General features: G+C 44.5%; 103 protein-coding genes, 1 tRNA gene and 2 pseudogenes (1 of these 106 only partly in view). 49 read left to right on the plus strand and 57 right to left on the minus strand.

What is annotated here, in order from left to right:
- Positions 1 to 16: 16 nt before the first annotated feature.
- The 4 genes from PLE7327_RS21815 to PLE7327_RS25540 all read right to left on the minus strand — a co-directional run bounded on the left by PLE7327_RS21815 (position 17) and on the right by PLE7327_RS25540 (position 8,925).
- Positions 17 to 502, minus strand: a complete 486-nt coding sequence (locus PLE7327_RS21815; protein WP_015145930.1) for an allophycocyanin subunit alpha apoprotein — start codon at positions 500 to 502, stop codon at positions 17 to 19.
- 577 nt (positions 503 to 1,079) lie between these two features.
- Positions 1,080 to 1,763 carry a Uma2 family endonuclease gene (locus PLE7327_RS21820; RefSeq protein WP_041392487.1) on the minus strand — a complete coding sequence of 228 codons (684 nt, stop codon included), beginning with the start codon at positions 1,761 to 1,763 and terminating at the stop codon, positions 1,080 to 1,082.
- Positions 1,764 to 1,899: 136 nt separating this feature from the next.
- Positions 1,900 to 4,587, minus strand: a complete 2,688-nt coding sequence (locus PLE7327_RS21825) for a phycobilisome rod-core linker polypeptide (protein ID WP_015145932.1) — start codon at positions 4,585 to 4,587, stop codon at positions 1,900 to 1,902.
- Between the two features lie 273 nt (positions 4,588 to 4,860).
- The gene (locus PLE7327_RS25540; RefSeq protein ID WP_015145933.1) at positions 4,861 to 8,925 is read right to left on the minus strand and encodes a S8 family serine peptidase; all 4,065 of its coding nucleotides are present in this window, start codon (positions 8,923 to 8,925) and stop codon (positions 4,861 to 4,863) included.
- A gap of 723 nt (positions 8,926 to 9,648) precedes the next feature.
- On the opposite strand from PLE7327_RS25540, the gene PLE7327_RS21840 reads away from it, so the two are divergent.
- From PLE7327_RS21840 to PLE7327_RS21860, 5 genes are all read left to right on the plus strand, one after another.
- Positions 9,649 to 9,945, plus strand: a complete 297-nt coding sequence (locus PLE7327_RS21840; RefSeq protein ID WP_217523487.1) for a response regulator — start codon at positions 9,649 to 9,651, stop codon at positions 9,943 to 9,945.
- A gap of 70 nt (positions 9,946 to 10,015) precedes the next feature.
- On the plus strand, positions 10,016 to 10,729 hold the full coding sequence (locus tag PLE7327_RS21845) for a M15 family metallopeptidase (RefSeq protein ID WP_041393761.1): 714 nt from the start codon (positions 10,016 to 10,018) through the stop codon (positions 10,727 to 10,729).
- A 215-nt stretch (positions 10,730 to 10,944) separates the two neighbouring features.
- Entirely contained in the window at positions 10,945 to 11,484 is a 540-nt protein-coding gene (gene petC / locus PLE7327_RS21850) for a cytochrome b6-f complex iron-sulfur subunit (protein ID WP_015145935.1), read from the plus strand.
- A 60-nt stretch (positions 11,485 to 11,544) separates the two neighbouring features.
- Positions 11,545 to 12,534: a cytochrome f gene (gene petA / locus PLE7327_RS21855; RefSeq protein WP_015145936.1), complete on the plus strand. Its 990-nt coding sequence runs from the start codon at positions 11,545 to 11,547 to the stop codon at positions 12,532 to 12,534.
- A 278-nt stretch (positions 12,535 to 12,812) separates the two neighbouring features.
- Positions 12,813 to 13,355, plus strand: coding sequence for a transcriptional repressor (locus PLE7327_RS21860; protein ID WP_015145937.1), 543 nt, complete (start codon positions 12,813 to 12,815; stop codon positions 13,353 to 13,355).
- Between the two features lie 109 nt (positions 13,356 to 13,464).
- On the opposite strand, the gene PLE7327_RS21865 is transcribed toward PLE7327_RS21860, so the two are convergent.
- Entirely contained in the window at positions 13,465 to 13,905 is a 441-nt protein-coding gene (locus PLE7327_RS21865; protein ID WP_015145938.1) for a SufE family protein, read from the minus strand.
- A 152-nt stretch (positions 13,906 to 14,057) separates the two neighbouring features.
- Positions 14,058 to 14,130, minus strand: a tRNA-His gene (locus tag PLE7327_RS21870).
- Positions 14,131 to 14,224: 94 nt separating this feature from the next.
- On the opposite strand from PLE7327_RS21870, the gene PLE7327_RS21875 reads away from it, so the two are divergent.
- The 7 genes from PLE7327_RS21875 (at position 14,225) to PLE7327_RS21905 (ending at position 19,929) form a co-directional block, all read left to right on the plus strand.
- A complete protein-coding gene (locus tag PLE7327_RS21875) occupies positions 14,225 to 14,611 on the plus strand; it encodes a DUF4359 domain-containing protein (protein ID WP_254658044.1) in 387 nt (128 codons plus the stop codon).
- A 72-nt stretch (positions 14,612 to 14,683) separates the two neighbouring features.
- On the plus strand, positions 14,684 to 15,085 hold the full coding sequence (locus PLE7327_RS21880) for a cupin domain-containing protein (RefSeq protein ID WP_015145940.1): 402 nt from the start codon (positions 14,684 to 14,686) through the stop codon (positions 15,083 to 15,085).
- Between the two features lie 212 nt (positions 15,086 to 15,297).
- Positions 15,298 to 15,495 carry a hypothetical protein gene (locus tag PLE7327_RS21885; RefSeq protein WP_015145941.1) on the plus strand — a complete coding sequence of 66 codons (198 nt, stop codon included), beginning with the start codon at positions 15,298 to 15,300 and terminating at the stop codon, positions 15,493 to 15,495.
- Between the two features lie 111 nt (positions 15,496 to 15,606).
- Positions 15,607 to 16,794 carry a TRC40/GET3/ArsA family transport-energizing ATPase gene (locus PLE7327_RS21890; RefSeq protein WP_015145942.1) on the plus strand — a complete coding sequence of 396 codons (1,188 nt, stop codon included), beginning with the start codon at positions 15,607 to 15,609 and terminating at the stop codon, positions 16,792 to 16,794.
- 378 nt (positions 16,795 to 17,172) lie between these two features.
- Positions 17,173 to 17,547 carry a hypothetical protein gene (locus tag PLE7327_RS21895; RefSeq protein ID WP_015145943.1) on the plus strand — a complete coding sequence of 125 codons (375 nt, stop codon included), beginning with the start codon at positions 17,173 to 17,175 and terminating at the stop codon, positions 17,545 to 17,547.
- A gap of 141 nt (positions 17,548 to 17,688) precedes the next feature.
- Positions 17,689 to 18,801, plus strand: a complete 1,113-nt coding sequence (gene wecB, locus PLE7327_RS21900; protein WP_015145944.1) for a non-hydrolyzing UDP-N-acetylglucosamine 2-epimerase — start codon at positions 17,689 to 17,691, stop codon at positions 18,799 to 18,801.
- Between the two features lie 45 nt (positions 18,802 to 18,846).
- Positions 18,847 to 19,929 (plus strand): ABC transporter ATP-binding protein, encoded by a 1,083-nt coding sequence (locus PLE7327_RS21905; RefSeq protein WP_015145945.1) that lies wholly within the window; start codon positions 18,847 to 18,849, stop codon positions 19,927 to 19,929.
- A gap of 39 nt (positions 19,930 to 19,968) precedes the next feature.
- Here PLE7327_RS21905 and PLE7327_RS21910 read toward each other — a convergent pair whose 3' ends face one another.
- From PLE7327_RS21910 to sufR, 3 genes are read right to left on the minus strand one after another with little or no spacing between them, the layout of a single operon-like run.
- Complete coding sequence (locus tag PLE7327_RS21910) at positions 19,969 to 20,163, minus strand: heavy-metal-associated domain-containing protein (protein WP_015145946.1); 195 nt, start codon at positions 20,161 to 20,163, stop codon at positions 19,969 to 19,971.
- 29 nt (positions 20,164 to 20,192) lie between these two features.
- Positions 20,193 to 20,456 (minus strand): hypothetical protein, encoded by a 264-nt coding sequence (locus PLE7327_RS21915; RefSeq protein WP_015145947.1) that lies wholly within the window; start codon positions 20,454 to 20,456, stop codon positions 20,193 to 20,195.
- The gene (gene sufR / locus PLE7327_RS21920) at positions 20,453 to 21,121 is read right to left on the minus strand and encodes an iron-sulfur cluster biosynthesis transcriptional regulator SufR (RefSeq protein ID WP_041392491.1); all 669 of its coding nucleotides are present in this window, start codon (positions 21,119 to 21,121) and stop codon (positions 20,453 to 20,455) included. The genes PLE7327_RS21915 and sufR overlap by 4 nt, the downstream gene beginning before the upstream one ends.
- Before the next feature lie 257 nt (positions 21,122 to 21,378).
- On the opposite strand from sufR, the gene sufB reads away from it, so the two are divergent.
- From sufB to PLE7327_RS21940, 4 genes are all read left to right on the plus strand, one after another.
- Positions 21,379 to 22,821 (plus strand): Fe-S cluster assembly protein SufB, encoded by a 1,443-nt coding sequence (gene sufB, locus PLE7327_RS21925; protein WP_015145949.1) that lies wholly within the window; start codon positions 21,379 to 21,381, stop codon positions 22,819 to 22,821.
- Between the two features lie 100 nt (positions 22,822 to 22,921).
- Positions 22,922 to 23,710, plus strand: coding sequence for a Fe-S cluster assembly ATPase SufC (gene sufC / locus PLE7327_RS21930; protein ID WP_015145950.1), 789 nt, complete (start codon positions 22,922 to 22,924; stop codon positions 23,708 to 23,710).
- Positions 23,711 to 23,737: 27 nt separating this feature from the next.
- Complete coding sequence (gene sufD / locus PLE7327_RS21935) at positions 23,738 to 25,087, plus strand: Fe-S cluster assembly protein SufD (protein ID WP_015145951.1); 1,350 nt, start codon at positions 23,738 to 23,740, stop codon at positions 25,085 to 25,087.
- A 76-nt stretch (positions 25,088 to 25,163) separates the two neighbouring features.
- Entirely contained in the window at positions 25,164 to 26,426 is a 1,263-nt protein-coding gene (locus PLE7327_RS21940) for a SufS family cysteine desulfurase (RefSeq protein WP_015145952.1), read from the plus strand.
- Positions 26,427 to 26,796: 370 nt separating this feature from the next.
- Here PLE7327_RS21940 and PLE7327_RS21945 read toward each other — a convergent pair whose 3' ends face one another.
- Positions 26,797 to 27,558 carry a DUF1997 domain-containing protein gene (locus PLE7327_RS21945; protein ID WP_015145953.1) on the minus strand — a complete coding sequence of 254 codons (762 nt, stop codon included), beginning with the start codon at positions 27,556 to 27,558 and terminating at the stop codon, positions 26,797 to 26,799.
- A gap of 158 nt (positions 27,559 to 27,716) precedes the next feature.
- On the opposite strand from PLE7327_RS21945, the gene PLE7327_RS21950 reads away from it, so the two are divergent.
- The 3 genes from PLE7327_RS21950 (at position 27,717) to lspA (ending at position 29,910) form a co-directional block, all read left to right on the plus strand.
- Positions 27,717 to 28,376, plus strand: a complete 660-nt coding sequence (locus PLE7327_RS21950) for an SDR family oxidoreductase (protein WP_015145954.1) — start codon at positions 27,717 to 27,719, stop codon at positions 28,374 to 28,376.
- A gap of 343 nt (positions 28,377 to 28,719) precedes the next feature.
- Positions 28,720 to 29,379: a biotin transporter BioY gene (locus PLE7327_RS21955; RefSeq protein WP_015145955.1), complete on the plus strand. Its 660-nt coding sequence runs from the start codon at positions 28,720 to 28,722 to the stop codon at positions 29,377 to 29,379.
- Between the two features lie 75 nt (positions 29,380 to 29,454).
- Positions 29,455 to 29,910 carry a signal peptidase II gene (gene lspA / locus PLE7327_RS21960; RefSeq protein WP_015145956.1) on the plus strand — a complete coding sequence of 152 codons (456 nt, stop codon included), beginning with the start codon at positions 29,455 to 29,457 and terminating at the stop codon, positions 29,908 to 29,910.
- 114 nt (positions 29,911 to 30,024) lie between these two features.
- Here lspA and PLE7327_RS21965 read toward each other — a convergent pair whose 3' ends face one another.
- Together PLE7327_RS21965 and PLE7327_RS21970 are read right to left on the minus strand one after the other, a co-directional pair.
- On the minus strand, positions 30,025 to 31,305 hold the full coding sequence (locus tag PLE7327_RS21965; RefSeq protein ID WP_015145957.1) for a glycosyltransferase: 1,281 nt from the start codon (positions 31,303 to 31,305) through the stop codon (positions 30,025 to 30,027).
- Positions 31,306 to 31,345: 40 nt separating this feature from the next.
- On the minus strand, positions 31,346 to 32,665 hold the full coding sequence (locus PLE7327_RS21970; protein WP_015145958.1) for an MFS transporter: 1,320 nt from the start codon (positions 32,663 to 32,665) through the stop codon (positions 31,346 to 31,348).
- A gap of 348 nt (positions 32,666 to 33,013) precedes the next feature.
- Between PLE7327_RS21970 and PLE7327_RS21975 the strand changes: the two genes are divergently transcribed.
- From PLE7327_RS21975 to PLE7327_RS21985, 4 genes are all read left to right on the plus strand, one after another.
- On the plus strand, positions 33,014 to 33,337 hold the full coding sequence (locus PLE7327_RS21975) for a hypothetical protein (protein ID WP_015145959.1): 324 nt from the start codon (positions 33,014 to 33,016) through the stop codon (positions 33,335 to 33,337).
- A 161-nt stretch (positions 33,338 to 33,498) separates the two neighbouring features.
- Entirely contained in the window at positions 33,499 to 35,712 is a 2,214-nt protein-coding gene (locus PLE7327_RS21980) for a pentapeptide repeat-containing protein (RefSeq protein ID WP_015145960.1), read from the plus strand.
- Between the two features lie 223 nt (positions 35,713 to 35,935).
- On the plus strand, positions 35,936 to 36,178 hold the full coding sequence (locus PLE7327_RS23805) for a DUF4327 family protein (protein ID WP_071880629.1): 243 nt from the start codon (positions 35,936 to 35,938) through the stop codon (positions 36,176 to 36,178).
- Between the two features lie 294 nt (positions 36,179 to 36,472).
- Positions 36,473 to 36,715, plus strand: coding sequence for a DUF4327 family protein (locus tag PLE7327_RS21985; protein WP_015145962.1), 243 nt, complete (start codon positions 36,473 to 36,475; stop codon positions 36,713 to 36,715).
- 137 nt (positions 36,716 to 36,852) lie between these two features.
- Here the strand turns inward: PLE7327_RS21985 and PLE7327_RS21990 are convergent, their stop codons facing one another.
- Positions 36,853 to 37,197 (minus strand): hypothetical protein, encoded by a 345-nt coding sequence (locus PLE7327_RS21990; RefSeq protein WP_015145963.1) that lies wholly within the window; start codon positions 37,195 to 37,197, stop codon positions 36,853 to 36,855.
- Positions 37,198 to 37,432: 235 nt separating this feature from the next.
- Between PLE7327_RS21990 and typA the strand changes: the two genes are divergently transcribed.
- The 5 genes from typA to PLE7327_RS22020 all read left to right on the plus strand — a co-directional run bounded on the left by typA (position 37,433) and on the right by PLE7327_RS22020 (position 42,625).
- On the plus strand, positions 37,433 to 39,226 hold the full coding sequence (typA, locus tag PLE7327_RS21995) for a translational GTPase TypA (protein ID WP_015145964.1): 1,794 nt from the start codon (positions 37,433 to 37,435) through the stop codon (positions 39,224 to 39,226).
- Positions 39,227 to 39,539: 313 nt separating this feature from the next.
- Positions 39,540 to 39,803, plus strand: a complete 264-nt coding sequence (locus tag PLE7327_RS22000; RefSeq protein WP_015145965.1) for a hypothetical protein — start codon at positions 39,540 to 39,542, stop codon at positions 39,801 to 39,803.
- Positions 39,804 to 40,384: 581 nt separating this feature from the next.
- The gene (hisC, locus tag PLE7327_RS22005) at positions 40,385 to 41,431 is read left to right on the plus strand and encodes a histidinol-phosphate transaminase (RefSeq protein ID WP_015145966.1); all 1,047 of its coding nucleotides are present in this window, start codon (positions 40,385 to 40,387) and stop codon (positions 41,429 to 41,431) included.
- Positions 41,432 to 41,434: 3 nt separating this feature from the next.
- Entirely contained in the window at positions 41,435 to 42,253 is an 819-nt protein-coding gene (locus tag PLE7327_RS22010) for an inositol monophosphatase family protein (RefSeq protein WP_015145967.1), read from the plus strand.
- 186 nt (positions 42,254 to 42,439) lie between these two features.
- Positions 42,440 to 42,625, plus strand: coding sequence for a PCP reductase family protein (locus PLE7327_RS22020; RefSeq protein ID WP_015145968.1), 186 nt, complete (start codon positions 42,440 to 42,442; stop codon positions 42,623 to 42,625).
- A 68-nt stretch (positions 42,626 to 42,693) separates the two neighbouring features.
- Here the strand turns inward: PLE7327_RS22020 and PLE7327_RS22965 are convergent, their stop codons facing one another.
- The 12 genes from PLE7327_RS22965 to PLE7327_RS26215 form a co-directional block, all read right to left on the minus strand.
- On the minus strand, positions 42,694 to 43,464 hold the full coding sequence (locus PLE7327_RS22965) for a LapA family protein (RefSeq protein WP_015145969.1): 771 nt from the start codon (positions 43,462 to 43,464) through the stop codon (positions 42,694 to 42,696).
- A gap of 120 nt (positions 43,465 to 43,584) precedes the next feature.
- Positions 43,585 to 44,226: a flavin prenyltransferase UbiX gene (locus tag PLE7327_RS22030; RefSeq protein ID WP_015145970.1), complete on the minus strand. Its 642-nt coding sequence runs from the start codon at positions 44,224 to 44,226 to the stop codon at positions 43,585 to 43,587.
- 3 nt (positions 44,227 to 44,229) lie between these two features.
- Positions 44,230 to 44,988: a HEAT repeat domain-containing protein gene (locus PLE7327_RS22035; RefSeq protein WP_015145971.1), complete on the minus strand. Its 759-nt coding sequence runs from the start codon at positions 44,986 to 44,988 to the stop codon at positions 44,230 to 44,232.
- 84 nt (positions 44,989 to 45,072) lie between these two features.
- Positions 45,073 to 45,546: an N-acetyltransferase gene (locus tag PLE7327_RS22040; protein WP_015145972.1), complete on the minus strand. Its 474-nt coding sequence runs from the start codon at positions 45,544 to 45,546 to the stop codon at positions 45,073 to 45,075.
- 239 nt (positions 45,547 to 45,785) lie between these two features.
- A complete protein-coding gene (locus PLE7327_RS25045; protein ID WP_015145973.1) occupies positions 45,786 to 45,929 on the minus strand; it encodes a hypothetical protein in 144 nt (47 codons plus the stop codon).
- A gap of 108 nt (positions 45,930 to 46,037) precedes the next feature.
- On the minus strand, positions 46,038 to 46,868 hold the full coding sequence (locus PLE7327_RS22050) for an LPS biosynthesis glycosyltransferase (RefSeq protein WP_015145974.1): 831 nt from the start codon (positions 46,866 to 46,868) through the stop codon (positions 46,038 to 46,040).
- A gap of 88 nt (positions 46,869 to 46,956) precedes the next feature.
- Complete coding sequence (locus PLE7327_RS22055; protein ID WP_015145975.1) at positions 46,957 to 47,901, minus strand: lysylphosphatidylglycerol synthase transmembrane domain-containing protein; 945 nt, start codon at positions 47,899 to 47,901, stop codon at positions 46,957 to 46,959.
- A gap of 85 nt (positions 47,902 to 47,986) precedes the next feature.
- Positions 47,987 to 48,418 (minus strand): GNAT family N-acetyltransferase, encoded by a 432-nt coding sequence (locus PLE7327_RS22060; protein WP_217523272.1) that lies wholly within the window; start codon positions 48,416 to 48,418, stop codon positions 47,987 to 47,989.
- Between the two features lie 12 nt (positions 48,419 to 48,430).
- Positions 48,431 to 48,580: a GNAT family N-acetyltransferase gene (locus PLE7327_RS25545; RefSeq protein ID WP_217523274.1), complete on the minus strand. Its 150-nt coding sequence runs from the start codon at positions 48,578 to 48,580 to the stop codon at positions 48,431 to 48,433.
- A gap of 36 nt (positions 48,581 to 48,616) precedes the next feature.
- Positions 48,617 to 50,212: a hypothetical protein gene (locus PLE7327_RS22065; protein WP_015145976.1), complete on the minus strand. Its 1,596-nt coding sequence runs from the start codon at positions 50,210 to 50,212 to the stop codon at positions 48,617 to 48,619.
- Positions 50,213 to 50,386: 174 nt separating this feature from the next.
- Positions 50,387 to 50,920: a transposase gene (locus PLE7327_RS22070; protein ID WP_015145977.1), complete on the minus strand. Its 534-nt coding sequence runs from the start codon at positions 50,918 to 50,920 to the stop codon at positions 50,387 to 50,389.
- Positions 50,921 to 51,008: 88 nt separating this feature from the next.
- Positions 51,009 to 51,137 (minus strand): hypothetical protein, encoded by a 129-nt coding sequence (locus PLE7327_RS26215; RefSeq protein ID WP_256377707.1) that lies wholly within the window; start codon positions 51,135 to 51,137, stop codon positions 51,009 to 51,011.
- A gap of 291 nt (positions 51,138 to 51,428) precedes the next feature.
- Between PLE7327_RS26215 and PLE7327_RS22075 the strand changes: the two genes are divergently transcribed.
- Positions 51,429 to 53,090, plus strand: a complete 1,662-nt coding sequence (locus PLE7327_RS22075) for an aminotransferase class I/II-fold pyridoxal phosphate-dependent enzyme (protein WP_015145978.1) — start codon at positions 51,429 to 51,431, stop codon at positions 53,088 to 53,090.
- Between the two features lie 90 nt (positions 53,091 to 53,180).
- Here the strand turns inward: PLE7327_RS22075 and rimM are convergent, their stop codons facing one another.
- Complete coding sequence (rimM, locus tag PLE7327_RS22080) at positions 53,181 to 53,804, minus strand: ribosome maturation factor RimM (protein ID WP_015145979.1); 624 nt, start codon at positions 53,802 to 53,804, stop codon at positions 53,181 to 53,183.
- 322 nt (positions 53,805 to 54,126) lie between these two features.
- Between rimM and PLE7327_RS22085 the strand changes: the two genes are divergently transcribed.
- The 3 genes from PLE7327_RS22085 to PLE7327_RS22095 all read left to right on the plus strand — a co-directional run bounded on the left by PLE7327_RS22085 (position 54,127) and on the right by PLE7327_RS22095 (position 56,543).
- On the plus strand, positions 54,127 to 54,942 hold the full coding sequence (locus PLE7327_RS22085) for a Tab2/Atab2 family RNA-binding protein (RefSeq protein WP_015145980.1): 816 nt from the start codon (positions 54,127 to 54,129) through the stop codon (positions 54,940 to 54,942).
- A gap of 218 nt (positions 54,943 to 55,160) precedes the next feature.
- A complete protein-coding gene (locus tag PLE7327_RS22090) occupies positions 55,161 to 55,598 on the plus strand; it encodes a hypothetical protein (RefSeq protein ID WP_144266158.1) in 438 nt (145 codons plus the stop codon).
- Between the two features lie 18 nt (positions 55,599 to 55,616).
- Positions 55,617 to 56,543: a DUF4922 domain-containing protein gene (locus tag PLE7327_RS22095; RefSeq protein WP_015145982.1), complete on the plus strand. Its 927-nt coding sequence runs from the start codon at positions 55,617 to 55,619 to the stop codon at positions 56,541 to 56,543.
- Between the two features lie 102 nt (positions 56,544 to 56,645).
- Here the strand turns inward: PLE7327_RS22095 and PLE7327_RS22100 are convergent, their stop codons facing one another.
- Positions 56,646 to 56,939, minus strand: coding sequence for a ferredoxin (locus PLE7327_RS22100; protein ID WP_015145983.1), 294 nt, complete (start codon positions 56,937 to 56,939; stop codon positions 56,646 to 56,648).
- Between the two features lie 412 nt (positions 56,940 to 57,351).
- On the opposite strand from PLE7327_RS22100, the gene PLE7327_RS22105 reads away from it, so the two are divergent.
- From PLE7327_RS22105 to PLE7327_RS22115, 3 genes are all read left to right on the plus strand, one after another.
- Complete coding sequence (locus PLE7327_RS22105; protein WP_015145984.1) at positions 57,352 to 58,353, plus strand: Gfo/Idh/MocA family protein; 1,002 nt, start codon at positions 57,352 to 57,354, stop codon at positions 58,351 to 58,353.
- 593 nt (positions 58,354 to 58,946) lie between these two features.
- A complete protein-coding gene (locus PLE7327_RS22110; RefSeq protein ID WP_015145985.1) occupies positions 58,947 to 60,854 on the plus strand; it encodes an Rne/Rng family ribonuclease in 1,908 nt (635 codons plus the stop codon).
- A 98-nt stretch (positions 60,855 to 60,952) separates the two neighbouring features.
- Positions 60,953 to 61,570 carry a ribonuclease HII gene (locus PLE7327_RS22115; RefSeq protein WP_015145986.1) on the plus strand — a complete coding sequence of 206 codons (618 nt, stop codon included), beginning with the start codon at positions 60,953 to 60,955 and terminating at the stop codon, positions 61,568 to 61,570.
- A 23-nt stretch (positions 61,571 to 61,593) separates the two neighbouring features.
- Here PLE7327_RS22115 and PLE7327_RS22120 read toward each other — a convergent pair whose 3' ends face one another.
- Positions 61,594 to 62,190 (minus strand): DUF1997 domain-containing protein, encoded by a 597-nt coding sequence (locus tag PLE7327_RS22120; protein WP_015145987.1) that lies wholly within the window; start codon positions 62,188 to 62,190, stop codon positions 61,594 to 61,596.
- A gap of 239 nt (positions 62,191 to 62,429) precedes the next feature.
- Between PLE7327_RS22120 and pheA the strand changes: the two genes are divergently transcribed.
- Entirely contained in the window at positions 62,430 to 63,278 is an 849-nt protein-coding gene (gene pheA, locus PLE7327_RS22125) for a prephenate dehydratase (protein ID WP_015145988.1), read from the plus strand.
- A 4-nt stretch (positions 63,279 to 63,282) separates the two neighbouring features.
- Here the strand turns inward: pheA and PLE7327_RS22130 are convergent, their stop codons facing one another.
- A complete protein-coding gene (locus PLE7327_RS22130; RefSeq protein ID WP_015145989.1) occupies positions 63,283 to 63,927 on the minus strand; it encodes an LON peptidase substrate-binding domain-containing protein in 645 nt (214 codons plus the stop codon).
- A 132-nt stretch (positions 63,928 to 64,059) separates the two neighbouring features.
- Here PLE7327_RS22130 and PLE7327_RS22135 point away from each other — a divergent pair, with 132 nt between their 5' ends.
- The 3 genes from PLE7327_RS22135 (at position 64,060) to PLE7327_RS23810 (ending at position 68,105) form a co-directional block, all read left to right on the plus strand.
- Positions 64,060 to 64,980, plus strand: coding sequence for a ribonuclease D (locus tag PLE7327_RS22135; protein ID WP_015145990.1), 921 nt, complete (start codon positions 64,060 to 64,062; stop codon positions 64,978 to 64,980).
- Between the two features lie 553 nt (positions 64,981 to 65,533).
- Entirely contained in the window at positions 65,534 to 67,249 is a 1,716-nt protein-coding gene (gene pckA, locus PLE7327_RS22140; protein ID WP_015145991.1) for a phosphoenolpyruvate carboxykinase (ATP), read from the plus strand.
- A 193-nt stretch (positions 67,250 to 67,442) separates the two neighbouring features.
- Positions 67,443 to 68,105 (plus strand): globin family protein, encoded by a 663-nt coding sequence (locus PLE7327_RS23810; RefSeq protein WP_015145992.1) that lies wholly within the window; start codon positions 67,443 to 67,445, stop codon positions 68,103 to 68,105.
- On the opposite strand, the gene PLE7327_RS22150 is transcribed toward PLE7327_RS23810, so the two are convergent.
- Entirely contained in the window at positions 68,089 to 69,186 is a 1,098-nt protein-coding gene (locus PLE7327_RS22150) for a SpoIID/LytB domain-containing protein (RefSeq protein WP_015145993.1), read from the minus strand. The genes PLE7327_RS23810 and PLE7327_RS22150 overlap by 17 nt on opposite strands.
- 161 nt (positions 69,187 to 69,347) lie before the next feature.
- Between PLE7327_RS22150 and PLE7327_RS22155 the strand changes: the two genes are divergently transcribed.
- Positions 69,348 to 70,124, plus strand: a complete 777-nt coding sequence (locus PLE7327_RS22155) for a DUF1350 family protein (protein WP_015145994.1) — start codon at positions 69,348 to 69,350, stop codon at positions 70,122 to 70,124.
- Between the two features lie 132 nt (positions 70,125 to 70,256).
- Here the strand turns inward: PLE7327_RS22155 and PLE7327_RS22160 are convergent, their stop codons facing one another.
- From PLE7327_RS22160 to PLE7327_RS22230, 15 genes and pseudogenes are all read right to left on the minus strand, one after another.
- Positions 70,257 to 70,943: a helix-turn-helix domain-containing protein gene (locus PLE7327_RS22160; protein ID WP_015145995.1), complete on the minus strand. Its 687-nt coding sequence runs from the start codon at positions 70,941 to 70,943 to the stop codon at positions 70,257 to 70,259.
- 39 nt (positions 70,944 to 70,982) lie between these two features.
- A complete protein-coding gene (locus PLE7327_RS22165) occupies positions 70,983 to 71,246 on the minus strand; it encodes a ParB N-terminal domain-containing protein (RefSeq protein WP_015145996.1) in 264 nt (87 codons plus the stop codon).
- Between the two features lie 458 nt (positions 71,247 to 71,704).
- A complete protein-coding gene (locus tag PLE7327_RS22170) occupies positions 71,705 to 72,661 on the minus strand; it encodes an RNA polymerase sigma factor, RpoD/SigA family (RefSeq protein WP_015145998.1) in 957 nt (318 codons plus the stop codon).
- A 695-nt stretch (positions 72,662 to 73,356) separates the two neighbouring features.
- Entirely contained in the window at positions 73,357 to 75,177 is a 1,821-nt protein-coding gene (locus PLE7327_RS22175; RefSeq protein ID WP_015145999.1) for an ABC transporter ATP-binding protein, read from the minus strand.
- Positions 75,178 to 75,462: 285 nt separating this feature from the next.
- A complete protein-coding gene (hisG, locus tag PLE7327_RS22180; protein ID WP_015146000.1) occupies positions 75,463 to 76,107 on the minus strand; it encodes an ATP phosphoribosyltransferase in 645 nt (214 codons plus the stop codon).
- 252 nt (positions 76,108 to 76,359) lie between these two features.
- Positions 76,360 to 78,943 (minus strand): annotated as a pseudogene (locus PLE7327_RS26800) (pentapeptide repeat-containing protein).
- A complete protein-coding gene (locus PLE7327_RS22190; RefSeq protein ID WP_015146002.1) occupies positions 78,944 to 79,549 on the minus strand; it encodes a DedA family protein in 606 nt (201 codons plus the stop codon).
- 130 nt (positions 79,550 to 79,679) lie between these two features.
- Positions 79,680 to 82,724: an FAD-binding and (Fe-S)-binding domain-containing protein gene (locus PLE7327_RS22195; RefSeq protein WP_015146003.1), complete on the minus strand. Its 3,045-nt coding sequence runs from the start codon at positions 82,722 to 82,724 to the stop codon at positions 79,680 to 79,682.
- A 121-nt stretch (positions 82,725 to 82,845) separates the two neighbouring features.
- Positions 82,846 to 86,526: a hydantoinase B/oxoprolinase family protein gene (locus PLE7327_RS26040; protein WP_015146005.1), complete on the minus strand. Its 3,681-nt coding sequence runs from the start codon at positions 86,524 to 86,526 to the stop codon at positions 82,846 to 82,848.
- A 423-nt stretch (positions 86,527 to 86,949) separates the two neighbouring features.
- Entirely contained in the window at positions 86,950 to 88,194 is a 1,245-nt protein-coding gene (locus PLE7327_RS22205; RefSeq protein ID WP_015146006.1) for an ABC transporter substrate-binding protein, read from the minus strand.
- Positions 88,181 to 88,780 (minus strand): hypothetical protein, encoded by a 600-nt coding sequence (locus PLE7327_RS22210; protein ID WP_144266159.1) that lies wholly within the window; start codon positions 88,778 to 88,780, stop codon positions 88,181 to 88,183. The genes PLE7327_RS22205 and PLE7327_RS22210 overlap by 14 nt, the downstream gene beginning before the upstream one ends.
- A 96-nt stretch (positions 88,781 to 88,876) precedes the next feature.
- Positions 88,877 to 89,467, minus strand: a complete 591-nt coding sequence (locus PLE7327_RS22215; protein WP_015146008.1) for an alpha-ketoglutarate-dependent dioxygenase AlkB — start codon at positions 89,465 to 89,467, stop codon at positions 88,877 to 88,879.
- Between the two features lie 88 nt (positions 89,468 to 89,555).
- Entirely contained in the window at positions 89,556 to 90,440 is an 885-nt protein-coding gene (locus tag PLE7327_RS22220) for a ParA family protein (protein ID WP_015146009.1), read from the minus strand.
- Positions 90,441 to 91,105: 665 nt separating this feature from the next.
- Positions 91,106 to 92,626: a hypothetical protein gene (locus PLE7327_RS22225; protein WP_015146010.1), complete on the minus strand. Its 1,521-nt coding sequence runs from the start codon at positions 92,624 to 92,626 to the stop codon at positions 91,106 to 91,108.
- 308 nt (positions 92,627 to 92,934) lie between these two features.
- Positions 92,935 to 93,690, minus strand: coding sequence for a 3-hydroxybutyrate dehydrogenase (locus PLE7327_RS22230; RefSeq protein ID WP_015146011.1), 756 nt, complete (start codon positions 93,688 to 93,690; stop codon positions 92,935 to 92,937).
- 220 nt (positions 93,691 to 93,910) lie between these two features.
- On the opposite strand from PLE7327_RS22230, the gene trmFO reads away from it, so the two are divergent.
- From trmFO to PLE7327_RS22245, 3 genes are read left to right on the plus strand one after another with little or no spacing between them, the layout of a single operon-like run.
- Positions 93,911 to 95,281 (plus strand): FADH(2)-oxidizing methylenetetrahydrofolate--tRNA-(uracil(54)-C(5))-methyltransferase TrmFO, encoded by a 1,371-nt coding sequence (trmFO, locus tag PLE7327_RS22235; RefSeq protein ID WP_015146012.1) that lies wholly within the window; start codon positions 93,911 to 93,913, stop codon positions 95,279 to 95,281.
- A gap of 11 nt (positions 95,282 to 95,292) precedes the next feature.
- Positions 95,293 to 96,003 (plus strand): DUF4336 domain-containing protein, encoded by a 711-nt coding sequence (locus PLE7327_RS22240; protein WP_015146013.1) that lies wholly within the window; start codon positions 95,293 to 95,295, stop codon positions 96,001 to 96,003.
- 24 nt (positions 96,004 to 96,027) lie between these two features.
- Positions 96,028 to 96,270: a hypothetical protein gene (locus PLE7327_RS22245; RefSeq protein ID WP_015146014.1), complete on the plus strand. Its 243-nt coding sequence runs from the start codon at positions 96,028 to 96,030 to the stop codon at positions 96,268 to 96,270.
- A gap of 21 nt (positions 96,271 to 96,291) precedes the next feature.
- Here the strand turns inward: PLE7327_RS22245 and PLE7327_RS22250 are convergent, their stop codons facing one another.
- Positions 96,292 to 96,528 (minus strand): hypothetical protein, encoded by a 237-nt coding sequence (locus PLE7327_RS22250; protein WP_015146015.1) that lies wholly within the window; start codon positions 96,526 to 96,528, stop codon positions 96,292 to 96,294.
- A 439-nt stretch (positions 96,529 to 96,967) separates the two neighbouring features.
- Between PLE7327_RS22250 and PLE7327_RS22255 the strand changes: the two genes are divergently transcribed.
- The gene (locus PLE7327_RS22255; RefSeq protein ID WP_015146017.1) at positions 96,968 to 97,186 is read left to right on the plus strand and encodes a DUF4327 family protein; all 219 of its coding nucleotides are present in this window, start codon (positions 96,968 to 96,970) and stop codon (positions 97,184 to 97,186) included.
- Positions 97,187 to 97,205: 19 nt separating this feature from the next.
- On the opposite strand, the gene sbcD is transcribed toward PLE7327_RS22255, so the two are convergent.
- Together sbcD and PLE7327_RS22265 are read right to left on the minus strand one after the other, a co-directional pair.
- Complete coding sequence (gene sbcD, locus PLE7327_RS22260; RefSeq protein WP_015146018.1) at positions 97,206 to 98,504, minus strand: exonuclease subunit SbcD; 1,299 nt, start codon at positions 98,502 to 98,504, stop codon at positions 97,206 to 97,208.
- Positions 98,505 to 98,574: 70 nt separating this feature from the next.
- Positions 98,575 to 101,163 carry a protein kinase gene (locus PLE7327_RS22265; protein WP_015146019.1) on the minus strand — a complete coding sequence of 863 codons (2,589 nt, stop codon included), beginning with the start codon at positions 101,161 to 101,163 and terminating at the stop codon, positions 98,575 to 98,577.
- Positions 101,164 to 101,266: 103 nt separating this feature from the next.
- On the opposite strand from PLE7327_RS22265, the gene PLE7327_RS22270 reads away from it, so the two are divergent.
- Positions 101,267 to 102,718 carry an ATP-dependent DNA helicase RecQ gene (locus PLE7327_RS22270; RefSeq protein WP_015146020.1) on the plus strand — a complete coding sequence of 484 codons (1,452 nt, stop codon included), beginning with the start codon at positions 101,267 to 101,269 and terminating at the stop codon, positions 102,716 to 102,718.
- 40 nt (positions 102,719 to 102,758) lie between these two features.
- Here PLE7327_RS22270 and PLE7327_RS25050 read toward each other — a convergent pair whose 3' ends face one another.
- Together PLE7327_RS25050 and petN are read right to left on the minus strand one after the other, a co-directional pair.
- Complete coding sequence (locus PLE7327_RS25050; RefSeq protein WP_186005404.1) at positions 102,759 to 102,932, minus strand: hypothetical protein; 174 nt, start codon at positions 102,930 to 102,932, stop codon at positions 102,759 to 102,761.
- Positions 102,907 to 102,996: a cytochrome b6-f complex subunit PetN gene (gene petN / locus PLE7327_RS23835; protein WP_015146021.1), complete on the minus strand. Its 90-nt coding sequence runs from the start codon at positions 102,994 to 102,996 to the stop codon at positions 102,907 to 102,909. Before petN ends, PLE7327_RS25050 begins: the two co-directional genes overlap by 26 nt.
- A gap of 86 nt (positions 102,997 to 103,082) precedes the next feature.
- Here petN and PLE7327_RS22275 point away from each other — a divergent pair, with 86 nt between their 5' ends.
- The 3 genes from PLE7327_RS22275 to fba all read left to right on the plus strand — a co-directional run bounded on the left by PLE7327_RS22275 (position 103,083) and on the right by fba (position 105,583).
- The gene (locus PLE7327_RS22275) at positions 103,083 to 103,523 is read left to right on the plus strand and encodes a hypothetical protein (protein WP_015146022.1); all 441 of its coding nucleotides are present in this window, start codon (positions 103,083 to 103,085) and stop codon (positions 103,521 to 103,523) included.
- A 71-nt stretch (positions 103,524 to 103,594) separates the two neighbouring features.
- The gene (locus tag PLE7327_RS22280; RefSeq protein ID WP_015146023.1) at positions 103,595 to 104,266 is read left to right on the plus strand and encodes a response regulator transcription factor; all 672 of its coding nucleotides are present in this window, start codon (positions 103,595 to 103,597) and stop codon (positions 104,264 to 104,266) included.
- 237 nt (positions 104,267 to 104,503) lie between these two features.
- Positions 104,504 to 105,583, plus strand: a complete 1,080-nt coding sequence (gene fba / locus PLE7327_RS22285; protein WP_015146024.1) for a class II fructose-bisphosphate aldolase — start codon at positions 104,504 to 104,506, stop codon at positions 105,581 to 105,583.
- A gap of 59 nt (positions 105,584 to 105,642) precedes the next feature.
- On the opposite strand, the gene cobA is transcribed toward fba, so the two are convergent.
- On the minus strand, positions 105,643 to 106,422 hold the full coding sequence (gene cobA, locus PLE7327_RS22290) for a uroporphyrinogen-III C-methyltransferase (protein WP_015146025.1): 780 nt from the start codon (positions 106,420 to 106,422) through the stop codon (positions 105,643 to 105,645).
- A gap of 172 nt (positions 106,423 to 106,594) precedes the next feature.
- Entirely contained in the window at positions 106,595 to 107,380 is a 786-nt protein-coding gene (locus PLE7327_RS22295; RefSeq protein WP_015146026.1) for an HAD family hydrolase, read from the minus strand.
- 81 nt (positions 107,381 to 107,461) lie between these two features.
- On the opposite strand from PLE7327_RS22295, the gene PLE7327_RS22300 reads away from it, so the two are divergent.
- On the plus strand, positions 107,462 to 108,118 hold the full coding sequence (locus PLE7327_RS22300) for a hypothetical protein (protein WP_015146027.1): 657 nt from the start codon (positions 107,462 to 107,464) through the stop codon (positions 108,116 to 108,118).
- 19 nt (positions 108,119 to 108,137) lie between these two features.
- Here PLE7327_RS22300 and gltD read toward each other — a convergent pair whose 3' ends face one another.
- The 5 genes and pseudogenes from gltD to gltB form a co-directional block, all read right to left on the minus strand.
- Positions 108,138 to 109,622: a glutamate synthase small subunit gene (gene gltD, locus PLE7327_RS22305; protein ID WP_015146028.1), complete on the minus strand. Its 1,485-nt coding sequence runs from the start codon at positions 109,620 to 109,622 to the stop codon at positions 108,138 to 108,140.
- Positions 109,623 to 109,720: 98 nt separating this feature from the next.
- A complete protein-coding gene (locus PLE7327_RS22310; protein WP_015146029.1) occupies positions 109,721 to 110,071 on the minus strand; it encodes a DUF5615 family PIN-like protein in 351 nt (116 codons plus the stop codon).
- Positions 110,068 to 110,391: a DUF433 domain-containing protein gene (locus PLE7327_RS22315; RefSeq protein ID WP_015146030.1), complete on the minus strand. Its 324-nt coding sequence runs from the start codon at positions 110,389 to 110,391 to the stop codon at positions 110,068 to 110,070. Before PLE7327_RS22315 ends, PLE7327_RS22310 begins: the two co-directional genes overlap by 4 nt.
- A gap of 169 nt (positions 110,392 to 110,560) precedes the next feature.
- A pseudogene (locus PLE7327_RS22320) lies at positions 110,561 to 111,012 on the minus strand (DUF1963 domain-containing protein).
- Positions 111,013 to 111,115: 103 nt separating this feature from the next.
- A protein-coding gene (gltB, locus tag PLE7327_RS22325) for a glutamate synthase large subunit (protein WP_015146031.1) crosses the window boundary here: on the minus strand, positions 111,116 to 115,343 show its 3' portion. Its footprint extends 362 nt past the window's final position; only the last 4,228 of its 4,590 coding nucleotides appear in the window; its start codon lies off the right edge, out of view; it ends in the stop codon at positions 111,116 to 111,118.

The following is a 115,343-nucleotide window of genomic DNA, read 5'->3' on the forward strand; positions in this document are numbered from 1 at the left end:
TAGGGAGGAATAGTCCCTATGACATGGCTCCGATCACGTAGTCGAAGTAAGAAGCTGCTTCGGAGGCATCGTCAGCAGACATCAGTCCTAGAGAGACTTCCTTCATTTCGCGGACGCTTTGAGCCACAGCGCCGATGTCGGTTCCCAAAGACTTATACATTTCACGAACGCCAACTAAACCGATTTCTTCAATCGGGGTAACATCGCCAGCAACTACGCCATAGGTGATCAAGCGCAGGTAGTAATCCATGTCGCGCAAGCAAGTTGCGGTCATTTCTTCGCCATAAGCGTTGCCGCCAGGAGAGACGATATCGGGACGCTTTTGGAATAAGCGATCGCCTGCTTGCTTAACGATGGTTTCGCGAGCGCCAGTCAGGGTTTCGGCAATGCGCAGACGAGCGGCACCGCCAGTAACAAACGCTTTGATTCTATCTAGTTCGCCGGGGCTGAGATAGCGGGCTTCTGCATCTGCATTCACGATTGATTTCGTGACAATACTCATCGATGGATTCCTCCCAAAAAAAATGAGACTAAAAAAAGAGCGGACTCTCTTTAAACTATTAGCTCCGTTAAAACGGTTTACCAATCTCGTGTTTTAACACATTATTGACCCACTCGAATGCTCGAAGTTGAATAAAAATCCGGCTTTAGCGGGTAGCTTTTGCTTTTTGAGACTGTGGTTTGACCGAACTCGGAATTGTGTCCCGATAGGTCTTACCGCAATTATTCTGAGGCATGGCGTTCACATTCGCTGTTACTCCTTAACAGTTTTTAACATTTTCCCTCAGAAATAAGGTCTGACATCCGAAAAGCGATCGCTAATTTTTTTGCTTAGCACAATTGGAGCTGTTTGACAACTAGGGTTGAAGAGAAAAAATCGGGGATTTGCGATCGCACTCAGAACGAATTATTAGTTGCTTAAATATTATTTCAATTTGATATAAATACGAAAGCTTCGGATGTTTTTTGTTTTTTCCAAAGCCCTAAACAATCAATCCAGCTTCTCGAATGCGAGAGGCTAATCGGGTAAAGTCAAAAAAATAGAAACGCAATCGCAAACTCAGCCTACATTTCCCAACCTAAGAATGCTGTGACAAATACTGCACAAATTCTATGTGTTCTTGGCTATTCAATCCTCGTTGTAGCAGTGCTAAAACTGTTGTCATCTCTCCTGAAAGTAATGCCGTCACATTTAACCACAAACCAGGAAAAACACAACTTTTAATAATCCCATCGGTATCAGGTTCGAGTCGCACGTATTCGTCATTTTGCAAGCTGAACCAATCGAGTTTATTTTCTAAAATCTGCCAAACAATATATTCTCTAACACCATTACGACGATATGCCCGTTTCTTGTCGTATAAGTCAATGGATACGCTGCTGGCGGCGACTTCTGCGACTAACTCTGGTGCGCCCTCGATGTAATCGTCTTGGCTAATACGCGCTTGTCCGCCGAGACGTTCGTCAATCAACAACACCGCATCTGGTTGCGGTTCGTTATCTAAGTCCAAGCGGACTGTGGCATTATCAGCTAGTTTAACGCCTGGGGTAGCAACTTTGTAAACTCCCAACCAGATAATTAGGTCTCCATGAGGTTGTCCATGACTATTAAAACGCAATGGGGAGGGCACGTACACGACTCCTTCAATTAATTCTGCTTTCTTGAGATGGGGCATCGCGGTATAACGGCGTTCAAATTCGTGGCGAGTGAGCCTATCCCCACTTTCTAAAGGCGGTGTATCTGGTCGTGCAAAAGTCGTCATAAGCCGATTCCAATTGAAGGAGTTTTGCTGCATCCAGTATATCGAGCTTGATAAAATTCTTTAATAAAAAAAAGACAATAAAAAAAGACGCGATCGCTCGCGCCTCTATTCTAGCTATGCGACTTATTTTATCGTCTTAGACGTTCAGTTTTGCGGGTGTAAAACTAGGCACGACAATTTCCGTATCTTGCTTCGTCAGCTTGTTATAGAGCTTCTCCGTATTGGGGAAGTTTGCCGCCGGAAGGGTTGGGAAGCGACGGTAGGGCACTACATCCTCGCCGAACACTTGGGCATACTCCATGCTATTAACCATTGCGCCAATAAAAGCACGTATACCCTGCGTAGCCAGAATCTGGTTGTACTTCTGGATTTCACGCTGATTGAGGGGCGCACGTCCCAAGAAATGCTTCGTCCCTAACTCGATTACTTTCGTATTGGGGAAGGGCGTGTAGAACTCTTTGATATAAAGATCCGAACACCCTAATCCTTCGATAAACTCCTTAACCGTAATTTCTCCATTGCTCAGCTTGCTTTCCAGAGCAGAGAACTCAGTCTGAACGATAAAGGGATTGAGGTCGCGCTCGAAAATCTGACGATAGGCAGCTCGAATGAGGTTTCCAACTGCCACTTTGTCAGCCAAAGATGTGAGCTTGAAGATCTTGGTTTGTTGGCGCTGAGCGCTCACGCCCTGATTAATGCGGAATTGAATTTCGGGTTCCGTCCGCATTGCCGCCGCCTGACCCAACTCGACAAAGCGAGGCGTAACTTCTTTGTCAACGCGCTTCCCGATATCTTCGCGCAGCATTCCCACTCGTGCCATGCGCATTTGCAGACCGCCAGGGGTTAAATAGCGCTCGTAGGGAACGGTATCTTCCCCAAATGCCTGGGTATATTCGGGGCTGTCGATAATTGCATCTACGAGAGCATAGAAGCCTTTCTTGGAGCAAAGATCGAAGTACTTGTTCATTTCCTGACGACCGTAGGTGGGACGACCTAACAGGCGGCGATGGATATACTCGATCGCTTTGACGACATAGTACGGAGTCCAGTACGTCTTGCGGAAAGTTTCCGACTTCGCCAGCATTTTGATAAATTCGCGCAGCGTAATTTCGCCGTTTTCTAGCTTGATTTCTGCAACGCTCAGGCGCTGACCTTCATAGACATCCCGTCCGAAGACTTGGCGATAAGCAGCCCGAATCACAGCTTGGGTCGAGCTTTCGCCATACTTGACGCTGGCACCGTTGCTCGCTCCCGGTAGCTCGTTATTGAGGCGGAATACCTTCGGTCCGAGAGAACCGGGCATCTCGCCTCGCGCCGAGGGATTGCTATTTTGATTGTTGATAGCAGGACCCCGGTGAATGAGGATGCGCTTGGTATCTTTGTTAAATGGAGCGGGTCTGGCGTTGGGATTGCGAGTTTCTTTGGGGAAGATCGCGCCAAATTGAATTTCCAGCGGGTCGTTACCGGAACCGTAAACGTGTTGGTCGGGTAGCGGGCGATCGTACTTGGCGAAAGTTGTGATAAACTGGGGGACTTTGCGGAAGGGAGCGCTGTAGTTAAACAGATCTTGCTGCATTCCCCAATTGCGGCATTCCTGCGCTTCTTGACCCAATCCTCGGAGGTAGGGGACGGTTTCTTCGCCGAAGTAGTCAGAGTATTCTTGCGAATCTACTAAAGCATCCACTAGCGCGGCAAGTCCGCCGCGGGAAACAATGTCGAAGTATTTCTGAACTTCTTCGCGCGAGGAAGGACCGCGACCTAGAATATGGCGGAACGCCAGTTCGAGAGCGCGGCTGTTGATAAATGGCTCGAAGAACTGTTTCCGGTACAGGGGAGATTTACATAGGCGGCGAACAAACTCTTTCATGGAAATGTCGCCGTTTTTAACCTGAGATTCTAGGTAAGAGATAGACAGGCTGTAGGCGCGAGTAATATCTCGCTCGAAAATTTGTCGGTAGGCGGCTTTGATAACAGCTTGCTTTTCTGATTCCGACAAACCGGGCTTCATAACGAATTTTTGCCGCCGCTCTGCTGCATTAAAATAACTCTGAGGCAGCGCTAATCCTTGTACGTCTGCAGAAGGACCCTGGCGCAGCTTATTAGCAGGCGTTGGCGCTTTAAATTCGCTGATGAGAACGTCGAAATATTGCTTAACAATTTCTTTCGCTTCCAGATCGCGCTGGAAGTAATCGATAGAAGCTGCTCGCATTTCTTGGAGGGCAACGATAGTCGCATCGGTCGAGCAAGCATTTTCAATCACTTCTCGCAGTCCGCGCGTATTGACTACCAAGATATTGGGGTCGCCAGCGACGATCGCATAGGTAGTATAGCGCAAGAACCAAGATAAATCCCGCAGAGACTTTTGCATGTTGCTCGGACCGTAGCGGGAAATAGGAATGGGGCGAAATCCTGGCGGAATGGGACCTGTAGAACTAAAAATGGAGCGCAGACCGCCAAATATGCTGCCGCCGCCACCGCCTTCGACATAGGTGACATCCATGCCTGTTGCTTGCCGAGCACCCCCAGCTGCTACGCCAGCTATTGCCATTTCTTCGACCGGAGGTTTTTCCAAGTAAGCCATCGGCGACCCTCCGGTGAAAATCCGGTTAGCAGCACGGGACACGATTAGGTCGGAGTTTTTCGTCAGCGTCTGAGCAATTTCTATACGCTTGCTGCCAGAGCGAAAATATTCTGTTAACTGATTGAGTTCTGCCTTTTCTAAAAAACGATCCTGTTGTTCTGCTTGAGAGATCGCAGAAACTGGGACGGTTTGATAGAGTTGAGGACGGGCTAATGAGCTTCCACCACTTGCCTTGACAGTCATTGGATTTCAACTATCTCCCATTAAAAAAATTTGTTTAGTGGACTCCTGGTCGGAGTAAAGATGCTTACTACATCTCGATTTAAAATCAGATGTTTAAATTTTTGCGTCAGCATCTAGATTAGAATGTTTCGCGCTCTGTGAGTTACATTATTAAGAATTGTGTCACGAAGTCTGAGAAAAAGTTCGAGAAGACTACAGCGATTAGCCTTGGGAGCGATCGCTCCCAAGGCTAGTCTGAATCGACTGTTCGTCAAGCAAAAATCAAACGATTGTTTAAACAAACGAGAACGCTGGAGAGCCAAGGTTCAAATCGGTCGGAACATTTTGCAAAATGCTAATAAGTTCTCCTCTGGCTGCATCTCCAGGATCGTAGATCAAGGCTGCATTGATACTGCCGCTGCTAGTCGTGAAAAAGTCCAGATCGTACTGCGCGATCGCGCCATGCAGTTGAATAATATCTTGACTGGAATCGAAATCGCTAATTAATGCATAGTCAGACTCGCCAGTGGTCAGCGGATCGCCATCGCTGTAGAAAACGCGACTCGCATCTCCCAATACAAAAGTATCGCTATCTGAAAAGCCAGTTAAGACATCCAACTCGCCAGCGCCATAACTAGCAGACGGATCGACTCCAACTAAGCGATCGCTGCCAGCGCCACCATCGAGGGAATCATTGCTCGCTCCGCCTGTAAGACTATCTGCGCCAGCTTCGCCCACCAGGCTATCCTCGCCTTTACCACCAAAGATAAGATCGTTGTCGGTACCGCCGTTGAGGGAGTCTTTTCCTTCTCCTCCATCGAGAGTATCCTGACCTGCATTGCCAAGAATGGTATCGTCGCCAGATTCGCCTAAGAGGCGATCGTTGCCAGCCCCGCCCTCGATCGAGTCGTTGCCGTCGCCACCGAGAATATTATCCCGTCCTCCGTTGCCTTTGAGGAGATCGTCGCCGTCGTTGCCAAAGATTCTGTCTCTGCCAGCGCCTCCTTCGACTGTATCGTTTCCTTCGTCAGCAGTAATTAGATCGTCGCCGTCGCCGCCGAAGATCTCATCCCTGCCAGCCAGCGCTTGTATGATATCATTACCGCCCAAACCGGAAATGCGATCGCGACGGTTAGTGCCAGTTATGACATCATCGCCTTCAGTGCCGATAATTTCATTGGGAGGACCGAGTTCGCTGAGAGCGTTGAAGGCATTGAGCCGACCGCCGGAGACAGTTTTTCCTTCTAGAACAGTGAGGGGATCGACAGTCGTCAGAAGCAGTTCTTTAACTTCTTGTGCGCTGAGGTTTGGGTCTTCCGACCAAAGCAAGCTGGCAACCCCCGATACGTGAGGCGTAGCCATTGATGTCCCATCATAGGATGCATATCCCCCTCCAGGAACAGTGCTAAGGACGCTCACTCCCGGAGCGCCTAGATCGACGGAAGTAGCTCCGTAATTGGAAAACCAAGCCAATCGGTCGCTAGCATCAGTAGCTGCGACCGAAATGATGTTATCGAGGTCGTAACTGGCAGGATAAGCCGGGTTTGGACCATCATTGTCATTAGTTCCGTTTCCTGCTGCCGCAATAAACAACTGCCCTGCTTTACCTGCGGCAGCGATCGCGTCGTACAAACCTTGGGAGAAGAAATAACCTCCCCAGCTATTGCTGGTCAGTTTCACTCCCATGAGGGTAGAATATTCTACTGCCTCAATTGCATCGAAGTCAGTTCCGCTTCCTCCAGAATCTAAAAACTTGATCGCCATAATCTTGGCGTTCCAATTGACACCAGTCACGCCAGTATTATTATTCCCTTCAGCAGCAATTGTCCCTGCGACGTGAGTGCCGTGGAAAAAGTCATCAAAGGGATCGCCATCTTCGTTCACAAAGTCATAGCCGTAGTAATCATCTACATAGCCATTGCCATCGTCGTCAACGCCATTGTTGGGAGTTTCTCCCGGATTAGTCCACATGTTGTCGTTGAGATCCGGATGATTATAATCCACTCCCGTATCGATTACTCCCACCACTACATCGCTTCCGGTTTGCCGATCCCAGGCTTCTGGCGCATCGATATCGGCATCGGGGGTACCACCCGTTTGTCCGGTATTGTTTAAACCCCAGAGTTCGCTAAAACGCGGATCGTTAGGAATAGTAGCCGTAGTAGAGCGGATATAGTTAGGTTCGATATATTCGATCGCGGGATCTGCACTAAAACTTGCGATCGCGTCTCTGACGCTCGTTCCCTCTTCTAACTTCCAACGCTGAATTCCCAGCGTCTTGGTGGTTTCTAGAACTGTAGCTCCTAGCCTTTCTTGGAGAAGGCTAATTTTGTTTGCTTCTGTGCCAGCTTTGAGTTTAACGATCAGCTCGCCGGAGGCATAGTCTTTTCCTTCTGCCAAACCAGCTAGTCTTGCTAATGGGCTAGTGTTCTCTGGAATAGGACTTTCATCGGTGTTATCCGTTGTTTGTTGGGCGGATAGCGATGCGGTAGACGCAGATGAAGCACCAGATCCTTGCAGGATCGCGATCGTTTCTCCTCTCGCTTCTACCCCTGGGTCGTAAATCATGGCTACATCTACCCGTCCCGAAGGAGTGGTAAAGTAGTCTAATTTATACAGGTCGTCTGAGCCTTTGCGTTGCAGGGAATCTTGGCTGGGGTCGTAGTCTGTAATTAAAGTATAGTCAGACTCGCCCGTCGTCAGCGGATCGCCATCATCGTAGTAAACGCGATCGTTATCGCCAAGGGCAAAGGTGTCGTATCCCGTACCGCCAGAGAGAGTATCGATCTCGCCCGCACCAAAACCAACTTTCGCGCCGGAGACTACCGCGAGGTTAATTCCCACTAAATTATCATTTCCGGCTCCTCCATCGAGGCTGTCGTTATCGAATCCTCCCACCAAGGTATCAGCCTCAGTGCCGCCGCTGAGACTGTCACTGCCGCTGCCTCCTAAGATGCGATCGCTTCCCGCATTGCCAGAGAGCGAGTCAGTGCCATCTCCCCCGTCGATGGTGTCGTCGCCGCCTTGACCGACGATGGTATCATTGCCTGCTTGTCCGAGCAAACGATCTCGACCAGCGCCGCCATCAATGGAATCGTTGTCCTCGCCGCCGAGAATGTCATCGCGACCCTCATTACCGATTAAAATGTCATTGCCGCCATTACCGGAGATGGTATCATTACCGCTCCCTCCTTCCGCTTTGTCTTTGCCATCTCCAGCAGTAATCAGGTCATTGCCCGAACCGCCTAAAATTTGGTCGTTGCCAGCTAGACCTTGGAGAACGTCATTGCCGCCCAAACCAGAAATGGTATCGGGTCCTCTGCTGCCAGTTAATACGTCATCGCCCTCAGTGCCGATGAGTTCGATACCAGGCGGAATTTCATAGAGATAAATTTCTCGATCGGTGCCGTCATAGCTGCTCCAGACTACTTTATTACCAGAAATTTGCGGGTCGTAGTCGTAGGTATTGTTATTGGTCAGTTGGATGACATCGCCGTCGTAGAAATAGATTTCGCTGTCAGCATTGTCGGGATAACCATACCAAACTACCTTATCGCCCGAAATTTGCGGGCTGTAATCGTAGAAATTATTGTCAGTTAGTTGAATGGTCTGGTTGCCATCGTAGAGGTAGATTTCACTGTCATTGAAGTCTGGATAACCGCTCCAAACCACTTTATTGCCCGAAATCTGTGGGCTGTAGTCGGAGAAATTGTTGTCGGTTAATTGGACGATTTTGCTGCCGTCATAGAGGTAGATTTCGTCGTCGTTACCGTCATAGCCACTCCAAACTACCTTATCGCCATCTATCTGTGGACTGTAATCGTAGGTATTGTTATTGGTTAGTTGGATGGTCTTGCTACCGTCATAGAGGTAGATTTCGTCGTCGTTGCCGTCATAACCGCTCCAAACCACTTTATTGCCCGAAATCTGTGGACTGTAGTCAGAGAAGTTATTATCGGTTAATTGGACGATTTTGCTGCCGTCGTAGAAGTAGATTTCGCTGTCAGAGTAGTCGGGAGGATAGGCGTACCAAACTACTTTATTGCCATCTATCTGCGGACTGTAATCGTAGAGATTGTTGTCGGTCAGCCGAGTAGTCTTATTACCATCATAAAGGTATATTTCATCGTCGTTGCCGTCAGAGCCGCTCCAGACTACATTGTTGCCTGAAATCTGCGGACCGTAGTCGTAGAAGTTATTATTGGTCAGTTGGGTAATCTTGCTGCCATCGTAGAAGTAAATTTCACTGTCATTAAAGTCGGGATAACCAGTCCAAACTACTTTGTTGCCATCTATTCGCGGACCGTAGTCATCAAAGTTGTTGTTGGTTAATTGGATGATGTCATTATTGTTAGCCATGTTTCACGTCTCCTGATTCAATTCGGCAACTTTCAATGGGTTGCTCGGTTGAGAGTTCGCACGGTAGCGATTCTTCTTCAAAAACTGCCCCTGAGCGCGACGCGCAAATTACCAAAATTATTAATTTAATTTGCATATTGCGATTGTTGTCACTGCAAGACAATATAACTCCTTCGCTACCCTCTTAATTTGGGAAGCGAACGATGTTGGCAAGATAAATATGCAGCGTTTTCAATCCGCCAAAATCAAAAAACTTCTTGGGTTCTTAGAATCCTGTGTCCTCCGATCGCACTCCTAATAAACCACTTAGCTTGAGCGAAGACAAATGGTTCCTTTGAAAGTTCTTTTGAATGTTTGTTAGGGAAAACAGAAGCGAACGATCTTTGAGAAGAACAAAAGATGTTTTTATTGAGTATGTATTGTATATTCCTATTTTAGGATATATGCAAATTAAATCAACAAAATTCGTCTTAAACTTCTGGAAATCGATTGATAAATTATCAAAGCTTCATCTTTCTTAACTATAGCGATCGCTAGATTTCTTCAAGAGTTCTTCATTTTTCTTCGGTTTAATTATAAGTAACCCGACTCAGTTTTGGTTTATGGTCTCGATTGCTAAGCAATATAAGAGTTACAGGAAAGCTGTAGTGCCGGCCAGGCAAATTTTGATTATTGATGATGAAGCTGACAACCGAATGGTTATCGGTTGTTGCCTAGAAGGATCTGGGGGGTTGGCAAGTACTCGAAGCAGCTTCGGGTGAGGAGGGGCTGCTCGAAGTACAAACCCGAAAACCCGATGCCATTATTTTAGATATAGAGATGGACGGGATGAATGGAATCGAGTTTCTGCAACGACTGCGCGCGAACCCCGAACATCAGAAAATTCCAGTCGTGTTGTTGACGGTAATTGCCGATTGGCTCGCTCCCCAGGAACTGTCAAAGCTAGGGGTTGTAAAAATACTTGCCAAACCCTTTAAGCTATCTGCCTTAATAACCCAGATAGCAGAGGTGCTTGAGTGAAATTCGCGATCGCAAGCATCGCAGACTCGGTAAAATCTTTCCCGATTCGCCAAGCGCCAGTTCCCATTGTATGAAACCTTATCAAAGAATTCCCATTCAAGAGTGCGACGAACCATTAGTTGCTATTCCGCTCGAAAAATTCGCGATCGAGTCTCCCCATCCCTACGAAAAACTGGGGGCAAATTACGGAGGGCGATCGCCCTATTCTCTTCGCCAAGGCGTTCTTGAAGCGTTAATTAACGCCCAAACTTACTTACATCAGCACTATCCGGGATGGAAAATTAAAATTTTTGATGCTTATCGACCCGTCGAAGTGCAACAATTTATGGTCGATTATACCTTGACTGGGCTGCTACGAGAGAGGGGATTAAAAGCAGAAAGTTTATCGAGCAAACAGCGTCAGAAGCTTTTGGAGGAAGTCTACCAAATTTGGGCAGTTCCAAGCGACAATCCCGCTACGCCTCCCCCGCACAGTACGGGAGCGGCAGTTGACATTACTTTAGTCGATGGGACGGGAAATCCGCTAGATATGGGCGGGGAAATCGACGAACTCTCGCCGCGATCCCATCCCGATTACTATGCCAACAGCACTAGCGAAAAAGAACGCCTTTATTGCACCAGACGGCAGCTGTTATATGAAGTCATGCGCGAGGCTAGATTTTGTCGCCATCCGGGAGAATGGTGGCATTTTTCCCTCGGCGACCAAATGTGGGCATGGCAGCATAATCGAGAAAAACTCGATAACTTTCTGACTGCTCGGTATGGAAGGGTATTAAATCTGTAATAATTTAATACAGAAGTTGTAAACCTTTTTGAAGAAAATGTCATCTACCTCTGTTTAAAGGTTGCATATAAATGCTCTCTCCCAGTCAGCAAAGACAATAATCCTGAGAGGAATTTCAAAAAGGTTTACAAAAATTGCAGGGAAAGCCTAAAAGCCTTATCCCTCAGTTGAGATGAGTCCAGAGACTGAAAAGATAAACATAAAGAAGGTTAGTTATGACTCAGATGTCAGGAGCATCCGATGTCCCAGATATGGGTCGTCGTCAATTCATGAACCTATTGACTTTTGGGACGATTACGGGCGTAGCGGCAGGCGCACTCTACCCAGTCGTCAAGTACTTTATCCCGCCTTCTAGCGGCGGAGTTGGCGGCGGCGTTACTGCTAAAGACGCTCTCGGTAACGATATCATCGTCAGCGAATTTTTAGCGACTCATAACCCAGGCGATCGCACCTTGGCACAAGGACTCAAAGGCGATCCTACTTACATCGTCGTGCAAGAAGACAAAACTATCGCCAACTACGGCATTAATGCCGTTTGTACTCACCTGGGTTGCGTCGTTCCCTGGAACGCCGCTGAAGAAAAATTCATCTGTCCCTGTCACGGTTCCCAGTACAATGCTGAAGGAAAAGTCGTGCGCGGTCCTGCACCGCTATCCCTTGCCTTGGCACATGCTACGGTGGACAACGATAAAGTTGTCTTTACCCCTTGGACGGAAACCGATTTCCGTACTGGCGAAGACCCCTGGTGGGCTTAATTTGTCTCGATAGAATAACGATTTGTTGAAGTTTCAGTTTTTGAGTAATTTGACATAGAGATGAGAACCCCTTATATCTCGGCAATATGGCGAACTGGCAAGCAGGTAATGCTCAAAGTAACCCTGCTAGCGATCGCTTCTGTTGCCCTTTTCCTTGCCAGCGATCTGGCATTCCCTCAATCGGCGGCAGCTTATCCGTTTTGGGCGCAGCAAACCGCACCGGAAACCCCTCGCGAACCTACCGGACGCATCGTTTGCGCTAACTGTCACCTAGCCCAAAAACCCGCGGAAATTGAAATTCCCCAGTCGGTGCTGCCCGATACCGTTTTTGAAGCCGTGGTAAAAATCCCCTACGACACAAGCACCCAACAAGTTTTAGGAGACGGTTCTAAAGGCGGTCTCAACGTTGGCGCAGTTCTCATGCTGCCAGAAGGATTCAAGATCGCTCCCCCCGACAGAATTCCTAAAGAAATGAAGGAAAAAGTCGGTGGCGTATACTTTCAGCCTTATCGGGAAGACCAAGAAAACGTCGTTATCGTCGGACCTCTCCCTGGCGAGCAATATCAGGAAATCGTTTTCCCCGTCCTTTCTCCCGATCCCGCAACCGATAAAAACATTCACTTCGGTAAATATTCCGTTCACCTAGGTGCCAATCGCGGTCGCGGTCAACTCTATCCCACGGGAGAAGCTAGCAATAATAACGTTTTCAAAGCATCTGCGGCTGGCACGATCTCACAAATTAGCAAGCAAGAAGCTGGCGGCTACGAAGTGACTATTACTACGGCAGATGGCAGCATTGTGGTAGACAAGATTCCAGCCGGACCGGAATTAATCGTTTCTGAAGGACAACGGGTTGCTGCTGGAGAAGCCCTTACTAACAACCCGAACGTGGGAGGATTCGGTCAGAAAGATACAGAAATCGTTCTGCAAAGTCCAGACCGCATCAAGTGGTTGATGGTGTTCGTTGCTGGTATTATGCTGTCTCAAATCTTGCTGATTCTCAAGAAGAAGCAAGTCGAAAGAGTTCAAGCAGCAGAAATGAACTTTTAATTCGAGCGTTAATTATTCCTATTTAGGACGGGTAATTATTACCCGTCTTTTTTGCGATCTTCTCTTGAGTGCGATCGCCATAGAAAATCTAGATATTCTCATCTACCGCGCTCAAGAATTGAAAAGCTCCAATAATCTTCTCGGTAAGCTAATCTAGAATTGGCTTCGCTATCAAAATGATTTTACCATTTGATTTTCAATTACTGGCTTTTGTTGCAAATAAACAGCAAGAGCGTCTATCATTGTCAATTAGATAGAGTTTCTTGAAAGGAGTTAGTATGCCTCCTTACACTGCCACATCGCTGAAAGCCGAACTAAATGCTAGAGGTTGGCGCTTGACACCGCAGAGAGAAAAGATCCTGCACGTTTTTCAGAATTTGCCACGGGGTAATCACCTGAGTGCCGAGGAACTTTATTCTCTCTTAGAGCAAAGAGAAGAGGGAATTAGTTTATCGACTATTTACCGCAGTGTCAAGTTAATGTCCCGGATGGGGATTCTTCGAGAATTAGAACTAGCCGAAGGACACAAACATTACGAACTCAATCAACCCTATCCCCATCATCACCATCATCTCGTTTGTATTCAGTGTAATAAAACAATTGAGTTTAAAAACGATTCGATTTTAAAACAGAGTCTTAAACAGTGTGAAAAAGAGGGATTTCAATTAATCGATTGTCAGCTTACCGTGATGACAATTTGTCCGGAAGCATTGCGTATGGGATGGCCCTCTACCTTACCAAGCAATTGGTCCTGCACTCGTGCTATTTCTGAAGGCAAAACCTTAAAATCTCTCGTAGCAGAAGATGAAGATAAAGAATAAAAGATTGCTTTTTTAACCTTGTAGGATTCGATCGCGAACAGAAAAGCTCAAATTTAGACTTGAGGGCAGATAAGCAATCTGCCCTTACAAAATTGAAAAGTTATGCAGTTTAAGCTGACATTCCCAATTCAAATCCCAAGGCTTTCTTCTGCATAGTTTGAAAAATATTGTAGAAACCATTGGCGCGGGAAGGAGTTAAACTGACTTTCAGTCCCGTTTCTTCGATAAAATCCGGGGTGACTTGTAAGATCTCTTGGGGAGGCAAACCATTGAGTCCTTCAATTAATAATGCCACCAATCCCTTGACCAACTGTGCGTCAGAATCGCCTCGATACCAAACCTTTCCCTCTTTCAAGTCAGCAGCGATATACACTTGAGAAGTGCAACCACGAACTTTATTTTCTGGCGTTTTCTCTTCCTCCGGCATCGGCTCTAGTTTTTTGGCATACCAAAGCAGTTGCTCGTAGCGTTTTTTGGGATCCTTGCGGCTCTTAAAGCGCTGTACGATGCGATCGAGGTTAGGAGGTAAGAAAGTTTCGGGAGATGACATAATCGCTTCGCGTCGGGATGGGAAATCGTCTTTTTTTTGCCAGCTTGCACCCACTCAATTCTAACATTCCGCTAACTCGAAAACAGAAGAATAATCATTCTTCTTTTCCTGATTAATTAAAATCAAAGTTTTGGTGAAGGGATTAGATCCAGGGCGAACGATGGGATTCGAACCCACGAATGGTGGAACCACAATCCACTGCCTTGACCGCTTGGCTACGCTCGCCATTCATTAAATAATCATAGCATATTATATGTTCGATTTTAAGAGAACGAAAACTGAGTTAATCTGGAAGTCAGCGATCGTAACAATAGCGAGCATGACGATGAAAATTGGGCAGCGATTAATGTGGGTTGGGGGAGTTGCGATAGTTGGCATGGGCGGATTGCTGGTCGTTACCAATCCGAGCAATCAAGCCTACGAACAGTACGCAACGGAAAGACTAACGCTTTACCTAAAAGAAGAGGGTTGTACGCAAGTATCAGAGAAATTAGACGGGATCGTACAAAGTTTTTGCAAATCTTTGGTCGATACGGCACGACCTCAAATCAAACAACTGATCGCACAACAGACAAAACGGCAGAACTATCTGTTGTTTAGTATCTATCAAACCAAATTGTCGCCTCCCGCCCCCGCACCGGGTTACTACTTTGAGACTATTGGTGCCTTAGAAAATTTTTATACCTACCAAGTCGAGGAATTGTAGACTGATGGTGATGGCATTTAATTAGCGATCGCAATAATTGCTAGGTAAAGTCTCGAAGGGAAGGTAAAGTTGATGAACAACGACTCGCATGACCATAAGCACGGCGATGATACCAACGAAGTCCTTCAGTTATCCGAACATGAAGAAATTACTAGAACTCCTCCTTGGGGAACCGTTACCGTACTAGAAGAAGGATCTCGCTATCGCATCAATCGCATCGTCGTCAAACCGGGGCACTACATTAGCACTCAGATGCACTATCATCGCAGCGAACACTGGATAGTTGTTTCTGGGACGGCGAAAGTTATTTGTAATGGAGAGGAAAAGTTACTCAAGCAAAAGGAATCGACTTACGTTCCCATGAATACTCCTCACCGCGTTGAAAATCCAGGAGTGATTCCATTGGTAATGATCGAAGTCCAAAACGGAGAGTATTTGGGGGATGATGACATCATTCGCTTTTCAGAAATTTAGTTAGGAGCGAGTTTGCCAAAAAGCTTGTATGGAGAACTGGAAATTTTTATTCTCTAGTTCCTAACCCTATCCCTTTTCAATTCCACTATTTTCCACTTTAGGGGTAATACAACTTTCCTTCTAGAGGTAGTATTTCCCTTTTGGTTGGGACTGACATGACTGAAACTCCGCAATTACTCTTAGAAAACAACAGGGTTAGGAGATTTTTAGTTATGTTTTCAGCTAGCAAAGAATCAGTCACTATCCGCAATTATATCCTCGCTCTGGCTTCCGCCGCCATGATGGGCATACTCGTTAGCGAACTTTACAACCAACCGGACAGAATCGCACAACAAGGGAGATTGGACAACTACTCTCGTTTTATCGGCGTTGGTCTAGTTTCCCAAGCTCAAAAAGCTATTTATCGCTAAAATACACCAATCGCTCCTGATTTTGAAGAGACATTGCGCGCCACGACGATAAAGTGCTGAAATGCTAAAGTATAAGTAATGTAAATTTTTTTCATATACAGCCGAGCATCAATGCGTGTAATTCTCATGACTGGTAAGGGGGGGGTAGGCAAAACTTCTGTTGCTGCTGCTACCGGACTCCGTTGCGCTGAATTAGAATATAAAACTCTCGTACTGAGTACCGACCCTGCCCATTCCCTTGCCGACAGTTTTGACCTAGAATTGGGACACGAGCCGCGACAAGTGCGTCCCAATCTCTGGGGAGCCGAACTGGACGCGCTGATGGAACTTGAAGGCAATTGGGGATCGGTTAAGCGCTACATTACTCAAGTTTTGCAGGCGCGGGGACTCGAAGGCGTTCAAGCTGAAGAATTGGCAATTTTACCGGGGATGGATGAAATCTTCGGTTTAGTTCGTATGAAACGCCACTATGACGAAGGCGCATATGATGTTTTGATTATCGATTCCGCGCCTACGGGAACAGCTTTGCGACTCCTGAGTCTTCCCGAAGTCGGCGGTTGGTACATGAGAAAGTTTTACAAACCGTTACAAGGGATGTCGGCAGCTCTACGACCTATAGTAGAACCTATCTTCAGACCGATCGCGGGTTTTTCTTTACCCGACAAGGAGGTCATGGATGCTCCTTACGAATTCTACGAGAAGATCGAAGCCCTAGAAAAGATTTTAACCGATAATACTCAAACTTCGGTGCGCTTGGTGACTAACCCTGAAAAGATGGTCATCAAGGAATCCTTGCGAGCGCATTCTTATTTGAGTTTGTATAATGTCTCTACCGATCTCGTCATTGCCAATCGGATTATTCCTGAGACTGTTACCGATCCTTTTTTCCAACACTGGAAAGACAATCAGAAGCTATACAAACAGGAAATTTACGAGAATTTTCATCCCCTACCCGTTAAAGAAGTTCCGCTTTTCTCCGAAGAGATGTGCGGTTTAGCTGCGCTAGAACGTCTCAAAGAGACTCTCTACCCAGAGGAAGACCCAGCTCAGGTATATTACAAAGAAAACACGATTCGAGTTTTGCAAGAAGATCGTAACTATAGCTTAGAACTCTATTTACCTGGCGTTCCTAAGGAACAAATCCAGTTAAATAAAACGGGCGACGAATTAAATATTAGAATTGGGAATCATCGACGCAACTTGGTTTTGCCGCAAGCATTAGCTGCCCTCAAACCAGCAGGCGCCAAGATAGAAGAGGATTATCTCAAAATTCGCTTTACCGATGCGATTGAGGTATAGTTTTCGCGGATAAATGCTTAATATGAAAGTGCGATCGCGTCTGTTTAAACGACTACAGATCCTAAAATTTCAAAATATTAAGCAGTGAATTTTAACGTATTACTCAATTGAGGCGCTTGTTCTCGCTCAAAAATAGATTAAATTGGGGATCGACGAAGATCGCTTATTTCTTGTCTCTATCTTAAGACAGATTTATTGCTTTGCTATCTACCCAAAATCACCCCCAATCGCAACAAGTCGATACAAACAACCTAACTTTCCCCAATTAATGTGAATTTATTTTAAAAGGCGATTCTCATCTTCTTAAGCTTACCTATACTTATCTTTAATATTTTCTTCCTTTATGGAAGATTGGTGGTTTGCTCTGGAGACAAAAAAATGGAATTAGCTCAAAAACAAAGTTGGGAAAAAAGCTATATATTCACCCTAGCCAAAAGCTTTTTAATCTGGAGTTTCACGCTGACGGTTTGCTTGCTCGTTGTCGGATTTCCTGTCGTTGTATTAATGGCTACCGTTGGTGCTTTTTTATCAATTATCTTGCAATCCCTCTTGCCCGTTAGTGCAGTTTTGCTAGTAGCGGGCGGCATAGTCGGCGCACACGCTCTAGGGATATTTATAGGAGCTGCAATTCTGACTGCTAATGGCATTCATCCAACCGAAGTCAGTTGGCTTACATGGCTGCACGGCGAAGCAAGCCCTTCGCATACTTCCGTATATGCATCCTGTCCGCTTACCTGCGGTCTGACTCAGTAAAAATTAACACAATTGACTCAGAAAATTAATAAAATCAAGCTAGTGCAGCCCGGTTGCGACCGGGTTTTTTCATAACAATTTTTCCAGTAATTTTAATAATTATCTGTAACATAGACAAGGAGAACTCGAATCCGCAATCGAATGAACCCATCAACCCTTTCAATTTGCATCGTGCTGGGCACTCGTCCCGAAGCCATTAAACTTGCCCCAGTCATCCAACAGTTTCAAAAATTACCGGAGTTTCGGACTCATGTAGTGTTGACGGGACAGCATCGAGAAATGGTTGACCAAGTTATGCAACTATTCGAGTTGCAAGCTGATGAAGACTTAAAAATCATGCAACCCAAGCAAAGTCTGACAGAAATCACCTGTCGCAGTTTGCAGGGATTAGAGAAAGCATTTCAGCAAATCTCTCCCCAACTTGTTATCGTTCAAGGCGATACGACTACGGCTTTTGCGGCAGCTTTGGCGGCGTTTTATCAAAAGATTCCCGTCGGTCATGTAGAGGCGGGGTTACGCACCGACAATATTTATAATCCCTATCCAGAAGAAATCAATCGCCGCCTCATTTCCCAACTGACGCAACTTCATTTTGCGCCTACCAAACGGGCTTTTGAGAATGTCCAGCGTTCCGGCGTAACAGGAGAAGTTTATCACACGGGCAATACAGTTATCGATGCTTTACTAACGGTTGCCCACCGCAACCCTGAATGTCCCGTTCCTGGATTGAAATGGGAAAAATATCGCGTTTTGTTGGCAACCGTGCATCGGCGAGAAAACTGGGGAGAGCCACTAAAAGATATTATTGAAGGATTTCGCCTGATTTTAGATAAATTTTCCGATATAGCTTTGCTTTTACCCCTCCATCGCAATCCTACCGTTCGAGAACCCATTCAAAATGCTTTAGGAAACCATCCTAGAGTCTTTTTAACAGAACCTCTAGATTATGCCCAACTGGTAGGAGCCATTCAACGGTGCTACTTACTGCTGACGGATTCTGGCGGCATACAGGAAGAAGCCCCTAGTTTGGGAAAACCCGTATTGGTATTGCGAGAAACTACCGAACGACCGGAAGCGGTTGAAGCGGGAACGGCTAAACTGATAGGAACTCGACCGTCCGATATTGCTGCGGCTGCTAGTCAGTTATTGAGCGATTTTGAGGCTTATCAAAAGATGGCGAATGCGATTAACCCCTTTGGCGATGGGAAAGCCTCTCAGAGAATTGTGAAAATTGTTAAAGATTATTTAATGTAACCACAAATAACTGTACGGGCGTACAGCCGTGCGCCCCTACCAATTATGGCTAAACTCGAATTACACAATTTACGCAAACAGTATGCAGATAATATTGTCCCCGTTAAAGATATAAGTTTTGAGGTGGAAGATGGAGAGTTTCTCACTTTATTGGGACCGTCTGGATGTGGCAAGTCAACTTTACTGAGGTTGATTGCGGGTTTAGAACAACCGACTCAAGGAAGAGTCGTTATTGGCGGTAAGACAGTTAATAGGATAGCACCAGGCGATCGCAATGTTGCGATGGTTTTCCAAAGTTACGCCCTCTACCCCCATATGAGTGTTGGGGAAAATATCTCTGCTGCCCTAAAACTTCGTAGGGTTCCTCGAACAGAAATTCAGGTTCGACTCGAATCGGTCGCCAAAAAGCTGGGATTGCAAGAATTGCTTTATCGCAAACCCAGCCAGCTATCTGGCGGACAGAGACAGCGGGTAGCCCTGGCCAGGGCATTGGTTCGCGAACCAGACGTGTTTTTATTAGACGAACCGTTAAGCAATTTAGATGCGCTTTTGCGCGAACAAGTTCGCTCAGAACTCAAGCAAATTTTCAAAGATCAGCAAAAACCCGTCGTCTACGTGACTCACGACCAAACCGAAGCTATGACCTTATCCAATCAGGTGGCTGTTCTCTATGACGGTCTGCTGCAACAGCTAGACACCCCTCATCAAATTTATGCCCATCCAGCCAATCAGTTTGTTGCGGGTTTTGTGGGCAGTCCGCAGATGAATTTACTGGAACTTTTCTGTGAGGGAAATACAGCCATCCTGGGCGATTTTAGAATTGTCTTACCAGCTCTCCCAACCATGCCCGCACAAATCGTTATGGGCATTCGTCCCGAAGACATTCGCCTCAACCCAGTCGAAGATTCCCAAACTATAGAAGGTCGAGTTTATCTAGTCGAAGCGTTAGGTAAAGAAAAGTTAATTAGCGTGCGCGTGAAGGGGTCAGATTTGACGGTACGTACTTTACTTCCTATCGACCAAAACTGGGAGGGAGAGACGGTTAGACTTACCTTGCCAAACCAACTGATTCACTGGTTTAGTTTTAATGGTAATCTACCCCTCCACCAACGCGATCGCTTGAACTGATACCTAGAATAGTTCCTAGTTTAGCGTTCAAACCTAACCTTACTCGACGGTATGTCCGACTGCTTGAATTATTTGCCTAACCGATTCTTCAGATGCCTCGGTTTCAACGGAGACAGTTTTGTTTTCAACGTCAACTTTGACTTTTGCATCTGATTCGTGCGTTTTAATGGCTTCAGTAATGATTTTTGCACAAGCTTCGCAGGCGATACTTGGCACTTTCAGTTCAATAGTCATCGTTAATTAAATGTTGTACGAGGAACTACCTACCATTTTAAAACAGCCGCCTCAACTCCTCGATCGCGTCGAATTTTTCCATCTTTTTCAAACCACTCAATTATCTGTTTGTGAGTCAGTTCTTCTATGGGAATGCCTCTATCTTCGGCAATAATTTTCAATAGTCTTAAGGAAGAAATTGTCAATCGGGTCAAAAATTTTTCCGGCGAAGATAATAAAGCCGCATCAACATCGGCTGACTCTTCGAGGGTTAAAAATTGAGGATTTGTCATTTGTCCTTGGTCATTGGTCATTCGATTTTAAATTTTGCTTGAATTAAGTAGCCGCAATTATGTTCGCCATTGTTAATCCAGTGCGTGCGTTCTACCGTACAATCGGGCAAGACAGCGGAGAACATTTCTAATTCGTGTCCGCAAACGCTGGGAAAAGATTCGGCAACTTCAGAGATAGCGCAATGGTGTTCTGCTAGAATGTACTTCTCTGGAATCCCCTTTTTAGAATTATCATTCTCTACCAAAAGTAATTCTGCCATGTAGCCCTCTTTCTGACGGAGTTGGACTAATTTAGTTACCCGTTCTCTGAGCGTTCCATTGCCTACTCTTTGTCGGTATTCCTCGGCTTTACGTTCCCACTGCTTGCGCAGAACTTCGCCGACTTGTTTTTCTCCGACCGTTTCTACCAGGGTGTCTAAAAAAGATACGGCAAATTCGCTGTATCCTTGAGGAAAGCGATCGCGTCCTTTTTTGCTCAAACGGTAGATGTATTGGGGACGACCCATGCCAACTTGAATGGCATGATGTTCGATTAGTTCCTCGGTTTCTAAATCCTTGAGATGGCGGCGAATGGCTTGGGGACTTATATCTAGGTTGTCAGCTAAAGCCTGGGCAGTAGCTTGACCGTTTCTGAGTAAATATTGAAGAATATCTTGTTTGGTGGAAGGGGGCTGAGTAATCGTCATCTTCCTATATTGGGAAATGCCGCGCGATCGTGAATAGTGTTCGCTGGTCACTCTTGAGCCGATCCTGAAAAAAATTGATTCGACTTTGACAACAACACTATTGTTAATCTATTCTAGAATAAAATTAAACAACATTTTTGTTGTTTAAGTCTTAGAACCTCGTACAACTCCGTTGCTTTGCTGATAGCCGTCACCACTTGCCTGCCATCCTAACAGCGATCGCCTGTTTGTACAAAGAGAGAGAACACTAAAGTCAAATGAGTGCCACAACAGTCAAAAACATCGTCAACCAGCCATACAAGTACGGCTTCGTTACCAACATTGAGTCAGATACCATTCCTCGCGGACTCAATGAAGATATTATTCGCTTGATTTCTGCCAAAAAGAACGAACCGGAATTCATGCTGGAGTTTCGTCTCAAAGCCTATCGGCAATGGCAGAAGATGACGGAACCTACTTGGTCTCACGTGAGCTATCCGCCCATTGATTACCAGAATATCATTTATTACTCCGCACCTAAGCACAACAAAGAAAAACTCAAAAGTCTCGAAGAAGTCGATCCCACGCTTTTAGAAACTTTTGAAAAGCTAGGCATTCCGCTATCGGAACAAAAACGACTCTCGAACGTCGCGGTAGATGCCATTTTCGATAGTGTTTCTATCGCCACTACCTTCAAAGAAAAACTCGCCGAACACGGGGTCATCTTCTGTTCGATTTCCGAAGCCTTACAAGAACATCCCAAACTGGTTGAGAAATATATCGGTAGCGTCGTTCCGGTTGGCGACAACTATTTTGCTGCCCTTAATTCTGCCGTTTTCAGCGATGGTTCCTTCGTCTACATTCCCAAAGGCGTACAATGCCCGATGGAACTTTCTACTTACTTCCGCATCAACAACGGAGAAACGGGACAGTTTGAACGCACGCTAATTATCGCCGATGAAGGTGCTTGCGTAAGTTATTTAGAAGGCTGTACCGCACCGATGTACGATAGCAACCAACTCCATGCAGCAGTGGTAGAATTAATTGCCTTAGACAACGCAGAAATCAAATATTCCACCGTGCAAAATTGGTTCGCTGGAGACGAAAATGGTAAAGGTGGAATTTATAACTTTGTCACCAAGCGCGGCTTGTGTAAGGGAGTTAATTCTAAGATTTCTTGGACGCAAGTCGAAACAGGCTCTGCAATCACTTGGAAGTATCCGAGTTGCGTGTTAATTGGGGATAATTCCGTCGGAGAATTTTACTCCATCGCCCTCACCAACAACAAGCAACAAGCCGATACGGGAACCAAGATGATCCATATTGGCAAAAACACTCGCAGCACGATTATTTCTAAGGGAATTTCTGCCGGAAATTCTAAGAATAGTTACCGAGGTTTGGTGAAAATGGGACCCAAAGCAACGGGTGCAAGGAATTATTCCCAATGCGATTCTATGCTGATTGGGGACAATGCCGAAGCTAATACTTTCCCCTATATTCAGGTCGATAATAACTCTGCCAAGGTAGAACACGAAGCCTCGACTTCTAAGATTGGAGAAGATCAGCTTTTCTACTTTGCCCAACGGGGAATTTCTGAAGAAGATGCGGTGTCAATGTTGGTAAGCGGCTTCTGTAAAGATGTCTTGAATAAATTGCCGATGGAATTCGCTGCAGAAGCTGATAAACTGTTAAGTCTAAAGTTGGAAGGAACTGTAGGCTAAAAGAATTATATTGGGTTGGTGGTTAGTAGTTAGTAAAAAACTAACTCCCGAATTCTAACCGCTAACCAATAACGACTAACTCATAACTAGCAATAGACTGATGATTAGAGAAAACAGCGAAGTAATTTTATCGGTTCGGAATTTAACGGCTAATGTAGATGCTACGCCGATTTTGAAGGGAGTCAATCTAGAAATTAAAGCGGGAGAAATTCACGCGATTATGGGGCGTAATGGTTCGGGTAAAAGCACCTTGGCTAAAGTTTTAGCAGGACATCCCAGTTATGAAGTGACTGGAGGAGAGGTTATTTATAAAGGAGAAAATTTACTAGAAAAAGAACCAGACGAACGGGCGTTAGAAGGAATATTTTTAGGTTTCCAATACCCGTTAGAAATTCCTGGCGTTAGCAATCTAGATTTTCTCCGCGTAGCTTATAATGCCCGACGCAAGCATCTCGGTTTGGAAGAACTCGATACGTTTGATTTTGAAGATTTAGTGCAAGAAAAACTGGGAATCGTGCGGATGGATTCTAGTTTTCTAGAGAGAAGTTTAAATGAAGGCTTCTCTGGCGGAGAAAAGAAGCGCAATGAAATTTTACAAATGGCGTTATTAGAACCTACATTAGGGATTTTAGACGAGATCGATTCGGGTTTGGATATTGACGCGCTGAGAATCGTTGCCAACGGCGTTAATCAATTGGTAACCCCCGATAATGCTTTCCTAGTCATTACTCACTATCAACGCCTGCTAAACTACATTACACCGGATTACGTTCACGTTATGTATGACGGTCGCATCGTTACCAGTGGCACTAAAGAATTGGCACTTGAATTAGAATCTCATGGCTACGAATTTGTAGAAGAAAAAATTCTTTCAGAAGTTGGTACTTAAGTTAAGTCAAAAGTCAGAAATCAAAAAATGAGTACGACAGCGATATTAAAAACTGAAGAAACTAGGTTGACAAGTGATGCTTACCTCAGAAATTTACTGAAAAAATGCGAAGCGAAAAAAACGGTTGAAAATATCGCGATCGCAGATAAGATAGAAGAATTGCGCCGACAAGCCGTTTCTCAAGTATTAGAATCGCGAATACCTAGCAAAAGAGATGAAGAATGGCGCTTCACCGATTTATCGGATTTGCTACAAATTAGCTTTCAAGTAGCAGAAAAAGCAACGGTTGCTGCTGGCGATCTAGAAAGATTGACTTTACCAGAAGCCAAGCAAAGTCGAATCGTCTTCGTCAACGGCTTTTATTCGCCCGAATTGTCTGATGTGTCGGGATTGCCAGAAAGCGTCTACGTTGGCAACTTAGTCGATTTGCCAGATGCACAGAATGATAAAATTGTCAAGTATTTAGCCCGACAAGAAGACGCAACTGAAATCTTTACTGCGCTTAATACATCTGGATTAATAGATGTAGCAGTGATTTGGGCGAATCCCAACGTCATCGTCGAAACGCCAATTCAAGTTCTTTTTCTTTCTGTCTCTGGTTCGTCCCCTAGCTTTTCTCAGCCGCGCTTGTTGGTAGTAGCTGAAACGGGATCTAGCCTAGAATTGGTAGAATTTTATGGGGCAGTGGGGAAGAATACACCTTACTTTACCAACGCGGTGACAGAGATTTGGGTGCAAGACAACGCCCAAGTCAGGCACAACCGCATTCAACAGGAGTCGGCTACTGGCTTCCACATTGCCAAGAACGCGATCGCGCAAGCCCGCGACAGCCGCTACACTTGTAATGAGATTAATCTAGGTGGAAAACTGTATCGCAATAATTTAGATATATTTCAGACGGGAGAACAAACGACCACGCACCTAAATGGGTTAGTGGCGATTTCTGGCGAACAGGTGTCGGATACCCACAGCGCGATTTTTCTGACCAAACCCCACGGAACGACCGATCAACTGCATAAGTGTATTATTGATGGGAGCGCTCATGCCGTTTTCAATGGCAAAGTTTTTGTTCCGAAAGCGGCACAACTGACGAATGCAGCTCAGTTAAATCGCAATTTGCTGTTGTCTCCCAAAGCTAGAGTTAATACCAAGCCAGAGTTACAGATTACTGCAGATAATGTTAAATGTTCCCACGGCGCTACCGTGAGTCAGCTAGAAGCCGATGAAGTCTTCTATCTGCGCAGTCGCGGTTTGACAGAAGCGGATTCGCGTCGCTTGCTAGTCGATGCTTTTGCTGCTGAGATTTTGGAGCGCATTTCCATCGAATCTCTGCGTCAAAAACTCACTCAACTCATCGCTCAAAAAGTAAAGAATTAAATCGTTATTGGTTGTTGTTTGTTACCTGGCTCAGACAACCAATAACAAATAACTAATAACAAATAACCAATGAAAAATGACTCTAATTCAAGAAAAAATTCTCGCCAATAAAGTTCGTTCTGACTTCCCAATTTTGCATCAGGAAGTTAACGGAAAACCACTAATTTATCTTGATAGCGCCGCCACTTCTCAGAAACCTCTAGCGGTGCTCGATACCCTACGCAATTACTACGAGCGGGATAATGCTAACGTTCACAGAGGTGCTCATACTCTAAGCGTCAGAGCAACCGAAGCCTATGAAAGTGCAAGAGATAAAGTTGCTAAATTTGTCAATGCGGCTTCGCGCCAAGAAATCGTTTTTACTCGCAACGCGACAGAAGCGATTAATTTAGTCGCCTATAGTTGGGGACTCAATCATCTCAAAGCAGGAGATGAAATTCTTCTCTCGGTAATGGAGCATCACAGCAATCTTGTCCCTTGGCAAATTATCGCTCAAAAAACGGGCGCTGTTATCAAATATGTAGGACTGACGGATACAGAAGAATTAGATTTAGAACACTTTAATTCTTTACTTTCTGAGAAAACAAAACTGGTTGCGATCGTTCACGTTTCTAATACATTGGGTTGTATTAATCCAGTCGAAAAGATAGTTTCAATTGCTCATAAAAATGGCGCTAAAGTCTTAATTGATGCCTGCCAGAGCGTTCCCCATATGCCCGTTGACGTGCAAGCAATCGGATGCGATTGGCTAGTAGCTAGCGGTCATAAAATGTGCGCTCCGACGGGAGTTGGTTTTCTCTATGGCAAGCAAGAATTATTAGAGGAAATGCCTCCCTTTTTAGGCGGCGGTGAGATGATTTCTGAGGTATTTTTAGACCACTTTACCTGTGGAGAAGTGCCTCATAAATTTGAAGCCGGAACGCCTGCCATTGGCGAAGCGATCGCGCTCGGTGCAGCCGTCGATTATTTAACCACAATAGGAATGGATAAAATCCATGCCTACGAAGTAGAATTGACGACTTATCTGTTTGAGAAATTAGAGCAAATTCCTAACTTGAGAATATACGGACCAAAACCTACAAAAGATGGAAAAATAAGGGCAGCGCTAGCATCTTTTAATGTAAGAGAAATTCATGCTAGCGACTTATCTACTTTGTTGGATCAAGAGGGAATCGCAATTCGTTCGGGACATCATTGTACTCAACCATTGCATCGACTATTTGAAGCATCGGGAAGTGCAAGAGCGAGTTTATCTTTTTACAATACTCGCGAGGAAATTGATGTCTTTATTAAGGTGTTGAAAGAAACGATTGATTTCTTTAATAGCGTGATGGAGTAAGTAATACCATTTTGGATTTTGGATTTTGTGCTGCTCGAACAAAGTTCTGCGCGGCGGTTTTGGTCGCTGTTGAGCTGGAAGTGCAAGGTACTCCGCCGTGAGACGGCGGAGTACCTTGCACTTCGTTAATTCCAGCAGCGTGCGGCGACTGCCCAGACGCAGATTTTGAAAGGTACTTCTAATGAGCGTTTTAGAGATCTATCTGTCGCCAACATTTTTCAAACCGATATAATTGTTCGCGCACAGACGCAGATGTACAGAGATTTTTTGAAGCGGGAAAGCTAAGCTGATGTGCCTATGTTAGGCACATCAGCTAAATATGTGTGAGCGCCTAGCCGCGCGCGCGTTTAGGCGAAGCTAAACAGCGCCCTTAAGCTGCCATATTCTCTTCTTCTTGAGAAATTGAAATTCTCTGCAAGTCACTGGCGTTTTTTGGCGGTAGGGGTAAGTTAAAGCGAGCATGGAAATCTTGCTGGACTTTTTGAGTTAGACGAGGAGAAACCTGACGCACAATTTGGGCAAGGAGACGATCGCCCGTTTTTTGGATGAGAGATGAAGGTAACTTGTAGATGAACTTGGGAAACTGCACTGCCACATCCATATGTAATTGCCATCTAACTTTAGTAATAACCGATGGCAGTTTGAATCTGTTTTTCTTTCTAAAAGCCGCAGCAATTCCCGACTCTGATAAATCTACGGGGATTTCTACCAGTTCCATCGAAGCTTGATAGTCAACCTCATAGCCGGGAGCTTGGTAATCCGGCACCGGAATGCTATTCATCACATAAATCGCGTTCTTCGGAGGCTGAAGGACGACGGCAATTTTGGGTTCCACCTCATAGCCAAAAGCCCCAAATTTACCAATTGTCAAGATATAGCCATTGTCTTCAATGGGTTCTACCTTCATCGGTTGGGCGCAACGACAGAACCATTCTTCATGAGCATCGAGATACTCAGCCACCAATCGAGCATCGCCGTACATCTCCATGTGACCTTCAAAATGCGTTTGAAAGCGGACAGTCGCAGCTTTTGCTACTTCTAGTGTGGTTGGCGATCCCTCTAAATTTAAGGTTTCATCATAAGGCTTTTGAGAGAAATCAATGGCTTGATGGTTAGTCGCTTTGCACTGCATAAAATCCCCTTTAACAACGATCTATGTTTACCTCAATTGATGAATGGCATTTTCCGGCTATTTGTTATGAGCTTTCCTTGACTCGGCAATACTAAAAACCAAATATAAATTAGCGATCTTCGCTAGATTAAAACTAGGCAAGAGTACAGGAAATTGACATGAAAGCATTTGTAGCAGGAGCAACCGGACAAACAGGACGGCGAATCGTACAAGCTTTAGTCGCTAAGAATATTCCCGTTCGAGCTTTGGTAAGAGATTTGGAGGCAGGAAAAGAAATTTTGCCAGTAGAGGCAGAGTTAGTCCTTGGCGATGTCCTCAAGCCAGAAACTTTAGGAGAAGCCATTGCCGACAGTACAGTTCTTCTATGTGCGACGGGAGCTAAACCCAGCTTAGATCCCACCGGTCCTTATCAAGTAGATTATCAAGGCGTAAAAAATTTGGTTGATGTTGCCAAAGCCAAAGGAATCGAACATTTTGTTTTGGTTTCCTCTTTGTGCACTTCCAAATTTTTTCATCCTCTTAACTTGTTTTGGTTAATTCTCTATTGGAAGAAACAGGGAGAAATGTATCTCCAGAACAGCGGCTTAACTTATACAATCGTTCGCCCTGGTGGTCTTAAAAATGAAGATAACGCAGATTCAATTGTGATGTCATCAGCAGATACCCTGTTTGATGGCAGTATTTCTCGGACTAAGGTAGCACAAGTTTGCGTAGAATCTCTGATGCAACCCGCAGCACGCAATAAAATCGTAGAGATAGTCGCTCGACCCGATGCGATGCAAATGGATTGGGAACAATTGTTTGCCACTGTCGCTTAAGGGATGCTAAATTAACGCGACGTACAACTTCTCTGAGGAAGCCGTTCGAGTCAAGATTCTGGAGGGCAAGAATTAACCAATTTGTAATTCGCAATTACAATTATCAGTTCGCAATTAGTCAACTACCAATGCGCCGATGCTCCTTCACTTTGTGGGAGTCCGCGTCGTTTCGCAATTATCAGTTCGCAATTAATAAAAGAAGAACCTGGCTCGCGGAACTAAAAACCGGAATTAATGTCATGCTAATCGGACGCTACCTCACTACTGTTGGAACAATTTCCAGAAGAGGAGCATGCTGTGCTAGAATCCCTAAGACTGCAAAGCAGTGAAGCCCTAATTCCTGGTGAATATCAACCGACGAACTTACGCTAGAAAACATCTCTCTCAGAATCGAGAACTAATCATCAACGTGTCAGGACTCAACGAGCTTCTCTGGGCGCTAATTGGTCTGCTGTTGACCATTTTCGGGACGTTCATTGAAGCATTTATTACTAATCCGCCTTGGGATTGGGCGGATCGAGGGATGTTTTCTCAGTCTCTCGGTATTACCTGCCAGATTGGTGCAGTTCTGCTGACAGGGTGCTTGGGGGGAAAAAATGCCGGAGCGCTTTCTCAAATTGCCTATGTTGTCCTTGGATTGCTGTGGTTGCCAATTTTTGGTCGCGGTGGCGGTCTAGAATATGTTAGAGAGCCTAGCTTTGGCTATCTAGTAGGATTCATTCCTGGCGCTTGGTTGTGCGGTGCGATCGCATTTCGTCACAGGACAAAATTAGAGTCTTTGGCAGGTAGCGCCCTTTGCGGTTTGTTTGCGATCCATTTTTGCGGGTTAATCTATTTGGTCGGTTTATCTCTCTTTGATTCGGCAGGCGATCTCTTCGTTTCTCTGGAAAATTTGCCAGAATTGATTAATCGCTACTCTATTGCTCCTTTACCGGGTCAAATGGTTCTTATCTGCGTTGTCTCAGTTATTGCTTTCGTTTTGCGTCGGGTATTATTTTATTGAGTTAATGATTAATTAGAAGTTGTTGGTTAGTCGTCTTTAAATCGTTTGGAACCAACAATAAATTCTCAATTTCAAATGTTAAAAAATCGTTTTTTCTGGATTGTTGCGATTGTTGGTCTGATTTTAGATCGATTAACAAAATACTGGGTGGAGCAGAATTTTGAACTACATGAAACCTGGTCTTTGTGGGCAGGAGTTTTTCATTTTACCTATGTAAGAAATACAGGAGCAGCATTTAGTTTTTTTACAGGAGGATCGGGTTGGTTGCGCTGGCTATCTCTGGCGGTCAGTTTGGGGTTGATTGGCTATGCTTGGTGGGGACCAAGGCTAAAAGCGATCGAACAGTTGGGCTGGGGATTTGTCTTGGCTGGGGCTTTCGGCAATGGAATCGATCGCTTTTTATTTGGCTATGTCGTCGATTTTCTCGATTTTCGATTGATTCAATTTCCCGTTTTTAACTTAGCCGATATTTTTATTAATATCGGGATTATCTTTCTTTTAATCGCTAGCTTTCGAGAAGCCAGAAGATAGCTTTTTACCCAGTTACTAGCGATCCCATTTTGGATTTTGGATTAATTTTCTCTTGTCTCCCTGTCTCCCCGTCTCAGAAGTATCCCTTTTCTCCCATCCATTTTCTAAATAGTTTTAATTAAATTCAGAAATAGCTTTGGCTTTCTTAGCAATTTGTTTTTCCCAAATCGCGAGCAAATTTTGTACGGTTTTATCCCAACTGTTGTATTCTTCAATGTATTGCCTTCCTTTGGCTCCCATTTCTTGTCTCAGGGCAGGATTTTCTACCAGCGTTTTGAGCTTATTCGCAAAATCGTTTGCATCTTGTGGAGCAAATAAAAATCCATTCCAACCATCTCGAACGTCTTGCGGTATTCCTCCAGCGCGAGGAGCTAAGATGGGCAGTCCAGAGGCTAAAGCTTCTATAATAGTCAGCGCTCGATTTTCCTTTTCCGAAGTCGTGACATAGATGTCGCTATTGGCTAAAAGGGCGGGGATTCGTTCGGGGGAAACTCTGCCAAGAAGATGCGTGTGGGGAAGTAAGGGTTCTAGTCGGCTACCAATTTCCTCTCGCATGGGACCGTCGCCTACGATTAGAAGCGCGATGTCTTGAGGATTTATGTGTCGCACTGCTTTGGGAAAGGCAGAGATAGTAAAGTTCCAGCCTTTATCCGGCGTTAGACGACCTAAAAAAGCTAATTTTACCTTGCGATCGCAGTTGTTTAAGCCAAAATTCTTCTCAAAAAATCCTTCTTCGCGCAGATGGGGAGTAAATTTATCGGGATCGAAACCGTTTAAATTTTCGTAGATCGTATTTTTAATGCCAATTTCGATCAGTTTTTGATGGATGACGGTATTGTGAATCAGGGTAGCGTCGTAGGCATTGTAAACCCAGCAGAGGAATTTTTTAAACAGGAATTTTACGAACGCCATAGCCCAACCGGGCAAAGAAATTGTCATCCTGCCGATGGGAAAAGCGGCAAAATCGTCGAGATATTCTAAAAAATTGGTTCTAAAAAAACCAACGCAGGGAATGCCAGCTTTTTTTGCATAATCGATGCCAGGAATGCGCCAAAATCCGACGCATAAGCGTTCTGGTTCGTCAACGTGGACAATATCGGGTTTAAACTTTTCTAATTCTTGTTGGAGCGTTTGGTAAGAATTGCGACTAACATTGCGCTCGAAGTCTAAGTCTACAAAAGGTGTACTCCCTAGATTAACGACTCTCACGCCGGGTAAAATTTCGCCCGTGTAGTCTTTCCAATTTGGGTAAATGTGTGCCAACGCGCTGTAATCGGGACAGAATAATAGAACCTGATGTCCCCACTGACTCAGCTTTTGCAGTCTATAGAGTCCGCTAACCGTCACTCCATCAACAACAGGAAGAAAGCCAGAGGTAATAATCGCGATTTTCATCGAGTAACTTGACTAAATTGGGCTAGCGATCGAGTATAAATTAAATCGTCGATCGCGCTTTAACCATTGCAAGAGCCGCATCTCCTTCATCGGGTAACTCGGCTTCTATGCGCCTCAGTTGAGGCAGTTGACAGGCAACCAGCGTGACAAAAATCAGGATGCTTCCCATCGCAAATAACAGAAGTCTAATTTCTTGTCCCATTCCCGTACCGATGAGTCTGCCAATACCAGTGGTTAAGAAACCATCAGAAACCACCAACGGACTGATGACGCGCTCTACCAAGGGACCAGCAATGACATAGGCCAGGATAGAGAGCGATCGCTCTAAAGCCTGCTGTAAGGCAAAGATCCGACCTTGTAAGCCGAGAGGGATTTTGCTCTGCCAAATAGCGCGATTGCAACTGATAATAATCGGTTGAGCAAATAAATAAGCAAAAATGCCCAGAGCAGCGAGATAGAGAGAAGCATCCAAGCTTCCCAATAGCAAAGCCATTCCCTGTACGGGAACGAAAGCAAAAATGCCGTAAATTCGTCGTTGAGGTCCTCCCCAAATGCTGATGGTCAAACCGCCGAGAAGCATCCCGCAACCGCCAATCGAGAGAACGCGACCGAGATCGGCACTAGAGGAGAAATCTAAAATAAAGGGCCAGAATAAAACCTCAAGCATGCCCATGGTGAAATAAGTCATCGCCACGTAGCTCGTTAAGCCGAGTAAGCTGGGTTTAGCGAGGATGTAGTGCCAGCCAGAAACAATCTCTTGCCATAGTCGTTGTGACTCAATTGGATGAGTAGAGGCAGTTTTAAGAGTGGGGAAACGAACTAATAGCAAGGTGAAGGCGGCAACGGTAAAGGTACAGAAATCAATCAGGAGAACGCCCTTGAGGGCGACGAGTTCGATTAAGAAACCCGCAACAAACGGGGCAGCAATCTTGGAGATCGCTTTGGAAATTTGTACCATACCATTAGCGCGGCTAAGGTGTTCCTTGGGAACGAGTTGCCCGATTGCAGCCGTATAAGCGGGGATCTGAAAGGCATCGGCAAAAGATACGACCATCACGACTAGATAGATATGCCAAACCTGCAAGCTATTCGTCCAGAGCAGCCCCATAACCGTCAAGGTGCTAATTCCCGCCGCTAAATCGCTCAAAATCATTGCCCAACGGCGATTCCAGCGGTCTATTATCACTCCGGCAAAGGGAGAGACGAGCAGATTGGGAAGGTACATGCACAAAACTACAAAAGCAAACTGGGTTAATGACTCCGTTTGCTGATACACCCAGACGCCGAGAGCAAATTCGGTCAGCTTGGAACCTAATAGAGAGACAACTTGTCCTATCCAAATGAAAAGAAAAGTTCGCATAAATAAGGCAGCTCGCTAAGAGCGAATCCCAATATTTTGGCAACCTACGATTTCAGAGGAAAAAGCTGAGTCTTATATTTTATCCCCAATTTATTGCTTCTCAATTTATCATCCGATACTTATTTAGGCTAGAGATGCTCGGTTCGTTCCGCCCGCTATGGCGGGAACAAACTCTGCTGGCTCCATCGTCTTAGCTATCGATAAACGCGCTTCTGGTTTGGCTAAACTCGTCTTTTTAGCCAATTGTTTGTGGCGTTCGACGATTAGATAACAGTTTTTAGCAAGATTTATTTAACAGGAGGACGGTCGATCTAGAGTGGATTTAGAAACCTCTATCCAAAAATGCTTATGAGTTCTCAAAGTAACTCCGATGGGGAGCGCAAATTCCAAGATGTAGAAGTTGAAGTCGATCCCGATTCTACTCCGTCCTCTGTCAATTCAACGAACGCCTCTGGGGAGATAGAAAACGCCTTCAATCGGATCAAACAATGGTTCGACAGTCTACCGCCTGCTGGAAGATTGGTTGTAACCCTTGTCGCGCTGACGATCGCGTTTTCCATACTAAGTACCATTTTTCAGATAGTAACCTCTCTGTTGAGTACCGCTGTCTTTGCCGTCATTCTATATCTGGTTTACAAGTTCTTGACGACTTCCCGTTCTCCCAACCAGTAATTGGAGAGATGGGGAGAGTGGGGGAACCGGGGTGTGGGGAGTGTGGGGAGACTCGGAGACTGGGGGACTCGGAGACTATTAACTCCTAACCACTAACTACTAACTAATCCCCAATGACTAATAACCAATGACACTGATAACTGATAACTGATAACTGTTTTATGGCTAGCCCACCCATCAAAAGAGGTAAAGACCGAGCTAAAGGAAAACCCATTTATCTGCTGTTGCTACAAGCCATTCCCCTGCTTCCGAGACGCTTGGCTGCATGGACGCTAGAAATTTATCTAGTGACTGCTAGCGCGGTTATTCCCTACAGCCTCGGCGTTTACATCGAATCTCATTCGAGTGTCGATCGCGTGCCTCTCAACCCCGTGCTAGCCAACACAGAGAAAGCGATCGCGCAGACTCTGGGATTGCCTCGCCGTCAGAGTCAACCCGAAGTTACTCCTTTGACCAATTTGTTGTGGTGGGTAGCCTTAACTAGCCCCGTCGTCCTCACGAGCTGGCAACTCTATATTTTGGGCAAAACCGGTCAAACCTTACCCAAGCGCTGGTTTGGCGTGCGAGCGATCGCCGATTCCGGTAAACCTCCCGGTTTATTGCGGGCAGTCGTGCGCGAAGGAGCGGGTAAATGGGGATTGCCCTTGGGAACCGCTTACTTGCTCTGGCGATACTCTGGGGCATTTCCCAATTTGGGACTGCTGGCGGGGTTGGCAGGAGTCGCGATCGCGATCGAAGGCGGAATCCTTTTGCGCTCTTCTCGCCGTCGTCCCCTGCACGACCGAGTTGCCAAAACCGTTGTCGTCGATATCCAAGCTTCCTCCCGCCGCCAGCGCGTTCGACCGCCCAATCGGTCTGTAACGGTAGAAGTAAAGCCATACAACCCCAAAACGAGCGCAGACAACAGCCATCGCCATCTGCCTCCAGATGTCCTCAATGCCGTCGTCCTACCGCCAGAGAGCGAGGAACGTCAAAAAGGGTGTTGGTTGTGGATGCGCCAACATCCAGGGACGACTTTGTTAATTTTTACCTTGGCAGGGATGAGTTTCGTGTTGACGACCTTTGTCGTTACGCAAGTTTACATTCAAGACAAGGCAGATCGGCGACAGTCTGAAGAGGACAAGAATGAAGCGTTTCTGACGCTGGTCGAACGCTTGGGTGCGACGGCGACCGATCCCGTGGAGGAACGCAAGTCGGTTATTCTGGCAATGGCAAGACTCGACGATCCTCGTGCCCTTCCCTTACTGGTCGATTTATTGGGACAGGAAACTAATCCGGCTTTAATGGATGCGATCGGACGAGCCATGGAAAGTGTGGGATTGAGGGCACTCCCTGCCTTGCGGCAGTTAAATCAATCCCTATCCAATCAGCTTCAATCGCTTTCTCTTGAGAATGCCCCACAAGAACGACAGTTGGTTGCCTTGCGCCTGAGAGCGACGAAAGGAGCGATCGCTCGCTTGCTCGTTCTCTCTAGCAGTCGGCTTGGCAGCGCCGATCTCCAGCGCATCGATCTCGGCGGGATGGTAACGGAATCGGGCGATTTTGCTTTGGTTTTAGACCGAGCCGACTTATCGGGGGCGAATTTGCGCAGTGCACTTTTAAGCCAAGCCAGCTTTCGAGGCAGTATCTTCACCAGTGCTGGAGAAGATAGGCTTTTGAGTACGTTCGACGATGCGATCGCCGATCTCAGCGGTGCCGACCTCAGAGAAGCCAATTTGGCAGAAGCCTTTTTAAGCGATGTCCCTCTCCAAGGCGCGAATTTAATGCTAGCGACGCTTAACCGCGCCGATTTATCTCGCGCTCAACTCAAAGAAACCAATCTCAGCAGCGCACAACTGCTGGAAACCGATCTAACTGAGGCGGATTTAGAAGGTGCCAGTTTAACGGGGGCAGATTTGGCGGAATCGACCTTCGTTCGCGCCAATCTTCGACGAGCCAAACTAGGTCGGGTTCGAGCGCTAGGGGCAAATTTTGCTTCGGCTAATCTGTTTCAATCTGACTGGAGTGGTTCGGATTTGTCTGAGATCAATTTTAGCCAAGCCAATCTTGAAAGCGCAGATTTGAGTTCGACTCAGTTAGCGGGATCTGATTTACAGAAGACTCAATTGCAAAATGCCAACCTCGCTAACGCCAATCTCGGCAATGCCGATTTGCGAGGCGCTAATTTAGCCGGAGCTAACTTTCAAGGCGTTTTGTTTGCTACTCATCCCTCCACCAGTTCCGAACCATTTCTGAACGCTTTCTCTTCCGTCGAATCAAAAGCGAATATCGAGGAAGTCGATTTTACAGACGTGAAAAATTTAAGCGATAGTCAAATTAATTTTATTTGCACTAATGGCGGCTATCATCCTCGGTGTTCGATCAAACCAAAATAAGCTCGGATCTCTTGCTTTCACTCAAAAGCGATCGCGTTTTGTCAACATTTGATGACTTTTTGAAATCCCTTTCAGGTAAGGGAGCAGTCTATATCGGTCGAGAAATTGATAACAAAATGTAATTTAATATACAGCAGAAATTCATTCTTTTACTCACGCGAATTGGATTATATTGGACATAGGTAATTAGTCATATGCCTTGTTCTTTTATATGAAACCTCCTATGAGTGTTAACACCCTACCATCGCCTGCCTCAAACCATTATTCGCTCCAGACGCTTAAAGATGAAGCTCGTCATCTGGTAGAGAAGGGAGTCCTTAGCCGTCAGCAGCCAATTTACACGCTTTGCCAGTACATCCCCGCTCGCGAGTGGATAGGTGTTGAATGTGAGCTAGACAGGTGCGACTTTCTATTGCGCGATCGCATTGGAGATTTAATTGCTTGCGAAGTCTGGGAAAACGACTAATCCTTAAAATCCTCAAAAACGCGCTTAATTGAAGTTCAATCCCTGCCGATCTTTGTCGAACACTTTAGAAAAACTCTAGTTATTAGCCTTGAATAGACCATAGATAGCCCTAGTCTAACTGACTAGAGCATATATTTTCTCCTAGTGTTTGTAAAGAAAAAATCAATTCTGTAACTTTTGTTCAAAAATCTCCGAAAATTGTAACTAGGTATACGGCAGAAAAATATTTTTTTGATATGCCAATTCGATTACGATTAACTTTAGCCCCTACTTAACGAAAAAGTCAGGCTTCCTATGAGTACTGGTACGTTATCTACCTCTCAACCCACTCGTTATACCATTGAAGTCATTAGAGAAGAGGCTCGTCAACTGGTAGAAAAAGGAATTATTAGCCGCAAACAGCCTATCTATACTCTCTGTCAATATATTCCCGCTCGCGAGTGGGTATGCGTGGAGTGCGAGTTGGAGCAATGCGACTATTTGCTGCGCGATCGCATCGGCGATCTTTTGAGTCATGAGAGTTGGGAAAACGATTGAGAGTTTTGACTAGAAAAACCGAATTTTGTTTCTAAAAAAAGAAATGGGATAAAAAAAATTAATACCCAAAATTGGGTTGATAAGGGCAGGCATCAAGCTTGCCCTAAATTGTAAGGACATTTCGCGAAACGCCGCTACTATCCAACTTGTTCTAAATACCTTTCCACGTCCTCGATGATGCGAGTTAGTTCTGCTTCCGTCATCAGTCGCACGCGATCGTCGCGAACGGTTAGGAGCACTCTAGCAGCAAAAGGACTAGGGTAAATATTGGGATTGCAGAAAATTTCCAAAAAAACATCGCCAGTATAGCGGTATTCCATAGACTTTTGGGGAGTTAGTCTACCGCCACTAGAAACATTAACCGCGATCGCTTTGAGACTTTGCATTAAGCGATCGATCTCCTGCTTCAATTCTCTAGCTGCTTCGGGGGTAAAACTAAACGAGACCGAACCTTGGACGAGATTAAGCGTTATCTGAGTCATGAGAATGTATCCAAGTACGCCAAGCCTAACAAAAGACAATCCCTAGAGATTAAGCATTGTATCGCTTGTTGTCTGCCCAATTAATTAATCTTTGTAACGAAACCTTACCAAGTACTACAGTTGTAGTAAATTCTGGCTGCCACTCAAGAAGGCTTTACGATAACAGGCTATTTTTTAGATAGAATTATTAAGAAATCTATACTTCTCAATACATAACTCTTAACCCATAATTTCTATGTCTCTTCCCATTCGCAACGTCGCTATCATTGCCCACGTCGATCACGGCAAAACAACCCTTGTCGATGCCCTTCTCAAACAGTCTGGAATTTTCCGCGAAGGGGAAGACGTGCCTACTTGCGTCATGGACTCCAACGACCTCGAACGGGAACGGGGCATCACAATTCTGGCAAAAAACACTGCCGTTCGCTACAAAGATACTTTAATCAATATCGTTGACACCCCCGGACACGCCGATTTTGGCGGCGAAGTCGAACGGGTTTTGGGAATGGTGGATGGCAGCATTCTAATTGTCGATGCCAATGAAGGTCCCATGCCCCAAACTCGGTTCGTACTCAAAAAAGCCCTAGAAAAAGGTTTGCGCCCCATCGTCGTCGTTAACAAAATCGATCGCCCTCAAGCCGAACCCGACCGGGCAGTCGATAAAGTCTTCGATTTATTCGTAGAATTAGGGGCAGATGACGATCAATGCGACTTTACGACTCTGTATGCTTCTGGTTTAGCGGGTTTCGCTAAAGAGAATCTAGAAGATGAAGGGAAAGACATGCAGCCCCTCTTTGAAGCCATCCTGCACCACGTAGCCCCACCAGCCGGCGATCCCAACAAACCTTTACAATTGCAAGTGACCACCCTAGACTATTCTGAATATTTAGGGCGAATTGTCATTGGCAGAATTCACAACGGGGTAATCAAAGCAGGACAGCAAGCGGCACTGATCAAAGACACGGGCGAGATTATCAAAGCCAAAATCACGAAGTTACTTGGATTTGAAGGGCTAAAGCGCGTCGAGTTGACAGAAGCCAGTGCGGGTAATATCGTCGCAGTAGCCGGGTTTGCCGATGCCAATATTGGCGAGACAATTACTTCTCCCGAAGATCCGCAGGCATTGCCCCTGATTAAGGTAGACGAACCTACCTTACAGATGACCTTCTCGGTCAATGATTCTCCCTTCGCCGGACAAGAGGGGAACTTTGTTACTTCTCGACAACTGCGCGATCGCCTTTTCCGAGAACTGGAAACCAACGTTGCCCTACGAGTAGAAGAAACGGACTCTGCCGACAAATTTATGGTTTCTGGACGGGGCGAACTCCATCTAGGCATCCTCATTGAAACCATGCGTCGGGAAGGATATGAATTTCAAGTCTCCCAGCCTCAAGTCATCTACCGCGAAATCAACGGTCAGCCTTGCGAACCTTTTGAATATCTCGTCCTAGACGTTCCCGACGAAGCAGTTGGTTCTTGCATCGAACGCCTCGGACAGCGCAAGGGAGAAATGCAGGATATGCAAGCTGGTGGCAACGGACGCACTCAACTAGAGTTTGTCATTCCAGCGCGAGGATTGATTGGTTTCCGAGGAGAATTCATCCGCCTAACGCGCGGGGAAGGCATTATGAACCATAGTTTCCTCGAATATCGTTCTCTCTCTGGCGAAGTAGAAACCCGCTACAACGGAGTTATGATTGCCTTTGAAGAGGGAGTTGCCACTTTCTACGCCCTGAAAAATGCGGAAGATCGAGGAGTATTCTTTATTACTCCCGGCACAAAAGTCTATAAAGGTATGATCGTTGGAGAACACAACCGCCCGCAAGACTTGGAGTTGAATGTCTGCAAAACCAAGCAGCTAACCAACCACCGTTCGGCAACGGGAGATGAATTAGTCCAGTTGCAAACGCCTGTAGAAATGAGTTTAGAAAGGGCTTTAGAATATATCGGGCCCGATGAGTTAGTAGAAATCACGCCGAAGTCGATTCGCTTGCGGAAGATGGCAGCAAAGAAATTAGCCAAGCGATAAGCGATCGGTTAATTCCATTACCAAAACAAAGCCCGCTCAGGCGGGTTTTGTGTTTTATTTTAACGCGATTGTTGTTTTAGAGGCAGTAGCCTGTCGATCGTTTCCATAATGTAAATAAATAGCCACAAAAATCCAAAAATATCGACAAATAGTAAGAAATATAAGATTTTTTAGCTGAATATAAAAAATATTTTTTCTTGCTTTTTTATCATTTTTTATATCAAATCTTGTAAAAAAAAGAACAAAAAGAAAGGTTCAATAGGTAAAATTTTAGTAAAGTAAAAGGGGAATTATTAAAGGGAGGGGAAAATATATGTTGACTAAAGCTATTGAATTAAAAGATTTAGTTTCAATAGATCGGGATAAATCTGGCAGTCGCGCCACGATTACAGTAGACCTACAAGAGGAATTGGAAAAGGAAGAGTTATCGGGCAAATTTGCTAAGTGTGAAACGGTTTTTCAAGAGGAAACTGGAAAGCTGATAGTTATGTGCGCAATGGCTTCCGATCCGCCTCAAGCATGGGACAGTGAAGAAGAATCGGGGCTTTTTAAGCTGATTCAATCGTGGGTAGTATAGGAGAGCAAGTGAAGTCGATCAATTGTAGTCAGCATTGAGGGCGATTGCATCACTAAAAAATCCCTTTTTACAGCTACTTTTTGTAGAGAATTTAAAAAAAATGGGGGTGTATTATTAAACTGCTGAGATCGCCCTCTTATTAATTTCCTCAAGGAAAACCAGTTTAACGACTACTAGAATGAAATAGCTTGCCCGGTCAAGGGAGATCGAAAATCTACAAGGGGATTACAGGTTGTCCCAAAAGTAAAGAACGTGCAAGGTACTTCGCCGTCTCACGGCGGAGTCTGAAAAGCACTTCGTCATGTTGAGCGTAGCAGTAGCGAAGCGAAACATCTTATCCCAATTAGTAATTCGCAATTATTAGTTTGCAATTAGTCAGCAGTTCTCAGTGTAAAGCTTTTTCAATGAGCATCTGTAGCGTTCTTCTTTAGAAATAATATTAGCATGCCAATTCCAAACAGAGATTCTTCGTTACGTTTTACTGCACTGGGAATGACAAAATGGACTTTTGGGGTGTCCTCTTAGATTCCAGTCGGTTCTGTTTGAAGATATACTCAGGATCGCAGCGATAAAAAAATAGAATGTTACCGATTCGAGAATGCGTACTCCAAACACCAGGTTACGTACCAGGGGAACAACCCCAAACCAATGATTTCATTAAACTCAATACGAATGAAAATCCTTATCCTCCGCCGCCAGAGATATTTGATGCGCTACAAGCGGAATTACCCAAGCTAAGATTATATCCCGATCCAGTTTCGACAAAGCTTAGAAAAGCGGCAGGGGCTGTTTTTGGAGTATCTGCGGATAATATTATCGCCGGGAATGGTTCGGATGAAATTTTAAGTATCGCCATCCGCACCTTTGTCAATCCTGGGGAAGCGATCGCATTTTTAGATCTAACCTATTCCTTATATGACACGCTAGCAAGAATTCACGGCGCATCGATTATAGAAATTCCTACCGATGAAAACTTTGCGTTAAGCGAACCGATTATTTGCCCCGAAGCAAAGCTAATTTTTCTAGCTTCTCCCAATCCACCCGTCGGAAAACATCTCAACCGCGACTATCTTGAAAAAACCTGCGCTCAATCGACAGCAATTGTCGTAATTGATGAGGCTTATGTTGATTTTTCAGATGAAAATCATCTCGATCTTCTCCAAAAATATGACAACGTAATTATTAGCCGTACCATGTCAAAAAGTTATAGTTTGGCAGGAATGCGAGTAGGATTTGGCATGGCTTCCCAAAGTTTAATCGAACAGATGAACAAAGTTCGAGATTCTTATAATTTGGATCGCCTATCGCAAACTTTAGCAACGGCTGCTCTTGAATCTCATTCTTATTTTCAAACTATCTGGCAAAAAGTTCGTCGAACCAGAAGCCGCGCGATCGCAGCTTTAAAAGAGCTGGAATTTTTTGTGTTTGATTCTGACTCTAACTTTGTCCTAGCTTCGCCTCAATGGATGAGCGCAGCAGAACTTTATGCCCAATTAAAAGAACGCAAAATTTTAGTCCGGTATTTTAAGCATCCTCGCATTTTAAACTACGTGCGAATTTCTATCGGAACCGATGAAGAGATAGATCGTTTATTGACAGCGATCGCACAAATTAAAGCACAACAATAAATCATGGATGACTTAACTCAACTAATCGAGCTAGCAGAAAAACTAGCCGACGTATCTGGAGAAATCATTAGACAATACTTCAGACAGCCTCGCATCGAAGCAGAAACTAAAGCAGGAGCAATTTCTTCTATTGTCACGATTGCTGATAAAGAAGCAGAAAATGCAATGGTAGAAATTCTTTTAAAAGAAGCCCCAAATGATGGTATTTTTCGAGAAGAAGGGGAAAATATTTCCTCTCAAAATGGGCGATACTGGGTACTAGATCCTATTGATGGAACGGCATCTTTTGTTAGAGGAATTCCAATTTTTGGGACGCTAATCGGGTTAGTAAATTTAGAAAAAAACGAGCCATTAATTGGGGTTATTAATCAGCCAATTCTGCAAGAAAGATGGATTGGCGTAAAAGGAAAATCAACTCTATTCGATCGGCGATCGCTTGTCAATCCATATGCGCGAGATAGAGATAGCAAACTAACAGAAGCTTGTTTGATTTCTACCACTCCTTTTATGTTTATTACAAATAGGCAAAAAGCGATCGCAAAAAGCCTACAAAAAGTTTGCAAACGCACTGCTTTCGGTGGCGATTGTTATAATTATGCGGCATTAGCTTCGGGCTGGTCTTCGATGCCTATAGTCGTTTTAGAATCCGACATGAACTATTATGATTTTTGCGCTCTTATTCCTATTATTGAAGGCGTGGGAGGAATTATCACAGATTGGTCGGGCAATAAACTGAACCATCAATCAACTGAAGTTTTAGCAGCTTCTAATTATTCTTTATGGAAACAAACTATTGAAGTTATTAGAAATGTTCGGCAATAATACAAAGCAATTTAAACCGATCCGCGAGCAAGACGCAAAGCATCCTAGTGAGACGAAATCCAGCGTTGCCTCCAGCAATAGCAAAGTCAAAAATTCTTCAACCTGTTCCTACAAAGAACTACAAAAAAGGATTATACTGATTAAAAATCGACAAGAATTAAATCAGATAACTGGTGTAAAAAAGTTATGAGCGAATTTGATGTTAGCGATTCTCTGCCTTGGACGGCTGAAGCCAAGGCAAAGCTAAAAAACATTCCATTCTTTGTTAGAACTCAAGCTCGTCAACGGATAGAAGAACTAGCTCGCGCTGCGAATTTAGATAAGGTTACGGTTGAAATTGTAGAGCAGGCAAGAACTGAATTCGGTCAGTAACAAAGCACGATTTAGAATTTTTATTTGCGTTCTCAATCTTTTTAAAGAAAAAATAACAAAACTTTTAATTAAATCCAGTCTTCTTCATCTTCGTCTTCTCGCGTCTGCTGTTTCTGAGTGTTTTGATAAGGAGGGAGAATCACTCGGTAGTTAGCATCGTACACGCGATCGCTGTTGTCTTCCTCTTTATCTTGTCGATCTTGTTTGCTTTCTTCCCGATCTTGCCTATCTTTGGGTTCTCGATAGACATAGGAATAAACGGAACCCGTGCGGGTTGCTGATTTGGGTTGCTGTTCGGTTTCAAAAACAGTGGATTTGTCTTCTTCTAGCTTGCGATCGCTATCTTCAACGGCGCGTTCCTCCGTTCGTGAGGGTTCGCGGGGAACTTCGCGAACGAAATCGCGGACTGGTTCTCGTATAATGGGTTCGCGAGCAGGCCTTTGAACATCCCAATCATCCCACTCCTCTTGGTAATCCTTCGAGTCCCAATCCGATCTGTAAGAAGACGGAGGAGTTTGTGCGGGCGATCGCGAATCATCTTGTGGCGGAAGATAGTCCGAAGACATCTGAGGAGACTGAGGGGAAGGTGGCGGTGGAGAATACGATCGCGATCGGTTTGCCTCAAAATTTCGGGGAACGGATGGTTTTCCTAAAGAAGACAACAGCTGCCAGAAAAGGCTAGTCAAAGCCCCCGCAGCAATAAATAATAAAACCCAACCCGCGATCGGCAGCGTCATCCTAGCGAGATTGCCAAAAAAGATTAACGTAACTGCTTGCTGATTTTGCACGAAAAAGACAATACCAACACCCAGCACCAGCAATAAAATTAGTAACCGCATAATCAGTTATCTGTTAGTGGTTAGTAGTTAGTCGTTTCTTTTCTTCCCTATCTCCTCTGCTCCCCTACTCTCCCTGTCTCCCTCTCCCCCGTCCTCCGTCCTCTGCCCTCCGCCCTTAGATTAGTGTCCTTGCCAGCGATTGATGGGAATGCAGTCAATATCTAGTTGATCTAAGGCGCGAGCTACCACAAAATCGACCAAATCTTCAATTGTTTGTGGGTTGTGATACCAGGCGGGGATTGCCGGAACTATTCTAGCGCCTGCCTCTGCCAAGGTGGTGAGATTGCGCAAATGAATCAAACTAAAAGGGGTTTCGCGGGGAACGATTACCAGAGGGCGATTTTCTTTAAGTTGAACGTCAGCAGCCCTTTCCAAAAGGTCGGAACTCAAACCTGCCGCCAGTTTTGCCACCGTACTCATGCTACAAGGGATGACGAGCATCCCCAGCGTCCGAAAAGAACCGCTAGCGAGGGTCGCACCTACATCTCCCCAACGATGACAGCGAAGCTTGCCCCTAGAAGGAACTCCTGCTTGCTCTCGCCAAAATTGCTCCTGTAGGTCTGGTTCTGGCGGCATGCGGATATTGTTTTCCGCTTGCCAAACCATATAAGTCGCTTTTGAGGCGACGACATCGAGCGCATAATCGGCTTCCAAAAGAAACTTTATAGCTCGAACTGCATAAATTAATCCCGAAGCCCCACTAATACCGAGAATTAAGGGACGAGTCTTTGAACCGATCGCTGGTAACTGGTTACTGGTCACCGATCAAATTAGCCCTTCTAGTTCTAAATCTTCAATCATTTGAAGACCGCGAGGATCGCCTACCTTTAATAGGGCTGCCTTAGCATCTTCTTTTACGCCCAAATCTTCATCTTCAACTAAGGCTTCTAGGAGAGCGTCGATCGCCGTTGCATAAATAACATTCAGAGGTAGTTCGCGACACAATTGCCCGATCGACCAAGCACAGTTACTTCTGATAGCGGCGACTGGATCTCGCCTTAAAGCTTCGATCAGAGGAGGAATAGCAGCGATAATGTCTTCATATTCTAGTTTAGCGACTTGAGCTAGGCTACTGGCTGCCCAGAGGCGTACCGCAGAAATATCCATTTTGAGAGCGTGAATTAGCGGGCGAACCGAACGGCGATCGCGACAGTTCCCTAATGCCCAAACAACTCCTTTGCGAACGTAGCCATTCCAGTCGTTATTGAGGGCAGCAATCAGAGGTTCGACAGCATCGGGACTGGTATTGCGCCCCAAAGCATAGGCAGCACTTACCCGCACCAAGGGGCAAACATCGGTTAGCAATCGGATGAGGTGAGGAATAGCGCGTTCGTCGCGAAGCTCGCAAAACGCTCTTGCCGCCAGCATTCGTTGCGGCGTTTCCGAACTGGTCAACAGTCTCAGCATCGCTTCTGGATCGGGAGGTGGAGTTTGGGATTCCAATTCTTCCGATTCGAGAGGATCTGGCGAGCTGATTAGCTGTTCTTCCGATTCAATTACGCTGAGGTCATCTTCGTTATACATACTAAGATCGATTATCGCATCGAATCCCAATTATGAAGAAGGCAGGGAACAGATAGGGCGAGGAAAGATGAATCTCCCTAACTTCTAAAGCGGTTTGCCCACAGAAAAAGATTGAATTTCGTAACCCAGACGGCGATAAAAGTCGAGGGCAACTTGGTTGTGGGAGAATACTTGAAGACCGATTTGGCGATCGCCCCTTGCAGCCGCCCAAGTTTCAGCCCGATGCATCAAAGCTCTAGCAATCCCGCGACGGCGATGTTCTGGCGCAACATAAAGCAAAAAAATGTAGGCGTATCGATCGCCGCTAACTAAATCTATAGCATTTCCCATCCACAAACAAGCGACTGGGACTGACTCAGATGCTTCGCGCGTCCATTCAACCCACCACAAAGGCGTATCTGAGGACAAGTAATTCTCAACCGTTTGCACTAAATGAGAAAAGTCTTCGCGATCGGGAAAAAGTTCCTGGTAAGTTAGCGTCATGTACTTGCTCAGTCGAGCCTTCTCTAGGCTAGAGCCTATGCGAAACTGATAGCCATCTGGCAAGCTATGAGCCATCTTGTTAAAGACGAGGGGACGGGAACGAGGAGTAGGAGACTTCTGAGACTGGGGGAGTTGGGAGTGTGGGGGGTGTGGGGGGACAAGGAGACAAGGGAGACTCCGAAGAAGACAAACTTAGAGGAAGTTTTGAAATCGATTAACCTAAACTTTGACAAGGAGACAAGGGAGACTCCGAAGAAGACAAACTACTAACGACTAACTAATCCCCAATCCAAAATCCTTTCATCCAAAACAAATCACTGGTCGCCGGTCACTGTTTCAATCGGTGCGGGTGCTGCCATATCTGAAGGCAGGAAGATACGGGCGCTAGTTACCAGTAATGCGACTAAAAATACTAGAACGATGAGAAAGGGAGCGATGTATTGACGAAAAATTGCCATTTGAGTTGAAGAGTGCGATCGGGTTTTCTGACGAAGTAGCTCAAGCTTAGCGAGCTATCTGTGTCTAGTTTAAAATATTTGTCCCGGTTCGATGTAACTCGCATTCTTTTATAGCCTCATCGATAACTGTCTGCCAACGGCAAACCTCAAAAGTCTAAGCGGCACGCTGGAACCTTTGAGGACTGGCAGGCGCAAAAATCTTCCCGTTGCTAGACGAGCAATCCCTTTTAAACGAGCTTGTAGTCTTGTCTGGAGAAAAGCAAGTTTACCTTCACTCTTACCCGTGACATATAAAGGTGTAAAAGCCAGTTTTCCATAAAGAACATCAGCTCTATGAGTCAGGCTGAGTCCGTTTCGATGGTGCTCGATATTTGGCATTCCCCCGTGCTCTCCATAATTTCGGAAGGGAATGTAGTTTTTGAGTTTTCTAGCGCGTAGGTAAGAATCGACACCAGAATCCCAGCTAGAGTAATTAGCAGCTCCTATTTTTTCTTTCACTTCTTCGGCTAGCTCGATGAGACAGCGAGCACCTTGAGGAGTAACAATGTAAGCAACTGTTGAAGCCGAATATCCTTGAGCGTAACCTTCTTGGGAGACGCTATAAACTTGAGGAGCGCAGGCATACAACCAAGCTACTCCTACAGTGTTATCGTCAGGGTTGAAAGGGAGAGGAAGTTTTCCCAATCCCAGCACGGGTACGAAATCTGCCTCGACAATTAAAGTAAGTCGGTCTTGTTGCACGGCGCTTTCCCAAGCTCGCTTGTGGTTGAGGAGACAACGATAACTCGGCGAATAATTTTTATATTCTTCCTTTGGCTCTTGTCTGAGAACTTCGCATTGTAAACCTTCTTGCTTTAAGGCTTGCTCGAGAAGCTCCGTTGACTCTTTATAAGCAATAATAAATACTTGAGTGATGCGATCGCTTAACCGAGTTGTCATTTGTTAAAAGTCCTTTGTCATTGGTGAGAAGGGGATTAGTTATTAGTTAGTGGTTAGTAGTTAATTGTCTCCCACTCTCTCCTCTATACTATTGCCTCAATTTTTTCGCGGCTCCCATCATTTGTCCCAAGAAGGGCAAGCCGATAATTGCTGGCAGGAAGTAGCGAGAAGTACACAATAAACCCAACGCCGCTCCCGCTTGGACATCAAAATAGGGTTGGTAAAAGAAAATTAATGCAGCGTCGCGCGTTCCTACTCCCGCAAAAGTTAGGGGTAATAATCCGGCTAGAATTGCTAGGGGCGAAAGAGCTAAGTTAACTATAAATGGTGTCCAAGCTTTAAGTGCGAGGATAAATAACCAAATTTGTAATAGGTGCAAAAACCAGGTAAAAATAGAAGTAGCGGAAACGATTAATAACTGTTTTTTATCGCCCCAAAAATAATCATGCATTTCCTGCCAAGAAATCTGTAAGTTTTGGAGCTTTTGTCTTAATTTTTTCGGTGCTATTTTGATAGCGCTAACAAAAAATATTTGAGCAAACTGACGCGAACCAAGTAACAATAATCCAAAGATTAACCCTCCGGTTACTGCTAGCGTCATCGTCCAAAATAGACCGTCTTTTTCTGGATAAACAAATAAGCCAAAGACGCACCACAACAGTAAGGAAAGCATATCGCAGGCTTTTTCAAACACTACCAAAGACAGCGATAAAGAACCGCTTAAATGCCCTCTATCCCTCATGAAATAGGCTTTGACAATATCCCCCATTTTGGAGGGAAGCACCATATTAAGAACGCTTGCCCCTAAAATAAGGCGGTTGGCTTCGATAAATCCTAAGCTAGTTCCCTGCGGCATCAGTTGTTGCAGCCGCCAGGAAGTAACCATGGTGATAGGAATAACCATACCAAGACTAACTGCCATCCAAACGCGATCGCAATCTCTAAAAACCTGGATTAAACCTTGGAAATCAATTTTTGAATAGAGAATTAGGAGAATTGCAACGCTGACAGCGATAGAAATAAATCGTTTCATGTTTAACAATTACAGCTTAATAGATCGAGCAAAATCTAAGGCTCTTATCAAATAGAGATTGGGCGAGCAAGACACGAACCCCCTGTTAATTACTGCTTAAATAATCTTTTTGCTTCAGGGCATATTTAACAGCTTTTCGTTCTGATTGTGTGAGATTTGGTAGCTGATTTTCGGTAAAGAAAAATTCTTTTTCAAACTTTAAACCCACTTTCTCCAGGACTCGAATTGACCGTTGATTATCTGCCAATGTCCAACTAGCTACTTTTTGTATACCCCATTCTTTAAACCCTTTAGATACTAATTTTTGTGACCCTTCAGTTGCATAACCTTTTCCCCATTTATCGGGATATAATCGATAACCAAGGGCAATTTCGTCATCTGCTATTATTCCTAATTCCACTGCAAATTTATTTTCTGTAGCTGGGTAGGAGTGAAACCAACCGATAAAATCATTACTTGATTTTTCAATTGCAGCCCAAATTCCATAGCGATCGTACTTTTCGTAGTATTTCATCATTTTGGGCAAAGATTAATTTTTAATAATTTCGTAATTAGTTGTATTCCCTCCATTGCCCCAACGGATTATTTCCGGGTTGCTATCTAGAACCAATAAATTGTCTGCGTCATCTTCAAGAAATTCGCGCAGAATTAACCTCTCTGTTTCTAGAAAAATTTTCATATTCCTCGCTTTCATTTCTCTGTGCTAACTAAAAAATTATAACTGTCGCTCTAACTTTAAACTTTGACCAGCTTTAAGCTGCTTAACTTGCTCGGTTAAATCTAACCAAGGCTGCAATTGTCCTATCTGAAAAGTACGACTCATGACAACATAAATTGAAGTTTGATCGCAGCCAATTCCTGCTGAAATAACATTATCCCAGGATGCGGAATGCAATTCATCAATGATTTTCCATTGTCCATTTTCCCATCGCAACTGACGAGAAAAAGTAAAGGGTGCGATTTTTTTCCCGGTAATCAATATTTTTTGCAGGGTTTTACGAATTATGTTGGGAAAGAAACGACCAAAAGTATACATAGCTACTCGCAGAATTATTAAATTTAGAGTGGTCATCTGTTTTTGTTTTGCCCAACCCAGCGACCCCTGAATCGTAATTTCATCTTCATCGACTTGAATTTTAGAATTGCCCATTAAATGACCAACAGCATTTTTAATCTTTTTACCCTCTTTTACCTGAAGGGAAAATTGCGTATCAGAAGCCACTAAGTTACCATTTCTAAATAGCTTAAAAGCTCCCCCTTTATTGAGAGCTAAATAGAGTTCTGTGTCTTGACGGCGATCGATCAAAATTCCGCCTTCTTGTAGCCAAAAACGACCAAAAAAACGTGGTTTAAAAGGAGGTCTATGGGGAACAAAATCTCTCCAAGCTAATAAATAATTCCAAGTGTGATGTCCGATGATATGATCGTCGGCGTAACATGGGGCTAAACCATTTTTCAGTCCTTTTAAAAAGCGATCGTTGATGTTTAATGCTTCTGGCAACCATTTTCCGACTAATTCAAACCCGTGAGGAAAGAAATTATAAGTATTGCGACTGGTATATTCTCCCCCATAAGAACCATCGGGATGAACAAAATGAGAAGCTAAAATAACAGCTTTTGCCAGCGCATCTTTTAGTCGATTATTGGTAGGATTAAATTCGTAAACGCGAGCCAAACAGGAAATTGTTAAGGTATGATAACCCGGATCGCACCCTTCATATTCAATAAACCAGCCTTCGGGATTTTGCCACGATAAAACCTGTTCTAATCGTTGTTCTTTTTGGGCGTTCCATCTATCAGTTTTAAGCAATTTTGATAATAATTCCAAACAGAGAACAATTAACGCTTGATGATTGGTTAATCGTCCGCTTTCTTGATGATGTGCTAACCAGTCAGCCCGTTTGACAAAAAAGTCGATCGCATTTTGATTATTTAGTCCCAGCAATCTATAACTATCAATACAGGCAAGCAGCGAAAAAGCGGCAGCCCCTCCTGCCCTCTCAAAAGGAAAATAATCGTCGCAGGAACCGTCTGAATGGGCGCTGCGGGCGGCGTAGAGGATGCCTGCTTCTACCCAGTCACGAATGGCGCTTTGGCGGTAAAAGGGATTATTGGGAATATCCGTGTCGTAAGCGAGGGCGAGGGGATAGACGAACTCCTGCGACATCCCGCTAGGAAAATCGATGATTTTGTACTGCCAGAAATTGCGGTCAAAACATCCGTAGGTGGGACTATGGGGGTTACGATCTTGAAGGGTTAAGAGTTTGGGAATTTGCGCGATCGCTTCTAGAGCAAATAAATCTCGACTCATGTAGGGGAGTTTAACACTGAATTTATCAAGTAAATCTTAGCTCCACAAGGGACATTGAGGAGTAATCAATGTAGTGCGAGCAAGATGCTCGCGCAATGTTTTTTATGAATTGCGATCGCGCCATATCTTTTTAGTAGTCGTGAGCGAGACGCTCACACTACCATACACGATCGTTTAAAATATTTCCCAAAAGAAGGGATATTCTTCTGGCGTTTTAGACAATCCAGCCTTAACAGGATTCTGTCTAATATATTCCCATTTAATCTGAAACTCTCTTTCATCTCTAATCATTTCATCGTATCTACCATCTTGCCAAACTTTGCCAATATGATTCATAACCAAAGGAATTTGCTTGGCACTATAACTTTTAATACTGTGTAATATACTTCCAATTGACCAATATTCTGAGGTCGCTTTAAATGGAACTAGATTTTTTGAGTTAGACGTGAGTAGATTTTTGGAATCAGACGCGAGCAAGATGCTCGCACTACTGTGAATGCGATCGCGAGGAAAAGGTTTAATTAATAAATGCACATGGTCTGGCATAATCACCACAGCATAAATTTGATATCGTTTTTGATTAAAAAATAAACAAGCATCAAGCACGACTTTTCGAGCGGGTGAGGTTAACTCCAGTCTCTCCCAAGTAACAAAAGTTATGAAATATGTACCGTGAGGTTTTTCTAGCTGTGGTAATTGTTTTTTCAATTCAAATAATAAATCTTAAAGTTTGCGTTTCTGTAGTGCGAAGCTGCTAAGCTGCGCTAGTTGAAAGCCTGTTAAAAAAATCGTAGATTCAAGTAGATTCAATTGTAGTGCGAGCATCTTGCTCGCGCAATCCTTGGGATACTTGCTCGCGCAATTCTTGGGATACTTGCTCGCGCAATCCTGATGAGCGATCGTTAGTGTCAACCAGTCTTGCCAAAACTCATCAAAGTTAAGAAAACTTTTCAATCGCGCCTGCGTCTTTAATATGAAGGACAAAAGAGTAGCGATCGCGTGCTAACACAAATGACTTATCATTATTTGACGCTACTTAGAAAATAAGATAGTTATGCGTATTAATCTACCTTTTGGTTAAAAGCGTCTAATCAAGACTTCAGACTAAAGGTGCTATGATAAGCCAATTATTATTACTTGGGCGGCTAGTTACTTGCCGAGTGCTTTCATCGCCACCAAAGCGATGCGGGCGTTTAATGTGGTTAAGGAGTGAAGCATGACACTGTTGAACCAAGTCTGGAACGAGAAAGAGAATCAACAGCAATCTGATACTTGGACGAACGCAGAGTCTTCCGCTAATGTTTTCCAGCCATCTCCCTCAGAAGCAGAAATTGCCAGTTGGTTGGTGGCTAGGCTAGCAGAATTGCTAGAACTCGATCCCGACGAAATAAACCTCCAACAAGATTTAACCGATTATGGGTTAAGTTCTGTTGATGCCGTCAATTTATCAGGAGATCTGGAAAATTTTCTTGGTCGTCGGCTTTCTCCTACCATTGTCTGGGAATACCCGACTGTAGAAGAATTATCTCAGTATTTAGCCTCAGATAATTCGGAAGAAGAGCCTAGCACAAAAGAACTGCTCAATCCGTCATCGCTATTAGATGGAAACCATCAACAACTCGATACAACAGACACTTTTTCTACTCATTCAGAAATTCCAGAAGAGTATTATCGTTTCGAGCTTTATCCAGAGTATCGCCAAATTCAACAGCAGCAAGAAGAAATACAATCCCTCGGTCTTGGCAATCCTTTCTTTACGCCTCAAGAAGGCATTGTTAACAATACCACCAGGGTTGGGAGACGAGAACTCATCGATTATGCCAACTATAACTACGTGGGGATGTGTGGCGACCCAAAAGTCTCTCAAGCTGCCAAAGAAGCGATCGATCGCTATGGAACTTCCGTATGCGCCAGTCGCCTCCTCTCAGGAGAAAGACCGATTCACCGCGAACTAGAAAGAGAAATCGCAGATTTTATCGGCACAGAAGACAGCATCGTCTATGTTGGCGGTCATGCGACTAACGTAACGACTATTAGTCATCTATTCGGACGCAATGATTTGATCCTTCACGATGCTCTCAGTCACAATAGTGTCGTTCAGGGAAGCTTATTTTCCGGTGCGAGTTTGATTGCTTTTCCCCACAATGACTGGCAAACCCTCGATCGCCTCCTGCAAGAACGCCGCCACCGTTATAGACGAGTTCTCATCGCGATCGAAGGCGTTTACAGTGCCGACGGCGATATCCCAGATTTACCCAAGTTTATTGAGGTCAAGAAGCGCTACCAAGCCTGGCTGACGATCGATGAAGCGCACTCCATTGGAGTCTTGGGAGCATCCGGTCGCGGCATCGGAGAACTGTATGATGTCGATCGCGCCGATGTCGAACTATGGATGGGAACGCTTAGTAAATCTTTCGCTAGTTGCGGCGGTTACATTGCCGGAAGTAAGGCTTTAGTAGAATACCTCAAATATACCTCACCAGGCTTTCTCTTTAGCGTGGGAATTTCTCCTCCTAACGCAGCTGCACCTCTGGCAGCCATACGAGTTCTCAAAGCTGAACCAGAACGGGTAAAGCTTCTCCAAGAACGCTCTCAATTGTTTTTAGAACTCGCGACTAAACACAATCTCAACACGGGAATGAGCAAAGGCTCTCCAGTAATTCCAATTATCGTGGGAGATTCATTAAAATCTATCCAACTGTCTCAAAACCTCTTTCATCGAGGAATTAACGTTCCTTTCATGATCTATCCGTCCGTTCCTCAAAATGCCGCTCGACTGCGTTTCTTTATCAATTGCACTCATACAGAAGAGCAAATTCGCTCTACAGTAGATATCCTAGCCGATGAGTATAAGAAGCTTTCGGAGCGAACGGATTAAAAATTAGAGAAACGTCTGCTGAAATACCAACAATGGTAGATGCGATCGCAACGAATTCTGACGAATATTTTAGGTTATTCGTCAGAAAGGTTAAAAATTATTAATTTCTAACAATCCAGCTGGGGGCGCAATCTCGATGCGCCCTTTCTCAAGGTCTACTACGGGCACGATTTCTTTGACAAAGGGAATCAGCACTGTTAGCGATCGCGGTTTTTTATGCTTGATTTTGTGCTTTTTCTTACTCTCAGTTGGTTCTAATTCCGAAGTTTCTTCGATCTTCTCATTAACGGACTGCCTTTCTAGCTTGACTTCTAATAAGTCATTACCCGCCCAAAAAATATTGCTGACAACTCCTAACTTTTCTCCAGTAAGCTGGTTATAAACCTCTAGATCGATTAAATCTAAGACGTGATATTCATCTTCTGCTAGTTGGGGACGATCGCAACTCCGAACGAGTAACTTATAGCCTCGCAATTCCTCTGCGCTATTTCTATCTTCTACTCCCGCCAATTGAATGACATATAAATTCTTTCCCGGAATATAGCGCCCTCCTAGCAGTTCTACTTCTGTAACGCGATCGCCCGATGGCGCTTGCAACCAACGCCGTCCCGGTTCCTCAAATCGTTCGGGAAAGTCTGAATTGGGAGTAACTCTTAACTCGCCTTTTAACCCTTGGGGTGTAACAATAGTGCCAATTTCTAGCCAATCATTCATGGAAGTCGCAAGTCAAAAATCAGAAGTAGAGGCGGTAGAAACTCTAGGTACTTATCAAAACCCGCCCTTACACAAGTTAGAAGTCAGAAATAGAGTTTCATATCTTATTCTAGTGGTAAACCGCTCTCATCAAATTACTTAATTACTATATTTGTTCGGGGTTATTTCATTGTGACTTTAGTTGACCCAGAAACAATTTCTTGTCCCCCCAATATTCAGTCCTATAAGACGGACTTTAGCATCTCAGACAGAGAATAAATTCTCTGTCTACTGTCTACTAGAAAAAATAGCCCTATCTTTTTTGATTAATTAGATAGTGAATATGGAAATTTGGCAAGCAGACTTTTACAAGCACGATCGCAAAAACAAAGAAGGAAAACATCTTTGGGAATTGTTAATTTGCGATCCACAAGGTCATATAATTCAGGAAGCGAAATGCCCGCAATCTCAAGCTAATCCTGATTGGTTAATTTCTCAATTACAACAGGCAAATCGAGGAAATTTACCCGATCGCATTCAAGTTTTTCGTCTTCAATCTCTCAGTTTATTATCGATCGCGGCAGAAAAACTAGGCATTCAAGTTGAAGCAACTCGGCGGACTGGAGCGCTAAAAGCTGAATTACGAAAACGAATCATTGACGAAAATTATGACCCGGTTAAACTAGAAAAGCCACCCCCACAAGCATTACCAGAAAATCTCTGGGGAGAAAGTTGGCGTTTTGCAACATTTCGGGCAGGCGATCTCGTCGATTATTTTAGCGATCGCCCGCTTCCAATATTACATATGCCAGAATCTCTTCTGCCAATTAATTTAGGAATTGCTTCTACTATATCCGTACCTGGTGTCATTATTTATGGCGGAAGAAAATCAATGTATTTAGCCAAATGGTTACAGGAAGCTAAACCATTTTCTTTGAGTTATATTCCAACAGAAATTGGCAAGTCGGGAGGATTAGTCTTAGAATCAGGATTGGTCGATCGCTGGATTTTAGCTACTTTTGAAGATGAAGAAATTGCCCAGGCAGCCCAAAATTACGAACAGCGCAAGCAAGCCAGTCTAGGATTACATTTTCTTCTAGTTCAACCCGACGATTCGGGAATGACTTATACTGGTTTTTGGTTGTTAAAAGATGAGTAATTTGATTTTGGATTGATGAGGCAGGGAATATGTTCAAGAAATTATTAATTATCTTTTTATTGGCAATCGTGGGGGGGTTTGCGGCTGGTTTTTATTACTGGCGACAGTTCGCGGCAGAACCCGACTGGTATAAAACTCAAAACATAAATACAAAGAATGAGCATCTAGAAATAACTAGCCAAATTCCCTTACAACTCAATCGCGAAGATGTTAACCAATTGTTAGCCAAAAAGATTTCTGAAAATAGCCAATCTAGCCAGCTACTTCAATCGGCAAAATCAATCAAAGCCAATCTGGAAAATGATACTTTAGAAATTGGAGGAGTTTTTAATCCTTCAGAAATCTCGGAAGATAGCTTAGACGAAACGCAAAAAGCCATCTTGGACAAGACAATTCAAACTTTTCCTCAGCTTAAAGATCTCAATATATACGTGGGAATAGTCGGTCAACCCAAATTTGAAAACGGTCGTTTAACTTTAGACAAAGACAGCAAGCTTAAAGTTGGTAATCTAACATTTTCTATTGACGAAATTGCTCCAAAATTTGGATTATCTCCAGATAAACTAGATCGATACCTAGAACAAGAACTGGCTAAATTAAACATCCAAGGTATTCAGGTTGAAAATGATAAAATGATGATTAAAATAAGTCAATAATAATTAAGATCGATAAATATGCTTAAACGAGAGCAAAAAGAACGAAGAGCTATCGTTCTCAAACCTGGTACCTTATGGAAAAGAGTGAGCGAACAAACCGAATATGCCCTACGCTGTGGTGCCCTGCAAACGATTCCAACAGAGTACGAATTTGTAGAACAAAATGGCATTAATTTTCTCGTTCGGATTTCGTCTAACTTAGCACGCAAAGACGAAGCGAAAAAGCAACAAGAGCAAAAATCCGCGACTTCTGGAAAAGAAGTTAATCCCTTCCTTCCTTATGAGAAAGATTTATTTGTCGCCGATATTTCCGATACCCATCTTTGTATATTAAATAAATACAACGTTGTCCCCCATCACTTGCTCATTATTACCCGTGACTTTGAAGATCAAGATTGTTGGTTAACTTTACAAGATTTTGAGGCATTATGGACATGTTTGGCAGAAATTAATGGGTTAGCGTTCTACAATGGTGGCAAGATAGCCGGATCGAGTCAGCGACACAAACATTTACAATTAGTTCCTTTTCCCTTTGTCCCCGGTATAAATTCAATTCCTATCGAACCTGCCCTCTCGTGTGTTAAATTTCAAGGTTCTCTGGGAAAAATTCCCGCGTTTCCCTTCCTTCATGCTTTTGCCAAACTAGCTCCGGCTTGGGTAAATTCCCCTCTAGATGCCGCTAAGGTGACCTTAGAATGCTATCGCACCCTTCTAGAAGCAGTAGGATTGCCCTTTGAGGGCAACAGACAGACTGGGGCTTATAATCTTCTAGCAACGCGAGAATGGATGCTCATCGTACCGCGATCGCAAGAAAGTTTTGAGTCAATTTCCGTCAACTCTCTCGGGTTTGCTGGTACAATGTTCGTTCGCAACCATCAACAACTGGAACTTCTCAAAAAATACACTCCGATGACGATTTTAAAAAACGTCGCTTACGCGAGTTAACCGATAAGATCGCTAAAATAATAAGACAGGAACGCTACTGATAACGTTCCTGACGTTCTAGCCATTGTTGGAGGGTCAACCCTCCAACCTACCAACAGTAGATTAGTACAGAGCTTCTTCTTGGTGAGTTATAATCGTACAATCAGAAGTCGGATAAGCGACGCAGGTAAGGACGTATCCTGCTTCGATTTGATCGTCATCCAAGAAGGATTGATCGGACTGATCTACGGAACCGGATTCTAGTTTGCCAGCACAGGTGGAGCAAGCACCAGCACGGCAGGAGTATGGTAGGTCGAGACCTTGCTCTTCAGCAGCGTCTAGAATGTACTCGTCATCAGGGACATCGATGGTGTGTTCTCCATCGGGAGTCTTTAGAGTAACTTTATAAGTTGCCATGTGTTGCTCCTATATCTCAAGTAAAAACGGCAGTTTGGACTTACGCAATCAAGCAAAATTTATCGATTGAAATAGATAGATATTTGCTTTGGTAAGCCTCATCTCTGATACTAAGAGAAAAAGCAGCTGAGTTTTAAGAGCATTAGCAATGAAATTCTTAATCAAATGTAAAATAAGATTTTCTTATATAAAATTGCTGGCGAAGGCACGAATGATTGGCGGACGTACACATTCCTTATAAACTCGCAATCTTAGGTAATTGAATGATTGAATCGGCTTGTATTGAAGACCGCAACCTCCGATCAATCAGTATTAATTATAGTTATACCTATCAATGATGATTTGTACTTAGCAAACAGTTTTTTCCTACTCTATTTAAATTCTAATATCCGATTCCTTGATGATAAACCCAATGAAGAATTCTGCCGCCTTCACAATGTCACATCCCATAAAAGTAGGCATTGTTGGCACCGGATATGCGGCATCTAAAAGAGCAGAAGCATTCCAAGCAGACGATCGCGCTCAAGTCATAGTCGTCGCAGGCAATACGCCCGAAAAAACCGAAGCGTTTTGTCAAGCCTATTCAGTCGTGCCGCTCGATTCCTGGCAGCAACTCGTCAGTCATCCCGATGTCGATGTCGTCGTTATTAGCAATATTAATCGCGATCGCGCCTCGATCGCTCGCGCGGCACTGCTGGCAGGAAAGCACGTCGTCACCGAATATCCCCTCGCCCTCAGCTATCGCGAAGCCGAAGAAATTCTCGCCCTATCGCAACAACAAAACAAACTCCTACACGTCGAACATATCGAATTGTTAGGCGGTTTGCATCAAGCCATACGTCAATCCCTGCCAGAAATAGGCGATGTCTTTTATGCCCGCTACGTCACCATTACCCCCCAACGCCCCGTGCCCCGTCGCTGGACATTTCATTATCAAATGTTCGGGTTTCCTCTGACGGCTGCCCTTTCTCGCATTCATCGCCTGACGGACTTATTCGGAACGGTTGCTTCCGTTACCTGTCAGTCGCGCTTTTGGGACGCGCCAGAATCGGGCTACTATACAGCTTGTCTGTGTGACGCTCAACTGCGCTTTACCAATGGTTTAATCGCAGATGTCATCTATGGCAAAGGCGAAGTTTTTTGGGATAGCGATCGCACCTTTGAATTAAGAGGCGATCGCGGAACGTTAATTTTTGAAGGAGAAACGGGCAATCTGATCCGAGGAGAAGAAAAGACAGCCATTGAAGTCGTCAGTCGTAAAGGGTTATTCGTTAAGGATACGCAAATGGTTTTAAATTGTTTAACACGAGGAACGCCCCTATACATCAATCCAGAAGCGAGTTTATACGCCCTGAAAGTGGCTGAGGCTGCCGAGCGATCGGCAATAACAGGAAAAACGATAGAATTTTCATAGAAGGAGCCAATGATAAACAACGACAAAGTAAACATTGTTAAAATTTCTGGATCGAAAACGATCTCTTGTCATTCGTGCATCTTTCAAGTTATAGTCAGGTTAAAATTGTCTAACACTTAGCCGCAGACAATTAGCGGTTTTAAGAAAAACAAAACGCAGTCATGCTCGCGACGAGCTAGCTGTCTGAAACTGGACAAAAGCTACCCGAATGTTCAGTCATTGCGATCGAAACAATTTAGAGCCAGGCGATCGCAACCTTGCTTCTAAAGCAGTTTACTCAGCTAAGAAACAGCATTAGATGCCAAAGAGAATTTACTCATAGAATTCTTTGACAAATTCAACGCAAGCCTATGTTATCCCCAATGGGAAAGATATGCCAAAGGGAAAAAAAGCAAAAACTTCAGCCCAATTGCTCCAGTTAAACAGTCGGGGTTAGTAAAAACAGCCGAGATGAGTAAAGTTTGTATTCTTCTCATCTCTGGAGCGAGTCCAGATTTTTTGCCCAGACAGTTTTTGTCCCTAAATCAACATCGAGACGCAAACCTTATCTATCTAAGGTTTTGCAATCTGCTAGAGAAGTTTGAGGAAATTGAATGCCAAAACAAATTATTATTGCAGAGCAGCATCATATCGCTGCCGTATTTTGGGAGGATCGAGTTCAAGAGTTAGTCGTAGCAACTGGCAATCAGCAGGTTGGCGACATTTATTTGGGAATTGTTGAAAACGTCATCCCTGGAATCGATGCGGCGTTTGTCAACATTGGCGATGCCGAACGAAACGGGTTCATTCACGTTACCGATTTAGGACCCCTGCGCCTGAGAAAGACGGCGGGCGCGATTACCGAACTCTTGACGCCACAACAAAAAGTATTGGTGCAAGTCATGAAAGAGCCGACGGGTAATAAAGGTCCTCGGCTGACTGGCAACATTACCCTACCCGGTCGCTATCTCGTTCTTATGCCCTACGGCAAAGGCGTGAATTTATCGAGGCGTATTAGAGATGACAACGAACGCAGCCGCTTAAGAGCCTTGGCAATTCTGATCAAACCTGCGGGGATGGGATTGCTCGTGCGTACCGAAGCCGAAGGTAAAGCAGAAGAAGCCATTATGGAAGACTTGGAGTCCCTGCAAAGGCAGTGGGAATCGATCCAGCACCAGGCAACGTCCACCCGCGCTCCAGCCCTGCTGAGCCGAGATGACGACTTCATCCAGCGAGTCCTGCGGGATATGTATTCTGCCGATGTCAATCGCATTGTCGTAGATTCCAGTGCAGGCGTAAAGCGAGTCAAACAGCAGTTAATGAACTGGAGCGGCGGACGACCGCCAGAAGGGGTTCTGATCGACCATCACCGCGAACCTCAGCCGATTTTGGACTATTTCCGGGTCAATGCAGCGATTCGCGAAGCCTTAAAACCCAGGGTAGATTTGCCTTCTGGCGGCTATATCATCATCGAGCCAACCGAAGCGCTAACCGTCATCGACGTTAACTCCGGTTCTTTTACTCGTTCTGCTACCGCTAGGGAAACGGTTCTCTGGACGAATAGCGAAGCCGCAACGGAGATTGCCCGCCAGCTGCGCCTACGAAATATCGGCGGCGTGATCGTGGTTGACTTCATCGATATGGACGCCCCGCGCGACCAGCTCAAACTACTAGAACATTTCAATAAAGCGCTCAAAACCGATAAAGCCAGACCGCAAATCGCTCAATTATCCGAACTGGGTTTAGTCGAGTTGACTCGAAAACGCCAAGGAAAAAATATTTATGAGTTATTCGGTCAAACTTGTCCGACTTGTGGCGGATTGGGACATTTGGTTCGCCTACCGGGAGAAGGAAAACCAATCGCCTTGGAAACGCCCGCGCCCGCGATCGCACCGCTACCTTCCGTTACGCGATCGCCAGAGAAACAAATCGAAGAACCGGAACCTTTCTTCGAGTCGCCTTTCGAGTACGCTAATGGCGAAATCGGCCAACAACTCGACCTGTTATACCATCCCAGCTACCAAGAACAAGGTCTTGCTGCTACTAACAATCGCCGTCGCCGTCGCCGTCGCTCGACCGATGGAATCGAAAAAGAGGGAGGAACTGGAAGAGTGGACCCTATTGCGGCGACTAAAGAGCTAGTTCTTGATGCCGATGCGCCAGAAGTCGAAGAGCGAAAGGAACGTCCGCAAAAATCACCGCGACGCGAAGAAGTCCCCGTAGAAAAAGTATCTGTCGAAATGACTCCTATGGAGCAAAACGTATATGCATTAATGGGAATTTCTCCGCTAGTACGCCTCAATCGAGAGTTCAAAGATCCCAAGTCAGTCATCGTCTCTGTCAAATCGCCTGGAGAATCCGACACGCCGCCATCAGAATCAATTGCTACTCCAGCGCCAGTAGCAGAAACTTTAGCAGTTCCCGAAATCGAGACTAGCTTATCAGTAGAAAATGGGGATGCAGAGGAAGAACGCCCGTTAATCCGTCGCCGCCGCCGCCGTTCCTCTGCTAAAGAGGCATAGGTCTAACAGGAGCGAAGATTGTATACTTTAGTTTATCCCCTGTTAAATTGGGGGATTTTTTTATTGGCGATCGCTTCGTTGGTGACAAGAAAAAAACAATGGACTTTGATGCTTCTTTGCTCGATGCATTCTCTAGTTCGGAGACGTTGGTAGCGGGCGTGGATGAAGTGGGGCGAGGATGTTTGTTTGGTCCCGTCGTAGCTGCCGCAGTCGTCGTTCCCCTCTCGGCGATTTCACGATTGATAGAAATCGGCGTAAAAGATAGCAAGCAACTCTCCGCCAAGCGAAGATTGGAATTATCGCAACAGATAAAAGAATTCGTACCAGCTTATCAAGTCAGTTATGCAAGCGTTCGGGAAATAGAGCGCTTAAATATTTTACATGCATCTTTACTAGCGATGAAGCGCTCGGTCGAGCGATTGAAGATACAACCTGCAATCTGCTTGGTAGATGGAAAACAAGCGATTCCTAATCTAACAATCGTACAAAAAAATATCATTAAAGGCGACGAGCGATCGTCCATTATTGCTGCCGCCAGCATCGTTGCTAAAGTCTGGCGAGATGAATTAATCGTCCGCCTCGCCCGAAAATACTCAGAGTACGATTTAGCCTCCAATAAAGGTTACGGCACTGCAAAACATCTACTAGCGTTGCAACAATACGGTGCTTCTCGCCAGCATCGAATGTCTTTTGCCCCTTGTCAAGTAAGTTTCTGACAAAACCTTGAAGATATTGACAACTAGGTAATTGGATTGTCTGCCGCTGGCAATGCCGAAGAATAAGTCGTATTTTGGGGTTCGGCATAAGCATTAGCCCACTGATAGTAATCTTTTAGCAACTGACTTAGCAATCGTTGCTTAATTCGCACTAAAACGCTTTTAAGCAGTCCGTTTCCTGCGACTTCTAATAATGGTTTAGGGGTCAACCACAAAGGAGGCGGCAGATCGACAACTTTAACTTCTAAATCGGCTTTGCCCTTCAGGTAGGTCTGACCCTCATCTTGATGAGGAGATAACTTTCCCTTAACATTAAGAGAGAAGCGATCGTTAATGTAGTCAATTCCTCGGATTTCGCAGTCTTCGGAATTTAAATAAACTATCCCGCCAGCTCCCGCCCAAACGCTAAGAATAACGGTCGGTTGAAAATGGTAAATATCCATAAAGTTCAAGGGACGCATTTTCAGGCGAAAACGCGACTCCGATAGCTGTTCCATTAGTTTCGGATCGGCGATCGCAGTTACTAATCGTTGCGGTTGGCGCAAATAATGTTGAATGGGAACTGTTTGTTCTTCGACAACAATTTCTAGCGATTCTGAGGCAGTAAAGCGTATATCCATACCAGACAAAATTCAGATTCGTCGCTTTTCTTAATCTTACTTTACACTTCTTAAAAAACTAAGTAGGGTAATTACGCCATATTACTGCTTTATGATTTCTCAAAGCAATTTTTAGCAATCGTTTGCAAAATTGATGAGAATAATGAAAAAATTTGAAGCTTAGTTGACAAAAGCTTCATTTAGCTCTCCGATAAAACTTTTTTCGAGATAAAAAGAAAGTATGAGTAAGGTAGCAGATTATGACAATTGCGATCGCCCATTTAGGTCCGACGGGAACCAATGCGGAAACTGCCGCATTAGCCTATGCCAGTTGGTTAACTAACAAGAAGGGACAAGAATTTCTATTGTATCCTTACCCTAGCATTGCACAGACCCTTCGCTCGGTCGATCGCCAAGAGGTAGATTTGGCAGTCGTCCCCGTCGAAAATTCCACCGAAGGAAGTGTCGCCATCACCTTAGATACTCTCTGGGAGTTAGATCGACTCCAAATCCAACAAGAGCTAGTTCTGCGCATCTCTCACGCGCTGCTGTCTCATAGCAAGTCTCTGTCAGAGATAAAAACTGTTTACTCCCATCCACAAGCGCTGGCACAGTGTCAGAAATGGCTGGAAGGGTTTCTCCCTTCAGTTCAACTCATCCCCACCAATTCCACGACAGAAGCCGTACAGCAAGTCAGTCAAGACCCCCAGGCAGGTGCAATCGCAGCTCCGCGTGCCTCAAAGTTGTACGACGTACCGATTCTAGCTGTTGATATCAATGATTATCCAGATAATTGCACTCGCTTTTGGGTGATGGGATTGGCACCAAGTACCAGCGGGAATCGTACTTCTGTTGCTTTTAGCGTTCCCGCCAACGTTCCTGGTGCCTTGGTAAAACCCCTTCAGGTGTTTGCCCAACGGGGGATTAATCTCAGTCGAATTGAATCTCGTCCGACCAAGCGATCGCTAGGCGAATATTTATTCTTTCTCGACTTGGAAGCTAGCGCTACTGAAACTTCAACCCAAGAGACTTTAGCGGAATTATCGCCCCACACCGAAGTCCTAAAAATCTTTGGGAGTTACGACGTTTTGCCGATTTCTACCCCTTAACAGATTAACTCTTTAAGACATCTTTTAGAGCTGTACGAGCCGCTAAGTGATTGCGAGTTGAAGTCAAAATTTCTGACTCCCGTTGCAGACGAGCCATGGTATCTTGCATCTCCAACAGAGTTTGTTGTTCGGAAGCAACGCCGTAGAGATTTCCTGCCACCCAATAGGAGAGTTCTAGCGGCAAGCTAGGCAAGTCGTCTGGCAGTTCGATTTTTTGATCGATCAACTTAGCAGAAAGATGAACAACATCGCGCAATAGCTTTTCTACATCCCTTGCCAAAGGTCTGAGGTCTTCTGTTGGCGGTTCGTCCTCTATCCATTCCACGAGACCGACTCGATAGGGTTTTTCGCGAACGTACTCCAAGACTCGAAAACGCTGCTGTCCCAACGTCAGAATTTTCATGCGATCGTCGGGCAAGCGCTGAAAGCGAATCACTTCCGCGCAACAGCCAACTTTGGCTATTTCTCCGCCAATCGGATCGACCATTAATACTCCAAAACGGCGATCGTCCTCCAAAATCGTATTCATCATCATTCGGTAGCGGAATTCAAAAATGTGGAGGGGAAGTGGACGACCGGGAAATAGAACTACCTCTGGGAGGGGAAACAGGGGAAGTTCTCTGACTGCAATTGAAGACGAAGATGCCATGTTACTCTGTTCCCAAGCATAAGCTGTCCTCTTTTTATCTAGCGCATTTTTCGGAAATTTACCACCCCTGTGGGCGCGTTACACTTACAAGAAGGCTAAAATCCGAGTCACTCAATTTTTTTGCCGGTAACAATGCCATACTTAACCGAACCCGATCGCATTAGCCAAGCCATCGCAAACTACGCTCAAGCGAAAATTCTCTGGATAGATACGGAAATTGCGGATTACCAAAGTAAAAAGCCAAGATTGTCTCTCGTGCAAGTGTTGGACGACCCAACGGACGTCAAAGGCGATCGCGTTGCGATTTTAGATGTTTTGGATAGAACTCAACTGATCGATGAGTTTATCGACAAGATTATGGCGAATCCGGCGATCGAAAAAGTTTTTCACAATGCCAGCTTCGATTGCAGATTTTTGGGAAGAAGCAGAGCTAGAAATGTCACTTGCACTCTGGAAATGGCACAAAAAATCCCATATTACATTTTGCCCTTGTCAAATTATAAACTTGCGACGCTAGCAGAACAACTCTGCCATTTTTCCAAAGTTAATAAAACCGAACAAGGAGGCGACTGGAGCCTACGTCCCCTAACCGAGCAGCAACTCGAATATGCCAAGATGGACGTAGTTTATGTTGCCTGCGCGCACGAACGACTTCTGCAACTTTCCCAGCGCCTGCAAATAGATCCTGCCACAGAAGATATCGCTGCATTGACTCTTCGCTATCGGCACATCGAGCATCGCTGGAAAGTACTAGATACAGAACTCAAGCACCTTAAAGAGCGACTCAAACAGGCAATGGCAACTCAAAATGTCTCGGAGATCGATGGATTTAAACTATCAATTCAAGAACGAAAACACAAAAAAGTCGCTTTTAACGATCTAGCAAAATTCGTGCAAGAATCTGGAATCGAATTAAATTTTCCCATTAGACTAACGCAGGAACTTCAGAAACAAATGCCAGAGATTATCGAGAATATTCCCATCGAAGAAGATGTTGAAACAATTTTACAGCTTAAGATTAGCGAAGTAGAAGATGAAAATTTGCCTTTTTAGCGATTAAATGCTGGATTTAAAGGCTAATTTGTCAACTTTTGCCTTTCTGCTCTACGAAAGATAAATCTCTTTGTTTTTTGGTAAAAAAGATACCCCATTGATTTCTATTTTGGTATCATCTATTACTAAAGTCAAAATGGCAAATTGTATCTAGCATAACATCAAGAGCGAAAAAAGCGATCGCCCCTCAAAAATTCCGACCCTAGAATCTAAAGATGCGATTTTGGTAGAGGAAAAAATAGCCTTCGCGATCGTTATTCGAGTCACAGAAAACAGTCAAATCCGATCAAATTGCTCATCGCTGACTTTTAGAAACAAAAAGCCGATCGCTTAGCAATTGAAACGGTTAAAATTTCATCTGGATGCTGTTTGTAAAGGTGAGATTTCGCTTCGTAACAATTCAGCAGCGATTAATACAAAAGTGCAATCTTAATCTTGAGAAAGTATTAAAAATTATTGCTCGATTTTCCTCTGCAAGAACTTGAGCCAATTGACGAACTACACTTGGATAAGTGAGGGCGTGCAGACATCAATGAACTTGGAGGTTCTAAGAATGGATAATATCGCTCAATTACTTGGAAATGAATTGCAAACTTTACATATGTCGCCACAATCTCAGTATCTATTAGAACGCAGAGAAGCCTCCACCTATTGCGATCGCTTAACTGAAGACGAACTTTGGTACAGTCGTTCGATCGAGCAACTAGAGCAAATAGGAATAACAAACGTGGGTCGAGTTTACCACAATCTCTCGGTGCCTCAGTTAGTCGAACACGCTCTTGCCAGAGGCGAAGGCATACTGACCGACAGCGGTGCCTTAGTGGTCGAAACCGGAAAATACACGGGTCGCTCCCCTAAAGATAAATTTCTCGTTGACGAGCCTAGTAGTCGGGAAGACATAGACTGGAATAAAGATAACGTTCCTATCTCCGAACTAAAATTCGAGCAGTTGTACCAGCGCGTTCTCTCCTACGTTCAAGGTCGCGACCTCTATGTTTTTGACGGTTATGTCGGAGCCGATCCAAAATATCGTTGTGGGGTTCGAGTTATTACAGAATTAGCGTTTCAAAATCTCTTTGCCCATCAGCTATTCCTGCGACCGACAACCGCAGAATTATCGGAGCATAAAGCGGATTTTACCGTCATTGCCGTACCCGGTTTGCACGGCGACCCCGAAACAAATGGCATTAATAGCGAAACGTTCATCGTCCTGCACCTAGCCAAGAAACTCGTACTGATCGGGGGAACTCGCTACGCTGGCGAAATCAAGAAATCGATCTTTACCCTGATGAACTACTTCATGACCAAGCAGAACGTGCTACCGATGCATTGCGCTGCCAACATCGACAAACACGGTCATACAGCTCTATTTTTCGGCTTGTCGGGAACGGGCAAAACCACACTATCTGCCGACCCAGAACGTAGCTTGATCGGAGACGACGAACATGGATGGTCGGATGAAGGCATCTTTAACTTTGAAGGCGGTTGCTATGCCAAGACCATTCGCTTAAGTGCCGAAAACGAACCGCAGATATGGTCGGCGCTTCGGTTTGGGTCGCTGCTAGAGAACGTCGTCGTCGATCCACAGACGCGAGTGCCCGACTACGACGACGATCGCTTGACAGAAAATACCAGAGCCGCCTACCCGTTAAGATATATTCCCAACTGCGCTCTCTCTGGCATTGGACCCCATCCCAAAACGCTTGTTTTACTAACGGCTGATGCATTTGGCGTGCTTCCTCCCATTGCCAAACTTACCAAGGAACAGGCAATGTATCACTTCTTATCGGGTTATACCAGCAAGCTAGCAGGTACGGAACGGGGAATCACCGCACCTCAAGTGACTTTCTCGGCTTGTTTCGGTCAGGTTTTCTTTCCATTACCCCCAACTGTATATGCCGAAATGTTAGGGGAACGGTTGCAGCAACACCTAGAGACGAGCGTGTACTTAGTCAATACAGGCTGGTCGGGCGGTCCCTATGGAGTCGGTCATCGCATTTCCCTCAAACATACGCGGGCGATGGTATCGGCTGCCCTCGATGGAAAGTTGGATAAAGTTAATTTTAAGCCTCATCCAATTTTCAAAGTCTTGGTTCCCGAAAAAGTGCCAGGCGTACCCTCTAAAATTCTAGATCCACAAAATACCTGGGACGATCCCGAAGCTTATACTCAACAAGCAGAGGAATTAGCCCGTCGTTTTGTGGAAAACTTTAAGCAATTTGCCGATGCCCGCAAGGAAATTGTCGAGGCGGGTCCGAGTGTTTCTTAAGATAAACAATATATAAATAAGAAGATTCACCAAGGCGAGTCCATTACCTACTCGCCCTAGCTAGTATCAGCCAATTTTTTTAGGGAGGAGCTAAATCTAACTTAAGACAATGATTTATGGTAAAAAAAGATTGTCTGGTTAAGTCAGCAAGCCCAACCAAACGAAAATATTACCGATCTGAGGAAAATAGCTCATGCCTCTCAATGCTGATGTTCTAGAGAAAAGCTTCAATCTCGTCGAACCGCGTGCTAACGAATTTGCTGCCAGCTTCTATGAGACCTTATTTACCGACTCTCCCGAAGCTAAACCTCTGTTTGCCAACACGGACATGGAAAAGCAGCAACAGAAGCTGATTATGTCTCTAGTGTATGTTGTTACTAATCTCCGCTATCCCGAAGAATTGACGAAGGTGCTGAGGGAGATGGGAGAAAAGCATGCTACCTATGGAGCAAAAGCAGAACATTACCCAATCGTGGGCGCGGCTTTGCTGAAAACCCTTGAAGCTTATTTGGGAGCAGATTGGACACCAGAAGTTAAACAGGCTTGGACAGATGCTTATGAGGAAATTTCTTACTTGATGCTGGAAGGGGCAAAGCGTCATGAGACAACCCTTGCATCAGAAGAGTCGCTTCAGAAGCCCAACGAACAATCCCTTGAGAGTGAATCAGTGCAATCCGAACCTAAATCTTCGGGGACTAATTGGACGGTAGTAGCTATAATAGCTACGTGCGCTATTGGTCTACTGGGTTTGGGAATTCTACTCATGAGTTGGGGAAATGCTTCCCAAAATAATAATAATCAGAGCTTAGAGCGGATGAATGTTCCAGTTAATATAAATTTTACTGCTGCAAGATAAGCCGCGACAAACCTACGCCGGGATAGTATCTACCTAGAATCTGCTGGTGGTCGTAACCTTGAGCCGCTAGATCGTAAGCGCCAGTCTGACTCATCCCTATACCTCGATGAACGTTAGAGACGATCTCGTCGGTGGAAGCATAGAGAGACTCTACGATGCCACCGTTGTAGCTGAGAATTTGTCCTGCCGTCGCGTTGACGGCTTTGTGAGTAGTGTCGTACTCGCTCGCCAGTCCTTTATAGACTTGCCAGCGTTCGGTATGTCCCAAGTGATACCATTCGCTTGCCGGACGAATCATGTGGACAAGAGCATAAGAACGAGCCGCGATCGCCTGTGCTTTTAGCGCTTCGAGAGGGGCAGTAGCATGCATTTCGCTGCCAACGACGCTGTAGAGATATTCTTCTAAATTGACATAATTAACTGCTAGTATCGTGTTTCCTTGAGAGACTAGCAGGAGTTTTCCCCGATACCAGCGATCGCCAACATAAACAAATCCTCCTGCCTTGGGTTTCACCCAAACGGCGTAAGGTAATTGGGAATTGCCAAGCGTCAAATTAGAACCGTTAGGATATACTGTAATCCCCTGATTGGCAGCAATCGTTTTCAGCACTCGACCGTTTCTATCCTGAATAGACGCTTGCGTAGAGGTTCCCACGACGGCGTTCTCTGCATCTCTCAGAAGGGCTACTTTAATTTCCAGCTTGGGAGGCTTATAAGAAGGTACTGCGCTTGAGGAGGGATTTTGGGTTTTTTTAGCAGGTTGTTGCTTCGTTGAAGGCTGCGAAGATTTAATGGGTGCTTTGTGCGAAGTCTTTTGAGTTGGCTGTTGGGGCTTTTGCTTCTGTGGAGTTGTCGAAGCAGAGATAGCGGAATCTTTACTAACGAGAGATGCTTCCAACTCAGAAGAAGAAATTCGCTTTAGCGATCGCACTGAAGGACTTTCCTGAGAAGTTTCTGTCGGTGAATTTGACGATAGCCCGTAAGTCAGAAAGATCGGCAAAAATAAAACGATTGAAACAAAGGGTATCGTCCAGACCCCTAAACGATTAAAAATTTTAGGTAGGTGGAATTTTTTAGCCATGCAGAAACTCTAGTGCTTTTCTCTCCAATTTGTCACTATTGCCGATAGTAACCTGCTATGTCGGAGAAGACAAGAATTTTGATTGGCTGAGCGCGATCGCTCTGACTAGCCACAGAGTCTTGCCGATCGGTCATAATCAATTTAGGTGACACATATGAACTATGAATTGGCAAGAGATTTCCGGTAGCTGGGTTTTGATTCCTCGACGACCGATTGGTGTCGTTCATTTTCTTGGTGGTGCTTTTGTAGGGACAGCACCTAACCTGACCTATCGTTGCTTGTTAGAACAACTAGGAAAAGCTGGCTATGCCGTCATCGCGACTCCGTTTGTCAATACTCTCGACCATGCCGCGATCGCCCGTAGCGTTCTCAATCGGTTCGAGAATATTCTAGAGCGTTTGCAGGCGACTAATGCCCTCGGTCAAAGCTATCTTCCTATCTATGGAGTCGGACACAGTATGGGATGCAAGCTACATTTGCTGATCGGCAGTCTTTATTCTGTCGAACGAGCGGGTAACATTTTGATGTCTTTTAATAACTATCCCGTTCGTCGGGCTATTCCTTTTATCGAACAGTTAGAACTCGACGCTACCTTAAATTTAGAATTTACCCCTTCCCCAGAAGAAACCAATCTGTTGATTGCCAAAAATTATGAAGTGCGTCGCAATCTTTTGATCCGTTTTACTAATGATGACATCGATCAAACAACTATTCTAAGCCCCGTCCTGCAAGACCGCTTTCCCAACATGGTTGCTTCGCTGACGCTTCCTGGCAACCACCTAACCCCACTCGGACAAGAGATTAACTGGCAACCATCAGAAATATTCACTCCCATAGACGCGATCGGACAATGGGTAAAACAAGGATTTTCACGCAATCTCAATCTTCTCAAACAAGAAATTCTTCGCTGGCTCAATCCAGTTATGAGTTACCAGTGAGGGGATTGGTCAAAAGTCCTTTGTTAGTGGTTAGTGGTTAGTCGTTAATTGTCTCCCCATCTCCCCACTCTTCCTTGTCCCCTTATCCCCCTTGTCTCCCGCCCTCCCCACACTCCCAGTCTCAGAAGTCTCTCAGTCTCCCGTCTCTTCTACCTCCTTAGCTGGACTGACTTTAGCGCGATAGAGCAGCTTTTCTCCCTGTCGATAGCCTACATATCGGACTTTAACCATCTCGCCCGGTTCGGCAGATCCTTCCATAAGTTGATGCCATCGAGGATCGTAGGGAACTTTGTCGCCAACGGACGCGATCGCTTCTACTGCCCAAGATTCTAATAAATCCAGAATGGGTTTCATCAGTGGCAGCAATTTCACGGCTGGCAATTGATGATTCTGCTGTGCGACTGACGCAGCCGTGGGCCATTGTAATAGCCAAGGCTCCAATCGTTGCAAGCTCGCTTGCTGAAATTCTCTCGCGATCGTTTCTCGCTGTTGTTCTAGTTGTTGTTGCAGCCGCTGGTATTCCTGTCTAAGAGCGTCTCTAGAGGCTGAATCGTCTTCTTGTTTGAGATTGCTCGGCAGCAAATATTCTGGGCAAAATAGCGTCAGTAACTTATCGACTGGAACCTGTAAAGTTTGAGATAGTTTCAGGAGAATTTCGATCGGCATTTTGGGCATCAAGCCGTATTGAAGACGTATTAATTGCAGTTCGGAAATCCCTGACCGTTGACTTAGTTTGCTCAAGCTAGCAATCCCGACCCGCTCCATCAGTTGAAGCAGGAGTTGATGATTTTTGAGGTAGATAGATCGATCGGCGGACATAAAGCGGATGAGAGAAAGGGAGAGAAGAAGATCTAAAAACTATGCTAAATGTTTTTGCAGGACTGCGCGAGGAGCGCGACGCACTCTACATTTGATTGTCTCTTTTCCGAGGCGCTGGTGAGCCTCGTAGCGATGGCAACCAGAAAAGCCATAGTATTGCCCATCGACTTCTAATACGTCAATGGGTTCTCTCAAACCCTCTTGAGCAATTGACTCCATTAGCATCGCCACTTTTTCAGGATTGGTTTGTCGCGGTAAGGGACGACGAATTTGGGATACGGGAATTTCTTCAATCCTAATCATCTTAAGTTCGCTTGATTGTATATTTTTCTTACTCTATAAATCATACTCGTTATGACTTTGATTTGCAAACTCGTTCCTAACTTGAATTACTGGGGACATCCTGTCCCCAGACCCCTTGGGGGCAGATGGATGCATGAATGTTTTTTTGTCTCTGTTAATTTGTATGAATTTTAGGGGAATTCTTAGAGTGTAACTCTGAGAATTTGTAGCTAACTACGAAAACCAATATGAACCACGAAGTTTCTAATAATAGATTTCCTCATTTGCCGCAGGAAGTACAAAGTCTGATTGCTCAAAATGCACCAAGTACAGTTGATGTAGAAACAAAAAGCAATAAACATGGGCAACGTTATAAGTGTAACTGGTGTCGCCCGTCTGCGGGCGACGTTTTTTTACTCCACATAAAACAGGCAGCCAGAAACTTTTTGACTGCCCGTTAATTGCTATCCGATTAGCATTTAACTTGCCAAATATTCTCGAATACTTCCTTTGCGCTGGCGCAGTTTCGAGAGAGCTTCCCGTTCGATCTGTCTGACTCGTTCCCGACTGATATTGAGACGAATGCCAATTTTAGCTAGCGTTAGAGGCTTTCCGTCGGTCAGTCCGAACCGCAGCGCTAAAACCTCTCGCTGTTGCGGGGTTAAATCCGCCATCAATTTCTCTAAATCTAACTGAAGCGAGGAATGGATAGCATAATCCTCTGGCAAAAGCCCCGTATCCTCCAGAAGTTCTCCCAATTCTGTATCGTGATTGTCTCCAACCCGCAAATCTAGCGACAGAGGTTGACGGGCACGTTCGAGATACTCCCGCACTTGTTTGGGGGTTAATTCCAGCTCTTGAGCTAATTCTGCTATGGTAGCCGCTCGTCCGTTCTCCTGAGCCAACTGTCGCTGGGCTTTCTTGATTTTATTAAGTTTTTCTGTGATGTGGATGGGCAGGCGGATAGTACGACTTTTTTCGGCAATGGCGCGGGTAATAGCTTGTCGAATCCACCAGTAAGCATAGGTGGAAAAGCGATAGCCTTTAGTCGGATCGAACTTCTCTACGCCTCGCTGCATTCCAAGGGTACCTTCCTGGATTAAATCGAGTAAGTCAAGATTGCGCTTGAGATATTTCTTGGCAACCGATACAACTAGGCGTAAATTGGCTTCAACCATTTTCCGTTTAGCCGCATCTCCTGCTGCAATGCAGTTGCGAAGTTCGGCTTCTGTTAACTCAGCGGCGGCTGCCCACTCGGAATCGGTTGGTTCTTTGCCAAGTTTTTGCTTCAGAGATTCTTTTAGGTTTTCTAAGACAACTAATCGTTGTACTCGTTTGGCATAGTGGATTTCCTCTTCGTGAGTGAGCAAGGGAACGCGACCAATTTCTCTTAAATAGGCGCGGACTGGGTCGGTAAAGTTCTTGTCGGTTCTCATAAGTAAAGGTCGAGTTGGGGTTGATCTAGGCTAATAAGATGAGATTTGTAGGACAGTTGGTCGATTGAATGACTGAAAAGATCGGGTTAAAAATAATCTTTACTTATAGTTTTGTAACTCAAACGAGCCAGTGGATTGTGAAGACGGTAGGGGGATAAAGAAGTGTGTGCGGATAAAAATCCTTATCCTACAGGCGCTTGGTAAGCGCATGCCGAGATGAGACCGTTTGATTTTCTGGCGGGCATGTTCTCAATGTTGCTTAACAATCTTAGCTTATCTGTTAAGCTTTGTAAAGTTTCTGTGAGAATCTGGCAAACTTTTGATGTGAGGTCAATGGCTCAGAGATCGCAGCTGCGATCGCGTAAAGTTTAAAGATAAAGCGCTTATAGTATCAGGGTACCCACGTTAAAGTTAAACGTATGCATCCTAAGAAACAAAATTAAAAAATTATTTTTACTGCTAAGACTACGACTCCTAGGCTAGGAAAACTATCCTGTTTTTTTACTAATTTGAGAGTTTAGACTAGATTCTTCCTCAGAATGGTAATATAGAAAACATTGCCATCTACCAAAAGATATATCTTGGAGAGATAATCTTAGGTCATGTTAACTTAGTCAAAAGGAAGAGGCTAGAAATTACAAAATGAAATAATCTTAAAAGACTTGGTTGGATAGAATTTAGAAAACAGTTTTGACTTATCCTAACATTTGTAATCGATACAAGCTGGCATATAATCCATTTTGTTCGAGTAACTCATCATGAGTGCCCGTTTCAACCAATCGACCTTTTTTAAGCACTAAAATCCTATCGACATTACGAATAGTTGATAAGCGATGAGCGATAATAATTGCCGTTCGATTTTCCAATAGGCGATATAAAGCATCTTGAATTAATGCTTCTGTCCCTACATCTAAACTAGAAGTCGCTTCATCTAGGACTAAAATGTGAGGATTGCGAATAGCAACGCGAGCAAAGGCTAAAAGCTGTTTTTGTCCTCCCGATAAATTTGTTCCTCTTTCGCGCAATTGAGTGTTATAGCCTTGGGGGAATTCTTCAATAAAGCGATCGACATTGGTCAGTCTAGCTGCTGCTTTTATCTGTTCTAGAGAATAATTTTCTCCTAAAGTAATATTGCGCTTGATATCGCCAGCGAAGAGAAAGCTGTCCTGAAGAATAACTCCGATATGGCGGCGTAATTGAGCTTGAGGAATATCTCGAATATCAACGCCATCGACTAAAATTCGTCCTTTAGTCGGTTCGTAAAGGCGACATAAAAGCCGAATAATCGAACTTTTTCCCGCACCTGTCGGTCCTACTAAAGCAATCTTTTCTCCTGGACGGATTGTAAAGTTTAAATCAGTTAGAATATAATCATTTTCTTTGTAGGCAAACCAAACATTTTCAAAGCGAATTTCTCCTTTGTAATTTCTCCTTTGTCCTTTGTTCTTTGCTAAAGACGATTCTCGATCGCGGATTTCTATTGGTTCGCTCATCAATTCGCTAATGCGTTCGATTGCAGTAAATCCCGATTGAAAAATCGTAAATTTTTCTGCAAATTGTCGCAGTGGATTGAACAATTTCTGGGCAAAAAGAATAAAGGCAGATAAAGTTCCCAGATCGATAGTTTTGTTGAGCACCAAAATGCTACCCAACCAGAGAACGCCGGCGATCGCAATTAAAGAAATCCATTCCAAAGTTGCAGAAACGGCGGAATCGTGGAAAATCGTGCGATCGACTTCTTTACGATAGCGTTGATTGAGCGACCGGAACATTTCACTATTGAAACGTTCTCGACGAAATAACTGCACCACATTGATTCCAGCGATATTCTCCTGCAACATGGAGTTTAATTTTGCAAGTTCCTCTCTCGCTTGATAATTTGCCTTGCGATACTGCCGCTGGAAGTAAATAATCAAACCCGTCACTGGAATCAGCATCAACACCAACATCGATGCCAACTGCCATTGACGCAGAAAAATGACGACGACAATCGTTAAGATATAAATAAAATCGCTAATAACGCCGATCGCGCCGCTGGCAAAAACATCTCCTAATGCCTCCACATCGCTAGTGATGCGAGTGACCAAGCGTCCTACAGGCGTGCGCTCAAAAAATCGGGTCGATAGGGATGTTACGTGGGTGAATAAATCATCCCGCACTGCTGCCGTGATTTCCTGTCCGACTTTTTGTACCAAATATCCTTGGGCCGAGGCAAAAATTAAGCGAACGACAATCGTCATCAGAAGTAGGACGATGAGAATATTTAATCCTTGTGCCAGAGAAACATTTATCAAAAAAGACCAAGTTGGTTCTTGCTGCAACAAAGAAATTGCCTGACCGACAATCAGCGGTTGAACGGCTCCTGCAATTGAGACAGGAATTAGTAAAATAATAGAAATGAATAGTAGAGTCTGGTTGCGACGAGCATAGGGAATTAGCTTCAGCAACAGCCGCCAATCGTTTTCGCGGGGTCTGCGTCTAAGCTGGGATTCTGCTAAAGGGGAAGAATCTGCCATTAAAAATTGTTAGGTAATGCGATAGATAAGATAACGCATATTCTTTCAATGTAGCTTATACTGCCGCAGATCCTGCCGTCTCACGGCGTTAACTGGTTGCTGTAATCATTACCCTTGTTTTTGCCCTGTTGTTTCTCGCCTACTCTCTAACCGTTTCTCCCACTTTTGGCTAAATCTTTCTCCCATTTCATAGAGATCCCTAGCTTTGTGTTCGGCATCTTTGGCAAGTTCAAGGAGTTCTAAGAGTTTTTTTCATCCGGTAACTCATTGATGGTAAATCTCTTTCTAAGTTCTCTGTAGAGTCTGCTGACACAGCTTTTCTACCCAATCATGCAAATTATACAAGCTAAGGCGATAGCTCAATGGATGGGCAATCAGCCTTGCAGTACTTTCAAAGAGAACGTCAATTTCAATCAGCCCATTTTCTCGTAGCGTGCGTCCCGTAGAGACTAAATCGACAATTGCCTCCGACATTCCCGTAATTGGCGCTAATTCGACCGAACCATAGAGGGGAATAATTTCTACGGGTAAATTTAATTTACGAAAATATTCCTTAGCACAGTGAACGAATTTTGAGGCAACTCTACCGTGGGGGGGGAGTTCGAGCGATCGCTTGTAGGAACTAGCCTCCGGTACTGCTACCGACATGCGACAGTAGCCAAATTTTAAATCGGCTAAATTTGCTACTTTAGGACTCTTTTCTAGCAAAACATCATAGCCGACAATACCTAACTGTGCCTGACCGTATTCTACATAGACGGGAACGTCTTGCGCTCTTACCAATATCGCTTTAGCCGTATTGGTGGGATCGGCAATCTGAAGTTGGCGGTTGCGGTCGTCGAGAAATGCGCTAAAATCGAGTCCTACACTTTTAAAAAGATTGATACTATCAGACAGGAGTGCTCCTTTGGGCAATGCGATCGTGATCATTAGCAATTAAACCATACGCTACTTCTGAAGGTATCACTATAGTGGCTCTTGGGACTGGATATATTAAAATTTTATTCGGGGAGCAGTAGCTAAAGAAGAAATTCTCCGTCTAAGATGCTAGAGTCTGTTTAAAAAGAAATCTTGCACCTTTCTCAACAATCGCCTAAGTCGATTAAAATCGACTCAAACACTTATGCAGTCGTTTTTAGATGACTCTAAATATGAAGCAGCGATAGAACATCGAGGAGCGGACTATTGGGACTGGTACAAGATCTCAGCTTGATTTTTAGGTTCCAATACAATATTTGAGATTTTTACTCCTTCTAAAATAGCCTCATTTAATTTAGTATTTTTCAACTTGGCTTCTGTTAAATCTGCTTCGCTTAAATCGGCACCTTTTAAATCGACATTACTCAGATTAGTTCCTTGCAGAATTGTTCCCATCAATTTTGCATTTCTCAAACTTGCATCTGTTAGATTGGCGTGACTTAAATTGGCAGCAATTAATTTTGCCCCATCTAATTGTGCGCATTGTAAATTAGCTCCTCTTAAATTAGCACCGATCGAATTAACATGACTCAAATTCACGCCGATTAGATCTGCATTGCTCAGATCGATATTTTGAAAGTTTCTACCTCCCAAAGCATATCTTTTTAAAAGTTCGCTGGCATCTGTTACATTAATTTCTCGCTTGGGGGGATGATGAAAGGTAAAAGTAAAAGTATCTCTACTCCGAATTACTTGCTCGATTTCTTCATACATTGGATAAGTGCCGATGCCACTTAATTTTACCCAGGCTCTCGCTCTGGTCAAGGCAATAAATAACTAATTTCGCAGGTAAATATTGCTTTCATCTTCTGCAATGCGATCGCATCCAACGATATACACCATATCTGCTTCATTTCCTTTGGCGCGATGAATGCGAGAAATCGTTACCGTACCTTCGTGCCAAAATTTATTAGGATTGCGACATTTGCCGGATTCATCTAGTAAGGTATTGCACTTACTATTGCCAGGAATAAAAATATCAATTCCTTGTCTCATTAAAAAATTAGCTACCTGAGTTTCTAGCTTAATTGCATCAAAAAATTCTCCTATGACAATGACAAGAATTTCTTGACTAGGACGCAAACCATCGTATCTAAGATTGTGTTTAATGTTTTTGGCTAGTACAAATAATTCTTGCTGTCGAGATTCGTAAGCCTTAAACTCAATAATGTCTCCTTGCCATAGTTCGGGAATGGGATTGGGAGAATTTTCGCGAGGACATTTGAGGATAATTTTTTGACCGGGAATAAAACGTCCTTGGACTTCATAACCAATTGCTTTCCGTTCTTCTGCGCGAGTAATTCCTGTCAGCATTCCTTGAGGACGCAATAATCCCATGCCAAGTCCATGTGCGGCGGTAATAATTTGATGTGGCGTGCGATAACAACGACGCATGACTTCGCTTTTTTTGATTCCATTTTTGTATTGTCCGGTGACGAGATGACTTAAGTCTTCTCCAAATAATTCGCTAGCGGTTGGAATTGTTAAACTTTCTAAACTCTGAGCTTCATCATATGCCCAAATTAAGCGTCTTTGTTCCGAACGAACGGGATCGACAGGTTGCAAAGATTGATATGCCATCCAGTAAAAAGGTTGTCGATCGCCAAATTTATATTTATTGACGATTAAATCTTGCCCTTCATCGATTAAAATAGCATCGAATAATTGAGGAATTGCTGTTGCTTTCAACAATTGAATACAAGCTTCTGCTAACGCTTCATTAGGTTTTTGACTTGCTGTTTCATTAACGGTCAAAGGATGGATGCCAGCCGCTTGGCAAATTAAACTATATAAGCCTGGTTGTTTTCTCGCTCCCCAAGCATGGAGAATTTTTAAATTAGCATTTTTAGGATCGTATCCTCGTTCGTTATTACTAAAGTGACGCAGCCATTTATCGATTTGTTGAATAATGGAATGGTAAAGGCTGCGAGAAAAGAAAACAAATGCAACTTTCCAGTTGGGATATTTTAGATGAATATGGGCAGCTTTTTGACATAATAAAACTGTTTTTCCAGAACCGGCAATTCCTCGAATTCGTTGAGCGCCTGGAGCAATTTGTTTGGCAATTTTTTCCTTTTGCCAGTCGAATTCAGAAATGTGCGATCGCAATTTTTGTAATATCTTGCCACAACTTCGATCGGGAGTGAGAACGCGATGGCAAGGTCGGCAAAAAACCGGCGTTCCCGATAATATTGATAGCAATAATTGCCACTGTTTTAGCATCAGTTTGTAACCCGGTTTTACGGGTGGCGTTTTCTGGATCGATTCACAAACAGATGAAGCAGAATAGAGATTATCTTTGAATAAAATAGGCAGATTGCTAAGTAGTTTATCGAACTTTTTTCTTGCCACTGTCGTTGGCTAATTAAGGGTAAAGCAACCAATGCTCTAGCGCTAATTTTATCTTGTAGAATTGGTTCGCGATCGCAATACTTTAGGATGGCAAATAATTGATTTTCTGCTTGTTGATAGGGATTGCCAAATGGGATATAAAAATTTTGATATTCCCAACGATGACCCGTTATATTAACTATCTTATCAATGGGAATTGATTTAACTTCAATAACAACTAAACCGAGTTCGCGATCGGCAATTAAGATATCCGGTTCTTGGCGAAATTTGCCAATTTGAGAAAAAATAGGATAGTGCCAGTAGCCAATACAATCGCGATCGCGATTGTATTGGCTCGGATGCTATCCCAAACTAACTGCTCTCCAGTCTCCCCCCTATTTCCTAGCGGTTCAGTAGTAATAAATTTGTGGTTTAGATAATCCTCAACCACAGATATTTACTCGTAACGACGATTGCGTTTTCTGACTATCCAAATAATAAACCAAATAACCAGACTTAGTAGAACAATTTTAGAAACAGGTCCTAGATATTCATCGACCAATTCATAGTTGTCTCCTAAAAGATAACCAAGCGTTGTTAGAAAAATTACCCATAAGCTCGTGCCTATAGTCGAGTAAAGTACAAAAGGGATAAATGACATATCATTTATCCCAGCAGGTAGAGAAATTAAAGTCCGAACGCCTGGAACTAAACGACCAAAAAATACTGCCTTGACTCCGTGTCGGCTAAACCAATTATTGGCTTTTTTGATATCTTTAGAAGAGACAGTAATCCACTTACCATATTTATCGGCTAAATGTTCTAAGCGTTCCTCGCTTACAGCTTTACCGAGATAGTACCAAGGAAATGCTCCTAACACCGTTCCAATCACGCCTGCTAAAACGGCTGGAACGAATCCCATGTCTCCCTTAGCGATCGTGAATCCAGCCAGAGGCATAATGAGTTCTGAAGGAATAGGCGGAAATAAATTTTCTAAAAACATCAATAAGGCAATCCCCCAGTAGTCAAGAGATTCCATAGTACTTGTAATCCATTCAGCCATGGAGTGAATTTTTGTGACAGAGCTTGACAAATTATAGGCTTGATGAATGCTGATGTACAGTACAAATTCTGTATTTTTGATTTGCAATTGATGGCGAGGCTGGAGGTGATGCGATCGATTTCCTCAGAGGCTAAGCTTTACTTTTGATAACTTGCAGCGGATGTAAAGGCACAAACCCATCAAACCGCTTGACTTGAGAACGACAAGAATAGCCAGTCGCTAAAAAGCGTTGTCTTTCTTCTGGAGATGATGGAATATGCCTTCCCCAACTCATCTGATAGATTCCTTTAGATTCGCTGTAGTGTTCGGCTTCGTGACCGTAAATTCCTGCCATGCCGCAGCAACCCACAGACACTAGAATTAAGGGAATTCCTACTGCTTGAAAAACTTGCTGCCATTGTTTTTGAGACGCTAAAGCAATTGTTTTTTCAGTGCAGTGACCCAATAAATAATAAGGTTCCGAGGTGGCAACTTTTGGCAGTCGTTCCAGTTGAGTGACTAGAAATTCTTGCAGTAACTGAACTCTTGGCAAAGTTGCTTTTGCATCGAGAATTTTGACATACTCATCTCGATAGGTAAGAACGATGCTCGGTTCGATGCCGATAATGGGAAGTTCCAAATTTCCTAACTGAATTAGATACTCGGCATTTTTCTGTGCGATCGCAGAAAATTCCTTCAAAAACCCTTTCACGTGCAAAGGCTTGCCATTGACAAAAAACGGCGCTACGTAAACGGTATATCCTAACTGACCAAGAAAATCATAGGTATCGAGAACCAAGTGAGCTTCATAGAAACTGGTGAAGGCATCTTGGAGCAAAATGACGCTATTTTCTCGTTCTGCTGCACTGAGATTAGATAATTGATTTAGGTTAAATTCCGGTGCTTGTCTCTGTGCCAATCCCTGCTTGAGAGTAAACGTACTCAGCGCAGGCGGATCGATCGCAGCGAAAGATTGCTTAATCAGCCAGCGAGTAACGGGATTCTGAGTTAATGAATTCGCTAGCCATGGTACTTGAGATTGCCAACTGGCGAGGATTTCGATATTTCCAATCAAGTAATCGCGCCAAGGTCTGAAGTAACGAGTGTAGTAGAGTTCCAGAAATTTTGCTTTCATCTCTGGAATATCGACATGAATCGGACATTGAGTCGCACAAGCTTTACAGGAAAGACAACCGTGCATCCCTGCATAAACCTCATGGGAATAGTCATAAACTCCCCAGGTTTTTTGAAGCGTATTCCAGACTTTGACGAAAAAATTGCCCGATCTGGCTAATTCCTCTGGTCTAGCGGTTTTCAATTGCCGCAACCATTCTCTAAGCAAGCTGGCGCGACCTTTGGGAGAATGAATGCGATCGCGCGTTACTTTAGACGACGGACACATCACCTCATCTGGATTAAAGTTAAAACAGGCTCCATTGCCATTGCAACTGAAGGCAACTTCATACTCGGATCGCACCGATGCCGAAACTTGTCGGTCAAAATGACCTCGCAAAGGCGCTTCAACTCGCACCACTTCTGCGGAACTGTCGAAGGGAGCGACAATTTTTCCTGGATTTAAGCGATTGTCGGGGTCAAAAGCTGCCTTGATTTTCCGTAAATCCTGATATAACTCTTCTCCAAAGAAAGCGGGGGTATATTCGCTACGAAAACCTTTACCGTGTTCTCCCCACATTACGCCGCCATATTTTCGTACCAGTGCCACGACTTTATCGGATAATTCCCGAATCGCGACTTCATCTTTTGGCACTTTTGTATCCAAAGCGGGTCGCACGTGCAAGCATCCTACATCTACGTGACCGTAGATAGCATAATCGAGCTGATATTCATCTAGTAAAGCTTTAAATTCTCGGATATAACTAGCTAGGTAAGACGGCGGGACGGCGGTATCTTCGATAAAGGCTATCGGTTTGCGTTCTCCCTTGGTATTACCCAGCAACCCCACGCCTTTTTTTCGCAACTCCCACAGATTAGCGATTTCTTCTCCATTCTTCGCCAGATAATATCCTATCGCTTGCTGGGGTCGCTCGCTATTCTTCGAGGCAACTGTTGACCCTTCCAAATTATTCCTTCTGCCTTCTTCAATGGCGTGACGAATCTTGCTAACTTTTTCTTGAATTTCTTCCTGATGAGACCCGACAAATTCAACTAAATTGAGTGTTTGTGCGCCAGCAACCAAATCTTTTACTTGACTATAAATTGCATCCTGTTTTGCCAGTTCTAATATTTTTTCATCGATAGTTTCTATTGCTTCTGGTTCCAACTCTAGTAGGTTTTCTGCATCTGACACAGCATCGTCAAAACAGCGATAGTGAATTGCTAGCAATGCTTTATATTTAGGAATTGGCGTTAACCTTAATTTGGCTTCGGTAATAACGGCTAAGGTTCCCTCCGAACCTGCCAAAATCCAATTGAGGTTGAAATTATCCTCCTGGTAAACTTTCGCCAAATTGTATCCCGTCATAAACCGAGGCATTTTCGGGAAAATTTGCTCGATTAATTCCCGTTTTGTCGTGACAATTTCATCGACTTGACGGTAAATTTTTCCCAAGCGACCTGGCTGTTGCTTGAATTGAGTTAAAGAAGTAGGATCGATAGAGCGCGATCGCCCTGTTGTCCTATCCGACAGCACCCAAGCCAATTCCAAGATATGATTGCTGGTGCGTCCATAAATCCGCGATCCTTTACCGCAAGCATCCGTATTAATCATTCCCCCAATGGTGGCACGATTGCTCGGCGATAGGGAAGGCGCAAAAAAGACCTTGTAAGGTTTTAAATAAGCATTCAGTTGGTCTAAAACCACTCCCGGTTGCACTCGCACCCATCCTTGTTCCAGATTCACTTCTAAAATCTGATTCATGTACTTAGAGGTGTCAATAATAATGCCAGGAGAAAGCGATTGACCGTTGGTTCCCGTCCCTCCGCCTCTAGGAGAAAAGGTTATTGCCTGAAACGGTTCTTGGTTGGCTAACCCAAACAGATGCACTAAATCTTGCTCGGATTTGGGAAAGACTACTGCTTGCGGTAAGATTTGATAGATGCTGTTATCGGTTGACATCAGCAACCGACTGGCAAAATCGGGTCGAATTTCTCCTGAAAAGGGTGTTTTTGCCAAAGCTTCTAAGAAAAGTAAATACTCTGGCTTTAAGCTTTCCTGAAGCGGTAATCGGGGAATCATCTGAAGCTACTATTTGGTGTAGAGATTGGGGTCAGTTATTTTAAATCTAACCTCTTGCACATCCTGTTTGTATATTAGATAATCGATCCCTGCGATCGCGTCTTTTTGATTTAATATCAATTCAACACATTCCATAGCCACCGCCGCCAGGGGTTTCGATAATAAAAGTATCGCCAGGATTCATCTGCGCGATCGCAGTACTTTCTAATTCTTCTATCGTTCCGTCGCTTCGTTCGATATAATTTTTCCCAACTTTACCTGCATTGCCACCTTGCAAACCAAAGGGAGCAATCTTGCGACGACTGGAGAGAATTGCTACTGACATGGATTCTAAAAAGCGAATGCGACGAATGACTCCATTGCCGCCGCGATGCTTTCCCCTGCCACCACTGTCGGGACGAATGCAGAAGCTTTCTAATAAAACGGGGAATCGCCATTCTAACACTTCGGGATCGGTGAGGCGAGAATTGGTCATATGAGTGTGAACTGCGTCGGTTCCATCGAAATCGGCACCCGCACCAGAACCGCCACAAATGGTTTCGTAATACTGATATTTTTCATTGCCAAAGGTAAAATTATTCATCGTTCCTTGAGAAGCTGCCATGACGCCTAATGCTCCATAAAGGCAATCGGTAATGTTTTGAGATGTTTCAACATTTCCTGCTACGACAGCCGCCGGATATTGTGGGTTTAATAAACAGCCTTCTGGAATAATAATTTCTAAGGGTTTGAGACAGCCTTCATTGAGAGGAATATCGTCATTAACTAGCGTTCGGAAGACGTATAAAACGGCTGCTTTACAAACTGCTTTAGGAGCATTAAAGTTATTCGTTAATTGTGGCGATGTTCCCGTAAAATCAATAGTGGCACTGCGATTAGTTTTATCGATGCTAATGGTAACTTGAATCTTCGCACCCGTATCTAATTCGCAAGTAAAACTTCCATCTTTAAGCGCATCAATCACTCGTCTGACACATTCCTCTGCATTATCTTGAACGTGTTGCATATACGCCTGTACAGTTTCTAATCCGTAATGCTCGACCATTCGCTGTAATTCTTGTGCGCCTTTTTCATTGGCGGCAATTTGTGCTTGTAAATCAGCGAGATTTTGGATAGGATTGCGGGCTGGATATTTTCCAGAAGTCAGTAATTCTAGTAATTCTTTTTCTCGAAATTTCCCTTGTTCTACTAATTGAAAATTATCGATAAATATTCCTTCTTCTTGTACCGTTTTGCTGTTGGGTGGCATAGAACCTGGCGTAATGCCGCCGATGTCTGCGTGATGTCCTCGCGAAGCAACGTAAAAGAGAGGAGATTCAGAATTCTGAAATACAGGGGTAATGACTGTAATATCAGGTAAATGAGTGCCGCCATTGTAGGGGTTATTTAAAACATAAACATCGCCCGGTTTGAGCGTATCGCCGCAAGCATTTATCAGACTGCGAACGCTTTCGCTCATCGATCCTAAATGAACGGGAATATGCGGGGCATTTGCTACTAATTGACCCAGGCGATCGAATATGGCGCACGAAAAATCTAATCGCTCTTTGATATTAACTGAATAGCTTGTTTTTTGTAGCATTGTTCCCATTTGTTCGGCGATAGAACGGAAAAGGTTATTGAAGATTTCCAGCATGACCGGATCTTTAAATTTTGGATTCTGATTGGAGATATCTTTTCGCGTTTTTCTGTTTTTTACATGTTTTAAAATTAAATGATTTCTATTGTTAATTTCTGCTTGCCAACCCGGTTCGATTACGTTAGTTCCAGTTGGTTCAATAATTAAAGCAGGGCTTTGAATAATATCTCCTGGTTGTAAATTTTCTCGCTGATAAACTGGTGTATCGTGCCAAGCATCAGCGGTATACATTTTGATTGTTGCTACGGGTTGAGGCAATTCATCAGTTTTGCGTTCGATAATCGGTTCCTCTGATGTATAAGTCGGACAAATTAATTCAATAGAAACCGCTTCAACAATTAAAGCTTTTTCTGGCATGACAAAGCCATATCGTTGCTGGTAGACTTCTTCAAATTTTTGTCGCATCTCAGATAGCTTATCGAGATCGACAATTAAAGATGAATCAGTTCCTTCATATTTAAGATGAACTTTGCGAAGAATTTGTGTTTTTTCAGTGGCTTGGAATTCGCGAGAATCTAATTCTGCGTTTGCTTCGTTAATTAATCTGGCTAAAATTGTCTCTAATTCAGGAAACAAAGTTTGAGTTAATTTTGCCTCGACTCCCTTTTCTTTCAAAATCCGAATCTCTGCTAACCCAATGCCATAGGCAGATAAAACCCCTGCATAAGGATGAATAAATATTTGTTTAATTCCTAAAGCATCGGCGATCGAACAAGCGTGTTGACCCCCCGCACCGCCGAAACAACATAACGTATATTCTGAGACATCATATCCCCGTTGCAGCGAGATTTTTTTAATGGCATTTGCCATGATTTGGACTGCGATCGCAAGGAATCCAGAAGCGACTTGTTCGGGAGTGCGATTGTCGCCGATTTCTTGAGTTAATCGAGTAAATTTTTCTCGAACGATCGCGACATTTAAAGGTAAATTTGCATTAGGACCAAAAACTTTGGGAAAGAATTCGGGTTGCAATTTTCCCACCATGACATTGCAATCAGTCACGGTAAGCGGACCGCCTCTAGAATAGGAGGCAGGACCGGGGTTTGCTCCTGCCGATTCTGGTCCGACTCGATATCGCGACCCATCGTATTGCAAGATCGAACCGCCACCCGCCGCAACGGTATGAATGGACATCATGGGGGTACGCAGTCGGACTCCCGCGATTTCGGTCTCAAAGCTGCGTTCGTATTCGCCGTCGTAATGGGCAACATCGGTGGAGGTTCCCCCCATGTCGAAGCTGATAATCTTTTTAAATCCTGCTATTTCGCAGGTTTTGACCGCACCAACGATTCCCCCCGCCGGACCTGAAAGAATGCTATCTTTGCCATGAAATAATTGAGCGTCTGCTAGTCCGCCATTGGACTGCATGAACATTAATTTTGTTGTTTGTCCTTTGTTGTTTGTCCGACGTTCCCCTGGACGCAGGTTCCAGGGGCTGCGTCGGCTTCGCCTTTGTCCTTTGTCGGTTACTTCTGATAAATAACTACTAACTTGGTTTACATATCGACCTAAAATTGGGGATAAATAAGCATCGACGACGGTAGTATCCCCCCGACTGACTAATTTCATTAAGGGGCTAACTTGATGGGAAACTGATATTTGAGAAAAGCCAATTTTTTTAGCTATTTGGGCAACTATTTTTTCGTGTTCGGGATAGCGATCGCCATGCATGAAAACGATCGCACAACTGCGAATTCCTGCGTCGTATGCTGCTTGTAATTCTTTTTCGACTGGTTCGACATTAACCGGGATTAATTCGTGTCCGCGTGCATCGTAGCGTTCCTGAACTTCTATTACCCTTTCATAGAGCATTTCTGGCAAAATAATCTCGCGGGCAAAGATATCGGGACGATTTTGATAGCCGATTCGCAACGCATCTCGAAACCCTTTGGTAATAACTAAAACGGTGCGATCGCCTTTTCTTTCTAGTAGCGCATTTGTCGCTACTGTCGTTCCCATTTTGACCGCTTCAATTTGTTGGGCTGGAATCGGCTCGTCGGGAAAAATTTTGAGGATTTCTCGAATGCCTTGAACGGCTGCATCTTGGTAGCGATCGGGATTTTCTGAGAGGAGCTTGTGAATAATTATTTTTCCTTGGGGAGATTTGGCAACAATATCGGTAAAAGTTCCACCGCGATCGATCCAAAATTGCCACTTAGTCATAATAATTTCTCCTTGATTTTACTGAACAATAACTATCTTCTTTTAGAGAATCGCACTATTTATAAAGTTATTTCAACCACGCTCGTTGCCAATTTTGAGGTCTGATATGCTACTGAAAACTTCAATTTCTGGCTAATGTAAAATCACTCTGTTATTCATCAAAACCTATGCACCTGCTAAAGATTTCACCCGCTTTTCTGCTAGTGCTCTTGAGTGTTCTCCGCTTGACTATGCTTTCTGGCATTACATCCCTCTGGCTAGCGTCTCAACCAAAACCATCTCAATATCAGGTGCAAATTTTGGAGAATTGTACTGCAACCTGGTAAACAGGAATTGGTGCTATTTTTGGACTCTTAGGATGGCAAGTAACTGACCTGTTAAAAGGGACAGAAGATGAAGAAAACTAAGAGAAATAGCCTGGTTTTAAATTGGAATAAATTCACAATGACCTCGTTCTGACCATTGGACAGTTAGAATTTCTGTTGGTGGATTGATGCGATCGCCATTTTTATCAAATTGAATCGTTCCTGTTACTCCCTGGATACTTCTACTTTCATCTTTATAAAACTGGTGCATGTTTTCAAATAAAGTATGACAGTTTTGTTTTGCATTTCTCTCTAATATTTTGATGACAATCAGCACAGAATCATAGGCAGTTGCACTTCGCCAGGTAACTCGAGCTTCACCCCATAAGCGATCGGCTAATTTACAAAAATCTACAGCTAAAGAATTATTGCTACTAAACCCATTAGATTGACTCCGCCAATGCCAAGGGACAACAAAAAGAAAATTGCTTAAGTTGTTCCTGTTAAGCAACCCGCTACTGATGTTAACATCTAGCCAATCTAAAATATTTTGATAAGCGAAGGTGGCAGAACCAACAATTAAGCAGTCATTAATATTCGCTGCATTAATAAGTTCAGCATTGTAGAGCGTCTTTTCAATTTCTCCATCGGGAACGATAACTAAAATATTTACTTCCTGATTTCTTATTTGTTCTATATAAGGTCTTATATCTGACAAAAAATCTCGATCTAATGCTTGACAACATGGTAAAATTTGAATCGTCTCAGAACTTTGCAGGTGTCGGCAAAGCGATTCTTTAAATGAGCTACTATAAATGCTTTTCTGATTATAGAAAATCGCTAGTCTTTGTATTTTTTTAAATCGATTAACTAGATAATGAGCCAAATGTTGAGTTGTAATCCGATTAGGTGTTCTTATTCTAAAAAATGAAGCACTATCTACCAAATTAGAAAGGGTATCACAAGCACTAGCGGGAGTGATTAAAACTAAACCTTTTCTGGCATAAATACTTACAGCTTTTTGAGTCATTTTGCTTGAATAATGTCCGAACACAGCAATAATGTTTAATTCTTCAGCTACGGCTGCCAAATTTTTTGTGGTTTGACTCACTTGCTCGTTATTATTGTCTTCATTAACTATGATGATACGAAGACACATTTTAGTAGCAATAATAGTTCCTAAAAAGTCTTTAATTTCAATAATATGTCTCAGTTTGGCAATATCATTCAAACCTCTCAATCCTACCAAATTTACTTGTAGTTGTAGTTGAGCGACCCCTTGTAACAGTTGTCTAGCAACAGCGCCATTATTATAGTAAATAGGAACTACTACAGCAATAGTATAAATTTCATTCAACTTCATCTTGTTCTAGTTGTTTTTTGTTCCTTTCTATTAAGCAATTTTGTAGATAAATCAAAACTTCTGGATCGCCAGAATTAAATTGTTGTTTTTCTTGTTGCCAAATATCATATAACAATTCAGAGGCTTGATAATGAAGCCCTAAACTGTAGGATTCTGTCGCTCCGATCCTAGTTAAACTATCAATCTCATTTCTATTGAGTAAAAATTTTCCTCCCATGCTCATAGATGAAAAAAACGTAGTTTCAGGGAGGGGAGGCAAGTCCAATCTATACCCATTTTCTCGATCTAACAAAAAGTTAAGAATTCTAGTCCAGTTTCCTCTCAAGCTATCGACTTTCATGAGATTTTCTAGTCTAGGAGAAATTCTTTTAGCCAATCTACTTCTAATTGCATCACTTGTAGAAAAAGTTATCTCAGCTATTTCGCTAGGCGTATATCCTAAAAGAGATAGGCAGATCAGTCGCCGATCGACATTATCTTGAATGTTAAGCGTTTCAAAGAGATGCTCGATGTCGATCTGGAGTTTTTCAATAACTTCTTGACAATCTTGGCACATAAGCATCCTAGCAACAAACTTACTTGTCATTACTATGCCTTACTCATTCTGCCTGCGCCAGTTGAAAGCGTGGCTGATTTTGCCACACTTGTGGCTAATTTTCTGAATTCTTACAGTAAAGAGGCTTTAACGAATTACTCGAAATGTTAGATTAATTCTAGCTCCAATTTTCTTGGCGGTTTTAGGAACTTGATGCTGCCAAAATAGTTGAGTTTCTCCTTGCATTACTAAAAAATCGCCATCTGCAAGCTCTAAATCAATTTTAATCTTGCGATCGTCTCGGCGACGAAGCATAAAGCGCCTCGTTGCACCGAAACTCACCGAACCAATTGCCGAACCTGGGGCAAGTTCTCGTTCGTCATCGCTATGCCACCCCATGCGATCGCTACCATCTCGATATAAATTTAGTAAAACAGCATTAAATTTCGTATTGGCTATAGGTTCAATTTTAGATTTAATTTCTAGCAGTGGATCGATCCAAGGTAGTGGTTGCATAATAATGCCTGAGTAGGGATAGGGTTTCTCGCCATAATAGGCAGTCAATCTCGGTTGAAGAACCTGTTTCCCAAAAAATTTGATAGCTTCATGTTTCCACGCGATCGCATGGTATAATTCCCCAAAAAATCGCTTGCTTTCATCGTGATTGAATAAACCACGCCAGATAACAACATCGGCATTTTTTAGGATTAGTTTTTCTTTTGTTGCCTGGAGCTTCATTTTAGTTTCAGATCGAGTTTAGAAGCCAGGAAATAGAAGATACAAAATCCTTGCTCCTGACCTCTAAACTTCTAATTTATCTCTTCTATTACGATAATTTTGCTAAGAATTCTTCAGTTAATTTAGCGAATGCCTTTGCTCCACTCGAACTCGGCATTCCTACAACAACTGGCATAAACATATCGACTGCCTTAGCCACATTAACATCCATTGGGATAGCATTTTGAAATAAATTTTGAGGCTCAAAATCTTCCTTCACTCGCTTCATGACTTGTTGATAATATCGACTTAATAAACCTCCGCCAGAAAGAATAAAGACAACTCCCAACAAACGAATATTTATATCCTGTTGGTCTTGATGGCTTTCTTTTAGCTTGCTAATGCGTCTTTCTAATAATTGCATTCCCACGATAGACAAAGGTTCGGGTCGAGCAGGGAGCAAATAAAAATCGCTGGCAGCAATCCCACTACGGGTTAATAAGTTATATCCCGGAGCACAGTCCATAATGATGAAATCGTAATCATCTCTAATTGGCTCTAGAATCTTTTGAATTAATATTCTTTCAAAGTGATTCCAGACTTTATCAAAATTAGTCTCCTCTTGCTCCATTGCTTGTTTGTGCAACATTTCTGAGACAATATATTCGTCATAAAGCTCGATATCTCCCGGCAGTAATTCGAGTCCTTGAATGTTGCAGATAGAAGGGCAAATAATATCGTAAATATTCAACTTATTATAGGGATTGGGTTGAATAATTGAATCGAGTAAATAGGTCAGTGTTTTTCTTTTTTTTCGCATTCTAGCAAAGTCATGAGGCGACATTAAACTCAGCGTTGCACTGATTTGTGAGTCTAAATCGAGAACTAGCACTCGTTTCTCGTGATTTTTTGCCAAACAAGTGGCTAGATTTACCGTCAGCGTTGTTTTTCCAACGCCGCCTTTCATATTGACAGTACTAATGATTCTTCCCATTGACAGACTTCCTGACGCTCGATAGAGCTTTAAGCTTCTTCGCTAAGTTAGTGTACCAGAATCGCTACTAATAGAACTGTTACTGATGAAGAAGGGGAAAAATGCAAGGAAAATTTTTTTCAGGAAATCGGCGGGAAATCTTTGTAGTCCATAAACGTAGGTATGAGTTTTGGATGAGTTGCCGACAACTTCTTGCCAATATTTCATCCCTCCTATTCATCCCAATGAGTGAGGCTCATTGATAGGTAACGGCGCGATAGTAGAAGTAAGAGCTAGAGCGATCGTCGAATGATGAGCAAGGAGATAAAAACCATGAAGCATTAGCAACTTTTGAATATTAGCAGGATGGCGACCAATGTTGTACGGTAATTACAACTTTCTGACGAAAGTCAAGCTATCACAACAAAATTTTACAAAAGTTATAATATAAATAGATAGAAAGAAACGAAAGAAAAATGTCTAAATCTCTTGCACTTCCACTATTTGTTCAATCAAGCTTATCAATTGTCGCCTTTTTAGCGATCGCGATCCTTTTGGCTTAATGGCGTTCAGATCTTACTGCGATATTCAAGGCAAACACACGAGCTTAAATTCGCCGCGATCGCCAATAATAGATTTAAGGATTGAGACTCGATAACATCTCAAAATCGAGCCTCTTATTTTTATCAGTTTTTTACTTTATATAAATGAACGTGTGGGCTTTGAAAAACGCTTTGTAGGTTCGATTTAGGAACTTTTTTCATTAACTTTTCATTAGAGATAAGAACATAGTCATAGTTGTCTAAAACAAGCTTCCACCTAACTCCTTTACCTTGTTCGTACCCCGTTGCCATAGTTTTTTCAGCTAGAGGAACATATTTGGCTTGAAACTCAACTGGCTGTTGGGTTTCAAAGGCAAAGAATGATGGAACAAAAGCAGATTTCTCGATCGTGGCATAAGTTGGTGCATGGATAAAAGGTATAGTTGCATAGTAATTCTTAAAAGCTCTCGCACTGAAAAGGCGACTTCCTTTCTCAATATGCTCGATCGCAGTCAAAATTTCTCTGTACTCGCCTTGAACGGCATTCCAAGCTGAATTGATAACGAATATACGCACTGAAAAAACAACAATAAGTAAACCTAAGATTGCTCGATTGAACAGTTTGTCAGAATTAAATTCTATACTGGATAGGAAGAGGAAAAATAATGGTACTAATATTCTCCAATCTGCATGGGAGCTAGTCACGGCTTTTGCTGGGATTACAAAGTAAGCGACAGTCACAGCACACAGAGGTAAAATCATATATTGGCTGAGACGAAGCTTTTTCAACAAAAGACCCACTATCGGGATAAATAATATTAAAATTATCGTTATATTATCTAAAAATAAGCTATAGTTATCCGTCATCCTCATTTTCACATACTTTAGTTTGGTAATGACGGGGGTTAAATATTTAATTGTTTCTCCGCCCGATGTAGGGCTAGATAAATATAAGATTGCTGGAATAATAAACTGACCGAATAGAACTAATAATCTTTGAAAAATTGCTCTTTTAAAATAGCTTCTTTGTTTAAAGAATGAATAAATCTCATAGGAAACAACTACTAATCCATAAATTCCGAAGCCATAAAGATGGCAGATAAATAAAATACTGATTAGGCAGCTAAATAAAACTAACCTCAACCAAGTTTTATTTTCTCTCATTAAAATCCATATACCAATACACCATAAAGCTAGCCCAGTTCCAAAAAGAAAATTTATAAAATTTATAATAAAGGCTTGATTGTATACCGCCATAAAGGTCATCAAAGACCAAAAATTTATCCTTCTAAAGAGCGCATAACTTAAAAATGCGCTGCCACCTGTCAGCATAAAAATATTGAGGACTAACATTAATCTGCCTGCAATATCTAGTCCAACAAACTTTGCTAGAAATGGGACGATGATATCCATCGCCAAATTAGGCAAAATCATAAAGTTGACTTGATAATACTTTTGCAAATCTGGATCGTTATGATAGTTGAGAAGCACGTACATGCGTGCTAAATGATTCGGGTAGTCTTGTAATGGCAAAAATTCATTTAACCAGATGGGAAGTTGTGCCAAGATAAACAAGAAGGTATAAGCAAGCAAAAACCAGATTACAGTACTCCGGTTACTCTGCTGTTGCCGGATTGAAGGTAATACAGAGGTTGTAACTCTCATGCGATCGATTCCTATTTTGATTATTATCTAGCAGAAGCAGGAAAAGAAGCAGACAAAATCTGTTTGTGCAGCTACAGATGCTAGTATAAGTAGAGCCAAGGCTAACAAAACTTTGTGAAGAATTCGAGAACTTTTAAGAGAAACTGTTCCAGATTAAACTTGAACGGGGTTTTAAAGAAGCTGAATTTAAGCGCATAAAGTAGCTAGAAGCAGATGGCGAGTTTGAAACGCAAAAAATTCAGGCTTCCTATTCATCTTTTTTACAAGCAACCAGCTAATTTTTATTAATTTATTGCTCGAAAGTCTTACTAATGTGCCGTCCAAGCCATATCGATCGCCTGTACCGAACCAGTAATCGCCCAAGCTTCCTGGGAACATAAAAAAGCCACATAATTGGCGACATCTTCGGGTTCGAGGAGTTTTTTGATGGCAGTTTTTTGTAGTAACACCTTTTCTTCTACTTCTTGGGGCAGAATGCCGCGAGTGCGCGCTTGATCCGCGATTTGCTTCTCGACTAAGGGCGTTCGCACGTAAGCCGGACAGATGGTATTACAAGTCAAACCATGTTCGCCTCCCTCCAAGGCGACAACTTTCGTGAAGCCGACAAGACCGTGTTTAGCTGTAACGTAACCGACTTTGAAGGGACTGGCAGTTAAGCTATGGACGCTGCCGATGTTGACGATCCGCCCGTGCCCCGATTTAATTAGATAAAACCAAGCGTATTTGGTTAGCAAAAAAGGAGCCGTCAGCATTACCGCGATCATTTTCTCCCAGGTATCTTCTGGGAAATCGGGAATCGGGTCGATCTGCTGGAAACCTGCATTATTGATTAGGATATCCAGTTGACCGTAGCACGCGATCGCTGCTTCAACTGCCTTTTTACAATCTTCGCGCTTGCTTAGGTCGGCAGTGACAAAGCTACCATTCAACTCAGCAGCTACCGCATTCCCTTTGTCTGGATCGAGGTCTGCAATGACAACTTTGATGTCTCGTTGAGCAAGTTTTTTGGCACAAGCGCGACCGATCCCGCTTGCAGCCCCCGTGACTAGAGCAACTCGTGACATAACGATAGGTCTGACTTGAAGTCAGAGAACTCGTTTCTCTTTACCTCAATTATTAACCCATTTCAGAGAATCGATTCGATCGCGATCGCACTACACTAAAACAAATTACCTATGGAATAATGCCCGCACGAGCAGAACGCTAGCACTACATTCAGAATTCAAATAGGATCGTTATAGATAGAAAAACTCAAGAGAATTTTGGCTATTATTTGGCTATTAGATGACTAATCAGAAAATTCAAGTTATTGGTGGAGGATTGGCAGGAACAGAAGCTGCTTGGCAAATTGCTCAAGCGGGGGTTCCAGTCATTCTCTACGAAATGCGTCCGGTTCGGATGAGTCCCGCACACCATACGGAAGAATTAGCAGAGTTAGTTTGTAGCAATTCCTTTGGGGCAAGTCAAAGCGATCGCGCGGCGGGTTTACTCCACGAAGAATTACGCCGCCTCGGTTCCATTGTCATCCGCACCGCAGATAAACACGCCGTTCCTGCTGGCGGTGCTCTAGCGGTCGATCGCGCCGCATTTAGCCGCGAGCTAACCGAAACCCTGGCAAATCACCCCTTAATCGAACTCTGTCGCCAAGAGATCGCAGAAATCCCCAGAGAAGGCATAGTCGTCCTCGCCACCGGACCTCTTACCAGTCCGGCGCTAGCAGAAGACTTGCAGCGCTTTACCGGAATGGAGTATATGAGCTTTTTTGATGCAGCCAGTCCCATCGTCGTGGGAGAATCGATCGATCGAGACATTGCCTTTCTCGCTTCCCGTTACGACAAAGGAGAAGCCGCCTACCTCAACTGTCCCATGAATCGGGAGGAGTATCTGCACTTCTGGCAAGAACTGTGCAACGCCGAACAAGCAGAATTGAAAGATTTTGAGCGCGAAAACGCCAAATTCTTTGAAGGTTGTCTCCCTATCGAAGAATTGGCCCGACGGGGAGAAGATACTATGCGCTACGGCCCTCTCAAACCCGTCGGAATTTTTGACTCTCGCTTCGGCGATTTTCGCGATCCCCACAATCAATCGAAGCGTCCTTACGCAGTAGTTCAACTGCGCCAAGAAGATAAGGCGGGTCAGTTGTGGAATATGGTTGGCTTTCAAACTAATTTGCGCTGGGGAGAACAGAAGCGAGTTTTCCGATTAATTCCTGGGTTGGAAAATGCTGAATTTGTTCGCATGGGGGTCATGCACCGCAATACGTTTATTAATTCTCCCCAGTTACTCTCTCCCACCTTGCAATTTAAAAACAGAAAAACCTTACTAGCCGCAGGTCAACTGATCGGAACGGAAGGCTACACTGCTGCCGCAGCAGGGGGATGGTTGGCGGGAACGAATGCGGCGCGAATAGCGTTGGGATTAGCACCCGTCTCCATGCCTGGGACAACGATGATGGGAGCGTTATTTGAATTTATCAGTTCTGCCTCCCCGAAACATTTTCAACCCATGCCGCCGAATTTTGGCATTTTACCGGAGTTGCCCGCACGAATTCGCAACAAACAGGAAAGATACGGCAAATATCGCGATCGCGCTTTGACAGATTTGGAGGCTTGGCAAAGTCAAATCAAATCTCTTTGTCTATCGAGTAACATCTAAATGCATTCGCTATGTTGAGACAAATCGATCGAAACATCTGGGTTGGCGAACAACCGCTAAAGTTCTGGGGGTTTGAGGTCGGTACGCGAATGACTGTCATTCGTCTGGCAAATGGCGAGGTAATCGTCATCTCTCCAATTAAAGTCGATGAGAGAACCATCCATCAAATTAATGAGATAGGAAAGGTTACTGCGATTATTGCCCCAAATCTTTATCATCACCTTTTTGTTGCTGAATTTAAAGCCATTTATCCCCATGCAAAAATATGGGCTGCCCCAGGTCTAGAATCTAAGAGACCAGATGTTCCTATTGACAAGATCCTGAATAATGGCAAAGTTGGCAACGCCGATGAAGTTGAATACTTGTTGTTTGAAGGCTTGAAATTTTTTAATTTGAATGGATCGTCGGCCTTAAACGAAATTGTGTTTTTTCATCGCGAAAGCCAGACTTTAATACTGACAGATATAGCCTATCATTTCAATGAAAGCTTCTCCTTGAAAACTCAGCTAGCTTTCAGATTTATGGGAGGCTATAAAAAGCTAAAACCCTCATTATTGGAAAAATTGGCTACGCGAGAAACAGATAAGGTAAAATGCACGATAGGGCAAGTACTTTGTTGGGATTTTGACAGAGTGATTATGGCTCATGGAAGCATAATCGAAAACGATGGAAAGAGAAAACTAAAAGAAGGATACGAAAGTTTTTTATCCACCACTTTATAATCTAAAAAACTTCCATTTTCAATTATGAAAGAGAAATTTATAACTTGGTTAAATCGTTTATTAGTCGCAGATATTTTTCTAGTCATCTTTGGTTTTTTGTGGTTTGCGATCGCGGTTGTCGGTCATTATGTTGGCATTCCCCTCGGTTTTGACATTTGGTATAAGCTTTGGCAACCGCTATTCAATCCGGCTCTTGGAATTTTATTTCTTGGGGCGATTCTAAGTTGGCTGATTAATAAAGTTTCTGAGAAACTAGAGTCTAAATAAAAATTCTTATACCAATTCAAGCTATGAAATCTCTTTAGGAGCTTTTTTCTCATCCTGAGTATTTAAGACGGCAGGTTTTGTCCGAGCATGACGATAGATCTTCTTAATTTTTACCGTGCGATCGATAGTTTTTAGCGGAATTTTAAATACTGTTGGCGCGCTATAGGTTTGACTCAAATTAATGCCTAATGCTGTTTTGAGGAGATAGGCACAGTAAAGAACGAACAAAAGAGATAAAAATCGCTTGATCCCGGACAAAGTATTGCTCCTATTGAGGTAAACTGGCAGATATTATTAAGACAGAAAAAAGTCAAGAACTGGATAATTTAGTAAAATGTCGCTAAATCGACGATCGCAAGCAAATCTTGAATAACTTCAAGCTAGGTCATTAGTCTAGAGAAGAAGAGCATAGATAGCAAAAATAGTTGATACTTAACCAAAGCTTAGAAGAAAAAATACTCGATCGATTTCTTAGAAAACAAAAGCTGAGACCCCATAAAAATTGTCTTGGTTTTGTGAGGAAAGTCGATTTGCAGAACCGATTCTAAATCCTGAATTTTTAAAGCTTTTAGCGTCATAATTCTTTATGTTTTTTTTCAAGTTTTTGTCTCTATTTTTGTCTATAGTAAAAGTAGAGGAATATGATCGCCCCAAGCTGCGATCGCCAGCAAAATAAAAGTGAGGGGGTAAGTCATCTATGCAAACAATTTCTTACTCCATCGACGTTATTAAAGATGAAGCGCGTCAATTAGTCGAAAGCGGTGTCGTCGATCGCCAACAGCCAATTTATGTTCTCTGTCAGTTTATTCCTCCTCGCGAATGGATCTGCGTCGAGTGTGAATTAGAAAAAAATGACTATCTACTCAGAGATCCGATTATCGATCTACTCGCTCATGAAGAATGGGAAGATGATTAAATCAGCAACCAGTGAGTAGTTACTCGCCGATTTCTAGGGTTAATTGAGTTTTTGTCGCTTTTTCTTCTTCTGTCTCCAGCCAACTGTCGCGATCGCTATCAAGTAGACTCTGTGCGGCTTCTATAAGATCGGGCATAATATCTTTGAGGTCGCCTCGACTGGTGAGATAAGTTTTTAAAGCTTCGATGGGGTCGAGACTGGTGCCAACCCCTAATTCGGGCAGGCGAGGACGGGCTAATTGACTGACTAATTCCGGGCGGATAGTATAGCTATGGACTGATTTAAGTGCCTCTTGAATTACCCGATTATCGATCGCATCTAGCTGTTCGGAACGAATTTTATAAATCAGTCGCACAACGGCATTTTCGATCTTTTTTTTGGCAATAGCGTTTAAAATCGCAGCTTGCGGATTGTCTTTTTCTGAAGCATCCACTTCAATCGTACAGAAGGGACGCGCGGGCAAGGGACAAAATTCCCAAGTAACTTTTCCTTTAGCAATTTCGATCGAGACGTACCCTTTCTCTTCTTTCTCTTCACTAAAATCAACCCGTTCGATGCTGCCAGGATAAATAATGGGGGGATCGTTGGATGGATTGAGATTTTGGTGTTTGTGAATGTGACCTAATGCCACATAATCGAATTCGGGACGGATGAGAAGGGAAATGGGAATCGTAAAACCTTTCCCAACGGCTAAAAAACGTTCCGCTCCCAGATTAGCGCGGTCTACCATCAAATGACCTAATAAAACGGTTGGAATCGTGCGATCGAGTTGACGAATTTCTGCTTCTAAAACGGGTTCGAGTTTTTTGATCAATAAATCGTTGACTTCGGCCAGCGATAATCCTTCGGTTTCTGGACGAGTCAGCAGTGTCGAACGAGTTAACCAAGGAAGGGTAATAACTTGTATCTCGCCGTTGCGAGTCGCAATGCGGTGAGTCTTGATGCTGTCTCCCACAATAAATCCGGGGACAGCTAAGGTGCGATAAATAGACAAACTCGCACCTCCATTGCCTTGAGAATGCTGGTCGTGGTTTCCTACCAGTAAAACTGTCGGGATCTTGGCATCTGCCAAGCGGCGAAACTGGGAGGCAAAAGCTTCTTGAACGTAGGGCGGCGGCGTGGCATCGGGAAAAGCATCTCCCCCAAATAACACCAGATCTACGGGTTGGTTAATGGCGCGATCGATGCATTGGCTTAAGGTATTGACAAAATCTTCTAAGCGTGTATTCAAACCAGTTTTGGGATTCACGCGACCGTGAGAAAAACCGCTTCCCATATGGATATCGGAAAGATGCAGAATTGCGATCGCCTTAGTCATTGGTTGCTTGCCGAGCTATTTTATTCTGTCAATCATAACAAAATTATCTGACAAACCAAGATTTCTAATGTTATCTCATTTGACCAATGACTCGTTGACGGGCATCGATCGCGGGCTGATAATTCGGCTTAATAAAAATTGCCCTTTCATAAGATCTAACCGCTTCTTCGTACCGCCGCAATCCTTCTTCTGCCCTGCCCTTTCCATACCAAGCTTCAAAGGCTTCATCGTTAATTTCTAGGGCTTCGTTAAAAGATTTTATGGCTTCTTCATATTCTTTTAATACAGTTTGTACGTTCCCCAAACCGATCCAAGCGGGTAAATAATCCGGTTTTACTTTAATCGATTCTTGATAAGATTCGCGCGCTTTTTCATATTCCTTGTACTGAAAGTACATTTTTCCCATGTCGTTCCAAGTCACAAAATTTTTGCCTTGACCGACTGCAACGGCTTGGTTAAAGTTAGCGATCGCATCATCTTTTTTCCCCAATTTTAGATAAGAATGACCGCGATTGTGCCAAGCTTCAAAAGAGCTTGGATCGATAGAAATCGCTTTCCCATAAGCCTGAATGGAGTCTTGATATCTTTCTAAGCCATCGAGAGCCGATCCCTTACAGATCCAGCCATACACGCTTTCTTTATTAAGTGCGATCGCCGCTTCGCAAGATTGCAGCATGTCATTATACCGTTTCAAAGCGCTTAAGGCAAATGCTTTCTGTATCCAAGCTTTTTCAAAGTTAAGCAAAGCACCAGACAAAGGAGGCGGATTTTGCAAGCCATCCTCATAATAGTTAATCGCCGATAGATAATCTTGGGAACGCAATTTTAGATCGGCTTGTCGGAACAGAAATGCGGTTTGGGTGACTTGGATGACATAAACCAGGAAAAATAAGAAACCGCCAATCCCTCCCGGAATAAGTATCATTCCAATTAGCGACCTTACCCAAGGCGGTCTAGTCGATACACTAATTCGATTGTTGGTATTAGTTTTATTTAGTTTAGGTCTGAGGTTTCTGCCGATTTTTTTAAGATCTTTTAAAATTTCGGCGGCTGATTGATAGCGAGCAGCTAAATCGATACATATCATCTTATTCAAGATTTTTGCCAACCTGGGATCGATTTGTACGCCTTCTTGCCAGATGATTTCGCCCGTTTGGGGATTGGTATCAAACTGGTCTGGATAGATGCCCGTTAGCGCTTGAATTGCCGTCATTCCTAAAGCATAAATATCGCTACCAAATGCGGGTCTACCTGCCATTTGTTCGGGAGGCATATAGCCTTCCGTTCCTATCGGTTGAGTAGAACTACCAAAACCGCTTTTTTCAGAGGTGGCGCTGACGATTTCTTTAACCACGCCAAAATCGATTAGCACGATTTTGTCATCCGAACGCCGTCGAATTAAATTAGAAGGCTTAATATCGCGGTGGATCACGCGATTTTTATGAATAAAGTCTAAGATTTCCGATACATCTTGCAGCAAAGCAATAACTTTGTCTTCACTCCACCGCTTGCCCGGTAAGATCTCGTGACCGAGATCCTTGCCGTCAATAAAAGCTTGAACGAGATAAAATTCCTCGTCTTCCTCAAAATGATCCAACAGTTTTGGAATTTGAGGATGATCGCCCAATTTTTCTAAAACTGTCAGTTCGGTCGAGAAACGACGTTCTGCTTCTTGAACGATAATTGCATCCGTAGTTCCTTGGGACTTAAGTTGTTTGATGACGCAGGGCGATTGATATTTGCGCCACAAATTTTCGGCTACATAAGTATAACTCCAACGCCCTCCGCCCAAAAAGCCAACGATCTTGTAGCGTCCTCCGACCGTTTGTCCGATTTTCAACAAGGGTTCTAGGTCGCGCAGAACCTCAGCAACAGAATGATAGCGTTCCGAATATTTGGGACGGATCATTTTGTTGAGAATAGCTGCTAGCTTCGGACTGACGGAGACGTGCTTATCCCAGTTGGTCAGATCGCCCGTTTCCGTGTCTTCTAACTCCATCGGCGACTGACCTGTTAAAGCGTAGATAGCCGTTCTTCCCAAAGCATAGATATCACTGCTAAAAAACGGTCGTCCGTTCTGCTGTTCGGGCGCCATGTAACCCGGTGTTCCGATGACGCTAGTCATCAAGGTTTGCGTCTCGGCGTTAAAGGAGAGGGTTCCGATTTCTTTAACTGCCCCAAAGTCAATTAAAACTATCTTGCCATCAGACTGCCGCCGAATCAGGTTAGAGGGTTTGATATCGCGGTGAATCACTCCCTGCTGATGGACGAAATCTAAGACTTGTAGAACGTCTCTAAGAAATTCAATAACCTGGGTTTCATGAAAGGGTTTACGACAGACTTCTTTTCTGAGTTCTTCTCCGTCAATAAATTCTTGGACTAGGTAGAATTCCTCATTCTCTTCAAAATGTGCTATTAATTGAGGAATTTGATCGTGATTGCCAAGACGACGCAAAACCATCGCCTCTGTTCCGAAGCGCTCTTTTGCGTTCTGCCACAGGGCACGGCTATTAAACCTAGGTTGGAGTTGTTTGACAACACACTTAGGTTTATTAGGCAGTTCCATATCTTTTGCTAGATAGGTCGTACCAAATCCGCCGCTTCCTAATTCGTTTAAGATTTGGTAGCGCCCGCCGATGAGATCTCCGGGATTGGGCATTGTTTATCCTGGATTGAGCCTATTAAATTTTAGCCGAAGTTTCCCCAAACCTTGCTGCCACTATAGGCATTTTATACAATAGCTGTTATTTCGGCAGATTTTGATGAACGATTCTGCTCTTGACTGGCAGCAAATCCACAGGACTTTCCAACAAATTTGGGGCTATGAAGATTTTCGCCCGCCTCAAGCAGAAATTATTCGCGTGCTGTTGGCATCAAAAGATGCTCTGATAATTTTACCTACTGGCGGGGGAAAGTCGATTTGTTTTCAACTGCCAGCTTTGTTGCAAACTGGATTGACTTTGGTCGTTTCTCCCTTGGTAGCGTTGATGGAAAATCAGGTGCAAGACTTGCGATCGCGCCGTCTTCGGGTAGCCTTATTGCATAATGAGTTACCGCGAACTCAACGCAGACAAACCTTACAGGAAATAGAAAGACAACAACTCAGATTGCTTTACCTCTCCCCAGAAACGCTATTAAGTCCGCCCGTCTGGGAAAGATTGTCTCACCCCCTACTAAAAATTAATGGTTTGATTGTCGATGAAGCCCATTGTCTGGTCCAATGGGGAGAAAATTTTCGACCCGCCTATCGCCGCTTAGGTGCGGTGCGACCTGCCTTACTTAAGTCTAAACCGTCTGGGACAAAAATTGCGATCGCGGCGTTTACGGCAACAGCAGACTTAACTTCTCAGAAAATTATTAACGAAACGCTACAACTGAGGCAACCCGAATGCTTTCTAACCAGTCCTTACAGAAACAACCTCAATCTTCAAGTCAAGATCGTCTGGACTCCGAAATGCCGCCGCGAGCGACTGTTAAAATTTGTACGAGGGAAAGAGAAACAGGCGGGATTAATTTATGTCCGTACCCGCCGAGATAGCGAAGCTTTAGCCCAATGGCTAAACTCGTTAAACTACCCAACTGCGGCTTATCATGCGGGATTGAGTCCCCAAGAACGACGCGCGATCGAAACGAGTTGGCTGAGGGGAAATAGGCTATTTGTGGTTTGTACTAGCGCTTTTGGCATGGGGATCGATAAACCCGACGTGCGTTGGGTCATTCATTTTCAACCTCCTCTATTGCTTTCAGAATACCTACAAGAAGTCGGTCGAGGCGGACGGAACGGACAAGCGACGGATGCGCTAACTTTGATAAGCGAACCGACAGGATGGTTAGATCCCCAAGATAAACAGCGCGATCGCTATTTTTTATGGCGATCGCAACAGCAATATCGACAAGCGCAACAAATTGTTAAAAAAATCCCCAATCGGGGAACAATAGACGCGATCGCGCGACAGTTTCCAGAGGGAGAAATCGCCCTTTCACTGCTGCATGGTGCGGGTCGATTAGAATGGTTAGACCCCTTTCACTATCAGCTAAATCCGAGTCAATCTTCCTCTTTTCCCGCCCGATCTCATCTTCAGCGACAGTCGCAATCGTTGATGAGGCAATATCTGACGACGCGCAGGTGTCGCTGGCAGTTTTTACTCAATGCTTTTGGGTTTACCACACAGGCAAGTGGATTTCGCTGCGGTCATTGCGATAATTGTTGTTAGTTAGTAGTTAGTTATTCGACTACCAACTGCTAACCACTAACTAACGTCCCATTTTTTTATCTTTGTCTTGACGGCGGCGATCGCGCCACTCTAGGGTAGTCAAGTAGAGGATGCCGCCGCTAACCAAGACTAATAAAACCAGCGCGAATAAGAAGAGTAAATTGAGAATAGAAGTTGTTTCCACCGTACTAGAAACCGTTACGACCCCAAACAACCATAGCAATTGACCAAGTGAATAGTACTAGAACAGTCACCCAACCTAATGCCAAAATATCCATGTTTGTATCTGTCTTTTTAAACAACTGCATAAATCAATACACAAATTATGATACTTCCATTCGGTCGTCTTTTGGAGGGGTAATTGGTGACAGTCTCAGCGGCAGAACGAATCGAATCCTGTAAAGCGGGAGGATTAGGCGCGATCGCTTTTGCGTTTGCCTATTTTATCGCCGCGCTAGTTAATAGCCTGGTTTTAGCCGTCCGAGTCGAAAGTCTCGCTCAACTGCAAGTTTCTGTTGGGGTAGAGTTGGCGGTAAAGGTGGCGATCGCGCTTTTGAGCGGTTTTCTATTTGGCGTTACCTATCGCTATATCATTCGCAGCGATGGCAATTCCCATCTCAAAGACGGAGCGGTTCTTGCTTTTGGGTTAGTGCGAGGATTAGCATCAATAGAAACATCCGACTATTTGGTTCTAGGCGTTTGGTTGCCCACTGCCTTAGGAGTTGAGAGTGTTTTTTGTTTTGCCATTGCTCGTCTCGTTCTCGATCTCGCTCTGTCTTGCGGTTGGATCGAACCTTTTCATTAGCGATCGGGAATTCGATTTTGGAGCGGGGATTAGCAGTCTCTTAACGAGCCGATCGGAGTTAGGATCGTAAAATGAGTAAGATTCGCGTTGCTTTGATTGAAGACGACGAACTGACGCAGATAGGGCTGAAAACTGCCCTAAAACAGCGCGATGATATAGAATGGGTTGGCGAAGCAGTCAATGGAAGCGAAGGACTTCAATTATTGCAGAGGCTCCAACCGGATATTGCTATTGTTGATATAGGACTGCCAGATATCAATGGGATCGAACTGACCAAGCAGTTTAAACAATCTCTCTCAGCCGACGAGGAAGCCCCAACCAAAATCTTAATTTTGACCTTGCGCGACAGCGAAGACGAAGTGCTAGCGGCTTTTGCGGCTGGTGCAGATTCTTATTGCATGAAGGATACGAGGACGGAGTTATTGCTAGAGGCAATAAAAGCGACTGGGGAAGGAAATTCTTGGATCGATCCGGCGATCGCTCGCATCGTTTTGTCTCAAGCGAAGAAGGCTAAAATCGTTTCTCAAGGCAGCCAAATTTCTACAACCGACCCTCTAACCGACCGAGAATTAGAAGTCTTGCAACTGATCGTCGATGGATACAGCAATGCTGAAATTGCCCAAAGGCTCTTTATTACCCTTGGTACTGTCAAAACTCACGTTCGCAAAATTTTGGCGAAATTAAGTGCCGACGATCGCACTCAAGCTGCCGTTCGCGCTCTCCGTTCGGGTTTAGTTGGTTAAATTAGTTCCCACCAGAGACAGGAGTGTCAATAAGGCAACCAATCTGATTCGATAGCGATAACTTCAAACCCGCCCGTACAGTTTCTATTGACAAAACGAGAATGATGTGCAGATATTATTCGAAATAAAAACGGTTCGTCAAAATGTGAAAACTATCTTAAGATTAACAAATAATAGAACTGACTTTCTTAAACAACGTAAGTAGCTAACAAATCAAAATAGAATAGGAGGACATCTATGGCGCTCGTACCGATGCGGCTGCTTTTGGATCACGCGGCTGAAAATGGATACGGTATTCCAGCTTACAACGTTAACAACATGGAGCAGATTCAAGCAATCATGAAAGCTGCCCATGAGACCGATAGCCCGGTAATTTTACAAGCTTCTCGCGGCGCTCGCTCCTATGCTGGAGAAAACTTTCTGCGCCATCTGATTTTAGCTGCTGTAGAAACCTATCCCCATATTCCCATTGTCATGCACCAAGACCATGGCAACGAACCAGCGACTTGCTACTCAGCTATTCGTAACGGTTTCACCAGCGTCATGATGGATGGCTCTTTGGAAGCCGATGCTAAAACTCCCGCTAGCTATGAGTACAACGTCAACGTCACTCGCGAAGTCGTGAAAGTTGCTCACTCGATCGGTGTCAGCGTAGAAGGCGAACTCGGTTGCTTGGGTTCTCTAGAAACTGGTATGGGTGACAAAGAAGACGGTCACGGTTTTGAAGGGAAACTCTCTCACGACCAACTGCTCACCGATCCCGATCAAGCGGTTGACTTCGTAGAGCAAACTCAAGTTGATGCTCTTGCTGTTGCGATCGGTACCAGCCACGGTGCTTACAAATTCTCTCGCAAGCCGACGGGTGAAATTCTAGCAATCAGCCGCATTGAAGAAATTCACAGCCGCTTGCCCAATACTCACTTGGTAATGCACGGTTCCTCCTCCGTACCCCAAGACCTAATCGACCTGATCAACCAGTACGGCGGCGCTATCCCCGAAACCTACGGCGTACCCATTGAAGAAATTCAAAAAGGAATCAAGAGCGGCGTTCGCAAGGTCAATATCGACACCGACAACCGCTTGGCAATTACTGCTGCGGTTCGCGAAGCACTGGCAAAAGCTCCTAAAGAGTTTGACCCCCGTCACTTCCTCAAGCCTTCTATTAAATATATGCAGAAGGTTTGTGCGGAACGTTATCAAGCGTTCGGTACTGCTGGCAACGCTAGCAAGATTAAGCAGATGACTCTTGATGAGTATGCAGCTAAGTATGCTAAGGGCGAGTTGGCTGCTTCTATCAAAAAAGCTGTAGGTGTTTGAGCATAACAATTATTTCTTGCTTAAGCCAATAATTTGAAGAACTGGGTAGTTAGGAAAAACTACCCAGATTTTTTATCAAAAAATTGATGGGCGGGCAACACGCCATGTAGATTGACAACGTTGCCGATAACAGCGATCGCGGGAGCTGCAAACCCAGTTTCTTCAACTTTTTGGGCGATTGTCCCTAACGTACCGACTAACGTTTCTCGGTCAGGTCGGGTGCCCCAACGGATGAGGGCAACTGGCGTATCTAAACTTCGCCCGGCAGCCGCTAACTGTGCGACGATCTTGGTTAAGTTGTGAATTCCCATATAGATGACGATTGTTTCCGAACCGCGAGCGATCGCGTCCCAGTTAATTTGGGGACGATATTTTTCATAGGCTTCGTGTCCGGTAACGAAAGTGACTGAAGAACTGTAATTGCGATGGGTCAGCGGAATTCCCTCATAGGCAGGGGCAGCGATGCCAGAAGTGACTCCAGGAATGACTTCTACTGGAACTCCTGCCTTGACCAAATCTTCTATTTCTTCGCCGCCGCGACCGAAGATAAACGGGTCGCCCCCTTTCAAACGCACGACGACGGCATTATTTTGGGCTTTCTCTATCAACAATTGGGTTGTTTCTTGCTGCAAAAGCGAGTGACGACCGCGCCGCTTTCCGGCATCGATTTTTTCGGCGTAGGGATTGACGATCGCTAAAATTTCTGGACTGACGAGTGCGTCGTAGATGACGACATCGGCATGTTCTAATAGAACTTTTCCTTTGAGGGTGAGCAATCCCGGATCTCCCGGTCCCGCACCAACTAAATAGACTTTACCCAGACATTGCGATCGATTCATATTTAGCAAGGAAGTTTGAAAAAAATCTGTTTGGCGGGGCAGCGTTGCTATTTCTAAATCGCTACTTTCAAGCTTAGAAAAGCTTGCCAAGGTAACCAGTAGTTATTGATACCAAATCCCTTTGGCGATGAAATTAGTGCATTAAATCTATGCCATTCGAGTTTAGTAAGATTTAATACCAAGCAGAAAAGTCTTGACTAAATTGCGCTAATGAGAGAAGTTTAATGTCTTGGCGATCGCGAATAGATTCTCTTGTTTGCTGGGTGTTATATCCCCAATCTGCTAAATATAATTTTGCTTTTTGTAGATCGGATTGCTGGCGAACTAATTCAAGCGCTTCTAAGCGATCTTCTACGAACCAAAGATTGACAGGACTAGCTGAATTGATTTCAAGTAATTGTCGTAGGATTTCGTATTTGGGACATTTGTATTCTTTGCCCAAAATTGTCTTTTCTGGTAAGTCTATTCCCTGTTGCTGCAATAATTTTTTAACGAAACGACTTTCTTTAGTCGTAACGATATAGAACTTTATTGAAGAATCAAGTATGCAGGCAATTCTATCGATAACTCCGGGATAAAAACGATGCAGGGCTAACCAGCCTTCTAAATCTGATTCGATCCATTCATCTCGAATTCTATCGAGTTTTTGACTGACTTCTTTGGGATCGAGTCGCTCGGATTCGAGAATTTTTCGCGCAATAATTGACCAATTTGGGAAAATTTTCTCTTCAGAAAATCCTAAAATTAATGCTCGTAATAAAATTGGCATTTCCCAACCCGTTTCGATAACCGGACGCAGACGATAAAATCTAGGAGCCAAATCCTCGTTTATCGTTTGTTTCTCTGAAGTCCAAATTTGATGATAAGTTCGTTTTGTCGTTTGAAAATATTCAACTAACCCATCGCAGATAACGCCGTCAAAATCTAGCGCGAGAATAGTTGGGACATGGTTGGACATAATAAGCGCGATCGAAAAGACAACATACAAAAGTTTAGAATATTTATCTAGCGACAATTGTCTAATTACTAGAAAAACAACATGGCAAGAATGACATCAGTCGCCCATTTCGTAGCTATTAGCGATCTCTCCAAACCCTTAACCTCTCAAGAAGGCATCCTCATCGAAGTAGCGGCAAAAGGAGGAGATACCCCAAAAAATCGAGCCAAAGCTTTAGAAATTGCCCGGCAAATGTGGGAAAAAGGCGAAATAGCAGCCGACGAATTTCCCGACGGATTAACTCAGGACAATATTGTTTACGTTCCGCCGGATAGCTCTCACTTAAGGGAAACTAAAATTCTACCAAATTCTCGCCAATTGCCTCCCATCGTTCAAGGAGCACAAGAGATTATCGAACTCGTCAAGCTGCAACTAGCCGTTCAACAGATAGCCCAGGAAGCCGAACCCTACTTCCCGATAATCCTCTCGGTACTCGAGAGAACGCGACCTCTAACAACGGAGGAGCAAGAGTTGGTTCAAGACAAGCGATTTGCCAAAACCTTAGAAAAACTGGCAACGATCATCGCCGAGCAAGAAAACTATCGAGAAAATTGTGCTGGCTATGGGAAACTTATTCTCAATGCCCTTGCTTGGCAATTGAACAAAGGAGTGAAAGAACCAACTCAGACTAAGAAAAAGGTTAGGCAAAGGAAACCCGCATCAAAAAGATCGGCTCCTAGAGGCTCGAAGGGGACTTAAAATTTTACCAAACTCAAGTTTAAGGTAGGTCAGTACTGCCCATGAGGTAGAGGTCGCACTCGCGGGCGGCACCGCGACCTTCGTTGAAAGCCCAAACGACAAGGCTCTGACCGCGACGGCAGTCACCAGCGGCAAAGACACCGGGGATACTGGTGGCATATTTACCGTAGTCGGCTTTTACGTTGCTACGCGCATCGCAATCGAGTCCCAGAGCATCGAGTAACGGTTGTTCGGGACCGAGAAAGCCCATGGCAAGCAGGACGAGCTGTGCGGGCAAGATTTTTTCGGTGCCGGGGATGGGTTGGGGAACGAACTGCCCTTTGTCATTTTTTTCCCACTGTATCTGTACGGTATGGACGGCTTTAACATGTCCGGTTTCATCGCCTTCAAACTTCGTCGCCGTGGTGAGATAGACGCGCGGGTCGCCGCCGAACTTAGCAGCGGCTTCCTCCTGTCCGTAGTCCATCCGATAAATTTTGGGCCATTCGGGCCAAGGATTGTCTGCTGCTCGTTCCGACGGGGGTTTGGGCAGGATTTCGAGTTGCGCGAGGCTCTTGCAACGGTGGCGAATGGAAGTGCCAACGCAGTCGGTGCCCGTGTCGCCGCCGCCGATAATGACCACATCCTTGCCTTCGGCACAAATGAAGCTGCCGTTCTTGTGTCTGTCTAGAATTGCTTTGGTGTTTTCAGTCAGGAAATCCATTGCAAAGTGGATGCCCTTCAACTGCCGTCCTTCGATAGGGAGGTCGCGCGGTCTGGTAGCGCCAGTACAGAGAATAACGGCATCGAATTCCTTAAGCAGATTTTCGGCGGGCAGGTCTTTGCCGACCTCGGTGTTGCAGACGAACTTCACCCCTTCTTCTTCGAGGACTTTGAGGCGGCGCAAGACGACTTTCTCCTTGTCCAGCTTCATGTTGGGGATGCCGTACATGAGCAGTCCGCCCGGACGGTCGGCGCGTTCGAATACAGTCACCCAATGACCTGCCGTATTGAGCTGGGCGGCGGCGCACAGACCCGCAGGACCGGAACCGACGACGGCGACTTTTTTGCCCGTGCGCTTAGTCGGCGGAATCGGTTCGATCCAGCCCTCATCCCAGCCTTTTTCGACGATCGAGTATTCGATATTCTTGATCGTGACGGGCGGATTGTTGATGCCGAGCACGCACGAGCCTTCGCACGGTGCCGGACAGACGCGCCCGGTGAATTCGGGGAAGTTGTTGGTTTTATGCAGGCGATCGAGCGCTTCGCGCCAGAGTCCGCGATAAACGAGGTCGTTCCATTCGGGAATTAGATTATTAATCGGGCATCCGCTCGCCATACCGTTGATGACCGTGCCAGTGTGACAAAACGGCGTGCCGCAGTCCATACAGCGCGCGCCTTGTTGGCGAAGTTTCTCCTCCGGCATGGGCAGGTGGAATTCATCCCAGTTGCGAATGCGATCGCTCGGCGAGATTTCTAATGCGACTTCGCGGAGATATTCGATAAAGCCTGTTGGTTTTCCCATAGTGTTCTCTCAAGCAATTTTAATTTTAGAGTTAGGATTTTGGACTGTGTGGGGGACGTTAGACGTTAGTGTAAAAAACAATGATGAGGAGATCGGACTCAAATAGGTAAATAGGCAATGCGGTTAACCCAGTTTTCTGCTTCCGATGTCTGCCATATTTTGATTAGACTATTTATCGCTTCGCCAATTGACAAGCTTTGTAAGACAATAATCACACTAGGACTGGTTTGAGTGACAACAAATTCAGCAAAGTATCTTGGCATGGTTCTCTGGTCGTGTGAAACGAGGACTCTACTTTCTCGTGCTACAAAGGTCAGGACTTCTAAATCGCTTAAGCCACTTAAATTTGCTACGTTTGATGTCTGGAAATCAACTGTTGGCTCGCGCCTGAGAATGCCCGTCACGATCGCTTGGTTAAGATCTGAGTCTGCTTGGAAGCGAATTTTCATGACGAACTGTTTTGAATGCCGTACAGCTTTTGATAGAGCAACGCATTGTTTTCTCTAGCTTGCTGTCTTAGCGTTTCAAAAAGTTGCTGTCCTTTAGATAAATAAGCATCAATGGTTGGGCGATTGGCGAGATAAAAAGCGATCGCGCCATAAACTTCTTCTAGTGTCAGTACGGGGAATGACTGAACGATACTTTCAGGCGATTGTCCCGCTAGAAAAGCATAGACGATTGAATCTAGAGAAACGCGCTTTCCGATAATGCGGTAGCACCCCTCCTGTTCTTCTATGTATTGTTTTGCTTTTAGAATTGATGGACTCATCGTTTTGGCAATTACCTCCTGCTATCCCTAATTTAATCTTGTATGCGCTAGTGGGCGATCGCGCGGCGAAATTTCCGATAATCCTTCGCGAAAAAATTTAATAAAGCTAGTTGGTTTTCCCATAGTTGTTTTTAATCTAAATTTGTGTCGATGTTGTAAACTTCAATTGCTACGAGCAATCCCAGTTATAAAGAACCTTGGAGAAATCAAGCTCCCTCAAAGCAGACTCTTTAATCCAAAAATTACAGACACCTATATCCCCCATTGAATATTAATTGAGTTAGATTGATAAAAGTCGGAATCAATTTGTAATAACAGAATGTATTGCTCTTCTTCAGTTAAAAATTCTCTTGGATCGTCTTGAGAAAAGTGGGGATAACCTCCAAGTCTGTGCCCTTGTCCAAATTTTCTCCTATATTCAAGCCAAAGGTAATTATTTTCTTTAAATACATCCCAAATTTCTGTTCCTATTAATTCTTCAAATTTGTAATCGCAATCCGAAATAGGAGCATACTTTAATTTAAAAGTTAAAGCAAAACAATCTTCTCTATGAGGTTTGATAGTTGCCTCAAGTTTAGCTCTAAATCTTTCTAAACCAGGAGGAAGATCGATGCTCGTCATTTCTGTTTATAAAATTTATCAAGCTCGTTTTATTGCTAGAAGTTCTAACAAGAGGTTGAAGCCTCTTGTTAGTCATTTTTGGGGTAGAATTCGTCGCTGACTTTTAACTGCCACCGATACGCGCAACGTCGCGGGCGTTTTCTTCAAAGGCTGCCGCAAGCGCGTCGTCGCCGCTCAAACCAGAGGCAAGCGCATTCTTAATTGCCTGCAACACGCGCTTGTAGTCCCTCGGCATCACTTTGACGAACTTCGGCACCATTTCCTCCCAGTGCGCGAGGACTTTGAGTGCCTTCTGGCTCTTAGTGTAGTCGGCGTGCTTCTGAATCATCTGGTAAACGGTGTCGATGTCCTCAGCATCGAGGGTTTCGAGATCTACCATCTGCTGGTTGCAGCGCGTTGCGAAGTCGCCTTGCTCGTCGAGGATATAGGCTACGCCGCCACTCATGCCCGCTGCGAAGTTGCGTCCGGTCGCGCCAAGCACGACGACTTTGCCACCAGTCATATATTCGCAGCCGTGATCGCCGACACCTTCGACGACCGCGCTTACCCCGGAGTTGCGAACGCAGAAGCGCTCGCCTGCCACCCCACAGATATAAGCCTCGCCGCTCGTCGCGCCGTAAAAAGTAACGTTGCCGATGATGATGTTTTCCTGTGGCACAAATGTAGAATCTGCTGGCGGATAAACGATGATTTTACCGCCGCTGAGACCCTTACCCAGGTAGTCGTTCGCATCGCCTTCGAGTTCGAGGGTAACGCCCTTGGGCACAAACGCGCCGAAGCTTTGACCCGCGCTGCCTCGGAAATGGAGGTGTACGGTGTCCTCTGGCAGTCCGTCCCAGTGGCGTTTGGTAATTTCGTTGCCGAGGATCGTGCCGACGACGCGGTTGACGTTCTTAATCGGCAGCTTAGCTTTGACGGGTTCGCCTCTTTCAATTGCGCTCTTGCACAGATCCAGCAGCACGGTCATGTCGAGTGATTTCTCCAGTCCGGGATCCTGTGGGATCTGACAGTAGCGACCGACTTCCGAACCAACTTCCGGCTGATAGAGGATCTTCGAGAAGTCCAAGCCCTTTGCTTTCCAATGATCGACGGCTTTCTTCGGCTCCAGCACGTCGGTGCGACCGATCATTTCATTCATGGTGCGGAAACCTAGCTGTGCCATGATTTCCCGGACTTCCTGAGCGATGAACTTCATGAAGTTCACCGTATATTCGGGATCGCCAGTGAATTTTTCGCGCAGTCGGGGATCTTGCGTGGCAATGCCGACCGGACAGGTATTGAGATGGCACACGCGCATCATGATACAGCCCAACGTGACCAGCGGCGCGGTAGAAAAACCGAATTCCTCAGCACCCAATAGGGCTGCGATCGCTACGTCGCGACCCGTCTTCATCTGTCCGTCGGTCTCGACAACGATGCGGCTGCGGAGGTTGTTAAGCACTAGCGTCTGGTGGGTCTCGGCGACACCCAGTTCCCAAGGCAGCCCTGCATGTTTGATAGAAGTTTGTGGCGACGCACCCGTGCCCCCGTCGAAGCCGGAGATCAATACTACATCGGCATGTGCTTTGGCAACCCCGGCGGCGATCGTACCAACGCCGACCTCGGACACCAGCTTGACGCTGATACGGGCTTCGCGATTGGCATTCTTCAAGTCGTGGATCAACTCGGCGAGGTCTTCGATCGAGTAGATGTCGTGATGCGGCGGTGGCGAGATCAGACCGACTCCTGGGGTCGAGTGGCGCACCTTAGCGATCCACGGATACACTTTACGTCCGGGCAACTGCCCGCCTTCGCCAGGTTTCGCGCCCTGCGCCATCTTGATCTGGATTTCTTTCGCCTGGGACAGATACAAACTCGTAACGCCGAAGCGACCGGAGGCAACCTGTTTGATCGCGCTGTTCTTCGAGTCGCCGCGCTCGTTCGTCCAGGTGTAGCGTTCGGGGTCTTCGCCGCCTTCGCCCGTATTGGATTTGCCGCCGATGCGGTTCATTGCGATCGCGAGCGATTCGTGTGCCTCTTTCGAGATCGATCCATAGCTCATCGCGCCCGTTTTAAAGCGCTTCATAATTGCCTCGATCGGCTCGACTTCCTCGATCGCCACTGGCTCGCGCGACTTGAATTCCAGCAGTCCGCGCAGCGTAAAGTATTTCTGATTTTGTTCGTTGACGAGCGCCGCATATTGCTTGTAAAGTTCGTAATTGCCCTCGCGTACTGCCCGTTGCAGCGCGTGGATGGTCTGCGGGCTAAACAGGTGTGCCTCGCCATCTTTGCGCCATTGATATTCGCCGCCGACATCGAGGGTATGACCGTTAACCGCGCGATCTGGGAACGCATGGCGATGCCGCAAAATCGCTTCTTTGGCAATGACTTCGAGATCTGCCCCTTCGATGCGCGATGCAGTCCAGGTGAAGTATTTGTCAACGACCGAATGATTCAGTCCGATCGCCTCGAAAATCTGTGCGCCGCGATAGCTTTGAATGGTGGAAATACCAATCTTCGAGGCGACCTTGATAACCCCCTTGGTCGCCGCTTTGATGTAGTTCTTATAGGCTGTTTCGCGATCGATGCCGAGCAGCGATCCCTGGCGAATCATCGCCTCGATCGTCTCGAAGGCGAGATAGGGATTGATGGCACAACATCCATAGCCGATTAGAACGGCAAAATGATGCACCTCGCGCGGTTCGCCCGACTCAAGGACGAGTCCGACTCGCGTGCGCGTGCCCGCGCGGATTAGGTGGTGATGCAGTCCCGAAACGGCAAGCAATGCAGGGATAGGAGCTTTATCTCGGTTAACGCCGCGATCGCTGAGGATGATGATATTCGCGCCAGCGGCGATCGCGCGATCGGCTTGAGTACAAATCTCGTCCATCGTCGTTTCGAGTCCTTTCGCGCCTTCCTTGGGATCGAACAGAATCGAAACGACGACGGATTTAAAATTGCCCTCGGCTACGTGCTTGAGCTTCGCCAGTTCTTCGTTTTTGAGGATCGGCGTTTTTAGCTTGATGAGATGGCAACTTTCTGGTTCTGGTTCGAGCAAGTTGCGCTCGGAACCGATTGTCGTCTCTGCCGAGGTGACGATCTCTTCGCGGATGGAGTCGATCGGTGGGTTGGTTACCTGGGCAAACAACTGCTGGAAGTAATCGTAAAGGAGTTTGGGGCGATCCGAGAGAACCGACAGCGGCGTATCTGCGCCCATCGCGCCGACCGCCTCAACGCCATCGCGTGCCATCGGAGTCAGCAGCAGGCGCAGTTCCTCGAAGGTGTAACCGAAAGCCATTTGACGTTGTAGTAAAGGCAAGTTTTCAAACCCGTCTCTACTCTCCGGCGCGTCTTTCAGCTTGGCGAGTTCGACCATATATTTGTCGAGCCACTCGCGATAGGGATGCTCGGTGGCAATTTTATTTTTCAGCTCCTCGTCGGCGACGATGCGACCTTCTTCCATATTCACCAGGAACATCCGACCGGGTTGCAGGCGACCTTTCAAGGCTACTCGTTCGGGTTCGATCGGCAATACACCCGCCTCCGATGCCATAATGACGAGATCGTCTTTGGTGACGTAGTAGCGCGACGGACGCAGACCGTTGCGATCGAGTACCGCGCCGATCGCCGTACCGTCGGTAAACGCGACCGATGCGGGCCCATCCCAGGGTTCCATCAAGCACGAGTGATATTCATAGAACGCCTTTTTCTCGTCGCTCATCGACTCGTGCGCCGTCCACGGTTCGGGGATCGCCATCATCATCGCGTGGGGAAGCGATCGCCCTGAGAGTACCATCAGTTCGAGAGCATTGTCGAAAATGCCGGAGTCGCTACCGTCGGGATTGACGATTGGCTGAGCTTTCTTGAGATCGTCGCCGAACAACTTTGATTGAAGGAGCGACTGCCGTGCGTGCATCCAGTTAATGTTGCCCCGCAGGGTGTTGATTTCGCCGTTGTGCGCGATGTAGCGATAGGGGTGCGATCGCTCCCAGCTTGGGAAGGTATTCGTGCTGAAGCGCGAATGTACTAACGCCAACGCGCTCTCCAGATCCGGATCGCGCAGGTCGGGATAATACTGCCCCACCTGCACTGGCATCAGCATTCCTTTGTAAACGATCGTGCGGCGCGAGAGACTGGATGGATACCAGTATGGATCTATCTGCGGCACGCGGATTTCGGTGTGCGCTCGCTTGCGGATAATATAGAGTTTCCGCTCGAAAGCTAGATCCTCAGCGAGATCCGGAGCGCGTTTAATAAAGACTTGCTGCACGAACGGTTCGCTCGATTTTGCCGTGTTGCCCAGCGACGAGTTGTCCGTCGGCACGTCGCGCCACCCCAGAACCTGCTGACCT

Origin of the sequence: Pleurocapsa sp. PCC 7327 (assembly GCF_000317025.1) — a bacterium.
GTDB lineage: Bacteria > Cyanobacteriota > Cyanobacteriia > Cyanobacteriales > Microcystaceae > Hydrococcus.

Excerpts from the sequence above, each read along its gene's own strand:
- PLE7327_RS21815 (WP_015145930.1), bottom strand. The coding sequence starts at position 502 with ATGAGTATTGTCACGAAATCAATCGTGAATGCAGATGCAGAAGCCCGC.
- PLE7327_RS21820 (WP_041392487.1), bottom strand. The coding sequence starts at position 1,763 with ATGACGACTTTTGCACGACCAGATACACCGCCTTTAGAAAGTGGGGAT.
- PLE7327_RS21825 (WP_015145932.1), bottom strand. The coding sequence starts at position 4,587 with ATGACTGTCAAGGCAAGTGGTGGAAGCTCATTAGCCCGTCCTCAACTC.
- PLE7327_RS25540 (WP_015145933.1), bottom strand. The coding sequence starts at position 8,925 with ATGGCTAACAATAATGACATCATCCAATTAACCAACAACAACTTTGAT.
- PLE7327_RS21845 (WP_041393761.1), top strand. The coding sequence starts at position 10,016 with ATGAAACCTTATCAAAGAATTCCCATTCAAGAGTGCGACGAACCATTA.
- petC (WP_015145935.1), top strand. The coding sequence starts at position 10,945 with ATGACTCAGATGTCAGGAGCATCCGATGTCCCAGATATGGGTCGTCGT.
- petA (WP_015145936.1), top strand. The coding sequence starts at position 11,545 with ATGAGAACCCCTTATATCTCGGCAATATGGCGAACTGGCAAGCAGGTA.
- PLE7327_RS21860 (WP_015145937.1), top strand. The coding sequence starts at position 12,813 with ATGCCTCCTTACACTGCCACATCGCTGAAAGCCGAACTAAATGCTAGA.
- PLE7327_RS21865 (WP_015145938.1), bottom strand. The coding sequence starts at position 13,905 with ATGTCATCTCCCGAAACTTTCTTACCTCCTAACCTCGATCGCATCGTA.
- PLE7327_RS21875 (WP_254658044.1), top strand. The coding sequence starts at position 14,225 with ATGACGATGAAAATTGGGCAGCGATTAATGTGGGTTGGGGGAGTTGCG.
- PLE7327_RS21880 (WP_015145940.1), top strand. The coding sequence starts at position 14,684 with ATGAACAACGACTCGCATGACCATAAGCACGGCGATGATACCAACGAA.
- PLE7327_RS21885 (WP_015145941.1), top strand. The coding sequence starts at position 15,298 with ATGTTTTCAGCTAGCAAAGAATCAGTCACTATCCGCAATTATATCCTC.
- PLE7327_RS21890 (WP_015145942.1), top strand. The coding sequence starts at position 15,607 with ATGCGTGTAATTCTCATGACTGGTAAGGGGGGGGTAGGCAAAACTTCT.
- PLE7327_RS21895 (WP_015145943.1), top strand. The coding sequence starts at position 17,173 with ATGGAATTAGCTCAAAAACAAAGTTGGGAAAAAAGCTATATATTCACC.
- wecB (WP_015145944.1), top strand. The coding sequence starts at position 17,689 with ATGAACCCATCAACCCTTTCAATTTGCATCGTGCTGGGCACTCGTCCC.
- PLE7327_RS21905 (WP_015145945.1), top strand. The coding sequence starts at position 18,847 with ATGGCTAAACTCGAATTACACAATTTACGCAAACAGTATGCAGATAAT.
- PLE7327_RS21910 (WP_015145946.1), bottom strand. The coding sequence starts at position 20,163 with ATGACTATTGAACTGAAAGTGCCAAGTATCGCCTGCGAAGCTTGTGCA.
- PLE7327_RS21915 (WP_015145947.1), bottom strand. The coding sequence starts at position 20,456 with ATGACCAATGACCAAGGACAAATGACAAATCCTCAATTTTTAACCCTC.
- sufR (WP_041392491.1), bottom strand. The coding sequence starts at position 21,121 with ATGACGATTACTCAGCCCCCTTCCACCAAACAAGATATTCTTCAATAT.
- sufB (WP_015145949.1), top strand. The coding sequence starts at position 21,379 with ATGAGTGCCACAACAGTCAAAAACATCGTCAACCAGCCATACAAGTAC.
- sufC (WP_015145950.1), top strand. The coding sequence starts at position 22,922 with ATGATTAGAGAAAACAGCGAAGTAATTTTATCGGTTCGGAATTTAACG.
- sufD (WP_015145951.1), top strand. The coding sequence starts at position 23,738 with ATGAGTACGACAGCGATATTAAAAACTGAAGAAACTAGGTTGACAAGT.
- PLE7327_RS21940 (WP_015145952.1), top strand. The coding sequence starts at position 25,164 with ATGACTCTAATTCAAGAAAAAATTCTCGCCAATAAAGTTCGTTCTGAC.
- PLE7327_RS21945 (WP_015145953.1), bottom strand. The coding sequence starts at position 27,558 with ATGCAGTGCAAAGCGACTAACCATCAAGCCATTGATTTCTCTCAAAAG.
- PLE7327_RS21950 (WP_015145954.1), top strand. The coding sequence starts at position 27,717 with ATGAAAGCATTTGTAGCAGGAGCAACCGGACAAACAGGACGGCGAATC.
- lspA (WP_015145956.1), top strand. The coding sequence starts at position 29,455 with ATGTTAAAAAATCGTTTTTTCTGGATTGTTGCGATTGTTGGTCTGATT.
- PLE7327_RS21965 (WP_015145957.1), bottom strand. The coding sequence starts at position 31,305 with ATGAAAATCGCGATTATTACCTCTGGCTTTCTTCCTGTTGTTGATGGA.
- PLE7327_RS21970 (WP_015145958.1), bottom strand. The coding sequence starts at position 32,665 with ATGCGAACTTTTCTTTTCATTTGGATAGGACAAGTTGTCTCTCTATTA.
- PLE7327_RS21975 (WP_015145959.1), top strand. The coding sequence starts at position 33,014 with ATGAGTTCTCAAAGTAACTCCGATGGGGAGCGCAAATTCCAAGATGTA.
- PLE7327_RS21980 (WP_015145960.1), top strand. The coding sequence starts at position 33,499 with ATGGCTAGCCCACCCATCAAAAGAGGTAAAGACCGAGCTAAAGGAAAA.
- PLE7327_RS23805 (WP_071880629.1), top strand. The coding sequence starts at position 35,936 with ATGAGTGTTAACACCCTACCATCGCCTGCCTCAAACCATTATTCGCTC.
- PLE7327_RS21985 (WP_015145962.1), top strand. The coding sequence starts at position 36,473 with ATGAGTACTGGTACGTTATCTACCTCTCAACCCACTCGTTATACCATT.
- PLE7327_RS21990 (WP_015145963.1), bottom strand. The coding sequence starts at position 37,197 with ATGACTCAGATAACGCTTAATCTCGTCCAAGGTTCGGTCTCGTTTAGT.
- typA (WP_015145964.1), top strand. The coding sequence starts at position 37,433 with ATGTCTCTTCCCATTCGCAACGTCGCTATCATTGCCCACGTCGATCAC.
- PLE7327_RS22000 (WP_015145965.1), top strand. The coding sequence starts at position 39,540 with ATGTTGACTAAAGCTATTGAATTAAAAGATTTAGTTTCAATAGATCGG.
- hisC (WP_015145966.1), top strand. The coding sequence starts at position 40,385 with ATGTTACCGATTCGAGAATGCGTACTCCAAACACCAGGTTACGTACCA.
- PLE7327_RS22010 (WP_015145967.1), top strand. The coding sequence starts at position 41,435 with ATGGATGACTTAACTCAACTAATCGAGCTAGCAGAAAAACTAGCCGAC.
- PLE7327_RS22020 (WP_015145968.1), top strand. The coding sequence starts at position 42,440 with ATGAGCGAATTTGATGTTAGCGATTCTCTGCCTTGGACGGCTGAAGCC.
- PLE7327_RS22965 (WP_015145969.1), bottom strand. The coding sequence starts at position 43,464 with ATGCGGTTACTAATTTTATTGCTGGTGCTGGGTGTTGGTATTGTCTTT.
- PLE7327_RS22035 (WP_015145971.1), bottom strand. The coding sequence starts at position 44,988 with ATGTATAACGAAGATGACCTCAGCGTAATTGAATCGGAAGAACAGCTA.
- PLE7327_RS22040 (WP_015145972.1), bottom strand. The coding sequence starts at position 45,546 with ATGGCTCATAGCTTGCCAGATGGCTATCAGTTTCGCATAGGCTCTAGC.
- PLE7327_RS25045 (WP_015145973.1), bottom strand. The coding sequence starts at position 45,929 with ATGGCAATTTTTCGTCAATACATCGCTCCCTTTCTCATCGTTCTAGTA.
- PLE7327_RS22050 (WP_015145974.1), bottom strand. The coding sequence starts at position 46,868 with ATGACAACTCGGTTAAGCGATCGCATCACTCAAGTATTTATTATTGCT.
- PLE7327_RS22055 (WP_015145975.1), bottom strand. The coding sequence starts at position 47,901 with ATGAAACGATTTATTTCTATCGCTGTCAGCGTTGCAATTCTCCTAATT.
- PLE7327_RS22060 (WP_217523272.1), bottom strand. The coding sequence starts at position 48,418 with ATGATGAAATACTACGAAAAGTACGATCGCTATGGAATTTGGGCTGCA.
- PLE7327_RS25545 (WP_217523274.1), bottom strand. The coding sequence starts at position 48,580 with ATGAAAATTTTTCTAGAAACAGAGAGGTTAATTCTGCGCGAATTTCTT.
- PLE7327_RS22065 (WP_015145976.1), bottom strand. The coding sequence starts at position 50,212 with ATGAGTCGAGATTTATTTGCTCTAGAAGCGATCGCGCAAATTCCCAAA.
- PLE7327_RS22075 (WP_015145978.1), top strand. The coding sequence starts at position 51,429 with ATGACACTGTTGAACCAAGTCTGGAACGAGAAAGAGAATCAACAGCAA.
- rimM (WP_015145979.1), bottom strand. The coding sequence starts at position 53,804 with ATGAATGATTGGCTAGAAATTGGCACTATTGTTACACCCCAAGGGTTA.
- PLE7327_RS22085 (WP_015145980.1), top strand. The coding sequence starts at position 54,127 with ATGGAAATTTGGCAAGCAGACTTTTACAAGCACGATCGCAAAAACAAA.
- PLE7327_RS22095 (WP_015145982.1), top strand. The coding sequence starts at position 55,617 with ATGCTTAAACGAGAGCAAAAAGAACGAAGAGCTATCGTTCTCAAACCT.
- PLE7327_RS22100 (WP_015145983.1), bottom strand. The coding sequence starts at position 56,939 with ATGGCAACTTATAAAGTTACTCTAAAGACTCCCGATGGAGAACACACC.
- PLE7327_RS22105 (WP_015145984.1), top strand. The coding sequence starts at position 57,352 with ATGAAGAATTCTGCCGCCTTCACAATGTCACATCCCATAAAAGTAGGC.
- PLE7327_RS22110 (WP_015145985.1), top strand. The coding sequence starts at position 58,947 with ATGCCAAAACAAATTATTATTGCAGAGCAGCATCATATCGCTGCCGTA.
- PLE7327_RS22115 (WP_015145986.1), top strand. The coding sequence starts at position 60,953 with ATGGACTTTGATGCTTCTTTGCTCGATGCATTCTCTAGTTCGGAGACG.
- PLE7327_RS22120 (WP_015145987.1), bottom strand. The coding sequence starts at position 62,190 with ATGGATATACGCTTTACTGCCTCAGAATCGCTAGAAATTGTTGTCGAA.
- pheA (WP_015145988.1), top strand. The coding sequence starts at position 62,430 with ATGACAATTGCGATCGCCCATTTAGGTCCGACGGGAACCAATGCGGAA.
- PLE7327_RS22130 (WP_015145989.1), bottom strand. The coding sequence starts at position 63,927 with ATGGCATCTTCGTCTTCAATTGCAGTCAGAGAACTTCCCCTGTTTCCC.
- PLE7327_RS22135 (WP_015145990.1), top strand. The coding sequence starts at position 64,060 with ATGCCATACTTAACCGAACCCGATCGCATTAGCCAAGCCATCGCAAAC.
- pckA (WP_015145991.1), top strand. The coding sequence starts at position 65,534 with ATGGATAATATCGCTCAATTACTTGGAAATGAATTGCAAACTTTACAT.
- PLE7327_RS23810 (WP_015145992.1), top strand. The coding sequence starts at position 67,443 with ATGCCTCTCAATGCTGATGTTCTAGAGAAAAGCTTCAATCTCGTCGAA.
- PLE7327_RS22150 (WP_015145993.1), bottom strand. The coding sequence starts at position 69,186 with ATGGCTAAAAAATTCCACCTACCTAAAATTTTTAATCGTTTAGGGGTC.
- PLE7327_RS22155 (WP_015145994.1), top strand. The coding sequence starts at position 69,348 with ATGAATTGGCAAGAGATTTCCGGTAGCTGGGTTTTGATTCCTCGACGA.
- PLE7327_RS22160 (WP_015145995.1), bottom strand. The coding sequence starts at position 70,943 with ATGTCCGCCGATCGATCTATCTACCTCAAAAATCATCAACTCCTGCTT.
- PLE7327_RS22165 (WP_015145996.1), bottom strand. The coding sequence starts at position 71,246 with ATGATTAGGATTGAAGAAATTCCCGTATCCCAAATTCGTCGTCCCTTA.
- PLE7327_RS22170 (WP_015145998.1), bottom strand. The coding sequence starts at position 72,661 with ATGAGAACCGACAAGAACTTTACCGACCCAGTCCGCGCCTATTTAAGA.
- PLE7327_RS22175 (WP_015145999.1), bottom strand. The coding sequence starts at position 75,177 with ATGGCAGATTCTTCCCCTTTAGCAGAATCCCAGCTTAGACGCAGACCC.
- hisG (WP_015146000.1), bottom strand. The coding sequence starts at position 76,107 with ATGATCACGATCGCATTGCCCAAAGGAGCACTCCTGTCTGATAGTATC.
- PLE7327_RS22190 (WP_015146002.1), bottom strand. The coding sequence starts at position 79,549 with ATGGCTGAATGGATTACAAGTACTATGGAATCTCTTGACTACTGGGGG.
- PLE7327_RS22195 (WP_015146003.1), bottom strand. The coding sequence starts at position 82,724 with ATGATTCCCCGATTACCGCTTCAGGAAAGCTTAAAGCCAGAGTATTTA.
- PLE7327_RS26040 (WP_015146005.1), bottom strand. The coding sequence starts at position 86,526 with ATGACTAAGTGGCAATTTTGGATCGATCGCGGTGGAACTTTTACCGAT.
- PLE7327_RS22205 (WP_015146006.1), bottom strand. The coding sequence starts at position 88,194 with ATGAAGTTGAATGAAATTTATACTATTGCTGTAGTAGTTCCTATTTAC.
- PLE7327_RS22210 (WP_144266159.1), bottom strand. The coding sequence starts at position 88,780 with ATGACAAGTAAGTTTGTTGCTAGGATGCTTATGTGCCAAGATTGTCAA.
- PLE7327_RS22215 (WP_015146008.1), bottom strand. The coding sequence starts at position 89,467 with ATGAAGCTCCAGGCAACAAAAGAAAAACTAATCCTAAAAAATGCCGAT.
- PLE7327_RS22220 (WP_015146009.1), bottom strand. The coding sequence starts at position 90,440 with ATGGGAAGAATCATTAGTACTGTCAATATGAAAGGCGGCGTTGGAAAA.
- PLE7327_RS22225 (WP_015146010.1), bottom strand. The coding sequence starts at position 92,626 with ATGAGAGTTACAACCTCTGTATTACCTTCAATCCGGCAACAGCAGAGT.
- PLE7327_RS22230 (WP_015146011.1), bottom strand. The coding sequence starts at position 93,690 with ATGTCACGAGTTGCTCTAGTCACGGGGGCTGCAAGCGGGATCGGTCGC.
- trmFO (WP_015146012.1), top strand. The coding sequence starts at position 93,911 with ATGACTAATCAGAAAATTCAAGTTATTGGTGGAGGATTGGCAGGAACA.
- PLE7327_RS22240 (WP_015146013.1), top strand. The coding sequence starts at position 95,293 with ATGTTGAGACAAATCGATCGAAACATCTGGGTTGGCGAACAACCGCTA.
- PLE7327_RS22245 (WP_015146014.1), top strand. The coding sequence starts at position 96,028 with ATGAAAGAGAAATTTATAACTTGGTTAAATCGTTTATTAGTCGCAGAT.
- PLE7327_RS22255 (WP_015146017.1), top strand. The coding sequence starts at position 96,968 with ATGCAAACAATTTCTTACTCCATCGACGTTATTAAAGATGAAGCGCGT.
- sbcD (WP_015146018.1), bottom strand. The coding sequence starts at position 98,504 with ATGACTAAGGCGATCGCAATTCTGCATCTTTCCGATATCCATATGGGA.
- PLE7327_RS22265 (WP_015146019.1), bottom strand. The coding sequence starts at position 101,163 with ATGCCCAATCCCGGAGATCTCATCGGCGGGCGCTACCAAATCTTAAAC.
- PLE7327_RS22270 (WP_015146020.1), top strand. The coding sequence starts at position 101,267 with ATGAACGATTCTGCTCTTGACTGGCAGCAAATCCACAGGACTTTCCAA.
- petN (WP_015146021.1), bottom strand. The coding sequence starts at position 102,996 with ATGGATATTTTGGCATTAGGTTGGGTGACTGTTCTAGTACTATTCACT.
- PLE7327_RS22280 (WP_015146023.1), top strand. The coding sequence starts at position 103,595 with ATGAGTAAGATTCGCGTTGCTTTGATTGAAGACGACGAACTGACGCAG.
- fba (WP_015146024.1), top strand. The coding sequence starts at position 104,504 with ATGGCGCTCGTACCGATGCGGCTGCTTTTGGATCACGCGGCTGAAAAT.
- cobA (WP_015146025.1), bottom strand. The coding sequence starts at position 106,422 with ATGAATCGATCGCAATGTCTGGGTAAAGTCTATTTAGTTGGTGCGGGA.
- PLE7327_RS22295 (WP_015146026.1), bottom strand. The coding sequence starts at position 107,380 with ATGTCCAACCATGTCCCAACTATTCTCGCGCTAGATTTTGACGGCGTT.
- PLE7327_RS22300 (WP_015146027.1), top strand. The coding sequence starts at position 107,462 with ATGGCAAGAATGACATCAGTCGCCCATTTCGTAGCTATTAGCGATCTC.
- gltD (WP_015146028.1), bottom strand. The coding sequence starts at position 109,622 with ATGGGAAAACCAACAGGCTTTATCGAATATCTCCGCGAAGTCGCATTA.
- PLE7327_RS22310 (WP_015146029.1), bottom strand. The coding sequence starts at position 110,071 with ATGAAAATTCGCTTCCAAGCAGACTCAGATCTTAACCAAGCGATCGTG.
- PLE7327_RS22315 (WP_015146030.1), bottom strand. The coding sequence starts at position 110,391 with ATGAGTCCATCAATTCTAAAAGCAAAACAATACATAGAAGAACAGGAG.